At 37.8% G+C, this 115,343-nt stretch carries 94 protein-coding genes, 1 other RNA gene and 2 pseudogenes (2 of these 97 cut by a window edge); 49 read left to right on the top strand and 48 right to left on the bottom strand.

Translation table 11 applies throughout. The features are described 5' to 3' along the window. Both ACKWCD_RS14125 and ACKWCD_RS14120 read left to right on the top strand, forming a co-directional pair. Positions 1–1,859: the 3' portion of a LysM peptidoglycan-binding domain-containing protein gene (locus tag ACKWCD_RS14125; protein WP_413984607.1), read on the top strand. It extends 331 nt beyond the left edge of the window; the window shows 1,859 of its 2,190 coding nt (coding positions 332–2,190); its start codon lies beyond the left edge, outside the window; the stop codon is at positions 1,857–1,859. A 16-nt stretch (positions 1,860–1,875) separates the two neighbouring features. Then, complete coding sequence (locus ACKWCD_RS14120; RefSeq protein WP_413984606.1) at positions 1,876–2,409, top strand: DUF922 domain-containing protein; 534 nt, start codon at positions 1,876–1,878, stop codon at positions 2,407–2,409. Between the two features lie 7 nt (positions 2,410–2,416). Here the strand turns inward: ACKWCD_RS14120 and ACKWCD_RS14115 are convergent, their stop codons facing one another. Then, entirely contained in the window at positions 2,417–3,286 is an 870-nt protein-coding gene (locus ACKWCD_RS14115) for a hydroxypyruvate isomerase family protein (RefSeq protein ID WP_413984605.1), read from the bottom strand. A gap of 206 nt (positions 3,287–3,492) precedes the next feature. Here ACKWCD_RS14115 and ACKWCD_RS14110 point away from each other — a divergent pair, with 206 nt between their 5' ends. The 4 genes from ACKWCD_RS14110 to ACKWCD_RS14095 all read left to right on the top strand — a co-directional run bounded on the left by ACKWCD_RS14110 (position 3,493) and on the right by ACKWCD_RS14095 (position 16,838). After that, positions 3,493–3,735 (top strand): DUF3820 family protein, encoded by a 243-nt coding sequence (locus ACKWCD_RS14110; protein WP_413984604.1) that lies wholly within the window; start codon positions 3,493–3,495, stop codon positions 3,733–3,735. A gap of 50 nt (positions 3,736–3,785) precedes the next feature. Continuing rightward, entirely contained in the window at positions 3,786–5,408 is a 1,623-nt protein-coding gene (locus ACKWCD_RS14105; RefSeq protein WP_413984603.1) for a CTP synthase, read from the top strand. 103 nt (positions 5,409–5,511) lie between these two features. Then, positions 5,512–7,368: a membrane protein insertase YidC gene (gene yidC / locus ACKWCD_RS14100; protein ID WP_413984602.1), complete on the top strand. Its 1,857-nt coding sequence runs from the start codon at positions 5,512–5,514 to the stop codon at positions 7,366–7,368. Positions 7,369–7,739: 371 nt separating this feature from the next. Further along, positions 7,740–16,838: a T9SS type A sorting domain-containing protein gene (locus ACKWCD_RS14095; RefSeq protein WP_413984601.1), complete on the top strand. Its 9,099-nt coding sequence runs from the start codon at positions 7,740–7,742 to the stop codon at positions 16,836–16,838. A 378-nt stretch (positions 16,839–17,216) separates the two neighbouring features. Here the strand turns inward: ACKWCD_RS14095 and ACKWCD_RS14090 are convergent, their stop codons facing one another. Next, a complete protein-coding gene (locus tag ACKWCD_RS14090; protein WP_413984600.1) occupies positions 17,217–18,626 on the bottom strand; it encodes a fasciclin domain-containing protein in 1,410 nt (469 codons plus the stop codon). A gap of 288 nt (positions 18,627–18,914) precedes the next feature. Here ACKWCD_RS14090 and mnmA point away from each other — a divergent pair, with 288 nt between their 5' ends. Both mnmA and ACKWCD_RS14080 read left to right on the top strand, forming a co-directional pair. Next, the gene (gene mnmA, locus ACKWCD_RS14085; RefSeq protein ID WP_413984599.1) at positions 18,915–20,105 is read left to right on the top strand and encodes a tRNA 2-thiouridine(34) synthase MnmA; all 1,191 of its coding nucleotides are present in this window, start codon (positions 18,915–18,917) and stop codon (positions 20,103–20,105) included. 83 nt (positions 20,106–20,188) lie between these two features. Further along, positions 20,189–21,139 (top strand): annotated as a pseudogene (locus ACKWCD_RS14080) (NAD(P)H-dependent flavin oxidoreductase); the annotation flags it as partial. Here the strand turns inward: ACKWCD_RS14080 and ACKWCD_RS14075 are convergent. Together ACKWCD_RS14075 and ACKWCD_RS14070 are read right to left on the bottom strand one after the other, a co-directional pair. Then, positions 21,140–21,352 carry a putative signal transducing protein gene (locus ACKWCD_RS14075; protein ID WP_413984598.1) on the bottom strand — a complete coding sequence of 71 codons (213 nt, stop codon included), beginning with the start codon at positions 21,350–21,352 and terminating at the stop codon, positions 21,140–21,142. Between the two features lie 47 nt (positions 21,353–21,399). Next, positions 21,400–23,592, bottom strand: coding sequence for a M28 family metallopeptidase (locus tag ACKWCD_RS14070; RefSeq protein ID WP_413984597.1), 2,193 nt, complete (start codon positions 23,590–23,592; stop codon positions 21,400–21,402). 127 nt (positions 23,593–23,719) lie between these two features. Between ACKWCD_RS14070 and ACKWCD_RS14065 the strand changes: the two genes are divergently transcribed. Beyond that, positions 23,720–25,375, top strand: a complete 1,656-nt coding sequence (locus tag ACKWCD_RS14065) for a serine hydrolase (protein ID WP_413984596.1) — start codon at positions 23,720–23,722, stop codon at positions 25,373–25,375. 45 nt (positions 25,376–25,420) lie between these two features. Here ACKWCD_RS14065 and ACKWCD_RS14060 read toward each other — a convergent pair whose 3' ends face one another. The 7 genes from ACKWCD_RS14060 to ACKWCD_RS14030 all read right to left on the bottom strand — a co-directional run bounded on the left by ACKWCD_RS14060 (position 25,421) and on the right by ACKWCD_RS14030 (position 32,921). Beyond that, entirely contained in the window at positions 25,421–26,041 is a 621-nt protein-coding gene (locus ACKWCD_RS14060) for an SCO family protein (RefSeq protein ID WP_413984595.1), read from the bottom strand. A 38-nt stretch (positions 26,042–26,079) separates the two neighbouring features. Next, on the bottom strand, positions 26,080–27,804 hold the full coding sequence (locus tag ACKWCD_RS14055; RefSeq protein WP_413984594.1) for a tetratricopeptide repeat protein: 1,725 nt from the start codon (positions 27,802–27,804) through the stop codon (positions 26,080–26,082). An 11-nt stretch (positions 27,805–27,815) separates the two neighbouring features. Further along, positions 27,816–29,483 (bottom strand): tetratricopeptide repeat protein, encoded by a 1,668-nt coding sequence (locus ACKWCD_RS14050; protein WP_413984593.1) that lies wholly within the window; start codon positions 29,481–29,483, stop codon positions 27,816–27,818. Positions 29,484–29,793: 310 nt separating this feature from the next. Next, complete coding sequence (locus ACKWCD_RS14045; protein WP_413984592.1) at positions 29,794–30,456, bottom strand: DUF2306 domain-containing protein; 663 nt, start codon at positions 30,454–30,456, stop codon at positions 29,794–29,796. 104 nt (positions 30,457–30,560) lie between these two features. Further along, positions 30,561–31,838 carry an aminotransferase class V-fold PLP-dependent enzyme gene (locus ACKWCD_RS14040; RefSeq protein ID WP_413984591.1) on the bottom strand — a complete coding sequence of 426 codons (1,278 nt, stop codon included), beginning with the start codon at positions 31,836–31,838 and terminating at the stop codon, positions 30,561–30,563. A gap of 169 nt (positions 31,839–32,007) precedes the next feature. Beyond that, positions 32,008–32,445 (bottom strand): PaaI family thioesterase, encoded by a 438-nt coding sequence (locus ACKWCD_RS14035; protein WP_413984590.1) that lies wholly within the window; start codon positions 32,443–32,445, stop codon positions 32,008–32,010. Next, the gene (locus ACKWCD_RS14030; RefSeq protein WP_413984589.1) at positions 32,442–32,921 is read right to left on the bottom strand and encodes a nuclear transport factor 2 family protein; all 480 of its coding nucleotides are present in this window, start codon (positions 32,919–32,921) and stop codon (positions 32,442–32,444) included. Before ACKWCD_RS14030 ends, ACKWCD_RS14035 begins: the two co-directional genes overlap by 4 nt. Positions 32,922–33,127: 206 nt before the next feature. Here ACKWCD_RS14030 and ACKWCD_RS14025 point away from each other — a divergent pair, with 206 nt between their 5' ends. After that, on the top strand, positions 33,128–34,054 hold the full coding sequence (locus ACKWCD_RS14025; RefSeq protein WP_413984588.1) for a family 16 glycoside hydrolase: 927 nt from the start codon (positions 33,128–33,130) through the stop codon (positions 34,052–34,054). Here ACKWCD_RS14025 and ACKWCD_RS14020 read toward each other — a convergent pair whose 3' ends face one another. Continuing rightward, a complete protein-coding gene (locus tag ACKWCD_RS14020) occupies positions 34,055–35,200 on the bottom strand; it encodes a DUF819 family protein (protein ID WP_413984587.1) in 1,146 nt (381 codons plus the stop codon). Positions 35,201–35,399: 199 nt separating this feature from the next. Between ACKWCD_RS14020 and ACKWCD_RS14015 the strand changes: the two genes are divergently transcribed. Both ACKWCD_RS14015 and ACKWCD_RS14010 read left to right on the top strand, forming a co-directional pair. Beyond that, positions 35,400–36,449, top strand: coding sequence for a DUF6340 family protein (locus ACKWCD_RS14015; RefSeq protein WP_413984586.1), 1,050 nt, complete (start codon positions 35,400–35,402; stop codon positions 36,447–36,449). Positions 36,450–36,657: 208 nt separating this feature from the next. Further along, complete coding sequence (locus ACKWCD_RS14010; protein ID WP_413984585.1) at positions 36,658–37,704, top strand: polysaccharide lyase family 7 protein; 1,047 nt, start codon at positions 36,658–36,660, stop codon at positions 37,702–37,704. A gap of 89 nt (positions 37,705–37,793) precedes the next feature. Here ACKWCD_RS14010 and ggt read toward each other — a convergent pair whose 3' ends face one another. The 7 genes from ggt to ACKWCD_RS13975 form a co-directional block, all read right to left on the bottom strand. Then, a complete protein-coding gene (ggt, locus tag ACKWCD_RS14005) occupies positions 37,794–39,488 on the bottom strand; it encodes a gamma-glutamyltransferase (RefSeq protein WP_413984584.1) in 1,695 nt (564 codons plus the stop codon). A 128-nt stretch (positions 39,489–39,616) separates the two neighbouring features. Beyond that, complete coding sequence (locus ACKWCD_RS14000) at positions 39,617–40,948, bottom strand: DUF58 domain-containing protein (protein WP_413984583.1); 1,332 nt, start codon at positions 40,946–40,948, stop codon at positions 39,617–39,619. Between the two features lie 4 nt (positions 40,949–40,952). Continuing rightward, on the bottom strand, positions 40,953–41,966 hold the full coding sequence (locus tag ACKWCD_RS13995) for an AAA family ATPase (RefSeq protein WP_413984777.1): 1,014 nt from the start codon (positions 41,964–41,966) through the stop codon (positions 40,953–40,955). 10 nt (positions 41,967–41,976) lie between these two features. Next, positions 41,977–43,191 (bottom strand): DUF4350 domain-containing protein, encoded by a 1,215-nt coding sequence (locus ACKWCD_RS13990; protein ID WP_413984582.1) that lies wholly within the window; start codon positions 43,189–43,191, stop codon positions 41,977–41,979. Further along, complete coding sequence (locus ACKWCD_RS13985; RefSeq protein ID WP_413984581.1) at positions 43,184–43,921, bottom strand: DUF4129 domain-containing protein; 738 nt, start codon at positions 43,919–43,921, stop codon at positions 43,184–43,186. The genes ACKWCD_RS13990 and ACKWCD_RS13985 overlap by 8 nt, the downstream gene beginning before the upstream one ends. After that, on the bottom strand, positions 43,921–44,817 hold the full coding sequence (locus tag ACKWCD_RS13980; RefSeq protein WP_413984580.1) for a hypothetical protein: 897 nt from the start codon (positions 44,815–44,817) through the stop codon (positions 43,921–43,923). The genes ACKWCD_RS13985 and ACKWCD_RS13980 overlap by 1 nt, the downstream gene beginning before the upstream one ends. Continuing rightward, positions 44,814–45,773 carry a stage II sporulation protein M gene (locus ACKWCD_RS13975; RefSeq protein WP_413984579.1) on the bottom strand — a complete coding sequence of 320 codons (960 nt, stop codon included), beginning with the start codon at positions 45,771–45,773 and terminating at the stop codon, positions 44,814–44,816. Before ACKWCD_RS13975 ends, ACKWCD_RS13980 begins: the two co-directional genes overlap by 4 nt. A gap of 193 nt (positions 45,774–45,966) precedes the next feature. On the opposite strand from ACKWCD_RS13975, the gene ACKWCD_RS13970 reads away from it, so the two are divergent. Together ACKWCD_RS13970 and ACKWCD_RS13965 are read left to right on the top strand one after the other, a co-directional pair. Beyond that, the gene (locus ACKWCD_RS13970) at positions 45,967–46,683 is read left to right on the top strand and encodes an RDD family protein (protein WP_413984578.1); all 717 of its coding nucleotides are present in this window, start codon (positions 45,967–45,969) and stop codon (positions 46,681–46,683) included. Positions 46,684–46,686: 3 nt separating this feature from the next. Further along, a complete protein-coding gene (locus ACKWCD_RS13965) occupies positions 46,687–47,298 on the top strand; it encodes a trimeric intracellular cation channel family protein (protein WP_413984577.1) in 612 nt (203 codons plus the stop codon). Between the two features lie 230 nt (positions 47,299–47,528). Here the strand turns inward: ACKWCD_RS13965 and ACKWCD_RS13960 are convergent, their stop codons facing one another. After that, positions 47,529–48,251 (bottom strand): peptidylprolyl isomerase, encoded by a 723-nt coding sequence (locus ACKWCD_RS13960; protein WP_413984576.1) that lies wholly within the window; start codon positions 48,249–48,251, stop codon positions 47,529–47,531. Between ACKWCD_RS13960 and ACKWCD_RS13955 the strand changes: the two genes are divergently transcribed. Both ACKWCD_RS13955 and ACKWCD_RS13950 read left to right on the top strand, forming a co-directional pair. Next, complete coding sequence (locus tag ACKWCD_RS13955) at positions 48,250–48,891, top strand: NUDIX hydrolase (protein ID WP_413984575.1); 642 nt, start codon at positions 48,250–48,252, stop codon at positions 48,889–48,891. The genes ACKWCD_RS13960 and ACKWCD_RS13955 overlap by 2 nt on opposite strands. 50 nt (positions 48,892–48,941) lie before the next feature. Beyond that, positions 48,942–49,751 carry a lysophospholipid acyltransferase family protein gene (locus ACKWCD_RS13950; RefSeq protein ID WP_413984574.1) on the top strand — a complete coding sequence of 270 codons (810 nt, stop codon included), beginning with the start codon at positions 48,942–48,944 and terminating at the stop codon, positions 49,749–49,751. Here the strand turns inward: ACKWCD_RS13950 and ACKWCD_RS13945 are convergent. The 4 genes from ACKWCD_RS13945 to ACKWCD_RS13930 form a co-directional block, all read right to left on the bottom strand. Further along, complete coding sequence (locus ACKWCD_RS13945) at positions 49,748–50,404, bottom strand: hypothetical protein (protein WP_413984573.1); 657 nt, start codon at positions 50,402–50,404, stop codon at positions 49,748–49,750. The two genes, ACKWCD_RS13950 and ACKWCD_RS13945, sit on opposite strands and share 4 nt — an antisense overlap. A 4-nt stretch (positions 50,405–50,408) precedes the next feature. Continuing rightward, positions 50,409–50,903: an RNA polymerase sigma factor gene (locus ACKWCD_RS13940; protein WP_413984572.1), complete on the bottom strand. Its 495-nt coding sequence runs from the start codon at positions 50,901–50,903 to the stop codon at positions 50,409–50,411. A 128-nt stretch (positions 50,904–51,031) separates the two neighbouring features. Then, complete coding sequence (locus ACKWCD_RS13935) at positions 51,032–52,459, bottom strand: amidohydrolase (RefSeq protein WP_413984571.1); 1,428 nt, start codon at positions 52,457–52,459, stop codon at positions 51,032–51,034. A 61-nt stretch (positions 52,460–52,520) separates the two neighbouring features. After that, positions 52,521–54,209: a glycoside hydrolase family 13 protein gene (locus tag ACKWCD_RS13930; RefSeq protein WP_413984570.1), complete on the bottom strand. Its 1,689-nt coding sequence runs from the start codon at positions 54,207–54,209 to the stop codon at positions 52,521–52,523. A gap of 252 nt (positions 54,210–54,461) precedes the next feature. Here ACKWCD_RS13930 and ACKWCD_RS13925 point away from each other — a divergent pair, with 252 nt between their 5' ends. After that, positions 54,462–54,974 carry a hypothetical protein gene (locus tag ACKWCD_RS13925; RefSeq protein ID WP_413984569.1) on the top strand — a complete coding sequence of 171 codons (513 nt, stop codon included), beginning with the start codon at positions 54,462–54,464 and terminating at the stop codon, positions 54,972–54,974. Positions 54,975–54,977: 3 nt separating this feature from the next. On the opposite strand, the gene xerD is transcribed toward ACKWCD_RS13925, so the two are convergent. Then, positions 54,978–55,874: a site-specific tyrosine recombinase XerD gene (gene xerD / locus ACKWCD_RS13920; protein ID WP_413984568.1), complete on the bottom strand. Its 897-nt coding sequence runs from the start codon at positions 55,872–55,874 to the stop codon at positions 54,978–54,980. A gap of 162 nt (positions 55,875–56,036) precedes the next feature. Between xerD and ACKWCD_RS13915 the strand changes: the two genes are divergently transcribed. From ACKWCD_RS13915 to ACKWCD_RS13890, 6 genes are all read left to right on the top strand, one after another. After that, positions 56,037–56,609, top strand: a complete 573-nt coding sequence (locus ACKWCD_RS13915) for an outer membrane beta-barrel protein (protein ID WP_413984567.1) — start codon at positions 56,037–56,039, stop codon at positions 56,607–56,609. A gap of 46 nt (positions 56,610–56,655) precedes the next feature. Then, a complete protein-coding gene (locus ACKWCD_RS13910; protein ID WP_413984566.1) occupies positions 56,656–57,249 on the top strand; it encodes a porin family protein in 594 nt (197 codons plus the stop codon). 188 nt (positions 57,250–57,437) lie between these two features. After that, entirely contained in the window at positions 57,438–57,968 is a 531-nt protein-coding gene (locus tag ACKWCD_RS13905; protein ID WP_413984565.1) for a hypothetical protein, read from the top strand. 90 nt (positions 57,969–58,058) lie between these two features. Next, a complete protein-coding gene (gene aroQ, locus ACKWCD_RS13900; RefSeq protein ID WP_413984564.1) occupies positions 58,059–58,472 on the top strand; it encodes a type II 3-dehydroquinate dehydratase in 414 nt (137 codons plus the stop codon). Positions 58,473–58,549: 77 nt separating this feature from the next. After that, positions 58,550–59,008, top strand: a complete 459-nt coding sequence (locus ACKWCD_RS13895; protein WP_413984563.1) for a DUF1569 domain-containing protein — start codon at positions 58,550–58,552, stop codon at positions 59,006–59,008. Between the two features lie 79 nt (positions 59,009–59,087). Further along, complete coding sequence (locus ACKWCD_RS13890; RefSeq protein ID WP_413984562.1) at positions 59,088–60,260, top strand: PQQ-dependent sugar dehydrogenase; 1,173 nt, start codon at positions 59,088–59,090, stop codon at positions 60,258–60,260. On the opposite strand, the gene ACKWCD_RS13885 is transcribed toward ACKWCD_RS13890, so the two are convergent. From ACKWCD_RS13885 to ACKWCD_RS13855, 7 genes are all read right to left on the bottom strand, one after another. Beyond that, positions 60,257–60,553, bottom strand: a complete 297-nt coding sequence (locus tag ACKWCD_RS13885) for a hypothetical protein (RefSeq protein ID WP_413984561.1) — start codon at positions 60,551–60,553, stop codon at positions 60,257–60,259. The genes ACKWCD_RS13890 and ACKWCD_RS13885 overlap by 4 nt on opposite strands. Positions 60,554–60,555: 2 nt before the next feature. Next, the gene (locus ACKWCD_RS13880; protein WP_413984560.1) at positions 60,556–61,242 is read right to left on the bottom strand and encodes a hypothetical protein; all 687 of its coding nucleotides are present in this window, start codon (positions 61,240–61,242) and stop codon (positions 60,556–60,558) included. A gap of 42 nt (positions 61,243–61,284) precedes the next feature. Continuing rightward, on the bottom strand, positions 61,285–61,584 hold the full coding sequence (locus ACKWCD_RS13875) for a DUF3817 domain-containing protein (RefSeq protein ID WP_413984559.1): 300 nt from the start codon (positions 61,582–61,584) through the stop codon (positions 61,285–61,287). Positions 61,585–61,594: 10 nt separating this feature from the next. Continuing rightward, positions 61,595–62,149 (bottom strand): PepSY-associated TM helix domain-containing protein, encoded by a 555-nt coding sequence (locus tag ACKWCD_RS13870; RefSeq protein WP_413984558.1) that lies wholly within the window; start codon positions 62,147–62,149, stop codon positions 61,595–61,597. Between the two features lie 116 nt (positions 62,150–62,265). Then, complete coding sequence (lpdA, locus tag ACKWCD_RS13865) at positions 62,266–63,657, bottom strand: dihydrolipoyl dehydrogenase (RefSeq protein ID WP_413984557.1); 1,392 nt, start codon at positions 63,655–63,657, stop codon at positions 62,266–62,268. A gap of 198 nt (positions 63,658–63,855) precedes the next feature. Beyond that, positions 63,856–64,356 carry a peptide-methionine (R)-S-oxide reductase MsrB gene (msrB, locus tag ACKWCD_RS13860; RefSeq protein WP_413984556.1) on the bottom strand — a complete coding sequence of 167 codons (501 nt, stop codon included), beginning with the start codon at positions 64,354–64,356 and terminating at the stop codon, positions 63,856–63,858. 152 nt (positions 64,357–64,508) lie between these two features. Then, positions 64,509–65,096 carry a collagen-like protein gene (locus tag ACKWCD_RS13855; RefSeq protein WP_413984555.1) on the bottom strand — a complete coding sequence of 196 codons (588 nt, stop codon included), beginning with the start codon at positions 65,094–65,096 and terminating at the stop codon, positions 64,509–64,511. A gap of 200 nt (positions 65,097–65,296) precedes the next feature. Here ACKWCD_RS13855 and glgB point away from each other — a divergent pair, with 200 nt between their 5' ends. From glgB to ACKWCD_RS13830, 5 genes are all read left to right on the top strand, one after another. Continuing rightward, positions 65,297–67,195, top strand: coding sequence for a 1,4-alpha-glucan branching protein GlgB (glgB, locus tag ACKWCD_RS13850; RefSeq protein ID WP_413984554.1), 1,899 nt, complete (start codon positions 65,297–65,299; stop codon positions 67,193–67,195). A gap of 103 nt (positions 67,196–67,298) precedes the next feature. Continuing rightward, positions 67,299–69,698: a glycoside hydrolase family 31 protein gene (locus tag ACKWCD_RS13845; RefSeq protein WP_413984553.1), complete on the top strand. Its 2,400-nt coding sequence runs from the start codon at positions 67,299–67,301 to the stop codon at positions 69,696–69,698. A 38-nt stretch (positions 69,699–69,736) separates the two neighbouring features. After that, positions 69,737–70,546 (top strand): M48 family metallopeptidase, encoded by an 810-nt coding sequence (locus tag ACKWCD_RS13840; protein WP_413984552.1) that lies wholly within the window; start codon positions 69,737–69,739, stop codon positions 70,544–70,546. Between the two features lie 76 nt (positions 70,547–70,622). After that, positions 70,623–72,014 carry an MFS transporter gene (locus ACKWCD_RS13835; RefSeq protein ID WP_413984551.1) on the top strand — a complete coding sequence of 464 codons (1,392 nt, stop codon included), beginning with the start codon at positions 70,623–70,625 and terminating at the stop codon, positions 72,012–72,014. A 202-nt stretch (positions 72,015–72,216) separates the two neighbouring features. Beyond that, positions 72,217–76,932 carry a PQQ-dependent sugar dehydrogenase gene (locus tag ACKWCD_RS13830; RefSeq protein ID WP_413984550.1) on the top strand — a complete coding sequence of 1,572 codons (4,716 nt, stop codon included), beginning with the start codon at positions 72,217–72,219 and terminating at the stop codon, positions 76,930–76,932. A gap of 137 nt (positions 76,933–77,069) precedes the next feature. On the opposite strand, the gene ACKWCD_RS13825 is transcribed toward ACKWCD_RS13830, so the two are convergent. The 4 genes from ACKWCD_RS13825 to ACKWCD_RS13810 are packed head-to-tail and all read right to left on the bottom strand — an operon-like array spanning position 77,070 to position 80,011. Beyond that, positions 77,070–77,795: a head GIN domain-containing protein gene (locus tag ACKWCD_RS13825; protein ID WP_413984549.1), complete on the bottom strand. Its 726-nt coding sequence runs from the start codon at positions 77,793–77,795 to the stop codon at positions 77,070–77,072. Positions 77,796–77,821: 26 nt separating this feature from the next. Further along, on the bottom strand, positions 77,822–78,913 hold the full coding sequence (locus tag ACKWCD_RS13820; protein WP_413984776.1) for a DUF4097 family beta strand repeat-containing protein: 1,092 nt from the start codon (positions 78,911–78,913) through the stop codon (positions 77,822–77,824). Then, entirely contained in the window at positions 78,894–79,454 is a 561-nt protein-coding gene (locus ACKWCD_RS13815; RefSeq protein ID WP_413984548.1) for a hypothetical protein, read from the bottom strand. The genes ACKWCD_RS13820 and ACKWCD_RS13815 overlap by 20 nt, the downstream gene beginning before the upstream one ends. Continuing rightward, positions 79,454–80,011 carry an RNA polymerase sigma factor gene (locus ACKWCD_RS13810; RefSeq protein ID WP_413984547.1) on the bottom strand — a complete coding sequence of 186 codons (558 nt, stop codon included), beginning with the start codon at positions 80,009–80,011 and terminating at the stop codon, positions 79,454–79,456. The genes ACKWCD_RS13815 and ACKWCD_RS13810 overlap by 1 nt, the downstream gene beginning before the upstream one ends. A 357-nt stretch (positions 80,012–80,368) precedes the next feature. Here ACKWCD_RS13810 and lon point away from each other — a divergent pair, with 357 nt between their 5' ends. Together lon and cmk are read left to right on the top strand one after the other, a co-directional pair. Continuing rightward, positions 80,369–82,819 (top strand): endopeptidase La, encoded by a 2,451-nt coding sequence (lon, locus tag ACKWCD_RS13805; RefSeq protein ID WP_413984546.1) that lies wholly within the window; start codon positions 80,369–80,371, stop codon positions 82,817–82,819. Between the two features lie 118 nt (positions 82,820–82,937). Further along, on the top strand, positions 82,938–83,630 hold the full coding sequence (cmk, locus tag ACKWCD_RS13800) for a (d)CMP kinase (protein WP_413984545.1): 693 nt from the start codon (positions 82,938–82,940) through the stop codon (positions 83,628–83,630). A 63-nt stretch (positions 83,631–83,693) separates the two neighbouring features. On the opposite strand, the gene ACKWCD_RS13795 is transcribed toward cmk, so the two are convergent. The 3 genes from ACKWCD_RS13795 to ACKWCD_RS13785 form a co-directional block, all read right to left on the bottom strand. After that, positions 83,694–84,203, bottom strand: coding sequence for a GNAT family N-acetyltransferase (locus tag ACKWCD_RS13795; protein ID WP_413984544.1), 510 nt, complete (start codon positions 84,201–84,203; stop codon positions 83,694–83,696). A 226-nt stretch (positions 84,204–84,429) separates the two neighbouring features. Further along, positions 84,430–85,137, bottom strand: a complete 708-nt coding sequence (locus ACKWCD_RS13790; RefSeq protein ID WP_413984543.1) for a hypothetical protein — start codon at positions 85,135–85,137, stop codon at positions 84,430–84,432. 151 nt (positions 85,138–85,288) lie between these two features. Beyond that, positions 85,289–85,669 carry a LysM peptidoglycan-binding domain-containing protein gene (locus ACKWCD_RS13785; RefSeq protein ID WP_413984542.1) on the bottom strand — a complete coding sequence of 127 codons (381 nt, stop codon included), beginning with the start codon at positions 85,667–85,669 and terminating at the stop codon, positions 85,289–85,291. A gap of 262 nt (positions 85,670–85,931) precedes the next feature. On the opposite strand from ACKWCD_RS13785, the gene rpsA reads away from it, so the two are divergent. Then, a complete protein-coding gene (gene rpsA / locus ACKWCD_RS13780) occupies positions 85,932–87,803 on the top strand; it encodes a 30S ribosomal protein S1 (protein WP_413984541.1) in 1,872 nt (623 codons plus the stop codon). A gap of 78 nt (positions 87,804–87,881) precedes the next feature. Here rpsA and ACKWCD_RS13775 read toward each other — a convergent pair whose 3' ends face one another. Next, positions 87,882–89,276, bottom strand: a complete 1,395-nt coding sequence (locus tag ACKWCD_RS13775; protein WP_413984540.1) for an alpha/beta hydrolase family protein — start codon at positions 89,274–89,276, stop codon at positions 87,882–87,884. Positions 89,277–89,434: 158 nt separating this feature from the next. Here ACKWCD_RS13775 and pyrR point away from each other — a divergent pair, with 158 nt between their 5' ends. From pyrR to ppk1, 8 genes and pseudogenes are all read left to right on the top strand, one after another. Continuing rightward, the gene (gene pyrR, locus ACKWCD_RS13770) at positions 89,435–89,974 is read left to right on the top strand and encodes a bifunctional pyr operon transcriptional regulator/uracil phosphoribosyltransferase PyrR (protein WP_413984539.1); all 540 of its coding nucleotides are present in this window, start codon (positions 89,435–89,437) and stop codon (positions 89,972–89,974) included. 1 nt (position 89,975) lies between these two features. After that, the gene (locus tag ACKWCD_RS13765; RefSeq protein ID WP_413984538.1) at positions 89,976–90,902 is read left to right on the top strand and encodes an aspartate carbamoyltransferase catalytic subunit; all 927 of its coding nucleotides are present in this window, start codon (positions 89,976–89,978) and stop codon (positions 90,900–90,902) included. Between the two features lie 5 nt (positions 90,903–90,907). Further along, entirely contained in the window at positions 90,908–91,240 is a 333-nt protein-coding gene (locus ACKWCD_RS13760) for a ribonuclease Z (protein WP_413984537.1), read from the top strand. A 40-nt stretch (positions 91,241–91,280) separates the two neighbouring features. Next, positions 91,281–91,564 (top strand): annotated as a pseudogene (locus ACKWCD_RS13755) (four helix bundle protein). Positions 91,565–91,690: 126 nt separating this feature from the next. Beyond that, a complete protein-coding gene (locus ACKWCD_RS13750; protein WP_413984536.1) occupies positions 91,691–92,596 on the top strand; it encodes a ribonuclease Z in 906 nt (301 codons plus the stop codon). A 125-nt stretch (positions 92,597–92,721) separates the two neighbouring features. Next, positions 92,722–93,366 (top strand): pyridoxamine 5'-phosphate oxidase, encoded by a 645-nt coding sequence (gene pdxH, locus ACKWCD_RS13745; protein ID WP_413984535.1) that lies wholly within the window; start codon positions 92,722–92,724, stop codon positions 93,364–93,366. 93 nt (positions 93,367–93,459) lie between these two features. Further along, the gene (locus tag ACKWCD_RS13740) at positions 93,460–93,948 is read left to right on the top strand and encodes a SixA phosphatase family protein (protein WP_413984534.1); all 489 of its coding nucleotides are present in this window, start codon (positions 93,460–93,462) and stop codon (positions 93,946–93,948) included. Further along, positions 93,945–96,020, top strand: coding sequence for a polyphosphate kinase 1 (gene ppk1 / locus ACKWCD_RS13735; RefSeq protein ID WP_413984533.1), 2,076 nt, complete (start codon positions 93,945–93,947; stop codon positions 96,018–96,020). Before ACKWCD_RS13740 ends, ppk1 begins: the two co-directional genes overlap by 4 nt. Positions 96,021–96,142: 122 nt before the next feature. On the opposite strand, the gene ACKWCD_RS13730 is transcribed toward ppk1, so the two are convergent. Then, positions 96,143–96,724 (bottom strand): MiaE family protein, encoded by a 582-nt coding sequence (locus ACKWCD_RS13730; RefSeq protein WP_413984532.1) that lies wholly within the window; start codon positions 96,722–96,724, stop codon positions 96,143–96,145. A 73-nt stretch (positions 96,725–96,797) separates the two neighbouring features. Between ACKWCD_RS13730 and ACKWCD_RS13725 the strand changes: the two genes are divergently transcribed. After that, a complete protein-coding gene (locus ACKWCD_RS13725; RefSeq protein WP_413984531.1) occupies positions 96,798–97,163 on the top strand; it encodes a transmembrane 220 family protein in 366 nt (121 codons plus the stop codon). On the opposite strand, the gene ACKWCD_RS13720 is transcribed toward ACKWCD_RS13725, so the two are convergent. Beyond that, positions 97,152–99,116 carry a DNA polymerase III subunit gamma/tau gene (locus tag ACKWCD_RS13720; protein ID WP_413984530.1) on the bottom strand — a complete coding sequence of 655 codons (1,965 nt, stop codon included), beginning with the start codon at positions 99,114–99,116 and terminating at the stop codon, positions 97,152–97,154. The two genes, ACKWCD_RS13725 and ACKWCD_RS13720, sit on opposite strands and share 12 nt — an antisense overlap. Before the next feature lie 128 nt (positions 99,117–99,244). On the opposite strand from ACKWCD_RS13720, the gene rnpB reads away from it, so the two are divergent. After that, positions 99,245–99,551: RNase P RNA component class A (rnpB, locus tag ACKWCD_RS13715), an RNA gene on the top strand. A 122-nt stretch (positions 99,552–99,673) separates the two neighbouring features. Here the strand turns inward: rnpB and ACKWCD_RS13710 are convergent. The 5 genes from ACKWCD_RS13710 to ACKWCD_RS13690 are packed head-to-tail and all read right to left on the bottom strand — an operon-like array spanning position 99,674 to position 104,237. Then, on the bottom strand, positions 99,674–100,534 hold the full coding sequence (locus tag ACKWCD_RS13710) for an RluA family pseudouridine synthase (protein ID WP_413984529.1): 861 nt from the start codon (positions 100,532–100,534) through the stop codon (positions 99,674–99,676). Next, positions 100,534–102,204, bottom strand: a complete 1,671-nt coding sequence (locus ACKWCD_RS13705) for an amidohydrolase (RefSeq protein WP_413984528.1) — start codon at positions 102,202–102,204, stop codon at positions 100,534–100,536. Before ACKWCD_RS13705 ends, ACKWCD_RS13710 begins: the two co-directional genes overlap by 1 nt. 38 nt (positions 102,205–102,242) lie before the next feature. Further along, positions 102,243–102,782: an RsmD family RNA methyltransferase gene (locus ACKWCD_RS13700; RefSeq protein WP_413984527.1), complete on the bottom strand. Its 540-nt coding sequence runs from the start codon at positions 102,780–102,782 to the stop codon at positions 102,243–102,245. Beyond that, positions 102,782–103,612: a DUF3822 family protein gene (locus ACKWCD_RS13695; protein WP_413984526.1), complete on the bottom strand. Its 831-nt coding sequence runs from the start codon at positions 103,610–103,612 to the stop codon at positions 102,782–102,784. Before ACKWCD_RS13695 ends, ACKWCD_RS13700 begins: the two co-directional genes overlap by 1 nt. Further along, on the bottom strand, positions 103,590–104,237 hold the full coding sequence (locus ACKWCD_RS13690) for a hypothetical protein (RefSeq protein WP_413984525.1): 648 nt from the start codon (positions 104,235–104,237) through the stop codon (positions 103,590–103,592). The genes ACKWCD_RS13695 and ACKWCD_RS13690 overlap by 23 nt, the downstream gene beginning before the upstream one ends. Positions 104,238–104,340: 103 nt before the next feature. Between ACKWCD_RS13690 and ACKWCD_RS13685 the strand changes: the two genes are divergently transcribed. The 6 genes from ACKWCD_RS13685 (at position 104,341) to ACKWCD_RS13660 (ending at position 109,657) form a co-directional block, all read left to right on the top strand. Beyond that, positions 104,341–105,780, top strand: a complete 1,440-nt coding sequence (locus ACKWCD_RS13685; protein WP_413984524.1) for an ATP-dependent DNA helicase — start codon at positions 104,341–104,343, stop codon at positions 105,778–105,780. Between the two features lie 114 nt (positions 105,781–105,894). Next, a complete protein-coding gene (locus ACKWCD_RS13680) occupies positions 105,895–106,464 on the top strand; it encodes a DUF4126 domain-containing protein (protein WP_413984523.1) in 570 nt (189 codons plus the stop codon). 34 nt (positions 106,465–106,498) lie between these two features. Then, complete coding sequence (gene kdsB, locus ACKWCD_RS13675) at positions 106,499–107,212, top strand: 3-deoxy-manno-octulosonate cytidylyltransferase (protein ID WP_413984522.1); 714 nt, start codon at positions 106,499–106,501, stop codon at positions 107,210–107,212. Beyond that, positions 107,203–107,901 (top strand): HAD family hydrolase, encoded by a 699-nt coding sequence (locus tag ACKWCD_RS13670; protein ID WP_413984521.1) that lies wholly within the window; start codon positions 107,203–107,205, stop codon positions 107,899–107,901. The genes kdsB and ACKWCD_RS13670 overlap by 10 nt, the downstream gene beginning before the upstream one ends. Before the next feature lie 9 nt (positions 107,902–107,910). Then, entirely contained in the window at positions 107,911–109,038 is a 1,128-nt protein-coding gene (locus ACKWCD_RS13665) for an iron-containing alcohol dehydrogenase family protein (protein ID WP_413984520.1), read from the top strand. Between the two features lie 76 nt (positions 109,039–109,114). After that, positions 109,115–109,657: a 1-acyl-sn-glycerol-3-phosphate acyltransferase gene (locus tag ACKWCD_RS13660; RefSeq protein WP_413984519.1), complete on the top strand. Its 543-nt coding sequence runs from the start codon at positions 109,115–109,117 to the stop codon at positions 109,655–109,657. Here ACKWCD_RS13660 and ACKWCD_RS13655 read toward each other — a convergent pair. Continuing rightward, positions 109,654–110,157: a hypothetical protein gene (locus tag ACKWCD_RS13655; RefSeq protein WP_413984518.1), complete on the bottom strand. Its 504-nt coding sequence runs from the start codon at positions 110,155–110,157 to the stop codon at positions 109,654–109,656. The genes ACKWCD_RS13660 and ACKWCD_RS13655 overlap by 4 nt on opposite strands. Before the next feature lie 221 nt (positions 110,158–110,378). Between ACKWCD_RS13655 and ACKWCD_RS13650 the strand changes: the two genes are divergently transcribed. Both ACKWCD_RS13650 and ACKWCD_RS13645 read left to right on the top strand, forming a co-directional pair. Next, positions 110,379–113,177 carry an HYR domain-containing protein gene (locus ACKWCD_RS13650; RefSeq protein ID WP_413984517.1) on the top strand — a complete coding sequence of 933 codons (2,799 nt, stop codon included), beginning with the start codon at positions 110,379–110,381 and terminating at the stop codon, positions 113,175–113,177. 374 nt (positions 113,178–113,551) lie between these two features. After that, positions 113,552–115,343: the beginning of a BspA family leucine-rich repeat surface protein gene (locus ACKWCD_RS13645; RefSeq protein WP_413984516.1), read on the top strand. It continues 7,157 nt past the right edge of the window; 1,792 of the gene's 8,949 nt are visible here — the first part of the coding sequence; the start codon lies at positions 113,552–113,554; its stop codon lies off the right edge, out of view.

Below are 115,343 nucleotides of genomic sequence, written 5' to 3'. Positions count from 1 at the left end.
AAGTAAAAAAACGCGAGACCTTGTATGGCATTGCGCAACGTTATAATATCACAGAAGAAGATATCAAACGGTATAACCGAGATTTGTATTCTTCTCAGTTGAAGAAGAGGATGGTACTACGAATTCCAAAATACAAGCGTGTTAAGCCCTCGGAAAATATCATAAATGAAGATGACTATGAAACCTATACTGTAGCAGCTAAGGAGACCCGATGGAGTATTGCCCACAAGTATGGTATAACGATAGATAGTATGGTTGTTTTGAATCCTGCGCTTTCAAAAGATGTAAGTTATCTCAGAGAAGGTCAGGAATTAAAAATGCCCAAAAAGGCGGGTTCTAGTGTTCAGAATCAGGTGACTGAGCTTTTTATATCCTATACAGTTCCTCCGAAAATGAACTTTTATCAATTAGAGAAAAAGTTTGGAGTAAAGTCTGACGAGATTGTTCGTTTGAATCCCGAGATAACGGAGCGAGGAGGATTGAAAGAAGATATGGTTATTCGTATTCCGGAACGAAAAGTAGAAACGGGAGAAGTAAATACAGACAATTTTATTTTTTATGAAGTCAAGCCTAAGCAAACTGAATTTTCGTTGACGCGTAAGTTGGGAATATCTTATAGGGAACTATTAGCTTTAAATCCTGATCTTCAAAATGGATTGAAAGCTGGAATGGTTTTAAAACTTCCGAAGGAACAAACGGGTGATTTTGAAGTACGGAACGCTCTGGTCTTAGATAAAATCAATTTACTAGACAGTATTAATGTTGCGAATAAACCGAAGCTACTGTTCTTATTGCCTTTCCGTTCTGATAAAATGGATTCGGAAAACAAGGCTAATACTCGTAAAATGATTCAAAAGCGCACCGATGCTAGCCTAAGTTTGGGTTTGTATTCAGGAGCTTTAATCGCATTAGATTCTCTTGCTGAACTAGGAATTTCGGTAGATGTAAGAACCATAGATAATCAACTAAGCCCATTGAAAACGAAGTCTATTTTAATAGCTGAAGATCTTTCAAATTACAATGCCATTATTGGGCCTTTAGATGTGCCTTCGTTGCAAGAGGTCGCGGTAAGAGCATCTACACACAGAGTGCCTGTAATTGCGCCTATTCCTGCAGATACCAAATTGAGTATGAGTAATGTCTTTTTCTCTTATACTTCTGATGCTATTTTACGTGAAAGAATGCTTGATCATGTTGCCTCAAATAAGGAGGAAGAAAATATTATTGTCATTGCAGATGGAGCGAATACTGAAGCTAAGGATTCGATTATGCTAAAATTTCCTGATGCGAAAATAGTTCCGGTAATAGAAGAAGAAAAGAATATTGGAATTGTTCGTGACAGCCTCGCTGCAAAATTATCTGAGGATCAAATGAATTGGATTTTTGTGGAATCAGGGAACTACAAGTTGATATCGAGTGTAACTTCAATTTTGAATTCATTTCAAAATGCAGCAATTGATCCTGAAGTAAGTAATAAAAAAGTACAGCTTAAGATGTTTACTACGAATAAGAGTAAAGCTTTTGACAATGACGTGATTTCAGGTACGCATTTATCAAATTTAAATTTTACCTATCCATCAGTATATCGCGAAGTTGGTAACGATGTATTCATCAAAAGGTATAAAAAAAGATTTGGCGATACTCCAGACCGATATGCAGTTCGTGGATTTGACCTTACTTATGATCTCGTATTGAAGCTGGCCTATAAGAACAACCTGATGGAAGTATCCAAACTTATTGGAGAGACGGAATATTCTGGGAATAAATTCTCATACGAGAACAACTCTGCATCAGGGTATTTCAATCAAGCATCTTATATCATGTCTTACGAGAAGATGCGTATCAAAGAAGTCAAGTAAAACTAATTTAAGTTCCTTGGGAATAACAAATTACATGCTCGTTTTTCTGGTCTTTGGATTGATGAGTTTTCAACCCGAACAAGATTATGATACCATTCCTTGGAATGCAGATAGACGGCTTACTTGGAAAGATTTTAATGGGAAAGCTCCTTTAAATGCAAGAGCAGCTGCTACAACGGCAAGCGGAATCACATACCGATTTTCTACCTCGGGTACTTCAAATAGTATAGAAGTTGACTTCAAAATCGATACCTTCTTTTACCCCAATAAATCGTGGTATCAGCCTGAACTTTGTGATGAAGTTATTTTAAGTCATGAGCAGTTGCATTTTGATATCTCAGAACTTTATGCCAGAAAAATGAGAAAGCGCTTAGCGGCAGCAACATTTACACATAAAAATGTAAAGGCAAAAGTAAAAGCCATCTACCGAAATATCAATGAAGAGCTAAGTGAGTTTCAAAATCAATATGATAGCGAAACGAATTTTTCTAGGGATAGAGAACAGCAAGCAATTTGGAATGAAAAGATTGCTAAGATGCTTTTGAATTAATTGCTAATTACACATCGCAAATAGTAATCCCTTCCTTTAAAGCTGCAATAGGATCTTCCCAAGTAGGAATAAATTCCTGAGCCACATGACCTTTGAAGTCAGTTGCTACAATAGCTTTCATAATCGCAGGATAATATAATTCTTGAGTTTCGTTGATTTCATTACGACCTGGGTTACCACCGGTATGGTAGTGTCCGAAATATTGATGGTAATCTTGAATGTTACGAATTACATCGCCTTCCATGATTTGCATATGATAAATGTCGTAAAGCAATTTGAAGTTGTCAGAACCAATCGCTTTACAAAGTTCAACACCCCAAAGTGTATGATCGCACATGTAATCTTTATGATCTACCTTAGAATTCAATAATTCCATTTGGATAATAACGCCATATTTTTCAGCTGCGGGAATTATTTTCTTTAATCCTTCCGCACAGTTTTTTAACCCGACTGCATCATCCATTCCATTTCGATTTCCGCTAAAACAAATGAGATTGGTGTAACCAGCAGCAGCCACTTTTGGAATCATTTCGATATAATTCTTTATCAAAGTTTCATGATATGTTGTATCACACCAGCCTTCTGTCAAACTAATTTCAGCTCCCCAGCACATGGAAGCGTGAATACCATATTTTTTCATGAGAGGCCAATCTTCAGGACCCGTCAAGTCCATAGCCTTCATGCCCAAGTCATTCAGGTTTTTGAGAAACTCTTCCATAGGAATCTTACTATAACACCATCTACAGGCACTATGGTTAATATTACCTTTGAGCTCTGCAGTTTTTTGTTCATTAGACGGCATTGCTGTGCTAGTTTTGCACGCCAGTAGTCCGACCGAAGCAGCAGCTGATGTACCTATGAAGTTTCTTCTTTTCATCTTTATATTGTATTACATTTACCCAAGATAATTCATTGCGCATTTTTGTCCAATTCCTTGGATTTTTGCCCCTCCCTAAAGGGTGAATCCATAAAATCTTCATTTCATCCTTTAGGATTACAGGCAAGGATTGAAGATTTTAGGTTAAATGGACAAAAGTTTCTAAAATAGGCAACAGGTTAAAGATATATTTTTTTAAATAAAGCATGAATGTAAGTCCTGATAAAGATAAACTGATTGAATTAGCACATTACCGTATGCCTTTTGGTAAGTATAAGGGGCGTTATTTGGTAGATTTGCCAGAACCGTATTTGGTTTGGTTCAATCAAAAAGGTTTCCCTGATGGAAAGCTTGGCATGCTCTTAAAATCAATGCACGAAATCAAAGTAAACGGACTTGAACCGTTGATACGTAGGGTACAAAAAGATTTTCCGCCTAAGAAGTACTGATTTCCTATTGCAATTTGTATCTTTGAATCCCGTAACACAGAAGTCGATTCATGTCAAAGACCAAGTATATATTCGTTACGGGAGGCGTTACTTCATCTCTTGGAAAAGGTATCATTGCAGCCTCTTTAGCAAAATTGCTACAAGCGCGCGGATATCGAACAACAATTCAAAAATTAGACCCTTACATTAATGTAGACCCGGGTACATTGAACCCCTATGAGCATGGCGAGTGTTACGTGACCCATGATGGCGCCGAAACTGATTTGGATTTAGGTCACTACGAAAGATTTTTGAATGTAAAGACTTCACAAGCGAATAATGTTACTACAGGAAGAATCTACCAGAGTGTTATTGAAAAAGAACGCCGTGGTGAATTTTTAGGGAAGACGGTTCAAGTAGTACCTCACATTACGAACGAAATAAAAGAACGTGTTCAGCTGCTTGGAAATAGTGGTGATTACGACATTGTTATTACCGAAATTGGGGGAACAGTAGGTGATATTGAATCTCTCCCTTATATAGAAGCGGTGCGACAGTTGCTTTGGGAATTGGGTGATCACAATGCTATTGTTGTCCATTTGACACTTGTACCTTATTTATCTGCTGCGGGAGAATTGAAGACAAAGCCCACGCAGCATTCCGTCAAAACTTTGATGGAAAGTGGAATCAAAGCTGATATTCTAGTTTGTAGAACTGAGCATGAAATTTCTGATGAAAAGAAAGAAAAGCTGGCGCTTTTTTGCAATGTGAAGCGTGAAGCGGTCATTCAATCGATAGATGCATCAACAATTTATGATGTTCCCATCTTAATGCAAGAAGAAGGCCTTGATACGGTTGCTCTTGAAAGATTAGCCTTGTCAGATAAAAAAGCTCCTGACCTTGAACAGTGGAAAAAATTTCTGAAACGGCATAAAAATCCGAAGCACGAGGTTGAAATTGGTTTGATAGGAAAATACGTCGAACTACAAGATTCCTATAAGTCTATTTTAGAATCTTTTATTCATGCTGGTGCTGCCAATCAGGTAAAAGTAAATGTGAGATTTATCCATTCAGAACATTTGAACATGGGTAATATCGAGAAAAAATTGGCCGGACTAAATGGAATACTTGTAGCGCCAGGTTTTGGAGAGCGCGGTATTGAGGGTAAAATAAAAGCAGTGCGTCATACAAGGGAAAATAACATTCCTTTTTTAGGTATATGCTTGGGAATGCAAATGGCAGTCATTGAATATTCAAGAACTGTTCTTGGTCTCTCAAAAGCGAATTCTACCGAGATGAATCAAAAAACTACTGCACCTGTCATTAATTTAATGGAAGAGCAGAAATCTGTAACCAATAAAGGTGGAACGATGCGATTAGGAGCATGGGATTGTGCTTTGAAAAAAGGAAGTCTTGCTTCGAAGGTTTATCAGGGGGCTCTAGATATTTCTGAAAGACACCGTCATCGCTATGAGTTCAACAATGACTACAAAGAGAAATTAGAAGAAGTAGGCATGCTTGCGACAGGTATCAACAAAGAAACGGGACTTGTAGAGATCGTTGAGGTTCCAAGTCACCCTTGGTTCATTGGTGTGCAGTATCATCCCGAATATAAGAGTACGGTTGCTAATCCGCATCCGCTTTTTGTTGGCTTTGTGAAAGCGGCATTAAAGCATAAAAAATCAACAAACTAATGCCACTATGGCATAAAAAGCACAATTGGGCATATATTTGCGTGTTTTGAGCTAGATTCAGAATATTAAAAATCAAATAGTTACCAAATCACATTTTATTTAGATGGAGGAAAAGAAATTAGATTTAAATTCTATAATCGGCTTCGTGCTTATTTTTGCGATACTTGTTTTTATGTTTTGGCAGAACAAGCCAACCCCCGAAGAAATAGAAGCTGAAAAAGCAAAACAGGAACAGGTAGAAGCGCAACAAAAGGCTGATGAAAACAAAGTTCAAGAGAATGCGGTTACCGAAGCTGCACCGATAAATCTTCAAGATTCTACAGCAGTTGCTAACTATAAAAGTAATATAGGCGCTTTTGGTTTTACAAGCCCATCAGAAGAGACCTCAATTTTAGAAAATGATTTGGTGTACCTAGAGATTAGCAACAAGGGTGGTCAAATCATTGAAGCTCGAATGAAGCAGTATCATACCTATGATTCTATACCAATATATATGGTAAAGGATGGCAATGCTCACTTCGGACTTAACTTCTCTACTTCTGACAACCGAGTTTTGAATACCAAAGATTTGTATTTCGAGTCTAGTATGTCTCAAAATGGTGAGAACAAGGTTTTATCAATGAAAGCAAAGGTGTCTTCAAATAAATATTTGGAGTATCGCTACGAGATGAAACCTAATGATTATCTGGTTGATTTTAACGTACGCTCTCAGGGACTTAGTGATGTTATTAATTCAAGTCAGCCCATTGCTTTAGAATGGAAGTTGAAAGGTATCCGTCATAACAAAAGTATTACTTATGAGAATCGCTATACACGTTTGACCTATAATCATGAAGATGATGATATTGATAAACTCTCAGAGGGAAGTGACGATGAAGAGTCAGAAACCGATATCAAATGGTTGTCATACCGACAGCATTTCTTTAGTTCGATTTTAGCGAATAAAGACCGTTTTGATTCGGCTGAACTATCTTCTGTAAACTTAGTAGAAGAAGAAAGTAGAACCTTTGGTTTTACCAAAGAATATACCTCTATAATTCCTTTGAAAGCTGAAGGAGGAGAACTTTCTGAAAACATGCACTGGTATTATGGACCTACAGATGTTGAAACATTCTCGAAATATGAAGATTTAGGTTTGGTTGATTCTATTCCTTTCGGATGGGGAATCTTCGGATGGATCAATAGATACATTTTTACTCCTTTCTATTCTTTCTTAAGTGGAATTTTCCCGTATGGAATTGCCATTGTAATTATGACAATTTTAGTTCGTTTGGCAATGTCTCCTGTTACCTATAAATCATATTTGTCACAGGCGAAGATGAAAGTTTTGAAACCCGAAATCACCGAACTAGGGGAGAAGTATAAAGATAATGCCATGAAGAAGCAGCAGGAAACCATGAAGCTTTATGGCAAAGCGGGCGTAAGTCCCATGAGTGGTTGTATACCAGCATTTTTGCAAATGCCTATTTTCTATGCACTCTTCATGTTCTTCCCGACTTCTTTTGCATTGCGTCAAAAGTCGTTCTTATGGGCAGATGATTTATCTTCTTTTGATACGATTTATCAATTCCCAGAAGGTTTTTCTATTCCTTTCTATGGAGATCATATTAGTCTGTTTCCAATTTTGGCCTCTGTTGCTATCTTCTTCTATATGATGATGACAACAGGACAGAATATGCCCACCCAACCCGGTATGCCTAATATGAAGTTCATCATGTACTTAATGCCTTTTATGATGTTGTTTTTCTTCAACAACTACGCAAGTGGATTGAGTTTGTACTATTTCGTATCAAACTTGATTACGATCGGTATCATGTTGGTGATCAAGAACTTTATTTTGGACAATGATAAGATACATGCCCAAATTCAGGAGAATAAAAAGAAACCTAAAAAGGAAAACAAGTTCCAGAAGAAAATGCGTGAGATGATGGAGCAGGCTGAAGCGCAAAAGAAGAAGTAATCCTAAATTATTATATCACAAACAACTAAAACCTCTGTATTTACAGAGGTTTTAGTTGTTTTAACCCATTTTTGTGCATTTCATCGATAATAATAAGACTTTCAGTACGTTAGGTATAAAGATTATTAGCTTTAATACAACAAAACAACCAAAAAAAGTTATATTTTTCGACCAAACCAGCATCTATAGATATAGACTTCTACTTTAAATTCTTCCCCCGATTAGTAAATATTCCAGAGTCAAGGTTAGTCCTTTGTTATTCCTTTTTTTAATTCGATGTTGATATTATAAGATGCCCACAGTCTTACATATTCAATATATACTACTTATATAGTTATGGTAAAGTTTGACCTAACCAAAAAAACTTCACCATGGGGAATTTTACGCCTATTTTTTCGAAAACCATTTTGTCTTCGAATTTTGAATCACCAGAAAATGTCGCTGATTTAAACTTAAAAAAACTGAAAGTTCGAAATGTAAATTTCAGAAACAGAGCTTTCAAGCTAACTACAGCTTTACTCTTCTTAATTTTTACTGCCCTTCCTTTTTCTAGCTTTTCTCAGCAGATGGATTTGAGAGGGAACTCGGAGTACACTGCTGGTCAATGTCCTGCGAATGATATTGAGATACTTAGTGCGATGGTCGAACTAGGTACCCCATGTAACGATTGTGTTCCAGGCTCTATGATTACCGGAGATTTAATTATTACCGTACGGCATGGGACAAACAGTCCGAATAGATTTTTGGCTGTCATGGGTGATTTGACCGAGACTTTACCAGGAGGAGGTAGCACCATGAGTACTTTTGCTGAATGTTCAGGTCCGCTCGAGACTCAGAATAATGGAAATAGTGGAATTCAGGAATTAAATTTTGGACAGGTTACCTTCATGTGTGGAAGTGAGCTGGTATTAGACAATATTTTATTGGTTTGGACCGCTGCGAATGGGGAATGCCCCGTAACACCGGCGAACAACCCGAATGGTAAATATTGCTACGCAAATCCAACTATAAATATTACGCCCCCATTGAATGCAATGGCGTCTGCGTCTTGTACAACTGGTAATAACGTAGATGTAGACCTTACCGTACAGGGCGGGGTTATGCCTTTTACATATGCGTGGTCTAATGGAGCAACGACAGAAGATTTGAGTAATGTTGCACCTGGTACATACACCGTAGTAGCTATAGGAGCTGATGGATGTACAGCGACTACAAGTATTGTCGTAGGACCCGCCTTGTCGTCAAGCAGCACAAAAACCGATGTATTATGCTTTGGAGAAACAACAGGATCCATAGATTTAACGGTTTCTGGAGGAGTCATGCCCTATATGTATTCTTGGGACAATGGTGCCAGCACAGAAGATTTATCAGGACTTGCAGCAGGAACCTATATAGTCACAGTTACCGACGGACTTGGTTGTGAGATTACGGAAAGTGTAACAATTACAGAAGCTACCGAATTAACATGTAGTGTTGTTCAAGATAATCCTGCGAGCAGTGGCAATAACGACGGAGAAGCAACGGTGACTCCTTCTGGCGGAACCGCACCCTATACTTATTTATGGGACAATGGTGAGACTACTCAGACCGCCACAACTTTGAATGGAGGTTTACATACCGTTACCGTGACCGATGATAACGGATGCGAAAGAACTTGTGAGGTTACTATTCAAGAACTTGATCCATTAGAATGTAACGTCGCTCTAGTCCAAGACGAGCAGTGTTTTGGAGACGAGGATGGCAGCGCAACGGCGAACCCAGTAGGTGGGGTAGCTCCTTTTACCTATTTATGGGATAATGGCGAGACCACTCAAACGGCAACAGGCTTAGCGCAAGGTTTACATACAGTTACGGTAACTGACGTTAATGGTGCGACTACGGATTGTGAGATGACCATCGGTGGTCCAGCAGCAGTATTATCCGGGAGTGCGGTAGCAACAGATGTATTGTGTTTTGGTGAGTTGACCGGTTCAGTAGATCTGACAGTCACAGGAGGAACAACAACGTATACATATTTATGGAGTAACGGAGCAACTACTGAAGATTTAGCGGATGTAGCAGCTGGTACTTATGACGTAACGATAACGGATGCAAATGGATGTGAGACTACGGCTAGCGCTACGGTGAATCAGCCAATGGCAGCATTATCCGGAAGTGCGGTAGCAACAGATGTATTGTGTTTTGATGAGTTGACTGGTTCAGTAGATCTGACAGTCACAGGAGGAACAACAACGTATACATATTTATGGAGTAACGGAGCAACTACTGAAGATTTAGCGGATGTAGCAGCTGGTACTTATGACGTAACGATAACAGATGCAAATGGATGTGAAACTACGGCTAGCGCTACGGTGAATCAGCCAATGGCAGCATTGACTTGTAGTATTATATTAGATAGCGGTGTTTCGATTAATGGTGCAAGTGATGGTAGAGCAACTGTTACGGCAGTAGGCGGTACGGTAGGTTATACGTATGCATGGGATAATGGTGAGACTACAGAACAAGCAACAGCATTAGATGCAGGATTACATATAGTAACGGTAACAGACGCAAACGGTTGTGAGACTGAATGTGAGGTAACAGTAACTCAACCAGATGTTCTTTCTTGTGGGGTTATCTTAGTCCAAGACGAGCAGTGTTTTGGAGACGAGGATGGCAGCGCAACGGCGAACCCAGTAGGTGGGGTAGCCCCTTATACATATCTATGGGACAATGGAGAAACAGATCAAACGGCAACAGGCTTAGCGCAAGGTTTACATACAGTTACTGTAACTGACGCTAATGGTGCGACTACGGATTGTGAGATCACCATCGGTGGTCCGGCAGCAGCATTATCATCATCAACCACTCAAGTAGATGTGCTTTGTTTTGGAGATACAACTGGTTCCATTGATTTAACAGTAGCAGGTGGAACAACAGCATATACGTATTTATGGAGTAATGGAGCAACTTCGGAGGATTTAGCTGATGTAGCAGCTGGTACTTATGATGTAACGATAACGGATGCAAATGGATGTGAAACTACTGCTAGCGCTACAGTGAATCAGCCAATGGCAGCATTATCTGGAAGTGCAGTAGCAACAGATGTATTATGTTTTGGTGAGTTGACCGGTTCAGTAGATCTAACAGTCACAGGAGGAACAACAGCATATACGTATTTATGGAGTAACGGAGCAACTACGGAAGATTTAGTGGATGTAGCAGCTGGTACTTATGACGTAACGATAACAGATGCAAATGGATGTGAGACTACGGCTAGTGCAACTGTGAATCAGCCAATGGCAGCATTGACTTGTAGTATTATATTAGATAGCGGTGTTTCGATTAATGGTGCAAGTGATGGTAGAGCAACTGTTACGGCAGTAGGCGGTACGGCAGGTTATACGTATGCATGGGATAATGGTGAGACTACAGAACAAGCAACAGCATTAGATGCAGGATTACATATAGTAACGGTAACAGACGCAAACGGTTGTGAGACTGAATGTGAGGTAACAGTAACTCAACCAGATGTTCTTTCTTGTGGGGTTATCTTAGTTCAAGACGAGCAGTGTTTTGGAGACGAGGATGGAAGTGCCACGGTGAACCCGGTAGGTGGGGTAGCTCCTTTTACCTATTTGTGGGATAATGGCGAGACCACTCAAACGGCAACAGGCTTAGCGCAAGGTTTACATACAGTTACTGTAACTGACGCTAATGGTGCGACTACGGATTGTGAGATCACCATCGGTGGTCCAGCAGCAGCATTATCATCATCAACCACTCAAGTAGATGTGCTTTGTTTTGGAGATACAACTGGTTCCATTGATTTAACAGTAGCAGGTGGAACAACAACTTATGCGTTCCTATGGAGTACTGGTGAGACAACAGAAGATATTAATGGACTAACGGCGGGCACTTATAATGTAACGATTACAGATGCAAATGGTTGCGAGACAACAGACAGTGTTACCATCACCCAGCCCGATGCAGCCTTATCATCTTCAACTACTCAGATAGATGTACTTTGTTTTGGAGATGCAACAGGTTCGATTGATCTAACGGTATCAGGAGGTACTTCTGCCTATACCTTCTTATGGAGTAATGGTGCTACAACAGAAGATTTGAGTGGATTAACAGCTGGCACATACGATGTAACAATAACAGATGCAAATGGTTGTGAGACCACAAATAGTGTTACGATTACCGAACCAGCTATGGAATTAATCTGTAGTGTAACACTTGATATGGGAGTGTCAGTAAACGGTGCTAGTGATGGAGTGGCAACGGTGACTCCAACTGGTGGAACTGCTGACTATACCTATTTATGGGATAATAACGAAACTACCCAGACGGCAACCACTTTAAACGCTGGTCTACACACGGTAACAGTAACAGATGCGAATGGTTGTGAAACTACTTGCGAAGTTACCATCCCAGAACCTGATCAGCTAGTTTGTAATGTTTCGCTTGATGTAAACGTAAGTTGTAATGGAGCTAGTGATGGGGTTGCCACGGTAACTCCGATGGGAGGTGTAGCGCCTTTTAGCTATTTATGGGATAATGGAGAAATAACGGAAACGGCAATTAATTTAAATACAGGTTTGCATAGTGTTACTGTCACTGATGCTAATGGTGCGGAAACTTCTTGCGAGGTGACCATTTCGGAGCCCGCAGAATTGACATGTACCGTTATGTTAGATAGTGGAGTAAATATTAATGGTGGTGCCGATGGTGCGGCAACAGTAAATCCAGTAGGAGGAACTGCAGACTATACCTATTTATGGGACAACGGAGAAACGACACAAACTGCAACTACTTTAAACGCAGGATTACATACAGTAACTGTTACCGATGCAAATGGTTGTGAAACTACTTGTGATGTTACCGTAACAGAACCCGATGCCTTGAGTTGCAGTATTGACTTAGTAAGTGATGTAACCTGTAATGCTGGTGATGACGGCTCGGCAACTGCCAGTCCACTAGGTGGCGTAGCTCCTTTTACCTATTTATGGGATAATGGTGAAATTGGCATGACCGCTAACTCTCTTACGGCAGGATTACATATAGTAATGATTACTGATGCCAATGGAGCTCAGACAAGTTGTGAAATAACTATTATAGAGCCTGAAGCACCAAACGCTGGTGAAGATAATACGGCAAGAGTGTGCGATGGTACTATTGTTGATCTTTCCATGCTAGTGTCTGAAATTGGAGGTTCTTTCTCAGATCCTGCAAATAGTGGTGGACTCAGCGGTACTAGTTTTGATACTAGCGGTTTGGGATTAGGCAGTTATGATATTATTTATACCGTGGAGGGGGCAACTCCAAATTGCCCAGTTGATACGGCAACTATAACTGTAATCGTTGACACTCTTGCGGATGCGGGTGCGGACAACGAAACAACAGTTTGTGATGGCGAAGTGGTAGATTTGACCGCTTTAGTAAGTATTATGGGTGGATCTTTTTCAGACCCAGGATTATCTGGCGGACTGAATGGAAGTGATTTTGATACTACAGGACTTTCTCCAGGAAGCTATGATTTAAGCTATACTGTTGGAAGTGGGAACCAAAACTGCCCAGACGATACAGCTACGATTACAATCAATGTAGATGTGCCAAACGACGCAGGATTGGATAACAGCACAGAAGTATGTGAAAGTACAGTTGTAGATCTTGGCGCATTGGTAAGTGTTCAAGGAGGTGTCTTCATGGATCCGGGAATGACCGGCGGACTTAATGGAAGCAGTTTCGATACTACTGGATTAACTCCCGGGAATTACGATATCACTTACACGGTAAGTAGCGGTAATACTTGTCCCGATGACACATCAACGATCACGATTTCTGTTTTGGAAGACATTATAGATAAATCATGTGAGGTTCTAGATATTGATTTATGTAATCCCGATGATGGAAATTCCTATAATTTCTATTGGAGAGGAATGAACACTACCCCAGCTGGATCATCTTTTTTCTCACAGAATGCAACACACTCTTTGAACTTTACGGAATTTACAGATGGTACTGCGTTAATTGAAGGATCTACACAGGTCGGAACTTGTTCCGCTCAGCTCTATATCGTACTAAAAGATTTAAAAGATTGGAATCAATGGAGCGCAGATGGTGGAGATTTTAAACCACAAGGCTGTAATCGCAATGCCCTAGTCAAAGAAAATTTACGATATTATGTGGTTGATGAAACTCAGAGTACCGTAACTACATCTGGTGGAGATTGCCTTGAACAAGGCACCTTCATTGTTTCGCAACGTCCAGATCCTAATGATCCAAACACGCCAAATCTAGGTGTTCATATTGGACCAGGTGGAGCGCTTTGGGATTCCGATACTTCTGCCGAAGGATTAGCAGGTTGGGCTTTTATGGGTCCACAAGGGGATGAGCAAAAATGGCAAATAGATTTCAATTTCCATATTGATTGTAAAGATGAAACTGGTTGTGAGCCTCAAAGTGATCTTGAATGTACTATCAATACAAGCGTGGATAATGTAAGTTGTTACGGAGGTAATGATGGTTCAGCTACTGTAATTCCAGTAGGAGGAACCGCACCTTATACGTATCTATGGGATAACGGAGAGACAGCAGCAACAGCAACTATGCTTATGGCAGGAAGTCATACCGTAATAGTTTATGATTCGGATGGAAATAAAACTGATTGTAGCATTGACATTGAAGAACCTAAAGAATTTGTTTGTAAGACCAATGTAGTGAATGGAGTAGGTGCTGATGGGGCAAATGATGGTTCTGCAACGGTTACTGCTGAAGGAGGTACTGCGCCATATGTGTACCAATGGGACAATGGTGAAACTGTTTCTACCGCTGTTATGCTTTCAGCTGGTAATCATAGTGTTAAGCTTATTGATGCTAACGGATGCGAAACAGTTTGTAATGTAGATATTCCAGAAGCCGAATCTTTCACTTGTGAAGTAGTCGCAGATCAAGAAAATGTTTCTTGTGCAGATGGTACTGATGGAAGTGCAACTGTTAATCCGTTAGGAGGGGTGGCACCTTATAGCTTCTTATGGGAAAATGGAGAGACCTCAGCAACGGCCACCTCCCTCAAAGCAGGACTGCATACAGTAACTGTAACGGACGCAAATGGCAGACATACAACCTGTGAAATTTTAATCGGAGAACCAGATGAACTTACATGTACTGCCTCTGTTTTTAGTGGAATAACTTTCAATGGAGGAGAAGATGGTGCAGCAACTGTTGCCCCAAGCGGAGGTACTGCCCCGTATACCTTTCTATGGGACAATGGAGAAACTACTGCAATGGCTGAATCTCTAGATGCAGGTTTGCATACGGTGACAGTAACAGATGCAAATGGTTGCATAACCAGCTGCGAAGTCACTTTAATGGAGCCAGAAATTCTTTCTTGTATGGTAGAAAAAATAAGTGATGCGCTTTGTTTTGATGGTGAAGACGGTTCTGCTCAGGTGATGGTTGATGGAGGTACACCGCCTTATACTTATAATTGGGATAATGGAGAGGATATTCAAACTGCTGTTGCTCTTAGTATAGGAACGCATACTGTAATGGTTATTGATAACAACGGTGTTCAAACAACTTGTGAGATATTGATCGAGGGTCCCTCTGAAATAATTTCGACTGCAACTTTAGTTTCCGAAGTAACCATAAATGGTGAGAGTGATGGTTCAGCCTCTGCTAGTGCATCAGGAGGTACAGCTCCTTACACTTATTTATGGGACAATGGAGAAACCACTCAAACGGCCACTATGCTAACCGCCGGAATTCACTCGGTAAAAGTTATAGATGCAAATGGTTGTGAAACTGTTGCGGAGGTAATGATACCAACTCCCGATGCACTTATGTGCTCTATTTCAATAGAGAATAGTGTGCTTTGCCATGGAGGAAGTGATGGTAGTGCAATAGTAACGCCAATAGGCGGAGTAGCCCCTTATACCTATTTATGGGATAATGGAGAAACTAACGAGACCGCGGCAGGACTGGATGTAGGAATACATGCTGTGACAGTAACAGATGCCAATGGTGCGGAAACAACCTGTGATATTACAATTGAGGAACCACTCATGTTAACTGCGGAGGCTATTGAGGTGAATGCGGTTAGCGAAATAGGTGAAACCGATGGGATTGCTTCGGTAACAGCAAATGGAGGAACGCCTCCCTATACCTATTTATGGGATAATGGTGAAACCACGCAAATGGCAAGTATGCTTTCTTCAGGAATGCACACGGTAACAGTTACTGATGCCAATGGTTGTGAAGCGGAAGCCGAGGTGACTATTACAGAACCGGGCGTCTTTAGTTGTGAGATTACATTGGTAAATCATGTTAGCTGCAAAGACGGTACTGATGGAAGTGCTACAGCAACACCAATGGGTGGTACAGCTCCATATACCTTTTTATGGTGTACAGGGGAAACCGGACAAACGGCAACTGCTTTGCCAGCTGGAGGTCATTGGGTGACAATTACAGATGCTAATGGAAGAGAAACGACTTGTCAAATAACAATCGAGGAACCTGAGGAATTAGGGTGTTCAATTACAGATATAGTCAATAGTAATGAAGGAGAAAGCAATGGAGAGGCAACAGTGAATCCTTCGGGTGGAACTGCACCTTACACGTATTTATGGAACGATGCCTTGGGGCAAACCACAGCTACAGCGACAGGACTAGCACCAGATAATTATGAGGCGGTAGTGACTGATGCAAATGGCTGTGAAACTTTATGTACTGTGAAGATTGAAGAAATTCCCGATGGTGGTCCGACAACGGGTTGCGAAACAGCTTTTGCTTATTACGAAACCGCCAACACTTGTTTTATAGATGATGGATTTAATCGTTGGGGATGGACTAACTTCTTTGCAGATGAAGGAGACTATCTTTTAGATTTATATTCAGGAGCTGGTCAATGTGATTTGACTAAAGGAGAAAAATCGGGGAACGTAAAGGTCGATTACAATGGTGGAATGGTAAAAGTTACCATTGAACTTTTAAGTGGATTTGTAATGACAGAAGCCCAACTATACGTTGGAGGTGTCAAATATCCGACTAAGAATAATGGACAGTCAACAGTTGCTCCAGGTCAATATCCTTCTAATTCAGGAGCTTTAAATGATGTTAGCATCTATGAATTTGACCCGATTGACGTTAGTCATATTAATGGTGGTATTTATATAATTGTTCATGCAGTGACTTGCAAGAAATCTAATAAAACGAATATAGTTACCAAAACCTCAATCACTCCATATCCAATGACATTTAAAAATGATTTGAATCTTAATGTAGAGATTCCTTACGATGCTAGGTTAAAGGTTGAAATTTTTGATGTCAATGGCAGACGCGTTCTAACAAAGAAAAATATGGACGTCAAGGCAGGTTCCAACAACATTTATATTAATGCCAGCGGTCTTTCACCTGATTTATACTTTTTAGTACTTTATACTGGAAAGGAGAAAATTACCAAGAAACTAATCTCTGTAAAATAGGTCTTCTTGTTTTTATATAAAAAAAAGCCCTGACAGAAATGTCAGGGCTTTTAGCATTAAGTAGGTTAAGTATGGTAAGATTTGGGACTCCAAAGATGCTGTATTATTTCACTTAAAAAAAAACTTAGTTGTCAAGTTCTCTTTTTTGTATGCTAAGTTATCTTAAAATGATGTTTGATTTTTTTAAGGTACTTGCATGTAGGTGATTTTAAAATCAAAAACTTCCCAACACGAATTTCCAAAGAGAATTGCGCATTGAGAAGTTTAGAACAACTAACCTAACTTATTTTAGAGATACCTATAAGTGCATTTGTTCAGATGCAGAGTTCTCTTTCAGTAATCTTTATGAACTTACAATCAGTTTGTTTTTCCAAGAAATTAGTTCGATGTATTTGGAATTAGTACTTTATCAAGTACATGTATTACACCATTTACCGCTTGAACATCTACGACGTCGATTCCAATGCCATCGTTATTAGCGCCATCAACAACATTTGCAATGTTGCCGTCAGTACCCGGCAAAGTAATTGTGAAACTGTCACCTTCTAATGTAGCGGGGGTAGTTGTAGTCCCATCAGGAGTTAAATCTCCTGAGCGAATGTTAGCCCCACCAATAACATGATGTTGTAAAACAGGTATTAAGCCGGCTTCATCTGGTATAGCGGCCAACGCTGAAAAGGCATCATTTGTAGGAGCAAAAACCGTAAATGGATCGCTGCCAGCACCTCCTTGAGAAGATAACACGCTAACAAAATCAACACTTGGTGTCAAAGTAGTTAATGCTTCAACTAAGGTAGAAAAGTTTGGGTCAGCTACGGCGAAGGTAACAACTGTTGGTAAATCAATAACTTGATCTACGGCATGTACAATTCCGTTTGTTGCAACAATATCTGCAATGGCTACTGCACTGGCTCCGTTAAACTTAACTCCATCATCTGTGTTGATGTAGATACTCAATGCATCATCGTCGCTATTTTTCGCTGCGGTATTCGCATAACTGTTTGATAAATCCGCTGCCGCAAGAGCCGCTCCTGCGATTACATGGTTCGAGAGAACATTATTTATGTCACTACTGTTAGGATTCATAAAAGCTGCAAAACCATCATTAACCGGAGCTAGAACTGTGAACTTTCCTTCAGCATCTGATAACAAATCAGTAAAGGTGGTATTTCCATCCGCAGTTAGCGCTCCTACCAATTCTGACAATGCAGGATTGTTTATTGCATGATCTACAATTGTAGGTAACCCAATTACTTTATCTACAATATGAACCACACCGTTAGAGGCTTCAACGTCTGCAGTACTAACCGTTGCTCCATTAATTTTTACACCACTTGACGTATCAACGAAGAGACTCAGCGCTTTGCCATCAACACCAGCCGTTGAAGAAGAGCTGATGTATGTTGTAGTCAATGCGCTAGATAAATTTTTACCCGCTACAACATGGTTTAGTAAAACCTGTTCCAAAACATCAACAGGTACATCTTCTAAAGTTGCAAAACCATTTTCGTCTAGGAAAGTAGCAAATGCATCATTTGTTGGCGCGAATACCGTAAAGGGACCAGTTCCTTTCACCGTATCTACCAATTCTGCTCTTGTAAGCGCAGCAACCAAGCTTGTTAAATCATCTGTGGCTATAGCCAAGTCCGCAATGTCTGACATTTCTACGTCGGGCATGCCGTCTGCTGGACCAGTCACAGGACCATTGTTGTCATCATTACTACATGAGGAAATAAAAATTATTGATACTAAGTAGACAAGACTTTTCAATTTTAAAATACTTTTCATGAAATTTGTTTTAAGGTTTATATTGTTTAATTAATAGGTGAAAATGAGAAACATAATATTTTTATAAATTCATACATATCCTTTTGGTCCAAAGATGTGTAAAAACATAGATGGTTGCTTTTGTTTATTCTTTTTTATAATAAGTTTAACAAATTAAATAAAATCACCACAGGTATCAGGGTGAACAAATACCTCTTTTTTGCTCTGTTTAGAAAATGATCATTGAAGATTATGAATTATTTGTTGCTCGGTAAATTTTGTATTTTTGTACTCTTATTTTATACTGAGATGAAAAGAGTGGTTGTCGGACTTTCTGGCGGAGTAGATTCTAGTGTTGCCGCATACCTTTTGAAAGAACAAGGGTATGAGGTAATAGGTCTTTTTATGAAGAATTGGCACGACGATTCTGTAACCATTTCTGAGGAATGTCCTTGGTTGGAGGATAGCAACGATGCTTTGATTGTAGCTGAAAAATTGGGTATTCCTTTTCAAACCGTTGATTTAAGTGTTGAGTATAAAGAAAAGATTGTCGATTACATGTTCAAGGAATATGAAATGGGTCGTACGCCGAATCCTGATGTGCTTTGTAATCGCGAAATTAAATTTGATGTATTCTTGAAAATCGCGCTTCAGCTTGGTGCCGACTATGTAGCTACTGGGCACTATTGTAGAAAGGGGACGATTAAAAATGCGGATGGTAGTGAAACGTATCAGTTACTCTCAGGTGCAGATACTAATAAGGATCAATCCTATTTCTTGTGCCAATTATCTCAGGAACAATTGTCCAAAACACTTTTTCCTATCGGGGAATTGCAAAAACCAGAAGTCCGGAAAATAGCCGCAGCCAATAATTTGATCACCGCAGATAAAAAAGATTCTCAGGGACTTTGTTTTATCGGCAAGGTGCGATTGCCCGAATTCCTTCAGCAAAAATTGAAACCTAAAAAAGGAATCATAGTTGAGGTTCCAGCAGCGGCAGTGCAATTACATCGCTCACAAGTCAAATTTGATTCCAAAGAAGCCGAACTAGCCTATACTTCAGAAAAGCCTATTTATCATATTGAAGATGGTAAAGTTGTAGGTGAGCATCAAGGTGCGCATTATTTTACCAAGGGACAACGTAAAGGTTTGGACGTTGGTGGCACCAAAGAGCCTTTGTTTGTCATAGAAACTGATGTATCGGAAAATGTAATTTATACGGGACAAGGAAAAAATCATCCAGGTTTATATCGTAGAACTCTTTTTGTAACGGATGCTGAATTGCATTGGGTACGCCCAGATTTGGCTTTGAAAGTTGACGAGACTTTAGAAGTCATTGCTAGAATACGTTATCGTCAAGCTCTGGAAAAGGCAACTTTATACAAAGTCGATGGCGGTCTTTATGTTGATTTCGAAGAGAAGCAATCAGCAATAACAGAAGGTCAGTTTGTAGCTTGGTATATTGAAGATGAGCTAATAGGTTCAGGAGTGATTTCATAACTTTAGTCCGTTGTCCCCTCGAACGCAGTCGAGAGGTTATTTTTAATATTTTGATCTAGTTCTCGACTGCGCTCGAACAGACAGATGTAGCTATGCAAAACAGAATAACAGACCTCTTCAAGATCAAGTATCCCATTATTCAAGCAGGAATGATTTGGGCGAGCGGTTGGCGCTTAGCATCAGCAGTTTCAAATGCTGGTGGTTTAGGCATTATCGGCGCGGGAAGTATGTATCCTGAAGTTCTTCGCGAGCATATTCAAAAATGTCAGCAAGCTACGGACAAACCTTTTGGGGTTAATGTACCCATGCTCTATCCGGATTTGGAGGAGATAATGCAAATCATTGTTGAAATGGGCGTAAAGATTGTTTTTACATCGGCAGGGAATCCGAAGACATGGACATCTTATTTCAAGGAAAAAGAGATTACTGTTGTGCATGTAGTTAGCAGTTTGAAGTTTGCTTTGAAATCTCAAGAAGCAGGAGTCGACGCTATCGTTGCTGAAGGTTTTGAAGCTGGAGGACATAATGGACGAGACGAGACAACAACGCTAACTTTAATTCCTTCAGTGAAAGAAAAAATAACCATTCCATTAATTGCCGCTGGTGGAATCGCTACTGGAAGAGCAATGCTTGCCACAATGATTTTAGGTGCAGACGGAGTGCAAGTAGGAAGTCGCTTTGTAGCCAGTGTAGAAGCTTCTTCGCACAACGCGTTCAAACGGAAAGTGGTTGAAGCTGGTGAAGGTGATACGCAACTAACATTAAAAGAGTTAGCCCCAGTACGGCTAATCAAGAACAAGTTTTACAATGACGTTCAAGTGGCTTATGCCAAAGGTGCATCTACGGAAGAATTAAAAGAAGTTTTGGGTCGCGCACGAGCAAAACGCGGAATGTTCGAGGGCGATATGGAAGAAGGCGAATTAGAAATCGGTCAAGTTTCTGCGATAATTAACGATATCAAACCTGCAGCGCAAATCGTTGAAGATATGATTCACGAATTTGAAGAGGCTAAAAAAGAAGTCGCGAATCTGTAGTTATGAATCCAACACCTTTTCAGCCTCCTGAAGCTCATCATTATGTACAAAAACTTCTGCCTCTCCAAGCATAGAAGATGCGAAGCCTGCTAAACGTGCAGATTCAGCCTCATCTTTAACCACTGCAATTATGCCAATATCTTTTAAACGACTTACTATACTTTGCGCTTCTGCAATATTTCCGATATAAATTCGAGTGTAATTCGTATCCATAACAAATCTTTATCTTGGTTTATGCTTTCCTAAAATACGAATTTGTTTTACAACATTGCAGCCATTTCTTGAAGATGTTTGTCAAAATCTTTCAAGGTATTTGCAAGTTTTGCAATTTGTTCTTGTGCCTCTTTCCAGTTTTTTTGTTCAACTGCTTCGCGAACCCCTGGTAAGGTTTTTACGCCGTAACCTGTATAAAAGCCAGGGGCATAAATTTGATGCTTGAACCATGAACGTCTTGGTAAACCTTCTTCCGAAGTTAACACGTGCTCCGCAAGCATTAATCTCTTATTCAGGCTATTGCGTTTTTCTTTGGAAAGTTTTGATACATCGGCCTTAGCCAGTATTCCTATACTAGCTTTTAAAGCTGCCAATTCATTTTGTAAAGGTGTAAAATCTAAATAGGGAATGGATTCTTTTTTCTTTGGTTTAAAAAACGGTTTCTTAGGATCGGCTGCCAGTTCGAACATGTTCTTTTCTACCATCATATTATGCTTTTCAACATCTTTTCGCATCTTTTTGGTTTGCTTCATGATTCCATCTAGATATCCAGAAACGGTTTTGTGCCATTGCTTGAACTCAAAAGGAAGCATATCAGCATTGGCTAATCGCAGTGTAATTCTACCGGCCGTATTGGCTAGAGCAACTCCGTACGCAAATTCAGGATCTTTAAATCGTTTGTAATGCGGATAGGTATCATAAATGGTATGGTATTCACCACCCGCATTTTCACCTCCGAAACCTAAGTTTAAAGATGCGATTCCTGCATGCTGTATGAAAGGGGTATAATCGGAACCTGAACCTAGAGCATATAACTCAAAATCTTCTGTTCCCCCATTTACCATATTGACTGCACTTCTTCTTTCTTTAACTGAAACACCTCTTTGAGGATCCTTCACGGTTCTGGCGACTTCTCCAACCATAGCTTGTAAACTATGAGAACCTCCAGCGCCTAAAAATCCACGTCCGTTACCATCAGTATTGATGTAGGCGACTACTTTTTGCTGGAGTTCCGTTTTATGGTCCTCTACCCATTCGGTAGATCCTATGAGTCCGGGTTCTTCGGCATCCCACCCACAATAAACTAGTGTACGTTTCGGCTTGTTCCCTTTTTTAGCTAACTCACCTACAGCACGAGCTTCTTCCATTAATGCTACCATTCCACTGATAGGGTCATTTGCACCATGTACCCATGCATCATGATGATTGCCCCGCATGACCCATTCGTCAGGAAAATCTGTCCCTTTTAGTGTTGCGATCACATTATGAGCAGGTACCAACTTCCAATCAAACTCTAGTTTCAAATGCACTTTCGCTGGACCAGGTCCAATATGATAGGTGATTGGTAATCCACCTCGCCATGATTGTGGTGCTACTGCTCCATCTAAAGCAGCTAATAGAGGTTGTGCATCTTCATAAGAAATAGGAAGTACTGGAATCTTAGTAATCGTCGGGGCATCTTTTCTATCCAAACGTTTCGCATCTTTTGTTGCTCCGTAACCAGGAGTCAACACATCACCAGGGTAGGTGGGCATGTCCATTACAGAACCTCTTTGTACACCTGTTTTATTTTTAAAAGCTCCTTTCGGATAAACATCGCCACGACCATACCCATCATCCGCAGGATCAGAATAGATGATACATCCTATAGCTCCATGTTCTGCTGCTAGTTTTGGCTTAATTCCTCGCCATGAACCTTGGTATTTGGCGATAACGATTTTTCCTTTTACATCGATTCCTAATTTATCAAGTACTTCGTAGTCGCTAGGAATTCCGTAGTTCACAAAAACCAATTCTGCTTCCACATCTCCATCCGTAGAAAAAGCATTATAACTTGGGAGTAGGGCCTCACCTTGCGCAGTAAATTCATCGCCCTCAACAGGAACCGCAGTTAATTTCGCTTTATATGAAGTAGGACCCGTAAGTTCTAATAATCGGACCTTGGGATAAGGAAATAAAATATGATAGGTTTCAATCTTGGCATCATAGCCCCAAGATTTGAATTGTTTTTGAATCCATTTGGCATTTTTCTCTCCGTATTCAGTTCCCACCCAATGTGGTTCTGCTGACATCAATTGCATCCATTCATCTAGATTGCTGGCATCAAGCTTTGCTTCAAAAGCGGCTTCTAATTGCTGTTGTTTTTTGGCACTTTCAGGAGTAAACCCTAAGATGGATTCTTGTGCGTTAAGAAAACCTATGGACAGGCAAAGGGCAAGAATAAAAAATTGTGTTCTCATTTTGGTTGGATTTAGCTAATGAAGATACTGAATTTAGAAATTCTTTTTTGGGAAAAAAGTTGAAGAAGTGTAACCGAAATATGATTTTGGCGTCTTACCTTGTAAATAGTAATAAATCTCGGCAAACATGAAGAACACTAAGAGAGTAGCAATGCTTCTATTATTCGTAGCAGCGATTGTTAGTAGCAATTTTTCCTCAGCTCAGAACCTTGAGACCACTTTTGACAAACTTCTTTCTGAAAATTATTCAGGTGAGAAACCCGGTGCTACGGCTTTGGTTTATAAAGATGGCAAAGTTCTCTATCGAAATGCCGTCGGCATGGCTAATTTGGAATTGGGGGTTGCAATGAAGCCTGAAAATGTAATTGAAATAGGTTCGATTACTAAACAATTCACGGCAGTGGCGATTTTAATGTTAATGGAACAGGGCAAACTTTCAGTTGACGATGAGATTACCAAATTCATACCTGATTATCCAGCAAACGGAAAAAAGATTACCGTTCACAATTTGCTTAATCATACTTCTGGAATTAAAAGTTATACAGGTATGGAAAGCTTTATGGCACTAGCCCGCCAAGATATGACCCCTACTGAACTCATAGACCATTTTAAGAATGAACCCATGGATTTTAATCCGGGTGAAGAATGGAGGTATAATAATTCAGGTTACATAATTCTAGGCCATATCATCGAAGTGGTTTCGGAAAAACCTTATGCTGAATTTATCGAGGAGAATATCTTTACCCCTTTGGGAATGAAAAGTTCTTATTATGGGAGTATGACACAATTGATTCCGAATCGTGCAACAGGTTATAGTCCAGCTGAAAATGGCTGGCGTAATTCAAATTATTTAAGCTTGACCCTACCTTACGCTGCTGGTTCATTAATGTCAACTGTTGACGACATGTTATTGTGGCATCAGGCGATTCATAATAATACGCTTTTAAAGTCGGAATCTAAGATGATGGCGTTTACCAATACAAAATTGAAAAATGGCGACCCAACAAATTATGGCTATGGATGGATGATAAATGAAATCAATGGTTCTTCTTCAATTGAACATGGCGGAGGTATTTTCGGGTATACCACTGCGGGAATTTATGTGCCGAAGAACAACCTTTATGTTATCATATTGACTAACCGAGATGGTTCTTCACCAAACAATGTGGCTGTTAAAATTGCGGCACATGCCTTGGGAAAACCATATCCTGATACAAGCGAAGCAGTTACTTTGAGCAATAATCAGCTAGAAAAGTGGGTAGGTAACTATGAATACGAGAATGAAGTATTTCGTTCAATATCCTTTGAAGATGGGAAATTATTTAGCCAACGAGAAGGCAGCAACATATTGCCGATTTTTCCCCTCAATGAAAGTAAGTTCATTTTTGAGGATGGATTTACTAGTTATAATTTCTCCTTGGAAGATGGTAAGAGAATTGCAAATTTTTCAGCTCGTGGTAGTAAGGGAAAAGGTGTGGAAACAGATAAAAAACCTGCCACTGAAAAAGAGGAAATTAGTATAGACCCTAAAATTTTACCAGAGTATGTAGGGGAATATAAACTCGCACCATCTTTTATACTGACAGTAACTACAAAAGGGGATAGGCTTTTTACCCAAGCTACGGGACAGCCCCAACTTGAGGTGTTTCCTGAAGCGGTAGACACCTTTTTCCTGAAGGTGGTGGCCGCGAAACTAGTTTTTGGTCGAGATGATTCTGGAAAAGTTTCTCATGTCACCTTATATCAAGGTGGACAAGAAATAAAAGGAGAGAAGAAGGATTAGTTCGATGGGTGGAAGTTGCATCATAATAAATGACATTGTTCATGATTAATTTTTTAGAAGATTGATTTCATTTGTTAGTCGTTCAATTTCTTCATTTTTTGTACCGTCATAAACCCCTCTAATCCGCTTTTGTTTATCCACCAATATGAAGTTTGGCGTATGTATAAAATCTTGAAGTCCGCCATCTCCTTCATTCACAACAGCAAAATAGCTTTTACGAGCTAGGTTGTAAATATGTTTTTTATCACCAGTTGTGATATTCCATTTGCCATTAATGACACCATGCTTTTCGGCATAGTCTTTTAAAATGGGAATACTATCCAATTTTGGCGTGACAGATACCGAGAGAAACATCACATCGGCCTCATCAAGGAATGTGCTTTGTAGTTTCTCCATATTATTTGACATAATAGGGCAAATACTCGGACATCTTGTAAAAAAGAAGTCGGTTACATAAATTTTGCCATCATAATCTTCTTGCGTAATTGTTTCGCCATTTTGATTAAAAAGCTCAAAATCGGATACAGAATGGTCAGTCACCTCATTTTGCAAACTAACGTCAACCAGTTCAGGATTAAAATCAGAGGGATTAAAAACGGGTAAGTCTGACTTGGTATTCAATAAGAGAAGAATTACGGCTGCAGAAATAGCTATCAAAAATGACATTGCTATTATACCTTTGTTTGTCTTTTTAAATGGTTTCATTATAAGACGGAGGTATCAATTTCTACATCAGCATGTTCCCAAGCTTTGTCAAATTCTGCTTTGATTTCTTGGGCTTCTTTTAGTTTGCCTTGAGCTTTTAAGCTATTGTGAAGTCCCATTAAAGACCACCCATTTTGGCGGAGAATTGCTAAATCTTCTTTGAATATTTTTTCAGCTTCTTTAAATTTTTCAGCTTTCATTAAAACAGCACCTAAATTCTGGCGTGTCGGGATGTGCCATGCAGCGGGCTCCGTATAAGTCAGCGCATCTTCAAATGCAACCGCTTTTTGCAAATGATTAATGGCTTCCGAAATCTCGCCCCTTGCTGCCGCCAATTCACCAGAGACAATTTCGTAAGCTATATTGGCTGAATGAATAGAAGCATTATTTGCAGTAGCGACCAGAGTTTCCAGCTCCGGGTCATTTTTTAATGTTTCAATCGCATCTAGTTCTTCTTGCGCATCCTTAAGATTTCCTTTTCGGATAAATGCGATTCCACGGGCATAGTGACGAATGAGGTTTAAATGTTTGATGTCTCGACTAGGAGCGGGGATGGTCAAAATTTCATTCCATTTACCAAAGCGTGTATACGCCAATAAGGGCGTAGCAGAAAAATCCTGTAAGAATGGAAGCGTTACCAGTTCTCCCGTGGGTACCTTTTCAGCCGTTTTCTTGGCAGCATCAATAGCAATATCACTAGCGCCAAGCAAGCTTGCCGACGACCAAAGGAAATGAATATTATGCGGGTAGTAGGCCAGTGGATAAAGTCCCTGAGCAAAGCATTGCGCGATATAATCCTCATCGGCTTGAATAGCGACTTGATTTACTTTAACGGCATCTAAATAGCGCCCCACACGAATATAAATATGTGAAGGCATGTGCACGATATGACCAGCGCCTGGCATGAGTGTAACTAATTTATCAGCACTAGCTACGCCCATATCCGGATAGGGTAATTCTACCATATGAATATAGTAATGATGTCCTCCAGGGTTTTCAGGCTCAAGTGCTATTGCAGTTTCTAGAGCAGCTTTCGCTTCTTTTATATTTGGGGATAGATTTCCGTCTTTATCCCAATAATTCCAAGGTACAGTATTCATCACCGAAGCGGCATATAGAATCTGAATATTCGCATCTTCCGGATACTTTGCGACCACTTTGGCCATAGCACGCATATACGCCAAATTAAGTTCTGCTGTATCCGTAGTTAAATCCTCGCTATATCTTGCCGATAGTGCTTCTATAAGAGCCTGTTCTTTTGCATTCGCTTTGGCCGATAATTTTCGAGCTTTTGCCATGGCCTCATTAATTTTGACCTTACGTTCCTCAACAGGCAAAGGGTCATTAATATTTGGACCCAAGGCAAAAGCTTGCCCCCAATATGACATGGCGGAATTTGGGTCTAGTCTAGCAGCTTCCATAAAAGAGCGATGGCCCTCAGCATGATTAAAGGCATAGGATAATTTTACACCTTGGTCAAAAAATGCTTGAACCCTTTCATTCTCTGTGGAAATAGGAAAGTGTAGGTTGCCCAAATTATTGAAAAGTGGTGAAATCTGTTGGGTAGTGTCGATTACGTCCAACATAAATTTTGCGGGCGTGCATTTGATAAAACTAAAGGACGCTTTTTGATAATCTTTATTTCCATTAGAATCTTTAGTTATAAAATGGACTAGCATTAGAAGCGATGCTCCTAATGCTAAAAGGCTGATTTTGGTTTTCATGATGTTCTCTATTAAGATTGATGTATGAACTTCTTTGCCTCGGCAACTTCAGGTCGTTTACTATTCGAATCCTTTGTTAATTCAATCAGTTGGTTAAAGTAGTGATTTGCTTTTTCTTGATTACCCGACTGCTTTGCAGCTATTGCAGCACCATAAATACCATTAAACCGATTCGGGCGTCTTTGAAGGTTTAGCTCGTACGCATCCAAAGCCTGTTGAGGTTTGTTCATGGCCAATAACATATCAGCATAAAGCTCATCAGCAGGTACCACTTCTCCAGGAGTTACGGGATGTTTTGATGTTTTACTTTCCATTTCAACAGCCATTTTCATTGATGCCAGCGCTTCTTCTTTATTTCCATTGGCTAGTGCTAACCAGCCTTCTGTCATTTTAATCTGTATACCGACCTGATTTGCTTTGTACGCATCATTCATTTGAATTAACTCATTTTGAAATGATTTTAAAGTGTTCAATTCATTTTCCGCGGCATTCAGGTTTTTGGTATGTATGGCACCCATTGCTCGGGTAAAATGCAAAATGGATTTTTGCCATGGAAATGATTCCCAAGCCAACCCTAGATTTTTAGGCAATTCTATGGCTGCCGCTTCTTCCCAATTCTTATTCTCTATGGCAATGCGTGCAGGTATAGCAGCAGCGGTATAGGCAATTTTGAAATTGGGAGGAAAAACTTCTTCAAACGATTTTAAATAATTGTACTGCTCTAGAGCATTTTCATTATTTCCAGTCTGGAGATACGAATACACCAAATATCCCATGGCGTGAACTTCTTCATCCCAATGTGCTCCTGGAGCAATACTTTCCGCGTAGCAGGTCGCCGAGGAGGCTGAGTTGATATTGGTGTTAATAGATTCTTCCCAAAGTCCTAATCGAGTAAAGATATGCGAGGGCATATGCTGTGCATGCGCCGAATTCGGTGCAATTTCCGCATATCTTCTTGCGGTAGTCAAACCTAATTCCGCTAATTCTGGATAGTCATACGAATGAATGATGTAATGCGCAATTCCTGGGTGATTGGGTTCTTTTTCAAATAACGCCTCTAGTATTTGACCTGCCACCCGTTGTATTTTATAGGTTTTATCTGTGGGCACAGCCGATGCTCGAAGTGCCAAGGCATAAAACACTGCTACTTCAGTATCATCAGAATTGTCATTATACATTTCCCCCATTTTTTTGGCATAGCGCTCCTTTCTGGTCTGGTTGTCTACGGTTTCCCAATCTTCATAAAAAGCTCCGATAGCACCCAAATATTGCTCAGCTTTTTTTGACTTGGGTAGTTTTTGGGCCACTTCGAGCAACTTGCTACCTTTTTCCAGGACGGTGTTTGGAGGTGGCGCCCATAAACCGTGATAAATGCTCATAGCCACACCCCAATAGGCCATGGCACATTCTGGATCTTGGTCGATAACCTGAACAAAAGCTTTTTCAGCTTCAGTGTACTCGAAAGAATGCAATAGGGCAATGGCAAGATTGAAAGTCTCCCTTGTTTCGTAAGTACAGGATTCTGAAAAGTTGACATCTCCGAATTGTCCATTTCCGCAAAGTTGTAAATCGCCTCTTAATAGATTCAGAGATGCTAATGCTGGATTTGGTTTCTGGTCTTTGCATCCTAAAAATGAGATGAGAACTAAGAGGAATACATTTTTTGAAATTGATTTCATGAAATTGGTTTTAGCTATTGGTTCAATTAGCATGGCATGCTATTAGGAAATTACCATATCAAGAATTACCTTTTTCAGAAAGAGGGGAGGAGTCGGTCCTGAGGACTATGGCAAATCAAGTTATAGTTGATTTAAGCTAGTGAATATAGTAAGTGTTAGCTAATTATAAGGCTTATCTGTGTAGAAGGGATAAAAGAAAGGCTAATCTGGGTATTTATCTGTGTAAATGGTAGAATTGGGAAAGGGATATCCAACTCTTTCTTTCTAAATTATTTGTATTTACGGATGAGCCTTATTTTAAAAGTGATTACTAAGAAGTTTTTCGAGAGCCAATTTTCCCTTCCGTTCTCCTCCGCCAATATATAATATAAATCGTCCCAATTACAGATGGTAGTACCCAAGCCGTAATCGTCCATAATTTGAGTCCCGCCACGATGAACGCAGTGATAGAAGCAATCATACCGGCAATCATATGTGTTAAGTGCGCTAATAACCAAGCGACTTTATTGGTTTTGAAGTTTTTATAAAACAAGAAATTTTTTCTGGTTAAGAAAAGACCCAATCCTCCAAAAACCATATACAGCACATTATCTGGTACCGACGCGAATAGGCCATAGATTCCGTAACCTAACATGAATAAAGAGAATACCATCATTGCAGTAGAAATACCCAAATCAATGGAATCTGCTTTGATTTTTTGCCGAGATTTAAAGCTAAGCGCACGTCGTCCAATTAAAACAAGGTAGATGGTAAACATTGAAATAAGAAACAGAAATAGACTCTCATGGCCAGGCATCCATGCAATGGGTATAATTATGATACAACTTGTAATCATTGAAATGGAAAAAACTTTGCCCATTCGCTTGTGAAGTTTACCTCCTTTTTTGACAGCCATGCTTCCAATTCCCGTGATAAGCCCTAGGCCTCCGAAAAAGGCATGAATATAAACTGCTATTGTAATTGCTTGCTCCATATTTGAATTTTAGTTTGGTTATTGGTCAAATATGATACTAATGATAGAACTTAAGAAGTTTTTGTTTCTGAAATGTAGTTTTAATGGGCCGAAGCGTCATTCTTTTACCCCGCAATAGTATTCAAAACATTTACTAAAGTGTCAATTTGTTTTTTTGAATTAAAAATGGCAAAAGACAAACGAATTACGTTCAATCCAAATTTTGTTACAGGTTTACATTCAATTCCGTGATTGTAAGAAAGTTCCATTTGTACGTCTAGCATGTACTTATCTTTAACTTCGAGAACCTGAATACCGGCGGAAAGCGTATCAAGTTCAGGGGTCTTAAGTATTAATTTTTTATTATCCTTAATCTTATCCCTGAAATAATGTTTTAGTTCGTAAGTGCGGTCATGTATTTTTTGAGCTCCTATAGCATTTCGATAATCAAGCGCAGCTCCTAAACCTAGCACCTCAGGAAGGTTTCTGGTATTGTAATTTTCTAATCTTCGGATGCTTGTATCTTCATAACCACGTGCTACAATAAGGGGCTTTAAATGTTTTTGACTTTCTTGTTTGGCATAAAAGATTCCTACTCCCTTTGGAGAAAATAACCATTTATGCGCGCTAACAGTGTAAAAATCACAGCCAACTTCTTTTAAATCAAAAGTTAACATTCCAGCGGCTTGTGCACCATCAACAGCAACTAGAATGCCTTTTTCATGAGCCATTTCGGTTACTTCTGTTATTGGAAGTATCATTCCATTTGTATTGACCAAATGGCAGATAGAAATTACTTTGGTTTTTGGTGTTATTGCTTTACTGTAGACATCTACAACTTCCTCAACACTTTTGGGCAAAATGGGTAGGGTAGGGGTCACTATTTTGACGCCCTTGCTTTCTTGCCAATATTTCCAGGGGTTTAAAGCGCTGGTATGTTCATGGTCAGCGGAAATGATTTCATCCCCAGGCTGCAAATCCATACTACTTGCAATGAGATTCATGCCTTCTGTAGTATTATGTATTAAGGCAATTTCTTCTTCTGAGACTGAGAATAAGTCAGCAGTTTTTTTACGGACTTCCTCAATTTCATCCTTCCAACCACCCCACATATACTTTGAAGGAAAATCATCTAAAGTATTCTGAAAGTTTATAGTGGCCTCACGAATTGGTTTCGGACAAGCTCCAAGCGAACCATTATTGAAATACGTAAGACCTTCGGCAAAATGAAACTGTGATTGTATGGTTTTCCAATAGGCCTCGGAAGTATCCCCGGATTGTAAATCATATAGAACAGACTCTATTGGTGTTGTGGCTCGCGCCCAAATTTGTGTGGGAGTTGCTAATGCACCAGCTGCACCAATGCCTAGGGTTTTTAGAAATTTTCTTCGGTTTTCGGTCATGATTTAAAGATACCGATTTTTTAACTCTATTAATGAGTCTATTAGAATGTCGGAAGTACAGGATTGTCTACCCCAACCCCAAAGGGAGACATTGGGACTTTCATATACGGTACGGGATAATAAACCTCCTTCCTGGGCATACCTTTAGGTAGTGAGGGCATAGGTGCTTTTACTTCCTATCCGTATCGATTTTAATAAGATTAGAATGCCCTTTCGCAATCATTCTTGAGCGATCTGCATTCCAGATTTCACAATTTGTATTGATAATCTGATTCCCATTTTTAGTTATGGAAGCAACTGCAATAATGGTTTCTCCGGCTTTAGCGGAAGCAAAATAATCGACAGCCAGATTAACTGTTGTATACATATGAGGTTTACCAAGTGAAAATACCGCGGCGCCAACGGCATCATCAATGATAGCTGCTGTTGTGCCGCCGTGTATGATGCCCATAGGGTTGGTCATTTCTTCTCGTATCACATATGAGAATTCAAGTTTACCCGCTTCGGCACTCAAAAGTGTAGGATTGAGCCAACGCATTAAGGGTGAAATAGACTTTGAAGAATCTTGGCCAACTAAGGACTCAAACATTGCAAGAGCTTTATTCATAGTTTATTTTTTTTGTAAGCCTCGCAGCTTGAGCGTCTTCTAGTATCAATAAGATAGATAATTTTCCAAGTGCCGTTGTCGTGAAAGAGTTGAAAAGAATTTACCCCACAATGGCTAAACTTACCATCAAGCCAAAATTCATATTCGGTCCATGCATGGGCCATATTACCATCAACTTTTACGGTATATGAACTTATTCGCTCTTCCCATTTTTCATCTACAGGGCGCCCGCTGCCAATTGCTTTCACAAAGCTACTGACATCATCGGTTTTTAAAATATCTTTTTGTTCTTTGTTTTTGAAAGCGGTTTGAAAAACAATTTCATCGGCCATGGTTTTTTTCATCAACACGGTATCGGCTTTGTGAAAACCTTCGAAAAAGGCTTTGATTACACCTTCTACTTCAGTTTCTAGAGCGTTCTGCGCGCTTATAAAAAATGGAAGTAGTAAAGTGGTAACTAGTAGCAGTTTTTTCATTTTTATGCTTTTTAATTGACGCAGGTTTATTCTAAGTAACAAAAAGAATTTGTGTTATGATTTTACTTAGGAAAGATACCGAATTTTCGATAATAAGGCATCTGAACATTTTATTATTCAGTTTTATTTATAGGAGTGTAAATATCTCTTTGAAATTTTGATTCATGGGATTTCTTATATTTGGAATCTAACAAAATGCTACACCTATGAAGTCCAGATTGTTTTACGGAATCTTATCTCTTTTATTTTCATGCATGACATTTGCTCAAGATGCAAAAGCTTTAGAAGGCACATGGAATCTTACCATCACCGAGGATGGAAAGAAAGTCCCTTCTTGGTTAGAAATTAGTCACTCTGGTAACAATACTTTAGTGGGACGTTTTTGCTATAAGTTTGGAAGCGCGAGACCCGTTGCTGAGGTAGAAGTGAATGAAGGCAAATTTAGTTTTTCAATTCCGAAACAATGGGAGCCAGCAGGGTTTGACATGCAAATCATAGGAATGCAAGATGGTGACGGATTAAAAGGCAACTTGGTTTACACGGATGGAAAAGTATACCCGTGGACCGCATCTCGTTCTCCAAAATTGGCTTACAATGAAAATCCGAAATGGGGTAAAGAAAGAAAGCTTTTTAATGGTAAAGATTTAGGTGGATGGACACCCGTGGGCGAAAATCAATGGGTAGTGGAAAATGGTGTTTTGAAGAGTCCGAAATCTGGAGCAAATTTGGTAACAGATGAAAAGTTCACGGATTTTAAATTACACGTTGAATTCAAATACCCAAAAGGTAGTAATAGCGGAATTTATCTACGCGGGCGCTATGAGGTTCAGATAGCTGATAATATAGGTTTGACGCCTTCGAGTTTATATTTCGGTGGTATTTACGGATTATTGACACCCAATGAAAATGTTGCGAAATCGGCAGATGAGTGGCAAGAATATGACATTACTTTAATTGGGCGACGCGTAACAATAGTCGCCAATGGAAAAACCATTATCGGTAATCAAAATATTCCTGGAATGACTGGCGGCGCTTTGGATAATGATGAAGCTGCCCCCGGGCCACTTATGATTCAAGGTGATCATGGTCCTGTTGAATTACGGAATATTAGAATTACAACAATCGCGAATTAATTACAAAAGCCCAACCATCAAAAACCCGAGATAGGTGCCAAGGGCATTTCCTAAAGTTCCGACTAAAATTCCTGGAAGGATGAGTTCTTTTCTTTTAAAAGATTCTGCCAAGGCAATGGCACTGCTACTTCCTCCGATATTGGCCTGACTGGCTATGGCGACCATTTCCCAATCTCGGAATGAAATCCCCCCTAACAAGATTATGACTACACCATGAATTAAAACTGCCAAAGAGGTGAATAAGAATAATGTCCATCCAACTTCTTTGAGCTCGACCACTGCACTAATCTCGCAATAGGCTCCGATAACTGCTAGAAATAGGAATATCAAATACAAGCCTAAAGTATGACTACCTTTGAGATTCGAAATCAAGGGGATTTGTGCCATTAGAATTCCTAGAGTAGAGAGTATCAAAATAAAAGGGACACTTGGTAACCATAATCCTATCAATTCGGAAATATAAAAGGCAGCGATCCCCAAAAAGAGCAACCATATTAAGGAGGTGAAGTCCATCCTATCTTCTTCCTCTTCCTCTTCATCCTTGGTCTCGTTAGTTACTTTGGTTTCAATTTTTTTATCCTTCCAGAAGGTTCTCAACACCACGGGAAACAATATATTAATGATAATCCATGCAGCAGTAACCACATTGTCAACGGCAATGGTTCCAGCATACAAGGCTCCCTTTTCTTGGAAATCATATTCCAAGGCTACGGCATTGAAGTTGACGCTTCCCCCAGTATACGTACCAGTTAGCATTCCAGCAATAATATTGGCATTTTCACCCAAGATCTCCTCAGGGGCAATCAGATACCATGCCGCAAGAATTCCCAAAACTGTTGCCAAAGAACCAATCAAGAAAAGGATAATCATTGGTGCTCCGGCCTTTTTTATGGATTGTAAATTTACATTCAACAACAGATAAAATATAGATATCGGTGCCAAATAGGTGAAGATTCCGCTATATAAGGGAATACTATTTGAGGCTGAGGGAATGAGTTTAAGGTTGGCTATTACAGCCGTGAAAAGAATAACCAGCAAAGCTGCACCCAATTTTCCGCCCAGTTTGGTCTTACCGGCATAACTTGCCAAAATGACCATTAAGCATAGGACTGCCAGAACATAAACGGGATTTTCGATAAAGGTCATTGGTTAAAGATAGGAAAGTAGGTTTTGATATTAAAGACGATAGCCAGTTAGGACTGTTTATTTCTGGAATTCTCGTAAATAAAAACAGCTTTTTAATACCCGTTTTCATACAATATTTACACAAATTATCTGTTTGGTAATAAGCGCGTTAGCTAAAAAAAGACAAGCTGACCGACCATACGAATAAAACCTACGTCCTATGAAAACTTTAAACCAACTTTTTGCATTCGCAAGTATCGGCCTATTATTGGCTTCTTGTAGTGCTACAAACCAACTTACAATGAGTGCTGTTGAACCCGCTCCGGTTCATATTGCTTCAGATGTGCAACACATCGGTATCATTAACCGAAGTCTTCCCGCCGAAGGAAATCATGGTATCGATACCATAGATAAAATATTGACGGCCGAAGGAAAAAATCTTGATAAACATGGTGCTGAAGCTTCTTTGGCTTCGGTAAAGTCTGAACTGGAACGTTTACAGCGTTTTAATAAAGTAGCTATTTTAGAAGATATTCCCGAAGTAAGAAAAGGTTTAGGTGTATTGCCTGCTGCTTTGACTTGGGATCAAGTAGATAAAATTTGCGAGGAGCATGATGTAGATGTATTATTCTCTTTGGCATATTATGACACCAATACCAAAGCTTCAGCACAAGCTACTGAAATGGAGCTTCCAAATCCGGTAGGAATAAAAGCCAAAGTTCCAGCGGTTTCATTAACGCTTCGTACTCAAATTCAAAACGGATGGAGAATCTACGATCCTGCCACAAAAGAAATTTTAGATGAATATTCGTTCAATAACAATTTAGTAAATAGCGGTCAAGGCATTAACCCTATGAAAGCGGTTAAGGCCATTATGAATCGTAAAGAGGCTGTTGTTGAAACCAGTAGTCATATCGGTGATTACTATGCAAGACGTATCACACCACAATCGCGAAGAGTTACGCGTGATTACTTTGTAAAAGGAACTGATAAGTTTGAAATTGCAATGCGAAGAGCACAAGCCGGGAAATGGGATAGTGCGGCCGAACTTTGGAGTGAAGAGGTTTCAAATCCTGATGGAAAGATTGCGGGTCGTGCATGCTACAACATGGCGATTATCAATGAAATTAACGGAGACTTAGACAAAGCCTTAGATTGGGCACAACGTTCGTATTCTGATTACGACACCAAAGAGGCTTTACGATATGTCAACATTTTGAAATATCGAATGGCTCAAAAGAGAGAATTGAAACGACAGTTGGCCAGATAAGCCGGTACAAAATAACATAAAAAAACGCCAAGCAATTTGCTTGGCGTTTTTTTTTAAGATTTGCACATAAAAAACTATAATTCCAAAGTATCTTAGCGCACCAGTGTTATTAATGAAATAATCAAAAAATAATTTGGTTGTTACAAGGCAATAACTCAACTAGCATCTCAGTTATAAAAGGTAATTTGTTCTAAATAAGATGATGAATATGGAGGAAAAAAAGATAGTAAATGAAGGGTCATTACAAGCAATACTAAAAGTATTGACTTTGTTTTTTGTTCTATTTCTATTTGCATGTGGATCTTCGGATGAAACTACACCTATTGTTGAGGCTACAGAACCTGAACCAGAGGAAGAGGTAATGGAAGAAACTCAACCAGAGCCGGAACCGGAACCAGAGCCTGAAGGCCCAACTAGTTTAGATGCCAATGAACCACCATCGGTTAATTTTAATTTAAGTACTTGGAATATCAGTATTCCCACCGATGAGGATGGTAATGATAAGGCTGATACAATTAAAGAGAATGCTTTAAATGATGGATATGAAAATGAAGTTTATTTCTATACAGGCGATGATGGTGGTATGGTTTTTAAATGCCCTATTGCAGGATTCAAAACATCGGCAAATACAAGTTATACTAGAACAGAATTGCGTGAAATGTTACGCGCTGGCAACACCAATATTGATACCCAAGGTGTGAACAAAAACAATTGGGTTTTTGGCAGTGCCCCGCAAGCAGACATCACAAATGCTGCCGGTTACGACGGAGAATTAAAAGCTACTTTAGCTGTAAACCATGTAACGACTACTGGTAATGATGGTCAAGTAGGTCGTGTAATTGTGGGTCAGATACATGCCAATGATGATGAACCTCTTCGTCTATATTATCGAAAACTACCAGATAATGATCTGGGCTCCATTTACTTTGCTCATGAAGAAAATGCCGCAGGTGAGACCTATTATGAAATGATAGGCAGTAGATCAGGATCTGCATCCAACCCTTCAGATGGTATCGCCCTTGGTGAGAAATTTAGCTATACTGTGAAAGTAGTTGGCAACGACATGTGGGTGACAATTTCTCGTGAAGGGAAAGATGATATTGAACAGTATGTTGACATGAGTAATAGTGGTTATGATGTAGGTGGACAATACATGTACTTCAAGGCTGGGGTGTACAATCAAAATAACACTGGTGACGACGCAGATTATGTGCAGGCAACCTTCTATAGTTTGTCAAATACGCATAGCGAGTAAGGTCTCTTGTTTTGAAACAATATTATGTAAAGCTGTATTTCCTGGAAGTACAGCTTTATTTTGTTTTGAAGCATTCTTTTCTCAAGCATTTAATATCCTACAGCACCACTATCTGGTTGTGAAGAATCAGAAGCACCGGTAAACACCTTCTTTTCAGAATCGTAAGTGATTCCCATTAATGCACCCATATTGTTTCTTTCTTTTAAAGTATGCCCTCGCGCTTCTAGTGCTTTTCTTGTGTCAGGAGACAAGAGGTATTTCTCATAAACAATTTGATCAGGAAGCCATTGATGGTGGATTTTTAATGCCTCAATTGCCTTATTTACCGGCATTTCAAATTCTAAAACGTTTAGTACGGTTTGAAAAACGGTATTGATAATAGTTCTGCCTCCGGGACTCCCAATTACCAAATAGGGTTTTCCATTTTTACCAACAATTGTAGGTGTCATGCTTGATAGCATTCTTTTTTCAGGTTCTACTAGATTAGGAGTTGTTCCAATTTGACCATTACTTTTTGTAATACCTGGTTGCGGGTTAAAGTCTCCCATTTCGTTATTAAAAATGAAACCTAGCTCATTAGATCCCATTTGTGATCCAAAGCTGTATTCTAAAGTATAGGTAAGAGATACGGCGTTTCCTTGTTTATCCATTGTGGATAGGTGCGTGGTATTTGCACCATCATAAAGTCTCCCAAATTGTGTAGAATCACTCACAGATGCTTTTGCCATGTCAATCTCTTGAAATCGCTTTTTGGCGAAAGCTTTGGAAGTCAATTTGTCTAGAGGGATATTCAAATTAAAGTCCGGATCACCTAAATGCTCAGCGCGATCAGCAAAAGCTCTTCGCATAGCTTCAGCAACAAGATGTAAATGATCTGCGGAGTTGAACTCCATAGTTTTAAAATCAGCAAGTTCCATCAAATTCATCATTTCAACAAGAGCTACTCCGCCTGAACTTGGTGGTGGCATGGAATAAATATCGTACCCTTTGTAACTTCCCTTAATGGGTGTGCGTTCAATGGCTTGGTATTTTACTAAATCTTTTTTGGTGATGATACCCTCATTTTTTTTCATGAATGCGGCGATAATTTTAGCAGTTTTACCTTTGTAGAATCCGTCACGACCTTTATCCCGAATTCGAGTTAAGGTTTCTGCCAATTCGGTTTGTTTCCATATTTCATTGGGTTGAGGAATCGCTCCACTTTCATTCCGAAAATATACATCCATAAAGGCATTCGTATTGCCCTCTTTTGTAAAATAATTGGCAGCGTTGAATAAAGACCAATTGAAGGCAAAACCATTTTTAGCTTGATCTATGGCTGGTTGGACTAAATCTTTCCAGGGAAGCTTGCCATATTTTTGGTGAGCGAGGTATAGTCCTGCAACGGTTCCGGGTACTCCAATTGCCTTTGCGCTAAAATGATTGATACCATCAATGAGCTGACCTTCTTTATCCAAGTACATATCATTTGTTGCGGCCAGGGGAGCTTTTTCACGAAAATCAATCGTAGTAGTTTTTCCTTCGGAATTCATAAAAACTATAAATCCACCTCCTCCGATATTTCCTGCTGATGGATGCGTAACTGCAAGAGAAAATGCCGTTGCAATAGCGGCATCAATAGCATTACCACCTTTTTTTAGAATCATAGCACCAACTTCAGAAGAACCCCTGTCAGATGAAACTACCATCCCATTTTTTGAATAGGTTTGGGCGTTTAATAAGGCAGTATTTACTGCCAAAAGGGATAAGAGGGTAAAAGAAAATATAGTCTTTGGGAAAGTCATAAGTGGTTGGTTTAATAGTTTGAGATTTGAGACAATAGCAAGACTCATCTCCGATGGATGAAGATAATAATTTAAGATTGAACTGGAGACTTCTGGAAACTCCGGAGAGCTAAATAAAGAAGAATGATTTACAACAAGCCTCTGGCCTTAATTTCTAAGTACTTATTAATGGTGTTGATGGTAAGATTTTCAGGCTTTGTCAAAATGGTTTGTATGCCGTACTGCTGCAATTCTTTTTGCATTATACGCTTTTCTAAGGAAAATTTTTCCGCAATGGTTTTATGATAAATGGTTTGAAGATTTTCTGCATCAATAGAAATGAGTTCTTCTAGTTCTGTATTTTCAAAAAATACTACTACCAAAACATGTTTTTTAGCAATGGCCAAGAGAAAAGGAAGTTGGCGCCTCATCGCCGAAATATGTTCAAAATTTGTATAGAGAAGTAGTAGACTTCTCTGGTTGATTTTTCTTTTAACATGCGCATAAAGCATGCCAAAATCAGAATCTGTAAAGGCTGTATTAATGTTATAGAGTTTTTCTAGAATGGTATTTAAGTGGGTTAGTTTTTGAACAGCAGGCACATAGGATTCTATGTTTTTTGAAAAAGCGACCATGCCGGTTTTGTCATTCTTTTTAAGAGCAACATTTGAAAAAGCTAGAGTTGAATTGATAGCATAATCCAAAAGTTTTAAACCGTTAAAAGGCATTTTCATTACTCTACCGGTATCAATGATAGAATAAATGGGCTGTGATTTTTCGTCCTGGTACTGATTCACCATTAAATCGACGTTCTTGGCCGTTGACTTCCAATTTATCGTTCTAAAATCATCGCCTTGCACATATTCTTTAATTTGCTCAAATTCTTGTGTATGACCAATACGACGTATCTTCTTCATCCCGAATTGCGTCAGCTTATTGCTTATCGCTAAAAAGTCATACTGCTGCATCTGAATGATACTTGGGTATACAGGCACCATTTGGTCTTTTTGGAAGACATACTTCCGTTTTACGATACGAAGCGCTGAAGAAGCAAAGACAATAAGATTTCCGAAGTAATATTCTCCACGATCAACCGGGCGTACTGAATATTCAAAATCTTTAGTCTGGTTTTTAAGCAAACTAGTTTTGTGTTCAAAATCACGTTTTTGAAACTGAATAGGTAATTCATCAATCAATGAAACATGAGTTTTAAACGCATACTTTGAAGTAAAGCGAATTGCAATGGGATTGAGATCACTATTCGATAATTTTTTAGGCAATTTCCTTTCTGCTTCAATGCGTTTTCCTGAAACATACAATAGATTAACATCTAAAAAGAAAAGCGCTAACAAAACAAAAGTTAGAAGCCATGCCACTGGATAAAGAACAGGTATCCAAAAGGAAAGCATAAAACACGCCGCAAGAATGGCGATATACCTGAAAAAGGAATTATGTATATAGAATGACTTTAAAAATTGCATTCGCTTATCTTGGTATTTCGACAGATTCTATAATCATGTTTATTACACTTTCAGAAGTCATACCTTCCATCTCACGCTCAGGGGTTAAAATGACTCTGTGATTCAGTACAGGAACCAAGGCTCTTTTAATATCTTCGGGTACCACAAAGTCTCTGCCATTAATAGCGGCAAAAGCTTTAGATGCATTTAAGGTAGCAATTGATGCTCGTGGCGAACCACCCAAATAGAGGTGTGGATGATTTCTCGTCTTTGTAATAATATCAGCGATATACTTGATGATTTTCTCTTCAACTATAACATCTTGAATCTTCGATTTGAAATCGATTAATTGCTTCGGAGTCAAAACGTCTTTTATAAGTGTTTGCGCCTTTGATCCTTTGCGTTCGTGATGGGTTTGAATAATTTTCACTTCTTCGTCAAGCGAAGGATAGTCCACTTTAATTTTGAATAAAAAACGGTCAAGCTGAGCTTCAGGAAGCGCATATGTACCTTCTTGCTCTATCGGATTTTGCGTTGCAAGTACTATAAAGGGTTCATCCATGGGGTAGGTGATGCCATCCATTGTTACTTGGCGTTCTTCCATGGTTTCAAACATGGCAGCTTGGGTTTTTGCTGGAGCTCGATTGATTTCATCTATGAGTATAATATTAGAAAAGATAGGCCCTTTTTTGAACTCAAACTCTGAAGATTTTACATTGAAAATCGAAGTTCCTAGTATATCACTTGGCATTAAATCAGGCGTGAACTGAATCCTACTGAAATCCGTTTTTAAGGTTTTTGCGAACAATTTGGCAGTAATAGTCTTCGCGATACCAGGTACACCTTCAATAAGCACATGACCGTCAACTAAAAGGGAGACGATTAGTAACTCAATGAAATTTTGCTGGCCAATGATGACTTTAGCAAGTTCGGCTTTTACAGCTTCTACTGCATTTTTTAAATCTTCTAAAGGAATGCGATTATCGAAACTCAGGTTATTGACGTTTTCTTCTTTCCCTTCAGGGATTTGCTCGCCCATATTTTGGTCATTATTTTCCATTGGCTTTATGTTTAAATTTTTCAATTGAACTATTAAGTTTTGTTAGATCAGAATCAGTTACTTCAGTTTGATTCCCCAGTTTTTTTAAGAAGTCAAATAACTGTTTTATTTCATCGGAAGAATGCGAACTTCTAGAGGCTAAGTTTTGATAAAATTCTTCTTCGCGATGAATGGTTTGTATATAAAAATGAGAACGTATGTACTCTAGAAACTGATCTATCTTATGTCCTGAAATCGCCTTTTGCTGCCCTTTTTCATAATACATATTTGCAATAGTACGTGTGAAGGCAAGGGTTTGATTTTTTAAGGGAACAACTACGGGAATAGCTCTTTGTTTTCGCTTTCCTTCAAAAATTACATAAATCAGAGCTCCGATGAGTACGAGATAATAGGCCCATTTAAATTCCTTGGTATTCAGAAATATATACATTGGTGATGTATAGAATTTCTTCCCTGCTTTATAATGATTGTCTATATAAACAGGCTTGGAATTGTCTATGTAGGAAAGCAGTCCTGCTGTATAATTTCTATTATTATCTTTTAGGATAAAGTAATTTGTGAATGCTTTCGGAAACGTCGACAAAATGATTTTTCCATCACCAAAACCTTGGCGGATGGCATTGAAATGCTTTTTCTCTAGCGCTAGAGAATCCTCATAATTATTAACAATACCTAGCACCTTTGTATTTAGCGTGTCAATAGTTTCAAAAAAGTTTGAATAGGTATCCTTATCAAACGGATAGGCGGTATCTGGTTTTAAATTAGGATTAACTAGTTTGTGAATTTGTTTTTGCGCCTCCCCGAAGCCTGCAAATAAACCTGAGGTGCTAAGTCCGAGTGTATCTAATAGGTCTTCTTCAAAAGAGGTTGATGCTATAAATAAGGTGTTTCCTTCCGAAGTCCAATCTAATAATTTTTCTAATTCAGGACCTCCGAATTTGATATTTTCGTTTACCAAAAAGTAAGTGCCCTCGGCTTCAAAATTAGCATTCAAAAATTCAAAGGGGGGTACTTGTACGTCTTGAATAGCATCAAATTTTTCATCTAGTAATTCATGAAGTACAAAAGTGCCAAATGGAATTTTATGTTGTGAAACATACGAGGGAAACCAATTGAGTTCTTTAGGTTTATTATACTGTAAAACCATTAATGCTAAAACAGTAATAACAGCGATTACAATATATATATTGGTTTTTTTACCCATTCTTCACCATTTTTTGTTGTTGTAAAAAAACGGTTTCGGCTTTTTGATATTTCGCTTCATCAATGGCGAAATCTCCATACCAGGTGTAATCGTAGATACGCTTTATTTTAGAAAAGGACTTTTGTAAATCTGGTTTTTTGATCTCTGCTAAATAGTCGTGATTTGTTTTTTGTATTTGCCAATCGATAAGCTCTTTATCACTCATCAATTTTAAACTGTAAAGAAAAGAATATCGAATGGCCAATCGATAATTTTTATCGGCGAGTGCTTTTTGAATTAAAACCTGAATATCTTCATGCTTAATAATCTGTTCTTCTTCTGATAAACCAACAAATGCCTTAGCTTGATGCTTACCGCTAGGACTACTTGCGTTGACATTCAGAAAAAACCGAATGAGCACAAAAAGAAGCAATATCAATAGGAGATAGGGCACGACTCTCAAGAAAGCGGCTAAAACTCCGACTGCTTCTTCTACACCGAAAATCCATTCAAATAAGCGCAGAAAAAGATTTCCTACCCATGTTTTAAAATCATCCCACCAAGTGGGGTTATTTTCTACAATTTCATAATCAAACTTAGGATCGTTTTCATATTTGCGAGTATCTTCTTCATTAATTTCTAATACCTGAAGCTTAGTATCATCGTACTGCACTTTAGTTGAATCTTGCTGGCCCAAAAGGGAAGGCAGACTTAATATCAGAAATGAAAGGAAGAAAAAGAATTTCTGCATTATAACCGATCAGTATTTTCTCCTAAACCTTGGATGCGTTCGTAAGTTCCGGTAAAGTTCTTTCTCTCATTCAGATTAAAATAGATTAGGGCACCTGCTATTACTGAAAATAGGTTTAATAGGAATTGTGCTAAGGCACCTACCATATTCAGAAATAGATATATCGGATCTTGGAAAAGTCCCCCCATACTTTCTGCATCTACTTCACCAGATAGAATACCCATTTTTGCATATTGATAAATTGCCGCCGGAATTGAAAAGGCATAGCTTGCAATACCAACAATAATGACCATAACTAGAAGGGTGGCAAAAGTGATGAACCATTCATCTTTCACCAGCTTAAAACTATGACCGTAAGATTCAGTGGCACCCATTTGATCGAATACTAAAACACTAAATGAAAGAGAAAGTGGCACCCATAGATATACTCCAGGAATACAACAAACCATTATACCTACCATAACGGATATACCTACCAAAAAACCAAGACCTAGAAAACTTCCGAATCTTTTGTAAACATCTGATTTGATTTCATCGAAATTTGTCTCTCCTTTTCCATTCGCATATGACTTTATATAATGCAATACTGTTGATTGTGACATCACATAAACCGTAACTAAAGAAACAAGGTATAGTATTGCCACAATGAACATTGTGGCAAAATTGGCAGCTTCTAGACCGGAACCAGCACCAGCACCAGCCAATATACTATTGAAACTATTTCCCGCAAAATACATGTAGAGCGCTAAGGAAATCATCATGACTAAAAGATACGGCCCAACAATTTTAAAGAAGGTATTGAAAAATGGTTTGAACTGATTTCTAACAAAAGCAAAAGTGTCGGACAAAACATCACCTAATTCGCGCTTTTTTTTAAACTCTATATACTCGTTCATTCTGTGGTTTTTTTATGAAGTTGGTATGGATAAATGATATAATAAAATACAATTAATGCAAGTGAAGAAAAAATGATAAAGATAGCTAGCCAATCAGGCATTTCAGTATGGCGGGTGACAAAACCCTCAAGAAAACCAGCAATTATAAAAAAGGGCACGGTGCTTAACATGATTTTTAAACCATTGATCACGCCTCTTTTAAATGATTCAAGTCTAGTGTAGGTTCCTGGAAATAGCATTCCGTTGGCTAGAACCAGTCCTGCACAGCCAGCAATAATAATGACTGATATTTCGATGGTGCCGTGAATCCAAATGGTACGGACAGATTCCCACCCTAATCCCTTATCAAAAAAGAAATATTGAAAACTACCCAACATAATGCCATTTCTTAGCATGATGTATAAGGTGCCTATTCCCAATAAAATTCCGTAAGCAAAAGCATACAATGCCACGGTGATGTTATTGATGGTAATGCCTAAGAACATATTGAACTCCCCTTGTTTTTTATAAACGGCCATGGGGTCTTTGTTTGCAATATTTTCAAGGGTCATATTTACATAACCATCACCCAAAATGGACCTTACAAAATCACCCTCATTGGCTGCGGAAAATGCACCAACTGCCGTAAAAAAAGCAAATACTAAAAAAGCAATTAGAAATTCACGTCTATGATAATAGAACATGGTTGGAAACTCAGTTTTCCAGAAACTGATGATACGGTTTTTTGACTCTTTTTTAGTCTTATATATCTGTCCGTGAGCCTGAGATGCAAGTCCGTTTAAATAAAATTCAGTATTGCTACCCGAGTAAAATGTTTTCGCATAACTGAGGTGATCTGTAATTTCAATATACAGATCAGACAATACATCAGGCGCAATCTCCGTTTTCTTCGATAGTGCGTTTTCAAAGACGGCCCATTTATCTTTATTTTTTTTTACGAATGCGGCTTCTCGCATTAATGATTGGGGATTAAGAGGTTGGTTAGACTTGTGTTGTAAGAACTAATATTATCTATTTTTGTTGTAGTGTTGTACGGAATTTAGAGAAAAGGTTTATGAAAACACTACATAAAGAATAAACTTAAATTAAAAATGAAAGACAATTCGCTGAATAAAGAAATGTGTTCCTACACTCAAAGAAACTAATAATATGGAACAATTTCAAATTGAAACTGCTCAAAATATAAGTATTAGCCAAAATACCGCGCATCTTGGAGAACGTATCTTGGCATATATAATTGATGGTTTAATAACAGGAGTGTATATCTTCCTTGTCATCTTACTTTTAGTCTCCATGAATTTCGAAATGGCAGACATGTGGGCACTCTATTTGGTAATGAATCTACCGGCATTTCTCTATCCATTACTGCTTGAAACTTTTATGAATGGTAAAACTGTAGGTAAAAGCCTAATGCAAATTCGTGTTGTGAAAATAGATGGTTCTAAACCCAATTTTTCAAACTATTTCGTGCGTTGGGTGCTGCGGATACTTGATATTTCTCTATCGTCGGGAGGTGTTGCAGTACTCACCATATTGTTAAGAGGAAAAGGACAACGTGTTGGAGATATAGCCGCAGGGACCACAGTAATTAGTGAGAAGAAAAGAGTTTCTGTAAAGGACACTTTGTTACAAGAATTACCTGAAGGTTATTCACCTAGTTTTCCACAAGTGACGATTTTTAAAGATCGTGAAATGCAAACCATAAAAGAATTATATGCCTCTGCAAAACGTAATGGAGATCATAATATCATTCTATCATTAAGTGAGCGAATCAAAAAGGTGACCGGTATTCAAACCGAATTAAAACCTATTGACTTTGTAAGTATCGTTATTGATGATTACAGTTTTTACACACAACAACTCTAGTGCATGTTCTACCTAATTATTGATATTTTAGGAACGATTGCCTTTTCAATTTCTGGGGTGTTAATTGCTATGGAGAAGAAACTCGATATGTTTGGGGTTTTCATTATAGCTTTTGTAACTGCTATTGGAGGAGGAACGTTAAGAGATATTCTTATCGGAAATACTCCAGTAGTCTGGATGCGTGATTACACCTATATTTTGGTTGTGCTTGGAGCGGTCATTTTTGCAGTTCTTTTTGTAAACAAACTTAAATATTTGCGTAAAACCCTCTTTTTGTTTGATACTATTGGTATTGGATTATTTACAATGGTTGGTGTCGAAAAAGGACTTGCCGCTGACTTATTACCTATTATGTGCATTGCTTTAGGAACGATTACAGCCTGCTTCGGAGGGGTAATTCGTGATATTCTTTGCAATGAAATCCCTGTAATTTTCCGAAAAGAAGTATATGCTACGGCCTGTATTCTCGGTGCTGCAAGTTATTTTCTTTTTAGAGAATTGCCCATTATTACAGAGTATGCCTTTGTGGCTGCTATTCTTGTGACGATTATTGCTAGGTTGATGGCGGTAAAATTTAAGATTGCTTTGCCAAATATTTATCGTTCCAAAAATTGAAGTTTAAAATGGAGTTAGGGATTGTATACCCTCGCCCTAAAGGGAGACTTGGGGGCTTTGATTTTGGTCATTTCATAAAAGTGTTACTGTCTTGGCATCCCTTTAGGGTTTGGGGGCATGACGAATAAGATTATAAAAATTCTATCGGCTAGCGTTAATCAATTTGAGACTTGAAAATTTAGTTTTGCCAACTGCCAACTGCCAACTGCCAACTGCCAACTGCCAACTGCTTACTGAATCACTTCTGCTTTTTCAATATATACATTCTTTGAAGGCCAATCACCTTTACCCACCTGTACTTTATTGATTTTATCAACAACGTCCATTCCCTCAATTACTTTTCCAAAAGGTGTGAATCCACCGTCTAGATGATAAGAACCTGGTTTGGTCACAACTATGAAAAATTCATAAGGTGAAGCGAGTTTGTGGGGGTTGTTGATTTCACTACTTGGCATTGATAAAGTACCTCGATGGTGTTTGTATCCTTTTCTAGTATCGGGTGGTAACAAGTACCTTCCTAATTTTCGTCTTTTGTCAGCAGTCTCGTCGTCGTCTGCATTTCCGCCTTGAATGATGAAGTCTTTAACTATACGATGAAATTGGGTTCCGTCAAAATAACCTTTACGCGTTAAGTAAATGAAATTAGCCTTGTGATAAGGAACGTTGTCATAGAGCTGAACCGTAAAGCTGCCCATACTAGTAGTTAACTTCACCTTATTTTCTTTCAGGCCCTTTTGATAATCAAAGAAAAATTGGATGGAATTTTCTTCATTTAGTTTGAATTCTTCGGCTATAACTTCGTTTACTTCTGGAATAGCTTTTGCAGTTTTAGAAGAATCTTGAATGATTTCTTTTAAGGGTTCTTCGGATGTTTTTTTATCGTTTTCTTGTTTACAACCAAGTATAAATAATATTAGTATTATTGTAAGGAAAGCGATTTTTCGAATCATCATGGACTATACTTTTTTTTCACAACAAGTCTCAAAAATAAAAAATCTACCCTTACCGGGTGAGGCTGCTCATTTTAAAATGGCTCATAAAGATAGAATTGAGGAATTGGAACTTGCCAACCCTCAACGAAAGAATGCCAAAAAAGCAGGGGTACTAGCCTTATTTTATCCTAAGAATGCGAATATTACACATTTGTTGTTAATCCTAAGAAAAACATACAAAGGCGTGCATTCAAATCAAATTGCTTTTCCTGGTGGAAAACTAGAATTGCAAGATGTCGATTTGAAAGAAACAGCACTTCGGGAAACTCAAGAGGAAGTAGGTGTGCCGATTAAGCGTGTCAAGGTTGTTAAATCACTGAGCAAAGTATACATACCACCAAGTAATTTTGAAGTCCACCCATATCTAGGTCTTTATAATGAACCACTTCCTTTTGTACTTCAAGAAGACGAAGTAGAATCAATTGTTGAGGTTTCTCTTACAGATTTTATGAATGATGCAAATCTTTTTGAGCAAACACTATCAACCTCGTATGCGAAAAACATTATCGTACCTGCCTTTAAATTAAACGGTTATACAGTTTGGGGGGCTACTGCAATGATGTTAAGTGAGGTCAAAGAGTTGCTAAGGCAAGTGTTATAAGTTGCAGATTTTGTACCTTGCCAGCACTCAAAATCACCTCACTACCAAATATGGGCTTATTTAAACAAAATCCTTTTGGACATAATTTATTTTTAAAAAAATGGCTGATTCGTGTTTTAGCAGTGATGACGCACCAGCGTTATAAGCGTTTTAATAAACTCGAAATAGAAGGTTCAGATATCATTCGAAACTTACCCAATGAGAATGTGCTCTTTGTAAGTAATCACCAAACTTATTTTGCTGATGTTGTTGCCATGTTTCATGTTTTTAATGCCAGTTTAAAGGGTAGAGATGACAGTATTAAGGGACTCGGTTACATTTGGAGTCCGAAACTAAATATGTACTATATCGCTGCTGCTGAGACCATGAAAAAAAGTCTTCTTACAAAGATATTGGCATATGCTGGATCGATTAGCGTTGAACGCACTTGGCGCTCCGAAGGCAAAGACATCAATAGGAAGGTAAAGTTTAGTGATATTTCAAATATTGGGAAAGCTCTGGAAGATGGTTGGGTTATCACTTTTCCGCAAGGAACTACAACTCCATGGAAACCTTTAAGAAAAGGAACGGCACATATTATTAAAAAATATAAACCCGTTGTGGTGCCGGTCGTTATTGACGGATTTAGGCGTTCTTTTGATAAAAAAGGACTTCGGGTAAAGAAAAAAGGCATTCTTCAATCTATGGTGATTAAAGAACCATTAGATATTGATTACGAAGAAGAATCTTTTGAGTCTATTATTGAAAAGTTAGAATACGCAATTGAGCAGCATCCGTCTTTCTTAAAAGTTATTCCGAAGGAGGAATTACTTGCTTACGAAGAGGAAAATAAAGCGCGCCGTTACAAGGCAAAAAGCTAGATCTCAAGTTTTTTTAATTCCCTATAATTTCTATTAAGTTTTCTCAGCAAGAAACCATAAATAAGTCTATAGAATAACCATATAAAGCCTACAGTTACAGCTAACCCTAAAAGGGTTATTCCAATCATTACTAACCACAATTTCAACTCAGAACCATCTTCTTTAACGGCATCCAATATTTTTACAATTTTATCGTCATTGGTGAAGGCATTAATTAGCGCATAAATCGTAGCAAGAAACATTATAATAATATTATATGCCACGTAGTAATTAATAATTTTTCTGGTTCTTAAAATTCGCTCCATTAACGATTTAACATTATCAGCTGCGGAAATGGCCTTGTAAGATTTCCAGAGATAAAAAATAAATACTAGAATTACCCCATAAGTAATGATTGAAGTAATAATTACAAATGTCTTTGTGTATCCAATTTCAAGCTGATTAATATTATTTTGATAAGAGTCTATTAAGAAAGGAGCTGTATTTAGTACAATCCAAAATACTAGTTCAACAATACTGATATAGAAAATCCATTTTACAATCGAAGAAGATTTCTTCCAGATCATGGTATAGATTTCGTTGTAAGACAATTTAGGAAGTTGCTCTTCCTTATTTTGCCAATCCTTTTTTAATAATTCTAATTCGTCCATCATAATCCTATGGATTCAATATGGTTCGTAACTTATTCTTTATGCGATTCATCTTAACTCTGGCATTTACCTCGCTAATACCTAGGGTTTCAGATATTTCACTATAGTCTTTGTCTTCCAAATACAAGAAAACTAACGCTTTGTCAATATCTCCCAATTGCTTCACAGCTTTATACATCAGCTTTAACTGAAGCTCTTGGGTCTCATCATATTCCTCTGCTTTTATTTTAAAAATTACAGATTCATAATCTTGTGTTTTGATACGCTTTTTAGACTTGCGATATAGCGTAATTGCCGTATTCAATGCAACACGATACATCCAAGTACTAAATTTGGCGTCTCCCCTAAATTTGGGGTAGGCTTTCCATAATTGTATCGTAATTTCTTGAAACAGGTCATTATGTGAATCTCTATCGTTGGTATACAAAGTGCAGACCTTGTGAACAATGTTTTGGTTGTTCTCAAGTTCCGTAACAAATTGATGTTCCAGTTCTTTGTTCACGTAATAGGTTGGTAAGATGTTGTTAGATTAGTAGTTCGTTTCTTCTATTTGTTACAGTCAGACAAAAAAAGATTTAGATTCAAAAGTTAACTTTTGAATCCAAACCATGAGTTTATAGGGCCTTGAAATTATTTTCTGTAATCTAAAGCTGGGGCCCGATTTCCAAGGAGAGGAATATATGTAAAATCAGCGCCACGTTTTTCAATAAATTCGGCTTTGGCCTTCGCTACCAAGTCTTTGTTTTTCAACAAGTCAATGGCAGTAAGCGTTAGAGTCTTTGCAGCTACCATCATTCCTTTTTTACCGATGGTCATTCCACCAGCAGCTACGGCTTGCCAACTGTGAGCTGACGTACCCGGAACCCACGTTGCTGCTCCCATACCCACCGTTGGCACCGTAAAACTTACGTCGCCAACATCAGTAGAACCAAAGGCTTTTGCTTCAGTTTTGTAGGGTTGAATATTTTTAGCGGTGTTTAAATCAGCGCCTTTTTGGCCTAGGCTAATCGCTATTTTATCGGCAAATATTTTTTCTTCAGGATTATAATTGACCCCACCAATCTTTGAAAGATTGTCGTGCATTACTTTCTGTAAAGTCAAATTAGGAAGCAATTCGTGAGTACCACCAATCATTTCATAGTCCATTGTTGTGCCGGTACCCATTGCCGCACCTTCCGCCGCTTTTACAATGCGATCAAATATATCAATTACGACATCTCTCGTATTGTGACGGGCATAATAATATACTTCTGCAAAATCTGGTACCACATTAGGTGCTTTTCCACCATCCGTAATCACGTAATGAATTCTTGCTTTTTCAGGAACATGTTCACGTAACATATTTACCATCACATTCATAGCTTCAACTCCGTCTAAAGCAGATCTGCCCATTTGTGGGGCGGCGGCTGCGTGGGAGGAAACTCCATAGAAACGAAATTTGGCTGATTTGTTAGCCAATGCTGCTCCTGCACTCGCCGCATTCTGAGAACTGGGGTGCCAATGTAAAGCGACGTCTACATCATCGAAAAGACCTTCACGTACCATATATACTTTTCCTGATCCTCCTTCTTCAGCGGGAGTACCATAAAAACGGATAGTACCTTTCGTTTTGTTAGCTGCCATCCAATCTTTGGTGGCGATAGCCGCCGCAGTTGATGCGGTTCCGAATAAGTGATGACCACAGGCATGTCCTGCCGCCTTACCTGCCGATTTTTTTTCTGCAATTGCCTGCTGCGAGAGTCCAGGTAGGGCATCGTATTCCCCCATAATACCAATTATTGGCGAACCACTTCCATATTCGGCTATAAATGCAGTTGGAATTGCTGCAACACCGGTTTTAATGGTGAATCCGGCGTCACTTAGTGTTTGTTGAAGTAGCGCAGCACTTTTTTCTTCTTGATAGCCCATTTCGGCTAGATCCCAAATATTTTGTGCAATCATGCTGTACGCTTCGGTTTGGCTGTCTAGCTTTTTAATTACATCGTCAGCTTTTTTTTGTCCGTAAGTAAAGTTTATTACTAGACAAATAAATGTTGAAAGTAGGAGCTGTTTTTTCATAAGGAATCAGTTTTGTTTGAATCCTCTAAATATATGAAAAATGTTGTCTTTAAGAGTGGTATTAGAGCAGCTTATAAATACAAGCTTGATAGGGCATTAATTCAAACTGATTACTTTGCTGGGTTGGATAGATTTCATCATTGGAAATTACTAACTCCACTTTCTCAAAATCAATTTCAGAGATGGTCTTTATCACTTTTTTGGTGGAAAAGCTCAATAGAATCAGATAATTTTCAGTTTCTAAAGTTCTAGAGTAGGCGTAAACTTCTTCATCTGAGTGCAGTAGTAACTGGTATGAACCATAGATCAATGCCATATGATCTTTTCGAACCTGGGCCATCTTTCTGAAGTAGTTGAGCACTGAATTCTTTTTACCTTCTTGGGCTGCGACATTGATACCTTCTTTATAATTTTCATTGACTTTTAGCCAAGGATTTATAGTTGAAAACCCCGAATTTGAAGTAGAATCCCACTGCATAGGTGTTCTTGCATTATCTCTACTTGCATCTTTTTCATTTTCAAGAAACGCTTTAAGGTCGCCTCCATTTTCTTGAACAGTCTCGTAGCGATTTAGCGTATTGATATCTTGATAATCAGAAATGTTTTCGAAACGCACATTGGTCATTCCGATTTCTTCACCGTAATAGAAAAAAGGCGTGCCACGCATACTTAATAAAAAGGTTTGTAACATGGTGGCTGAGTTATACCAATGCGTTCTTGAATCATTACCCCAGCGGCTGACACTTCTCGGAAAATCATGGTTGTTAAGAAACATGCTTCCCCATCCCTTCTTAGCGAAGGCGGCGTCCCATTCTGAATGTATCTTTTTAAATGTTGTTAAACTCCATTGGTTTTTGGCCATTAGGAAAGGTTCTCCTTGCTCGCGATCTAATTCCATTAAATCAAAATGGAAGAACATATTGAGTTCTTTACGATCTTCATCAACAAATTCTAAGGCGCGATCAATGGCAACTCCGGGAGCTTCCCCAACGGTCATTACATCATATTTACTTAAAACAGATGTGTTCATTTCATTGAGATAGTCATGTAATTTTGGTCCATTGGAATAGAATGGGATAAATTTACCATTATACGATTCTGGCAATTCAGGAAAATCCATATCCTTCGAAATAAAGGAAATAACATCCATTCGAAAACCATCAACACCTTTTTCAAACCAGAACTGCATTAAATCATAAACTTCTTGACGAACTTTCGAATTTTCCCACTTAAGATCAGGTTGTTTTACGGAGAAGTAGTGTAGAAAATATGCATCAGTTGTTGCATCATATTTCCACGCATTACTTTCAACATCAAAATAGCTCCATCGTTTTGGAGGAATTCCTTTTTCGGCGGGCCACCAATGGTAATAGTCACGATACGGATTGTGTCTAGATTTTCTAGATTCTTTAAACCAATTATGCTCATCGCTAGTGTGGTTCACTACTAAGTCCATAACCAATTTGAGTCCTCTTTCTTTCATTCCGACCAATAGCTCATCAAAATCAGACATTGTGCCAAATTCTCTCATGATGCTTCGGTAGTCGCTAATGTCATAGCCATTATCATCATTTGGAGATTCATAAATTGGATTCAGCCAAATGATGTCAACCCCTAAACTCTTGATATAATCTAGTCTTTGTATGACCCCTTTGATATCACCAATTCCATTACCTGTGGTATCTTGAAAACTCCTTGGATAAATTTGGTAAACAATACCCTCTTTCCACCATTGACGATTTAACTCCATTTACATGCAATTTTGAAATTTGGTGACTAAAGATATCATTTAACATTTAGAAAAAGACCACTCAAATTTAGACCGAAACTACTATATCGTTTTCGTTTAGCAACTTTTTTGAAAATTTAAAGATGAACACTTTTCTTCTTGTTTACTTACCCTATATTCTATTTAGGTAGCTAAGTTAAAGTTCTGATAAGATTTTAAAAAAATGGTCAAGATTGTCTACATTTAAAAGAACGTATTCTTAAGCCGGAATAGATGAGCAAAGCATTACTTGTTATTTTTTTATTATTTGCTGCTATTATGATGGGTCAAGATCCACCAGAACCATCTCCAACAGTAGATGAACCGAAGCTTACAATAGACGACTTTGCCTATCCTCGTTTTATGGATAAAGAAGAGCATGCCTCTTTTATGATTAGATATCAATTGACAGATAATTTACAAATTGAACTTCAAAGTTTTTACGATACCTATTTACTATCAAATCGCTTTAGAAACTCGTTAGCTCTAAAACGTTATCTTTCAAAAAAACTCTATCTTTTTGCAGGGGTCGAAGTAGAAATAGACTTTGTTAAAGAATCAAAGCTTCTTCCTAAAAGACCACCGAGAGTTGGAATTATTAGTGGAATGGGTTATGATGTAAATCGAAACTTTACTATTGAGGCAAAGAGTAATATTGGTCTTAATCAAACGTCGATGGGGGCTTTTGGTGAACCATTCATAGCAATGCCACAGGTTTACACATTAGGTGGTAAAATAAAATTCTAAAGCCTATTTTCTAGGATGAAATTTGTTTATTACTTCGGTTAGATGAGTACGATCAACGTGCATATATACTTCTGTTGTTGTAATACTCTCATGGCCTAACATTTGTTGAATGGCTCGTAAATCGGCTCCATTCTCAAGCAAATGGGTGGCAAAGGAATGTCGAAAAGTATGTGGACTAATATTTTTTTTCAATCCAATTTTCTCAGCCAAGCTTTTGATAATAGTAAAGATCATGGCTCTGGTTAACTGTTTTCCCCTGCGATTTAAAAAAAGAACATCATCGAAACCTTTTTGTACAGATTGATGTACTCGAATTTCTTTTCTGTAGATATGAATGTATTTCTTATTAACCTCGCTTATAGGTACAAATCTTTGTTTGTCACCCTTGCCAGTAACTTTGATAAAATCTTCTTCAAAATATAAATCAGAAATTTGAAGATTAATCAGTTCAGAAACGCGTAGGCCACAACCATAAAGGGTTTCAAGCATGGCACGGTTTCTTTCTCCCTCTGGTTTTGATAGGTCAATGGCTTCAATTAGCGTATTTATTTCATCTTCAGAAAGTGTATCCGGAAGTTTTCTTCCAATCTTCGGAGATTCAATGAGATCCATCGGGTTGTCTGATCGGTAGTCTTCAAAAACCAAATAATTAAAAAAACTTTTGAGTCCTGATATTATTCGAGCTTGAGACCTAGGATTAACCGTTTTCGCAATCTCATAAATAAATTGTTGTACCGTTTCCTTTTTAATTTGAATCGGATTTTCAGAAAGGGAATTCGCATCTAAAAAAAGCACCAATTTTTCTACATCAAGTAGATAATTTTCAATAGAATTTTTGGCTAGTCCTCGTTCAATTTTGAGGTAGTGCTGATAGTCTTTTTGAGCCAGTTTCCAATTCATGTTTTAAAGATAAACAATCCAATATTTTAACTGATGCTATGTGGACTGACATTCTCTTGAAAACCCTGAATATATGGTTTTTTCGATGAAATAACCATTTGCTGTACAGCTTGCTTGTTAAAGTTTTTTATCTTTGATTACTAATACTAGAACATTACTATTATGAAAAAAGTACTTTTTACAATTATCTTATCGGGTCTTTTCTTAACGGGTCTTCAAGCGCAGGGTGATTTGAAGTTTGGGGCAACAGGAGGTCTTATTTATTCATCAATTGGTGTAAAAGCTAATATCGCAGGGGTCAATTTATTGAACCTAAATGCGGTTGACGGATTTGGCTTTTATGTTGGAGCTATCGGAGATTTTGCTATCTCAGAGAAATTTCATGTACAACCAGAATTAACGTACGCAAGTGCAGGCGACCTAGGTTACGTTCAAATACCAATTATGGCAAAGTATTATGTCATAGATAAATTGAACGTTCAAGTAGGTCCTCAATTCAGTATTTCTACTACGGCGAGCAAAATAAAAGATATCTTAGATTTAGTCGATGCAGGAGATGCAGTTAATAGCCTAGGTGTTGACATTGGTTTTGGTGCAGGATATGATATCACAGATAACCTTAGTGCACAAGCAAGATTTTCAGGAGAGCTAACAAATCGATATAGTGGTCCTGGTAGTGGAATAGGTAAATTACGAGCGACTAATTTTGTCGTAGGTGTAGCTTATTTTTTCTAAAAATAAAGTTTCCCCAAATATGAATTCTTAACAAAAAACAATACTTATGAAAAAGGTTTTGAGTAGTCTCGTATTTGTGGTATTTCTGGTAACTAGCCTTAGCTCACAGGTAATTCAAGGAACCAGTAATGTAAGAGGTGGTGGAGGTAGTGGTGCTATGATGTTTGGCGCAAAAGCTGGGCTTAGTTTCTCAACTTTATCGGGTCGCGACTTTGTAGATATCAACCCTAAACCGGGATTTTACTTAGGAGGCGTTGTAGAAATCCCCGCTTTTTTTGATAATTTTTATTTACAACCTGAATTGATAGTTCAATTTCAGGGAGCAGCTAATATTGGTGCTTCTGTAGATTTGAATTTGTTTTACCTCCATATTCCGATCATGGGAAAGTATCATATTACAGATGCTATTGCTGTTGAGTTTGGGCCACAAGTTGGTTTTTTGTTAGCCGATAATTGGGATGAAAATTTTAGTGTTATTGATACTAAAAAGGTTAATATTGGTTTGAATCTGGGTGGAGGATATCGACTAAACGATAATTTTTATTTCAATCTAAGATTTAGTCCGGGTTTGACTCGTGTTATTGAAGCTACAAGTACCAAAAACTTTGCTTTTCAATTGGGGGCTAACTACTTCTTCTAAATAAAAAGATTCTTAATTATTAAAAACCGCTATTTAGCGGTTTTTTTGTTCAATTAGTTGAAAGCATAGATGAAAGACCTACACAATTAGGGTTTTTGAAGACGGTTTAACTGATTTGACAACAAAAATTATTAGAAGCTTTCTATTGAAACTAGATTTACGGGTATTAAATCATAACCAAACCAAAGATGAAAAAAAGTAGTATAGCCTTAATCTTTTTAGTTTTTACTGCATTTGCACTTCAGGCACAAAGAAATGTAGATCGAACAAATTTTAGAGCAGGTGTAAATGGAGGCCTTGTAATAGGCGATTTTTCTGAAGCTTATAGTTTTGGCTTAGGTGTAGATGCATATCATCACTGGGGTGTTTCTAAATTATTGGATGTAGGTATTACAGCAGGTTTTTTCAATGCTTTCGGGTCAAAGGAAAGTATATCAGTTAATGGACTGGTTGCTGAAACGGAATTTGCTAATGTTCAATACATTCCCGTTGGTGCTTCTTTGAGAGTATATCCAGGTAAAAATGTCGGTTTTAAATTTGGAGGTGATATTGGTTATGCAGTGGGTATCAATGAAGGAAATGAAGGTGCTCTATATTATAGACCTTCTATCGGCATTGATTTGAGAGGAGGAATTTCTGAATTAAATATCTCTTATTTTGCTGTAAATGATGAGGCTACCTTTTCTTCTGTCCTTTTAGGATATTTATTTCTTTTTTAGAAGTCTAGACACTTTGTTACTTGTTGGATGCTAACCAAACTGGCTTATTTTCTCCTTTTTGGGCCATAATATTATTAGTACTTTTAGCCCATGAAAATTCTAATACTCAACGGCCCCAATTTAAATCTTTTAGGAAAGAGAGAACCTGAAGTTTATGGCAATCAGACGTTTGAAGACTATTTTGAAGTGCTTAAGTCTAAGTTCAAGGATGTTGAATTGGAATATTGCCAATCGAATGTAGAAGGTGAAATCATTTCTAAGATTCAAGAAGTAGGCTTTTCATATGACGGTATTGTTTTGAATGCTGCCTCATATACGCATACTTCCGTAGGAATTGGTGATGCAGTAAAAGCAATTGAGACTCCAGTCGTCGAGGTGCATATTTCCAACACACACAAGCGCGAAGATTTTCGACATGTATCCTATGTTTCTTCAGGAGCCAAGGGGGTAATTCTTGGTTTTGGACTACAGAGTTATGATTTGGCCATCGAGAGCTTTCGGTAGTGTTTATTCGTATTTAATGTTCGTTCTACATGAGCCTTAAATTTTTATATATTTAGGGAAATCAAAATTCAAACATCATGGACTGGAAAAATCTGTTTAACGAACAAGAATCTAAAGAAGCGATTTCTAGAATTAATTCATTAACTGAGGAAACCCAGCCGCAATGGGGTAAGATGGATGTTGCCCAAATGTTGGCGCATTGCAATGTTGCATACGAGTTGGTCTATACAGACAAACATCCAAAACCAGGTGGGTTTCAAAAATTTATGATTAAGCTTTTTGCTAAAAACACAGTAGTTGGGTCAAAACCCTATAAGAAAAATACTCGTACGGCTCCTATGTTCTTGATTACGGATGAACGCGAATTCGAAAAGGAAAAGAAAAGACTCGTAGAACATATACAAAAAACCCAACAATTAGGTGGTTCTCATTTTGAAGGTAAAGAATCACATGCTTTTGGTGCGCTATCAGAAAATGAGTGGAATACGCTGTTTTCAAAACATTTGGATCATCACTTAACCCAGTTTGGCGTCTAAAGATTACCCATAAATCGAGGGTTTTGCTTAAGGATATCTTAGGTTACACAATTCTGCGTATATACATAAACCCCGCGCTATGAAAAGAGTACTGAATATTGGTTTTGTTATTTTAATTGTTCTTTTAACGGATTGTAAGAACGCTGATGATAGTCAGCCCATTGATCCAATACCGGAGGAAGGTCTTACTTTACAGAACGCTTTTCCAAATTTAAGTTTTTCAAAACCGCTTGATTTTCAAAGCCCAGATGATGATACGGATAGAATTTTCGTTGTTGAGCAAGATGGCTTTATTCGAGTTTTTGCAAATAATGAGGGTACTTCAGAAAGTGACATTTTTTTAGATATCACCGGTAAGCTTGTCAGTCGCGATGAACTAGGTTTATTAGGATTGGCTTTCCATCCCAATTATAGTACAAACGGACTTTTCTATGTCACTTATACACCATCAGCAGATTTGGCTGTGGTATCAAGTTTTCAAGTCTCAAGTGCAGATTCAAATTTAGCCGACCCCGCTAGTGAAACTATTTTGCTAAATATTCCCCAACCTTTTGCGAACCATAATGGCGGACAATTGGCCTTTGGACCAGACGGTTATCTTTATATTGCTTCAGGTGACGGAGGCTCTGGTGGTGACCCTCAAGGTAATGCGCAAAACTTGACCAATCTTCTCGGAAAGATACTGCGAATAGACGTGGATAAAACGGAGAATGGTTTGGCATATGCCATTCCATCAGATAATCCTTTTGTTTCTAGTGGATCGGCCCGTAACGAAATTTATGCGTACGGACTAAGAAACCCATGGCGTTTTAGTTTTGACGTTCAAACTAATTTATTGTGGGCAGGTGATGTTGGGCAAAATAGAATTGAAGAGATTGATATTATTGAAAATGGAGGCAATTACGGCTGGAATACTTTAGAGGGGACACAATGTTTTGATTCCACTACTTGTGATTCAAATGGTTTTATCGCTCCATTTTTTGAGTATGGTCAGGATAACAATGATAGATCAATTACTGGAGGTTATGTGTATCGTGGGCAATCAACACCTTCCCTTCAAGGACGTTATATTTATGGAGACTTTATCTCTGGAAGAATCTGGGGATTAAGTACGAACTTAAATACAAATATCACTAACAACCAGCTATTGGCTGAATCAAGATTGCCCATTTCTTCATTTGGGACAGACACCAATAACGAGCTTTATGTATGCGCTTTTGATGGAAATATCTACAAGTTTGTTGAAAACTAGGACTTGTCGCCTCCGTTTTTTAGCTTTCGTAGCTCTTGAGTCTTTTTGAAACCACCCCCGATTACAACAGCACCAATTACTCCAAAGAAACCGGCTACCGTAAGTTTTCCGCCCAGGTCATACAACAACCATAAAAGGGAATTTAGTCGCATTTCTTCGTTCGAGTTTTCCCAGGCAGCCAAATCAAAGTATAGATAAATTCCAAAGGCAATTAGACCTATTCCCATGAGAGCTCCATAGATTAGTGGCATGTTCGGATTTTTAGACGATTTTCCTGTGTACATATTTTCCATAACTATTCCTTCTTTTGAATTTCTGTAATGTATCCTGAAAAGCTTGTGTTTGTATAGTCGAATCCTGCAATAGATCTTTCTTTAAAACGCGGTAAGGATGCTTTTATGGTTTCTCCTGTAAAATTACCCTCTTCAAGTTCAAAATTGAATCCGTCTTCCGATGTAAAATCTTTATGTTGCCTTAAAAAAAGCGTATCACCTTGAATTGTTTCAATTTTGTACCATGTATTTCCATAAATGGTTTCGTCATTTTGCCTGAGTGTCTGCATAACTTTGACCATATCACCTTCCATTGCGTTCTCAATAGCCGCTGATTGATTATTGTATTGTTGATGTTGCCACTCGTAATATCCTATGAAACCACCAATTGCCAAAAAGAGTACAATTAGGACAAAGTAAAATCCTTTTCTTAATTTAAAACCAGTGGGATTCAATTTAAGTTTTGACTTTTCTGTCTTAAAATAGTTTTCAATTTCATCAGTCCACAGAACAGGTGAAATTTCAGTTTCAGTATTGTGACATACTAGAACACCTGTTACTTTTTTAGATACCTTTTTTGAAAAAGGAGTTTCAATTCTCTTTTGATAAAAATGAAGTTCTAGACAATTTTGACTGCCGCAATCAGGACATTTGCTAGATATTTCTTTTTGCCCAATCGGATCGTAGTAATCAGTTACTTGGTAATACATAATTTGATATTTGGTCTTCTACAGTACAAATATCAACCAAATCTAAGAAGTAGCGTTCCCTGATTTCAGGGGTTTTAAATATTTCTCATCCACATAAAACGTAGCAAAGGGTAGGAGTGAAGCAATTACTAGTATAAAACCTCTTTTTAAAGACCACTTTTTCTGAAACCAGAATACAGCAGCGATTAATATGTAGGCGATAAATAAGACGCCATGCGCATAACCTGCAAATTTGTTCGGCATGGGAATATCAGCCAAATACTTCAAAGGCATGGTTACAGCGAATAAGGACAAATACGATATGCCTTCCAAGATTGATGTGATTCTAAAAAGGTTGAGCATATTTGAAGTTTTAGCTAAATAAGATGAGTATTATTATTGGGAAGATTAATCCAGCAAGAGCCAGTTTCCAACCACGTCTTTTAAACGTATTTTTTCCTTTGGTGATGATGAACATTCCGGTAATTGCAATTGTCAGCATACCAATTCCGAAGATATCTGAATACCAAATCCAAAATTTATTGGTGGTCTTGTGTAGGAACATTGTTTGTCCTAACACAGGTGTTTTACGCTTGTATTCCACAACGCCCTTTCCTGTTGTAATATCAGCGTCTAGGACAATATTATCTTTATAGAAAACACGAAGTTCGTTGTCACGAATACGGTGACTATCATATTCGGCATCCAGTTCCCATTTTTCAGAAATTCCTTTTATGAATTTTTCCGTATCAATCGCATTCTTATCCGAAGGAAGTTCTAATTGAACGTCTTTCGTCTCGTATGCATAATCCATCGGATACCAATCGGCACGGTGGTTCAAAATAATCCCTGAAAAAGAAAATGCGATGATAAGTCCGATATAAAAATAGGCTACATCTCTATGAACATTTCTGTTTTCCCACTTCATCGGTTGTAGATTTCTTGAATTGATATTCCCTTTTTCATACCGTTTTCAGTTATTTAGAATATTTTAATATGAAAATTATAAATTACTGATTATTAATGTTTAAATAATCAATTCCCCTATAAATGAATTACTTCGTCATAGGCGTCTGCAACAGCTTCCATAACAGCTTCACTCATAGTTGGGTGAGGGTGAACTGCTTTCAGAACTTCATGCCCCGTAGTTTCCAGTTTACGACCTAGTACAGCTTCGGCAATCATATCAGTAACGCCTGCACCAATCATATGGCAGCCTAACCATTCTCCGTATTTCGCATCGAAAATTACTTTTACGAATCCGTCAGATGCGCCAGAAGCCTTTGCCTTACCACTTGCGGAAAAGGGAAATTTACCAACTTTAATATCGTGTCCGGCTTCTTTAGCCTGCGCTTCAGTTAAACCTACAGAAGCAATTTCAGGAGAGCAATAGGTACACCCTGGAATATTGCCATAATCCAAAGCTTCCACATGCATGCCTGCGATTTTCTCAACACAAAGAATCCCTTCCGCAGAAGCAACATGTGCTAAAGCTTGACCGGGAGTAACATCGCCAATAGCGTAATATCCGGGAATGTTAGTTTGATAAAAATCATTTACCAAAATCTTGTCTCTATCTGTGGCAATACCTACATCCTCTAAGCCAATATTCTCAATGTTGGTTTTGATACCAACAGCAGAAAGTACGATATCTGCTTCTAGAATTTCTTCTCCTTTAGAGGTTTTTACAGTGGCCTTAACTCCGTTTCCTGAAGTATCTACACCTGTAACTTCGGCAGAAGTCATCACCTTGATACCTGACTTTTTAAAGCTGCGCTCCAATTGTTTTGAAACATCCTCATCTTCAACAGGAACGATTCTAGGTAGATATTCAACTACGGTAACTTCGGTACCCATAGAGTTGTAGAAATATGCAAATTCAATTCCGATAGCACCACTACCTACAACAATCAATTTCTTGGGTTGTTCTTCTAAGGTCATTGCCTTACGGTAGCCAATAATTTTTTTACCATCTTGTGGTAGACTTGGTAATTCACGGCTTCGTGCTCCGGTTGCTATAATGATATGATTTGCCGAATATTCGGTTTCTTTTCCGTCTTCACTCTTCACCGAAACTTTCTTACCCGTCTTCACTTTTCCGAAGCCATTGATAACTTCGATTTTGTTCTTCTTCATTAAGAATTGAACACCTTTGCTCATTCCGTCAGCGACACCACGGCTTCTTTTGACAACAGCATCAAAATCTTTATCAACGCCTTCAGCTTTCAGTCCGTAGTCGCCTGCATGTTGCAGATATTCAAATACTTGAGCAGATTTTAATAAAGCTTTGGTTGGAATACATCCCCAATTCAAACAAACCCCTCCGAGGCTTTCTTTTTCTATAATTGCAGTCTTCAAACCGAGTTGAGAAGCTCTAATAGCGGTAACATATCCTCCAGGACCACTACCTAAAACAATAACATCAAAATTGCTCATAAACTTAATTTTTAGTGTTCAACCCGAAAGCTATCGGGAGCGAGTGCAAAAGTACGCATTTCAGGTAGCAAAAAGCAAGTACGAAAATCCAAAATTATGTTATAAAATCTATGCAGAAAATCCCAACTAAAAAGCACCAAATTCCAAAGAACACTTTCTTGGAATTTGGTGCATCAAATACTGGTATTTGAATAAAATTTATTCCGCAGGAATAAACTTTAAAGCAACGCCGTTAATGCAATGTCTTTCTCCGGTCGGCTCTGGTCCATCTTCAAAAACATGCCCTAGGTGACCCCCACAAGTAGCACAGTGCTCTTCGGTACGTTTGTAACCGATTTTATAATCGACATCATAGGCTACATTTCCTTCAATTTCTTGGAAAAAACTTGGCCAACCTGTTCCTGATTTAAATTTGGTCTTGCTTTCAAATAATGGGGTTTCGCAGGCTACACATACGTAAGTACCCTCTTTTTTATTTTCAAGTAACTCACTAGTAAATGGATTTTCTGTCGCTGCTTTACGCAATACATAATATTGCTCGGCAGTCAATTGTTCTTTCCATTCAGCATCAGTTTTAGTGACCGCAAAAGTTTTTTCTTTCATTTCCGTTTCTTGAACGGCCATGTCTTTCTTTTCTTGAGTATTGCCTTTACAGCTTGTTAGGAGCAAGACAAATACAATAGCAATATTTTTTAGCATAATTATTTATTTTCATTTCCATAAAGATGGAAATCTCATTTAGATTTTTTTAGACGATTCAAATACCGAATACTTTCAAAAATAACCACTCTGGACAAAAAAAATCCTGTCTTTAACAAAAAAACAGGATTTACAAATTGTGGGGTTTTGTTTTATTTCAATTGTACTTTCTTTACATCTTTATCTTCAACACCTAAATAAGCCATTACAGAAGTGATACTAGTCTTGTCAACACTTGACTTCCCAGAGGTAGATTCTGCTGGTAAAACCGCAATTCTGAAAACTTGATTGTCTGTATCACCAGCTGCCAAAGTTCCTAAATCAAAGTCCGCTTCTAAGAAGATATCGACATCTACAAAGGTGTGTTCGAAATTGTATATCAATACACCCTGATCTAAAAGTCGCGTTTGAGGTAATAGTCTCCATATATCTATGGGTTGTCCGTCAGAACCGTCAGCTTGATCCCAAAGAAGATAAACCAATACTACATCAGTTTCTAAAACTTCTATAGAGTCGTCAAAAGTATGTCGAATGCCATAATCATTATCCAAAGTAAACGTTCCTTCAACATCAATGACTTTAGGTAATGGAGCGTCTTGCCCATCAAGACCATCTAAACCATCTCTTCCATCGATTCCATCTATTCCATCAAATCCATCGCGCCCATCAACTCCATTTACTTCACAGGAAACCATGAAAAGTGTTAGAAATGCGCCGAGTATTAGTGTTACTTTTTTCATAATTTTAGTATTTAGTTTATACGAATTTTTCAAAGTTGTAATTTATATTTCAAAAAGCGTTCCACTTTTTTCAGTTTATCAAAATTTCAGCCCTATATTGATGATTTCGTAATAAGAATCAAGAAAAATTCATCTGCTAATTATCAGAGTATTCAATCCTCCAAAGTTGATTACTTTTGCAACAAATACAGCACTCTAATATGTCAAAGGTTATTGCTCACAGTCTTTTTTCTGATTTCGATATTAATTTATTTAAATCAGGAAAGCATTATAAACTATATGAGAAGTTAGGCTCTCATCCGATATTCGTTGAAGGAGTAAAAGGAACATACTTTTCCGTTTGGGCACCAACCGCAAACTCAGTTTCGGTGATTGGAGAGTTCAATGCTTGGCAGGACGGAGAACATGCTCTAAATGTGCGTTGGGATGAAAGTGGAATTTGGGAAGGATTTATTCCAAACGTCGGACATGGTGAAATCTACAAATACAAGATTCATTCAAATAATCACGGAATAGTTACCGAAAAAGCAGACCCATTTGCGCGTTACTGCGAGCACCCGCCTAACACAGCTTCTATTATTTGGGATGCAAAATACACCTGGAAAGACAAAAAGTGGATGGGCTACCGCTCTGAAAAAAACGGATTAGACAGACCCTATTCAGTATACGAGGTGCACTTAGGTTCTTGGAAAAAGAAAAATGACAATGAATTCCTAAGTTATGGGGAATTGGCTGAGGATTTAGTCAGCTATGTAAAAGAGATGGGTTTTACCCATGTGGAATTTATGCCCGTGATGGAGTATCCCTACGACCCTTCTTGGGGGTATCAGCTTACAGGTTATTTCGCGCCGACTTCCCGTTTTGGTGAACCGGAAGGTTTTAAACTATTGGTTGATAAATTACATCAGAATGATATTGGGGTTATTTTGGATTGGGTTCCCTCACATTTTCCTGAAGATGCCCATGGACTAGGGTTTTTCGATGGCTCTCACTTATACGAACATCCCGATAGAAGAAAAGGATATCACCCAGATTGGAAAAGTTTAATCTTCAATTATGGTCGAAATGAAGTCCGTGCCTTTTTAATTAGTAATGCACTTTTTTGGTTAGACCAGTTTCATGCTGATGCGCTCCGAGTTGATGCTGTAGCTTCAATGATTTATTTGGACTATTCCAGAGAAGAAGGGGAGTGGGAGCCCAATATGTACGGCAACAATGAAAATTTAGAAGCACTTTCTTTTATTCGGGAATTAAATCAAGCCGTCTATGAGAATTTCGACGGTGTACAAACCATTGCTGAGGAATCTACTGCTTTTACAGGGGTTTCAAAACCGGTAAATTTAGGCGGATTAGGTTTTGGAATGAAATGGATGATGGGTTGGATGCACGATACTTTAGAGTATTTCAAAAAAGACCCCATCAACAGAAAGTATCACCAAAATGATTTAACCTTTAGCATGACCTATGCCTTTACGGAGAATTTTATGCTCCCGTTTTCGCATGATGAGGTGGTGTATGGCAAACAATCGCTGGTGTATCGTATGCCAGGTGATGAATGGCAAAAGTTTGCGAACTTAAGATTGCTCTTTGGTTATATGTTCACGCACCCCGGAACAAACTTGATTTTTCAAGGTGGTGAATTCGGACAAACTTCTGAATGGAACTTCCAGCAAAGTTTAGATTGGCATTTGTTAGACTATGAAGTGCATTCGGGTGTTCAACAACTCGTTAAAGACTTAAATGGGTTTTATAAGTCGCATCCTGCGCTATATGAGAAGCAGTTCAGTCCTGAAGGTTTTCAATGGATTGATTATGGTGACCATGAGAATTCTGTTTTGACTTACATCCGTAAAGGGCATGACGCTAAGAATGATATTTATATCGCTTTGAATTTGACTCCGGTTCCGAGGGAGAATTATAGAATAGGAATTCCGAAGAAATCAGGACAACTTAAAGTGCTATTCAATAGTGATGCTAAAAAATATGGTGGTTCAGGATTGGATACCAATATTTCTAAACTGAGTACAAAGGAATGGCACGGACATAAAAAATCCATTGAAATGACCATTCCGCCTTTAAGTATTGTTATTTTTAAATAGAAAATTTGAGGATATCGTTATAGTTGACAATTTCAGCTGTAATTATTTCAAGTTTAGGTAGTAATGTACTTTTTTTGCTTCCTCAATATACAATCAACCTACTATGATTACGAATACTGAATTAGAATATAAAGGGAATTTATACCCGAACCAGATAGTCGACTTTCTTCAAGATGTCGACAAGTTGTATTTCACCTCTGAAAATGGAGTGGTACTTCAAATTACCGTGCTTCGGAATAGCATGCTGCGTTTTCGATATGCGACCAGTTATAATTTTGAACCTGATTTTTCATATGCTATCAGCAAAATTGGTAGACGCGGATATGACAAATTAGATGTTTCTGAAACGGATACAGAATACCTTATTGAAACCATTCGTATGAAGGTTTTGGTGGATAAAAAAACGATGCGTGTTCAGATTTCCGACCCAGAGGGAAATATTATCAATGAAGATGAAATTGGTTTTCACTGGGAGGAAAACTATGAATATGGTGGCAATACAGTAAAGATGAGCAAGATTGCTCAAACCGGTGAAAGTTTCTACGGTTTGGGTGACAAGGCAACCCATTCCAACTTAAAAGGAAAGCGACTCGAAAATTGGGTTACTGATTCCTATGCCTACGGAAAGGACAGAGATCCTTTATATAAAGCCATTCCTTTTTATGTAGGACTCACCAATGGAAAAGCCTATGGTATTTTCTTTGACAACACTTTTAAAACGCATTTTGATTTTGCTCATGAGCGTCGTACTACGGCCAGTTTTTGGGCTGATGGTGGTGAGATGAATTACTATTTCATTTACGGACCGGATATGTCAAAAGTGGTTCGTTTGTATACAGATTTAACAGGAAAACCAGAACTCCCACCTCTATGGGCTTTGGGCTACCAGCAATCAAAATGGAGTTACTTTCCAGAAAGCAATGTCAAAGAGATAGCGAAGAAGTTTCGCGATTTGAAAATTCCGTGTGATGCCATTTATTTGGATATTGATTATATGGATGGTTTCCGTTGTTTCACTTGGGATAAAACACGTTTTCCTGACCCAAAGCGAATGATTGGGGAGCTTGAAGAAGATGGGTTTAAAACGGTCGTAATGATAGATCCGGGAATCAAAGTGGATCGTGACTACTGGGTGTATCAAGAAGCCATGGAAAACGATTATTTCTGTAAACGAGGCGATGGCCCTTATATGCATGGAAAAGTTTGGCCGGGTGAATGTCATTTTCCAGATTTTACGAATCCTGAAGTACGAAAGTGGTGGGCAGAATTGTATAAAGAATTTATGGCGGAAATGGGCGTTCATGCGGTTTGGAACGATATGAACGAACCCGCCGTTATGGAAGTACCTTCAAAAACCGCTCCTTTAGATACACGACATAACAACGACGGAAATCCTAGTACACATAGAAAATCGCATAACGTCTACGGAATGCAGATGGTGCGTGCTACCTATAATGGGGTGAAAAAGCACTCCTATCCAAAGAGACCATTTGTAATAACAAGAGCCGCATATGCCGGTACCCAAAGATATGCCTGTACCTGGACTGGTGATAACGTTGCCACTTGGGAACATTTATGGTTGGCCAACGTACAAATGCAACGTATGTGTATGAGTGGCTATTCTTTTGTGGGTTCTGATATTGGAGGTTTTGCTGAGCAACCGAATGGCGAACTTTTTGCAAGATGGATTCAATTGGGAATTTTTCATCCGTTTTGTAGAGTCCATTCAAGTGGTGATCACGGGGATCAAGAACCATGGTCTTTTGATGATGAGGTTACCGATATTGTTCGCAAGTTTGTTGAAATGCGTTACCAATTGCTTCCATATCTGTATACCATGTTTTACGACTATTCTAAAAACGGAATCGCTATGTTGAAATCTTTGGTGATGTTCGACCAAGAAGATCCGCAAACACATTTTAGAACTGACGAGTTCATTTTTGGTGATCAGATATTGGTTTGTCCTATTCAAGAACCGAACGCCCAAGGTAGAAGAATGTATATTCCCAGAGGAAAATGGTATAATTTCTGGACAGAAGAAGTAGTAGATGGTGGAAAAGAAAAATGGGTAGCCGCAGATCTTGATAAAATTCCTTTGTTTATCAAAGAAGGAGCTATTATTCCTAAGTATCCTGTACAGCAATACGTTGGTGAGAAGACAATTGATACGCTGATTCTAGATGTGTATTATAAGGAAGGAATTGAAAATTCTATGGTTTATGAAGACGGGCAGGATGGCTATGATTACACCAAAGGACGCTACAGTCATCGTAAATTCAAATTACAAGGAAAGGCAAAAAAGCTAAGCATTCAACAGCATAAAGACGGCACTTTTATTACCCCATATGAAACCCTTGAGATCAAGTTTCACGGATTACCTTTTGAAATCAATGGCATAGAGATTGATAATGAGGAAGTAAGCTTAGAAGATATTAAGCGAAACGGAAACAATTCTATTGAAGTGAACAAAAACTTTACAACCCTGCACATTACAGGAAAATAATTTTTTTTGTACTTTACAAGGACTAAACATACATCGCAATGAGAAAATTAATTTTAGTGCTAATTATTTTTATTGGCGCTACAGCTTGTAAAACAAATCCTTTCACGGGTCAAAAAGTTTTAAACTTTTATGGGAACAAACAAATTTTTCCAATGGCCTTTGCGCAATATGACCAGTTTTTAACGGAAAATGCGGTAGTAACGAATACCGCAGAATCAAAAATGATTACGAGGGTAGGGCAGCGCATATCTTCTGCAGCTGAACGATGGTTAACCGCAAATGGGTATCCTGGTTATTTAAAAGATTACAAGTGGGAATATAACCTAGTAAAAGATGAAACGGTCAATGCTTGGTGTATGCCAGGAGGCAAAATTGTTTTTTACACAGGTATATTACCAATTACACAACAAGAGACTGGGGTAGCAGTAGTTATGGGGCATGAAGTAGCTCATGCATTGGCAGATCACGGAGCACAACGTATGAGCGCTGGTACCTTACAACAATTAGGTGCGGTAGCTGGCAATGTGGCAATTAAAGATCCTCAAAAGAGAAATATGTTCAATCAGGCTTATGGCTTGGGTTCGACCTTAGGTATCATGCTACCTTTTAGTAGAAGTCATGAAACAGAGGCGGATCGTATAGGACTTCAGATTATGGCTATTGCAGGTTACAATCCTGATGAAGGGGCAGAATTATGGAAACGTATGAAAGCCAAAAGCGGAGGACAAGCACCACCAGAATTTATGAGTACGCACCCTTCAAATGATACACGTATCTCTAATTTGACGCAGTGGGCTCCTTTGGCTAAGAAAGAGGCTGCTAAATTTGGCGTTACTTCTTTTCAATAGAAACTATTGGTAATAATCGTATATTTAAGACCGTCAGTTTTATCGCTGACGGTTTTTTTATACCCAACCAAACCATATGGCAAGAGGCATAGCGATTAAAGGAAGTAAAAAATTATTGAATGCTTGGGCCTTTTATGATTGGGCGAATTCGGTATATACCTTAACAATCGCTTCGTCGATTTTTCCTATTTTTTATTCTGCGTTATTCTCTTCGGATGAAGAGCTCGTTTCTGCTTTTGGATTTGAAATGAAGCCAACAGTACTCATTGAAATTATAACGGCTTTCACCTTTTTAGTGGTGGCGATATCATCGCCTATTTTATCAGGAATTGCCGATTATGTGGGAAACAAAAAGAACTTCATGAAGTTCTTCTGTTATCTTGGCAGTATCGGATGTGTTGGTTTGTACTGGTTCGATTTAGATGCCATTCATACGAGTCTTCTGTTCTATTTTATGGGCCTATTGGGGTATTGGGGTAGCTTGGTTTTCTACAATTCTTATTTACCAGATATCGCTTTTGAAGAACAACAAGATCGTATAAGTGCGAAAGGTTTCTCTATGGGATATATAGGCAGCGTACTTTTGCTAGTGCTTAATCTAGCTATGGTTATGAAACCTGAATGGTTTGGTTTCGACATTAGCATAGCCGATAGTATCAACGAAAATGGTAGTGAAGAAGAGATTGCTACAGCCATGAAAAATGCAAGAAATGGCGCATCTTTTGAAGCTATGAAAATTTCATTCATAACGGTAGGAATTTGGTGGGCACTTTTCAGTCAGTACTCCTTTGCCATTTTACCTAAAGGAACTTCTACTGGTCAAAAAGTAACTAAAGATGTATTGTTAAATGGATTTAGAGAATTAAAAGGTGTCTGGAAACAATTACAGGAAAACTTAAGACTAAAACGATATCTGGAAGCCTTCTTCGTTTTTAGTATGGCCGTACAGACAATTATGCTCATTGCCGTTTACTTTGGTGAAAAAGAAATTGGTTGGGCGGATGATGACCAAAAAACGACAGGACTAATCATTAGTATTCTCGTAATTCAATTGGTCGCTATTTTAGGTGCATTTTTGACATCAAGGGCTTCAGACAAGTTTGGCAATATTAAAACTTTGATTGTAGTAAATGCCATTTGGATGCTTTTATGCGTGTATGCCTTTTTTATGAAATCACCGGAAGAGTTTTATATCGCAGCTGGTTTTGTAGGTCTTGTGATGGGCGGTGTGCAATCATTGGCGCGTTCTACCTATTCGAAATTCTTACCCGAAACGGAAGATACAACATCATATTTTAGCTTTTTTGATGTTGCCGAGAAGATAGGAATCGTAATTGGCATGCTTATTTTCGCCATTGTTGATGAGAAGTATAACATGCGCTACGCTATCCTTTTCTTAGTTGTGTTTTTCTTAGTTGGGATTATTCTGTTGTTTAGAGTCCCAAAGGAGGAAAAGGCGCTTTCTTAGGTTTTACACATTTCTATAATTGTTTAAAAGCCAATTTCTTAGTTCTAAAGTCATCTTCTTCAAAATTTCTTACTTCCATGCAGGAATTCTATAATTTTCTGGCTTCCTGTGCTTCAACGAATTAAGATGTATTTCATCGATAAGGCCCTGTTAAATATGTCAAAATCTATGACTTTCGTAGGTAGAACCACACCACATACATATGAAAACAAAACTACTCCGAAAAAAATCTCGAAAATACCTCTTTGTCTTTGCTTCATTACTCCTTTTTAGTGCTATTCCCTATTACTTTGCAGGCTCTGGTCTAGACAATCCAGAACCGATGGGTGCTTACCTGAATGGTAATTTTCCAGGGAGTCTACCGCAAGGGTTGCCTTATCAACCTGTTTTTCCAAATATTACGTTTGATTCTCCATTGACATTTAATGAAGTGCCCAGTGGAAACAAAGTAATTGTCGGGCAACGTGATGGTAAAATATTTTGGTTCGATAAGAACCCTGGGGTTTCAACTAAAAACTTAATGGTAGATCTATCCGATAAAGTCGGTGTGGTTTGGGACGGTGGTTTTTTAGGCTTGGCATTACATCCACAATTCGGTACGGCAGATAAGAATTATATCTATACTTGGTATACCACTGAGGATGCCAATAGTAATGATTTTCCGAATAGTTATACAACCCAAAGTTGTGATAGTGAAGAATACTGGGGTAACTTTCTAATCTTAGCAAGGTACGAGGCTAATCCGACTACACTTAATGTTCAAGAATCTTCAGAGCAAGTTCTACTTAAGTTGAGAATGTATGGAACGACCCATCGAGGTGGAGGATTATTATTCGGAGACGATGGTTTTTTATATCTAACAACGGGTGATCAAACAGCCTTTAAAAAATCTCAAGATATTATCAATAATCTAGACGGGGGTGTTTTACGCTTAGACGTTGATCAAGACAATACAAAAAGTCACCCGCCAGTTCGCACAATGCCAGATGATCATGGATTTTCCGATGAAATAACCGGAAATGGCTATTGGATTCCGAATGACAACCCATTTCTAAGTCCCGCAGGTGAAAATTTTGAGGAGTATTATAGTATTGGTCATAGAAACCCACACCGAATGACCAAGGACCGAGAAACTGGGGAGTTGTATGTTGGTGAAATTGGTGGTGGAAGACACGAGGAAATAAACATCATCAAGAAAGGCAAGAACTATGGTTGGCCGCTTTATGAAGGATTATACTATAGCACGTTCTGCGTTGATAATTTGTATAATAACATGTCACATGAGCAACCACTTGTAGCTTTTCCAAGGGCGCAGGCAAATGCCGTAATAGGTGGTTTTGTATATAGGGGCAACGAAGTTCCTGAGCTTAGAGGAAAATACCTTTGCGCTGATTATGGTAATGGAGAAGAAATTTTTACAGTGGATGTAAACACTGGTACTTACGAGCAATACGGCAATTTTACTTCTACTAATATTATTTCGTTTGGAGAAGATAAACAAGGTGAACTTTATATTTTAAAACAGGGTACTTCATCACTCTTTAAGGTTACTTCTAAGAATACTGGTTTTGGGAATACACCACAACTTTTATCAGAAACGGGGGCGTTCACAGATTTGAATACTTTAACTCCAACTGATGGTCTTATTCCCTACGATTTGGTTGAATCGTTTTGGTCAGATGGCGCAGAAAAGAAACGCTGGATGGCTATTCCGAATGATGGAAGTCACAACACGGCAGACGAAAAAATTGGATATTCTGATATTGGTGATTGGGATTTTCCCGTCGGGTCTGTTTTGGTAAAGCATTTTGAACTACCGATTGATGAAAATAATCCATCCGTAACTAAAAGATTAGAAACACGATTTTCAATCAAAGCGAGCGATGACAATTTTTATTTTGTCACCTATAAATGGAATGATCAACAAACTGACGCCGAGTTACTCACCACTGGTTTGGATGAATCTATTGACATATTGAAAGCGGATGGCAGTGCAGATACGCAAACATGGAGCTATCCCAGTACGATTGACTGTGTTAGTTGTCATAACCCAATTACTGGAGGTACTCTTGGCACGAGAGCAAGGCACTTGAACAAAGATTATACCTACCCTCAAACGGGAAGAACAGCGAATCAATTGGTTACATTAAGTCATTTAGGGATATTAGATCAAACCATTTCTGATGCTGATACAAATATGATCTTAACTTCTAAATCGATTAATGATCCAACGGCAAGCTTAGATGAAAAAGCAAGATCGTATTTAGATCTAAATTGTGCGTATTGCCATAGACCAGGTACCGGAAATCGTGGTGATTTTAATTTGAGTTTGAATCTTGATATTTTGCAAACAGGTGTTTTGACTGCCAACCCTTATTTACCATTGGGAATACTTAATGAGAGAATTGTAGATCCGGGAAATACGGCTACTTCTATTTTATATCATAGACTTAATAGTACTGATCCGGCTGTTCGAATGCCTCCCATTGCTAAAAATGAGATTGATGTTGTTGCAGTGCAGTTAATTGATGATTGGATTAACCAGTTAGACCCAGATCCGTGTTCGGATCGTATTATTATGGAGACGTTTAGTAATGTTCCAGGTACGACAATTGCAGAACTAAAAAGTAATACAAACTTCCCGAATGCCCCTAGTGCTGTTAACGAACTAACAGAGTTTCGTATTCCAATAAATGTAGCTGATGATTATGGAGTTCGAGTTAAGGGGCTTTTAAAGGCTCCAGAAACTGGTACGTATTATTTCTGGGTAACAGGAGATGATAATGTTGAATTGAGTTTAAGTACTGATGCTAGTGCTGCGAATAAAGTAAGAATCGCTTATCATGACAGCTGGTCATTTGATGGTGAATGGGACAAATTTCCTACGCAAAAGTCTGCTGCTGTTAATTTAGTAGCAGGTCAAAACTATTATATAGAGGCATTGATGAATGAAAGAGGCGGTGGCGATAATTTATCCGTAGGTTGGCGTAAGCCTAGCAATGGAAATGGCGCTGTTCCTTTTCAAGTTATACCTTGTACAGCATTTGACTTTTTCAGCGGGCCTCCCACTGTTAATGTCACTGGTGTAACGCTCGATTCTAACACATTAACCTTACAAGAAGGCGAAACAGGAACGCTAATAGCCACAATTGCACCCTCTGATGCCACTGACCCATCAGTAACTTGGTCATCAAGTGATGCTACTATTGCAACAGTTAATACTAGTGGGTTGGTAACCGGTATTGCTTCAGGTACAGCTACAATAACAGTGACTACCAATGATGGTAATTTCACTGCTGCTGCTACTATTGAAGTCATTCCGGACAATACTAGTACATGCACAGCAAGTGGAACAATTCTAATGCAGCGCTATGATGACATATCAGGCATTGAAGTGTCTAACTTAACAAGTGCAGCCAATTATCCTGACAATCCTTCTTTTACTTCAGAGCTTTCTAGTTTTGAGATTCAAAGAAACCAAGGTGATAACTACGGAGTTAGAGTCAGTGGTTATTTGTGTGCTCCTGAGACAGGCACCTACTATTTCTTTGTGGCTGGCAATAATGGTTCAGAGCTTAGCCTTAGTACAAGCTCAGATGCCACAGGAAAGGTTCGAATTGCTTACCATAGTAATTGGGCAGGTAATAGAGAGTGGGACAAGTTCACAACACAGAAATCTCAAGGTATTTCTCTAACCCAAGGTGATAGTTATTATGTAGAGGCCCTGATGAAAGAAGGTACTTTTGGTGATAATCTAGCGATAGGTTGGCGCAGACCTAGTGATGGAGATGGTGCTTTGGCTAGTCAGGTCATACCAGGAAATGTATTATCACCCTTCATACCCGACATGGTTGCAGTGAGTGGCATTTCTTTATCGCCAACTACACTAACTCTTAGTGAGAGCCAAACGGCTATGCTTAATCCTACCATAGTTCCCTCTGGAGCTAGCGATCAATCTGTAAGTTGGTCTTCTAGTGATGCTGCTATTGCAAGTGTTGATACAAACGGACTGGTAACAGGCATCTCTGAAGGTACAGCTACCATAACGGTAACTACCAATGATGGTGGTTTTACTTCTCAGGCTACCATTGAGGTAACTTCAACGGTTCCCAATACCTGCACAGCTAGTGGTAGTATTTTGATGGAGCGTTATGATGATATATCAGGAATTGCGATTTCGGATTTAACAAGCGCTGCTAATTATCCAGAGAATCCATCATCGACTTCAGAATTGTCTCTTTTTGAGATTCCCAAAAATATGGGTAACAACTATGGGGTAAGAGTTAGCGGTTATTTGTGTGCTCCTGAAACAGGCGTCTACTACTTCTGGGTGGCAGGTAACAATCATTCTGAGATTAGCTTAAGTACTAGCTCAAATGCAGCAGACAAGGTTCGAATAGCCAGTCATGAGGCTTATGCAAGTAATAGGCAATGGGATAAGTTCCCCTCACAGAAATCACAGGGTATTGTTCTAACCCAAGGAGATACCTATTACATAGAAGCACTAATGAAAGAAGGTACTTTTGGTGATAATCTAGCGGTAGCATGGCGCAGACCAAGTGATGGAAATGGTTCATTACCTACTGAAGTTATTCCGGGAATTGTTTTATCTGCTTCTCAGGCAACCGGTGCAATAAACTTTACAGCCGCATTACCAGTGTTCGAAATAAGTTTACATCCGAACCCAACCACAGATATATTAAACCTCTCTGTATTTGGAAACATTGATCGAAGTATTGAAATGTTCTATGTGTATGATATGCTTGGGAAAGTTGTAATTCATACTGAAGCAAGGGATCAAATTTTGACTGGCGGTGAGTATGAAATAAACGTTTCAGAATTAACATCAGGAATGTACTTTTTGTATATAATAACTGATGATAATCAACTACAGGTCGAAAAGTTTATGAAAGAGTAGAACCATAAAGATTGGTTCGAAAGTTCAACCTATATGGAGAATAAAAAAGAGGATCTAGTTTAAACTAGATCCTCTTTTTCTTTTTAAGAATTCTCTAATTAGTTAAGTTCTTTGAATTCTGATTGACTATAAACTCCTTATCCTTTTGAAATATCTCCTGAACCAGAAGCTTTAGTATCAACCTTGTCAGGATTTCCTCTGTAACTAATGTCCCCAGATCCAGATACTCTTGCTTTTAGCATTTTGTTGGCAGTAACTTTAATGTCCGCAGAACCTGAAACTGTAGCATCTACATTGTCGGCTTCTAATCCATAGGCTTTAATATCTCCACTGCCAGAAATGGTGGCTTCGAAATCACGAGTACTACCATTTAAAGTAATGTCTCCTGAGCCAGACATAGCGGCATCGATTGAAGTTGCCTCAATGTCTAAAGTGATATCACCAGAACCCGACATGGCAGTTTTAAAGTTGTCGGTTTTGATGGTTGTTTTGCCAACAATATCTCCCGAGCCAGAAAGGGCAACAGAGTTGATACTCTCAACAGGTACTGTAATTCGAATACCGTCATCCCATGAAGAAGGCTTTAGATTATATCCTTTTTCAACTTTGATAGATAACTTCCCATTTTTCACTTCGGTTTTGATGTATTCCAGAAGATTTGATTCGCCCTCTAACTTGATTTCCCCTTCTTTTCCAGCAACCAAATCCAAATCAAACCATCCGGCTAATCCGACGGCGTCGTATTCACCAACACTACGCTCTATAGTAGTTACATTTCCGTTCCCTTTAATTTTTTTACCCCATTGCGCTGTGCATGATGCGGTAAATAATAGTACTAAACTTAGGCTCAATAATTTTTTCATGATGTTATATTTAATTGATTAATGAATTAATTTTTGTAAAATGTTATTCCGCCATAATCACTTGAAATACTTACAAGGTTGCCACTATTTGAAGATCCATAATGGCCTTTATAATATTTACTTGTATTCTTCACTTGGCTAACGCTCATTTCGAAATCGTCCTTTCCACTCACACCAGCATATGAAGTTTTAATCTCAAAATTGAAATGGTAAGCTGCATCATATCCTATTTTTACACCCGTATAGTCACTACGTATCTGCACATTTCCTGCATCAGCTGCCAGTTTTGCAATCTTCACTGAACCATAATCGGCAGTTACATCTACATTACCATGAATGGTTCCTAGCTTAACGGTTATATAGTCTCCGACGCCTTGAACGTTTTTAGCTTCCCCAATCTCGATTTTACCATAGTCGGTATTGTAGTCTAAATTCCCCATTTTTTCTACCGTAGAGTTGGTGTAATCTGCTTTAATAATAAGGTCTCCTGCTTTTCCGATAGTAAAACCTGAATAATCTGCATTTATGGTTCCGCTTTCTATAAAATCAATCATAGATTTTGATGTATAGTCGAAATTCAGTTGATTGTTTCTACCCCGTAGTTCGCCTATCTCCAATCTTCCATAATCGCAATTGATTTTTGCGTGTCCGTCAACACGGTCTAAAATAATACTTCCGTAGTCATTGTTCAAGTTGACACTGTTTTTTATGGGAAGTTTGATGGTATAGTTGATCTGCATATTCACGTTATTGTTTTTGCCCCAGTTCCAACCCCAACTACTTTTGTTTTCATTAAAATTGGTCTTGGCATATACCATACTGCTACTGGCTTCAAAATCAACTGAAATTCCGTCTAATTTTTTCTGGACTTTCTCCTCATTGTTACCATTGGTCTTAATATGCACTTCGATAACGACTCTGTTTTCATTCCAAGAGGTGATGTTTAGATTACCGTAGCTGTTATTCACTTTTAACAACGCATCAGAGTTGACATCAAACTCTTTCTTAATGGTCTTTTCTTTGGTGTATTTACCTTTCAGTTTTCCATCACTGGCTGAAAGCAGCATGGGAAGCACTAAAAGTACTAGCAGGGGAAATTTAAATTGTATAGTTTTCATCATTATATTTTTTTAAGTTTTTAATATTTTCTACTTGGCTTAGTACATTTTGCAATAAGTCAATACGTGTTTGAAAGTTGGTGATCATGGCACTCAATATCAATTTGCTATTACCGCCATTTAAAAGGTCTTGCTCTAAAATCTTATAATTGGCATCTAGCTTTCTTATTTGAATCATAGTGTCATCAATCATTTTTTTAGTCTCTGGAGTGCTTTCGCTTTCCAGTTGCTTCACTTGCTCATCAATAAGACTGGCAAAGTAAAACTGCGTTTGTGATACCTCAGGTGATATTTCGGCAACTTGCTGATCGATCGTAGGAGAAGCATTAAACATACTAAAACCTACTCCTAAGAGTATGGCTACAGAAGCCGCTATAGATAAAGGTCTCCACCAAGTATTCTTTTTCTTTTGTACGGATACAATTCTTTGTGATCTTTGCAGCTTTTGCAAGAACCGTTCTTGGTGACCTCCATGTGGTTCTTCTGTATCGAAATTACCTTGAAGGTTATCAAAAAGCCTATCTATATTGTCTTTTTCCATTATGCAATTGTTAATTTATTTCTCAAACTTTGTTTTGCTCTAGAGATTGTTGTTCTACAGTTGGCATTGCTGATATTCATGATTTCACTTATTTCTTCATAATCATACCCTTCTATTAAATGTAAGGTCAAAGAAACTCTGTAATTGTCTTTCAACAGTTTCATGCTCTCCATCACTTTTTGAGCCTTCAATTCCGTGATCGCATGATCGTGATTTGAAACAACTCCGTCATTATCTTCGACCTTGTACATTACATCATCCAGATCAACTTCATTTTTCTTCTGTTGTTTTCTGTAATGATAGATACTGTTGTTTATCACAATGCGTTTGAGCCAAGATCCGAAAGTTACCTCTCCTTTAAATGTGTGCAGTTTCGTAAACGCGTTTAAAAACGATTCTTGCATTACATCCTCAGCTTCTGCGCTATCTTTTACAATCCGAACCGATGTATTATACATGGCTTTGTAATAGCGGTTGTAAATCTCCAATTGTGCACTTTGTTTTCCTTGCAAACACGATTGGACTAAAACGTCAGTATTTTCTTTTTTGTGGCTCAAAAAATGAATGGTTTGTTATAGAGATAAGGGAAGTTACGGATTGTTACAGTTTGAGTCATTTTTTTCGTGACTTACTCATGCGCTTTCCCTCCTAACCTCCCCAGAAGGGGAGGGATGTTTTAGTTTGAATTTACTCTTTTGTTCTTTCAGGGCGGGATGTGAGGTCCCTCCACGGGTGGGATTTAGGGAGGACTTTTTACAATTTACCTCCAATTGGCATAACAATTGTCTTTATGTGTATAGATGAAAAGCCAATTTGACGATAACATAATGATAGTAAGGCTTTTAAATACTTTAACGACTTAAAATAAAAGAACATTAGTGTCATTATAATGACAGAATGTCTTAAATGTATATATGGGAAATTCTAAGTTTACCAATTTTGACAATATGTCTTTGCAGTCCATTGAAGAGGATGCAGAATTAATACCATTGTTAACCCCCGAAGATGAGGAGGAAATGAATAAGGAGGGACTACCAGAAACTCTCCCTATACTTCCCTTGAGAAATACAGTTTTGTTTCCAGGTGTTGTTATTCCTATTACTGCGGGGCGCGATAAATCAATTAAACTTATTAAGGACGCTAATAACGGTAATAAAGTTATTGGAGTGGTTTCTCAGAAAGATGAGGAAACTGAAAATCCTGATGTAAAAGACATTAATACGTTAGGTACGGTAGCTAAAATTTTGCGGGTATTGCAAATGCCTGATGGAAATACTACCGTAATCATTCAAGGTAAAAAGCGATTTGAGGTAGCAGAGGTTCTTACTAGAGATCCTTATATCACGGCTACAGTTCGTGAAGCTCAAGAGCAAAGACCAGAAAAAGATGATAAGGAGTTTTTGGCAATAATTGATTCTATAAAGGAGCTTTCCTTGCAAATTATAGCCAATAACCCAAATATTCCAAGTGAAGCTTCTTTTGCGATCAAGAATATTCAGAGCAATTCTTTCTTAATTAATTTCATTTCTTCCAACATGAATTTAAATGTTGCTGAAAAGCAAAATCTACTAGAAATTCGAGATTTGCAAGAAAGAGCATTAGCGACTTTGAAGTACATGAATGTCGAGTTTCAAAAGTTGGAACTGAAAAATGATATTCAGTCCAAGGTGCGAAATGACATGGATCAGCAACAACGCGAGTATTTCTTGCATCAACAGATGAAAACCATTCAAGAAGAATTGGGCGGTGTTTCTTATGATGAAGAAATTCAAGAAATGCGAGCGCGCGCGAAGAAGAAAAAATGGAATGAAAAGATAGGAGAGCATTTTGATAAGGAATTATCAAAAATGCAACGGATGAATCCACAAGTAGCTGAGTATTCCATCCAAAGAAATTATTTGGACTTGTTTTTAGATCTTCCTTGGGATGAATTTTCTAAAGATAAATTTGATTTAAAAAGAGCTCAGAAAATATTAGATAGAGATCATTACGGACTTGAGGATGTAAAACGAAGAATCATTGAATATTTAGCTGTTTTGAAACTTCGTAATGATATGAAATCGCCTATTCTTTGTTTATATGGACCTCCGGGAGTTGGTAAAACTTCTTTAGGAAAATCGGTTGCTGAAGCTTTAGGTAGAGAATACGTACGTATTTCTTTAGGGGGACTACGTGATGAAGCAGAAATTCGCGGACATCGTAAAACCTATATAGGTGCCATGCCAGGTCGAATTGTGCAAAGCTTAAAAAAGGCCGGAAAATCTAATCCTGTTTTTATTTTAGATGAGATCGATAAGTTATCTAATAGTCATCAAGGGGACCCGTCTTCAGCGATGCTTGAAGTTTTAGATCCTGAGCAGAATAGTGCCTTTTATGATAATTTCTTAGAAATGGGCTATGACCTTTCAAAGGTTATGTTTATTGCTACTGCAAATAACTTGTCTACGATTCAACCCGCACTGCGTGATCGTATGGAGATTATTAATGTCTCAGGATATACCATTGAAGAGAAAGTGGAAATAGCAAGACGCCACTTACTGCCGAAGCAATTAAAGGAACACGGATTGGAAGCCAAACACTTGAAAATTGGTAAGCCGCAGTTAGAGAAAATCGTAGAAGGATATACTAGAGAATCTGGAGTTCGTTCGTTGGAAAAGCAAATTGCAAAAATGGTGCGATATGCTGCCAAATCAATTGCTACAGAAGAGGAATATGAAATAAAGGTGAGCAGTGCCGATGTTGAAAAAGTATTAGGTCCTGCGCGAATGGAGCGTGATAAATATGAAAATAATGATGTTGCTGGAGTCGTAACGGGATTGGCATGGACGAGTGTTGGTGGAGATATTCTTTTCATTGAGTCTATTCTATCTAAAGGAAAAGGGATATTAAACATTACTGGAAATCTTGGAAAGGTGATGAAGGAGTCCGCAACTATTGCGATGGAATACATCAAATCGAATGCAGACCTTTTCGGCATCGATTCAGAACTCTTTGAAGAGTACAATGTACACATTCACGTTCCGGAAGGAGCAACTCCAAAGGATGGCCCAAGCGCTGGTGTAACCATGCTAACCTCATTAGTCTCTTTGTTCACACAGAGAAAGGTAAAGAAAAGTTTGGCCATGACCGGGGAGATAACACTTCGTGGAAAAGTACTTCCTGTTGGCGGAATCAAAGAAAAAATACTGGCAGCCAAACGTGCAAGAATTAAAGAAATTATTCTTTGCAAAGAAAATGAACGCGACATCCTTGAAATAAAACAAGACTATTTGAAAGGCTTGACATTTCATTATGTCACTGATATGCATGAGGTGGTTGATATCGCAATCACCAATCAAAAGGTTAAGAACGCGAAAAAGTTTTAGTTGAGATTTTTATTGTCCCCTTGAGGGGACTTTAGGGGTGTTTTTCGTGTTGGTCAATCAGAACTCTAGTTATACTTATTTTAATACTCCGTATTTTTACAACAAGCAGTTTCAAAAGATGACAAAAATAACCATAGCTATTGACGGCTATTCCTCTACAGGAAAAAGCACGATCGCCAAACAATTGGCAAAAGCTTTGGGTTATGTTTATGTCGATACGGGTGCGATGTACCGTGCTGTAACTCTTTTTGCGATGCAGAACGATTTTATAGGTGAGGGTATCAAAGATGCGGACAGTCTTGTTAATGCCCTTGATGACATTGAACTTGAATTTCAATACAATGCGAAGTTGGGATTCTCAGAAATGTATCTCAATGGTGAAAATGTAGAAAAGGAAATTCGGACCTTAGAAGTTTCCCAGTTTGTGAGTCCAGTTGCAGAAATTGAGGCGGTTCGAATCAAATTGGTAGCCATGCAACAAAAAATGGGCAAAGCAAAAGGGATTGTAATGGATGGCCGCGATATCGGAACCGTAGTTTTTCCAGAGGCAGAAATCAAGATATTCATGAGCGCCTCCCCAGAAAAAAGAGCCTATCGCCGTTATAAAGAGTTATTGGATAAGGGCGAAGAAGTCGATTATGATGAAGTGCTGAAAAATGTACAACAACGTGATGCCATAGACTCAAGTCGCGAATTTTCTCCACTCCGAAAAGCAGAAGATGCTATTGAATTTGATAATAGTGACATGGGACTTGAAGAGCAGTTTGAGCGGATGTATAATTTTGCGCTGCGGGTTATTGAGAAGCAGTAAAACTAACTTTATGATAATATTTGATTAGGGCTTTCCATAGGAGGTTGTGTTGTATGCCGTTTTTTACTTTTCATTCAGTTTGAAAAATCTATGTTCGTCACAGATTTTCTCATTTTTTAAAATCGCATTTTTGAATATCCCTTCCTTTTCATATCCATTCTTCTTAAGGACTTTCATAGATGCTAAATTATAATCAAATACACCAGTATAAATCCGATTTAGGTCAAGTTTCTCAAATCCATATTCTGTAATCAATTCAACAGCTTTTGTTGCAATTCCATTTCCCCAAAAAGCCTCACCAATCCAATACCCAATTTCAGCAGATTTTTTATATACATCCTTTTGGATTACCAATCCGATTACACCAGAAAGTTTACCTTTATATTCTATTCCAAAAGTTTGTTTTGGGTTTTCCTTATTCGTTAGGTCTATGAAGAATTCGGCATCACTTTCTTTATATGGAAATGGAATGTAGTCTCTTAAATTATCCCAAATCTTTTTATTATTCGCAAGTTTTGCCAATTCAGCCTTATCAGATAATTTGAGGTGTCTTATTTTAATTTTTTCTTCCAATTTCAGTTTAGTTCAAATGGCATGCAACGGTTCGGCTATGATTTGTACGGGAATAAAAGTGGTCTTTTGTTTCCGTTTAAGCGATTAGCCGAATCTTTTTGTTTGTTTTTATTTTTTCTATTTATAAAGCCAAATCCAAAAGATTTGGCGGACACTCTAAAATACCTAAAAGTGGGCGTTAAGCACCGAATCCCGTATTAATTATAGCCATTGTTGTAGCACGTTTTTATCGCTCAATTTTCACTATTCCGTCACAATTTCTTTCGGCAAGTTCTGATATAAATTTCGTTTCTCCTGCGATTGTGGTAAATGCTAAATCGTAATCAGTATTTACAACCCAATTCCTTTGTTTTGGGTAAATTAAACTAGGTGTTAGTCGCAAATTTTCAATTTCAAACAATTTTGGAAGCCCACTTATTTTACCACTATAAATTAAATCTTTTTCCCAGTTTTTTGTGGCAAGAAAGGTGTAGAACAATTCAATATCTTGGTTTCCATATATTTCATTTACTACTTCTACTAAACTTATTAGATGCTCTTTGTCCATTAGACCTTCGCCAGGATATAGTTCATTGTTCATCTGCTTGTCGTAAGAGCGAGTATGTTTGATACTCTCCGTAATTGCCTTGTTCAAGTCAAACTCTCTATTTTTTAATTTATGAAAATCTTTCCAAGTCACACGAGAAAAATCATCTTCAGGAAATTCTTCATCTGATAATTCTCGGACTAAGATTTTGTCTTTTGGGATTTTATTATTTATCCAAAACGAGTGTAAGGCAATTGCATATTCTTGAAAATTACTCGGTAAAGTTAATTGAAGGAAAAATTCACATGGATTTTTTTCACGTAATTTTAAATCATACTCTTTTTGTTCTCCAACAATAGTCGCATAAGGTTTAATCCAATCTTCTATATCTTTTTCAATTAATTCCAAGGTTTTTCTTAAATGTGCTACAACAATTCACTAAGCGTACGATTACGCTTATTTCCTTTATAACCGTAATATAGAGATATTAAAACAAAAAAATACCGTTACTATTAGCAACGGTATTTTTAATTTTATCCAATTTAAAACGTCTAACTTTTTACGGATTTGGAATAACCAAAACCTGATCTGGATGAATTACATCTGGATTGCTAAGAATATTAGTATTAGCAGCAAAAATCTGCTTGTACTTCATGGCATCACCATAATAGTGCTTTGCGATTTTACTTAAAGATTCTCCACCAGCAACAGTATGTCTGTGATAAACAGAATCATCAGCAACCGAAATATTCGCTTTGATATCAGAAGCACTTTCGCCACCTAATTCTTTGATTTTATCCCACAAAAGATCTTTTTCGTAAGGCGTATTCGCCACACCTTTTATTTTAAGAACGCCACCTTCTTCGGTTACGTTTCCATCTTTAATTCCTAATTGCTCACCAAGGTTCAAAACTCCTTGGTACTTTGCTTTAACGCTCATTTGTTATTATTTAAACGGTTAATATTTGAAAGTCTAAGATAGTAATATTTGCCCGATTTTTAAGATAAATACAACAAAATAGTCCCGAACCAATGTTACTTTCAAAAAATAGGTTGGTATACTTAAATAAAAACTGTATTTTTGCAGCCCTTTTTAACGAAAGTTTTCAAGAGAAAAAAGGGAAAGAAAAAAATCATATAACAGCTTCTACGCTAATCGTTTAACTCTTGTAAGGTTGTAGAATACAAATAATACTCTTCAAATGGCTGAAGACAAAAAAGCTCAAGTAGAAGAAACTACTGAAGCAATTCAAGAAACTGCAGAAGCAGTTCAAGAAACTACCGAAACGGTAGAAGAAGTAAAAGAGGCGGCTCCCGTCCAAGATCCAAAAGAATTTTTAGAAAACTTCAATTGGGAGAAATACGAACAAGGTATTGAGAAAGTAGATGACTCTAAATTAGAAGAGTTTGAAAAACTAGTTTCTGAAAATTTCGTAGATACCGCTGATGAAGAGGTTGTTACAGGTACTGTTGTGTATTTAACAGACCGTGAGGCAATTATCGATATCAACGCAAAATCTGAAGGGGTTATTTCTTTAAACGAATTTCGTTACAATCCTGATTTAAAAGTTGGTGATAATGTAGAGGTGTTGATTGATATCCGTGAGGATAAAAGTGGACAGTTAGTACTTTCACACAGAAAAGCTAGAACTATCATGGCTTGGGATCGCGTAAATGCGGCTCATGACAAAGAAGAGGTAGTTAGTGGTTTCGTTAAATGCAGAACTAAAGGAGGTATGATTGTCGACGTATTCGGAATCGAAGCTTTCTTACCAGGTTCGCAGATTGATGTGAAACCAATTCGTGACTACGATCAGTATGTGAATAAAACAATGGAATTCAAAGTGGTGAAAATCAACCACGAATTCAAAAACGTTGTTGTATCACACAAAGCGTTGATCGAAGCAGATATCGAAGAACAGAAAAAAGAAATCATCAGTCAGCTTGAAAAAGGCCAAGTATTAGAAGGTATTGTTAAAAACATTACTTCTTACGGCGTCTTTATCGATTTAGGTGGTGTTGATGGTCTAGTACATATTACTGACCTTTCTTGGAGTAGAATTAACCACCCGAATGAGGTTGTTGAGCTAGACCAGAAATTGAATGTAGTAATTCTTGATTTTGATGAAAACAAATCAAGAATCCAATTAGGTTTGAAGCAATTAGAGAAGCACCCTTGGGACGCTTTGTCTGAAGACATCAAGATTGGTGATAAGGTGAAAGGTAAAGTAGTCGTTATTGCTGACTACGGTGCGTTCATCGAAGTTGTTGAAGGTGTTGAAGGATTGATTCACGTTTCTGAAATGTCATGGTCGACGCACTTGCGTTCTGCCCAAGATTTCGTAAAAGTTGGTGATGAGGTTGAAGCAGTTGTATTGACACTAGATAGAGAAGATCGCAAGATGTCTCTTGGTATCAAGCAAATGACTCCAGATCCATGGACAGATATCACAACAAAATACCCAGTTGCTTCTAAGCATAAAGGTATCGTAAGAAACTTTACAAACTTCGGAGTATTTGTTGAGTTAGAAGAAGGTATTGACGGATTGATCTATATCTCTGACCTTTCTTGGACGAAGAAAATCAAACACCCATCTGAGTTTACTGCTGTAGGTGATACTTTAGAAGTTGAGGTTTTAGAATTAGATGTTGAAGGTCGTAAGTTAAGCTTAGGTCACAAACAGACTACTGATAACCCTTGGGATAAATATGAGAAGGAGTTTGCTTTAGATACAGTTCATAAGGCTGCAATTACTGAGATTGTTGATAAAGGAGCTGTTATTGAATTCAACGATGACATAACGGCTTTTGTACCGCAACGTCATTTAGAGAAAGAAGACGGTAATAAGCTCGGAAAAGGAGAAGAAGCCGAATTCAAGATCATTGAATTCAACAAAGACTTCAAGCGTGTTGTGGCAAGTCACACCGCAATCTTTAGAGAAGAAGAGAAACGTAATGTAAAAGCTGCTGTTAAAAGACAGAAAGCTTCTGCTGATGAGGCAAAACCAACTTTAGGCGATGCTAACGAAGCTTTACAAGCGTTGAAAGATAAGATGGAAGCTGGTAAAAAGTAATCCATTTTAAATCTTAGTATATTAAAAAACCCTGACTATTTGGTCAGGGTTTTTTTGTTTTACTTTTGCTTTAAGTGCTTAGTTAACCTTTTTCAATATCCAACTTGAGATAACTTCCAAAGCCTCTGGTGCAAAGGTTTGTTCAATAGTACCATATTCACTTGGAGCCCCCGTTACGCTTTCTTGAAACAAATGATTTAAGCCAGGTAATTCTTGTGTGCTAATATCAGTATTACCACCTTTTTCTAATGCTTTTCTAATCGCTTCAAGATTTTCCTTTGGAGGCACTTGCAAATCTTTTTCTCCATTTATAGCCAAAACAGGACAGCTCACATTCTCTAATACTTTTGCCGGGTCATGCTTCATAAAATAAACCATCCATGGGGTGGTCAACTGATCAACTTGCCCATTGATGCTTTCTTCATCCTTACTTATACCTGCAGGAAGTTCTTCGTTTGACAATTTGTTTATTTCTTCGGCAATATATTTTTTCACATCAGTTTTTAAATCTTGGGTTATGGTAGAACTTACGATCATTTCAAAAACCACGGTACTAAGTTCTTTTGAGCTTTGCAATTGGACTTCAGACATTCCCATGGCTCTTCCGATAAGTTCTTGTTGCAGTAATAAGAGTTTGTCTCCACGAATACCCGTGCCTGCCAGAAGAACGATATAACTAACATCTTCAGATTTTGCAGCAACCATCGGCGCGATGACGCCACCTTCACTATGACCCACCAAACCAATTTTAGTCACATCGATTTCTTTTCTAGATTTTAAATATGAAATAGCACTTTCAATATCTGTTGCAAAATCTGCAGAGGTCGCTGTGCTAAAATTTCCCGTTGATTTTCCTACTCCTCTGTCATCAAATCGCAAAACCCCAATGCCATTTCTTGTTAAATAATCAGAAATGATCAGAAAAGGCTTATGGCCTAATAGTTCCTCGTTGCGGTCTTGAGGACCACTTCCTGAAATTAAAACTACAACAGGAAATTTTCCTTCTTTTTTGGGTAAAGTAAGGGTGCCTGCCAGTTTGATGCTTGCTTTCGTGTTATCGAAGCTTACATCCTCTGTATAATAAGGATAAGGTTCTTTTGGTTCTTGAGGACGATTTATGTTTACTTTTTCTACTTCTTCTCTGCCTAAAATTAAGGGAATCTTGAATCCACTTTGCATAAAAGTGCCATTGAAAGTTCCGTCGACGAATTCGCCAAAGTATGTGATTCCGAGATTGGCTGCTTCTAATTTGAGAGTATTATTTTCAAAAGTTGTTATAGCTACGGGAATTCCTTTCGCACCTTGATCAGGACTATCTAAGGTTGAGCTATAGCCATCCTCTGTTTTTGTAATATGAACAACTAGACGTAAGTTCATTTCTTTTAGAACTCCATTCCATTGTCCAGTTATATCTTGTGCATAGAAGTTGGTGAATCCTGTAAACACAAATAGTAATAAAATTAATTTTTTCATGGTCTTTTATTTAAGAGCTACCTTTTAGTTGGACATCTAAACCAGTGAAATGTTACATTTTTGGTTGTTTTTTAAACCAAAAAAGGAGTTCGTTTGATTTCACATGTAGTTTGAGCAGAATTGTCTATTTTTGTCCCACAAAAGGATTCACGTCCACTATGAGTCAAAAAGTACTTCTTTCCGAAAAAGAAATCAACATCATCCTTCACCGATTGGCTTGTCAACTTCTTGAAAATCATTTAGACTTTTCGAATACTGTACTCATTGGAATACAACCCAGAGGAACCTACGTCGCCGAACGGCTCACCAAAATTTTAAAAGAAGAATATAAGGTAAAGCATATCGATCTTGGGTTTTTAGATATTACTTTTTATCGCGATGATTTTAGAAGAGGTGATAAGACCTTAGAAGCGACTGAGACAAAAATTGATTTCTTGGTTGAAGATAAAAATGTGGTTTTAATTGATGATGTTTTGTATACAGGAAGGAGCATTAACGCCGCCTTGACGGCCCTTCAATCTTTTGGAAGACCCAAAGATGTGGAGTTACTCACATTAATAGATAGAAGATTCAGTCGACATTTACCCATTCAGCCCAATTATAGAGGAAGACAAGTTGATGCGATTAATGATGAAAAAGTAAAAGTAATGTGGAAGGAGAACGACGGAAAAGACGTAATATATTTGATAAATAAATAGTATGAGCGAGTTAAGTGTCAAACACTTATTGGGAGTTAAATATCTGAATGCAAAAGATATTCAGCTCATTTTTGAAACTGCCGATCACTTTAAAGAGGTAATCAATCGTTCAATAAAGAAAGTCCCGTCATTACGAGATATTACCATTGCCAACATTTTCTTTGAGAATAGTACACGAACAAAATTATCTTTTGAATTGGCTGAGAAGCGTTTGTCTGCCGATGTTATTAATTTTTCTGCAGGACAGTCCTCCGTGAAAAAAGGAGAAACATTGATTGACACCGTGAACAACATTTTGTCTATGAAAGTAGATATGGTTGTGATGCGGCATCCAAATCCTGGAGCTGGTATTTTCTTATCCAAACATGTGAACGCTTCTATTGTAAATGCAGGTGATGGGGCACATGAGCATCCGACACAAGCTTTATTGGATTCGTATTCCATTCGAGAAAAACTCGGCGATGTAGCGGGCAAAAATGTTGTAATAGTAGGCGATATATTACATTCCCGCGTAGCCTTATCTAATATTTTTGCCCTCAAATTACAAGGTGCCAATGTTAAGGTGTGTGGACCAAAAACCTTACTTCCCAAACATGTGGAATCTTTAGGGGTTGGAGTTGAAACCGATTTGCGGAAGGCTTTAAACTGGTGTGATGTTGCAAATATGCTGCGTATTCAAAATGAGCGATTAGATATTAGTTATTTTCCTACTACAAGAGAATACACGCAACAATTTGGAGTGAACAAAACACTACTTGATAGTTTAGATAAGGAGATTGTGATTATGCACCCAGGTCCTATAAACAGGGGAGTTGAAATAACGAGTGATGTAGCGGATTCAAAGCAATCTATTATATTGAATCAAGTTGAGAATGGGGTTGCCATACGTATGGCTGTGATTTATCTATTAGCTTCAAAAATAAAGTAAACACTATGGTTTTTGACAAAAAAGGAACAACCACAACGGTGTTTCAAGAGAATATTGAGTTGTCAGCGTTTTTAGAAAACTTGAATAATGCCTATTCAAAAATTGAGAACGATCATCTAATTATCAATCTATTTTCTTTTTCCAAATTAAGTGCTGGTGATGTTTTGGAGTTTCTAGAACTGTCAAATACACATCGAGGTGCAAATAAGTCATTTGTTTTGGTAACCAATAAAGTTAGCTACGATGACGTTCCAGAGGAAATTGTTGTCGTGCCAACTCTTCAGGAAGCTCGAGATATTATCGAAATGGAAGAAATAGAAAGGGACTTAGGCATATAATTCTAAATTGAAAGAGGAAAATTGAAAGCGACAATTGGAAATGGAAAATGGGAGAAAGAATATCGTTGGAGAGAAAAGTTTTGATTTTGCCTTGTCAATTATAAAGATTGTAAAAGAAATTCAATCAAATAAAAAGGAGTTTGTTCTTTCCAAACAATTGATTAGATCAGGTACTTCCGTCGGAGCAATGGTTCGCGAAGCCGAACATGCTGAAAGTAAAAAGGATTCACCCATAAAATGGCGATAGGGCTAAAGGAGGCTAATGAGACTAGATATTGGTTAGATTTGCTATATAAATCTGATTATTTGGGCAGAGAAGTTTAAACCAAAATTCATTCAGAGAATGTTCAAATAATAAGGCTTTTGACAGAAATAGTTAAATCCTCCAAACGTAATAGTTGAAAATATGATTTTCCGTTTTCCATTTTCCACTTTCAATTTTCAATTTTTATGAAACTTCATATACTAGGCTGCTATGCGGCCACACCAAGAACTTTGACAAATCCTACTTCTCAAATACTTGAGATTAAAAATCACATGTTTTTAATTGATTGTGGAGAAGGAACGCAGGTACAGTTGCGTAAGAGTAAGGTGAAATTTTCTCGAATCAATCATATTTTTATTTCTCATTTACATGGGGATCACTTTTTCGGATTACCAGGATTGATTTCAACCTTCCGATTATTGGGAAGGGATAAAGAAATGCATATTTATGGACCAAAAGGTATCAAGGAAGCGATTACGCTACTTCTGAAATTAGGAGATTCATGGACCAACTATCTGCTGATTTTCCACGAATTAACTTCCAAAGAATCCGAAATTATTTATGAAGATGATAAGGTGTCCGTTGAGACTATTCCTTTAGACCATCGTGTGTATACCAACGGATTCTTATTCAAAGAAAAGTTGGGTGAACGTAAGCTAAATATTGATGCGGTTGAGGAATACAAAATAGATAGATCATCCTATCAAAACATAAAAAATGGGAAGGATGTGAGATTAGACAACGGACAAGTAATCTCAAATGCTGAGCTGAGCTTCGATCCTCCGAGACCAAAAGCATATGCTTACTGTAGCGATACGGCTTACAAACCTGAAATTATTCCGCAAATAAAAGATGTGGATGTACTGTATCATGAATCCACTTTTTTAGATTCTGAAGTGCATTTATCTAGTAAAACAAAACATGCGACAGCTAAAGAAGCTGCGGCCATTGCTAAGGAGGCCGAGGTTGGCACTTTAATTTTAGGGCATTACTCTACACGATATAAATCTATTGAACCTTTTAAGGAAGAGGCTCAAACAGTTTTTGGTAAAGTTGAATTGGCAGATGACGGAAAAGTTTTTGAATTCTAATACTATTGTCTAGTCGAGAATAGTTAAGACCTAATTTACTTAGCGACCCCAAAGGTTTCGAAAACCTTTGGGGTCTTATAATTTTTATAGAACTTTACAAGATGTATTTTTAATACTAAGAAGCCATGCAAAAAGATCTTGGAGCTTACCGAAAGTCATACGATAAGAGTGCATTGACCGAAGATGCTATTTCAGATAATCCGATGGAACTTTTTCAAAAGTGGTTTTATGAAGTTGAAGCTTCAGAAGGAGTAGATGAGCCAAATGCTATGACCGTTTCAACAGTCGGTTTAGACGGTTTCCCAAAGAGTAGAGTTGTGCTTTTGAAGAAATACACCCACGAGGGATTCATTTTTTACACCAATTACAAAAGTGAAAAAGGAAAAGCAATTGAGAAGAACCCTAATGTATGTATTTCTTTTTTTTGGCCGAATCTTGAACGTCAAATTATTATAAAGGGTAAAGCCGAGAAAATTGCTGAAAATTTATCTGATGGTTATTTTGAATCTCGGCCAGACGGCAGCAAGTTTGGGGCAATAGTATCAAATCAAAGTAATGTAATTCCGTCAAGAGAAATTTTAGAGGAAAAATTAAAGAATCTTGAAAAGGAATATGAGAATAAAGAAATTGAACGCCCAGATTGGTGGGGAGGTTATATTGTCAAACCAGTTTCGATAGAGTTCTGGCAAGGTAGACCAAATCGATTGCACGACAGAATTCGATATACAGTTGAAAATATAGATTGGAAAATGGAGCGCTTAGCACCGTAAAGCAGTTGTCAAAGGCAGTATACGGTTCTTGATATTTTTCTGTATACTGCCAACAAAAAACTAATTTCCCCCATTGTAAAGACAAATTTAAGAATGAAGACACTAATTCTAGTCCGACATGGTAAATCCTCTTGGGAATATTCTGTAGGTGACAAAGATCGGCCTTTGTTACAAAGGGGAATCAATGATGCGCATTTGGTATCTGATCATTTCAATGAGCAATCGATTCCGATTGACGCTACTTTTTCTAGTCCGGCAAATAGGGCACTTCATACCGGTATGATTTTCGTAAGACAATTGTATTTTCCTTTAGATAAGTTCCGAGTGGTCAATGAGTTGTATGATTTTTCGGGAGAGTACGTCCTTCAGTTTATTAAAGATCTGGATGATGATCTAAATACCGTGCTAATTTTTGGGCACAATCATGCCTTTACATACATTGCCAATTCCCTCGGAAATACCTATATTGAAAATGTTCCCACAAGTGGATTGGTACAGTTAGAATTTGACATTGAAAACTGGAATTCAGTAGAAAAAGGAATCACCAAACAGACTATTTTTCCAAAGCAAATAAGAGGATGATAAAGGCCAAGAACCAATATGTAAATCGAGAAATTAGTTGGCTCCGATTTAATGAACGTGTACTACAAGAAAGTACGGATAAAAACGTGCCCCTGATTGAAAGGCTTCGATTTTTAGGAATTTACTCAAACAATCTAGATGAATTTTTTAAAGTTCGATACGCGACGGTAAAACGAATTGTAGAAGCGGGTAAAAAAGGAAAAAGTGTTTTAGGTGGTGAGATAGCGAAAGATCTTTTAGAAGAAATCACGAAAATTGTTATTAAACAACAAGCAAGAAGTGTACATATCTTAAAAGAAATTCAAGCTGAATTAGAAGGTCAAAACATCTTTATTATTAAAGAAACGCAACTAAGCGAGAATCAACGAGACTTTGTTAGAAATTATTTTCTTCGAAAGGTGAGTCCGCAATTGATGACTATTATTCTTAATGATCTTACCGAGTTTCCTTCACTAAAAGATACTGCAGCTTATCTGGCTGTTAAGATGATAATAATAGGAGATCAGGCAGTTGATGAGAAAGAAAAGAGATATGCTTTAATCGAAATTCCCAAAGGAATTGATCGTTTCGTAGTACTTCCAAAAGAGGGTGATAAAAATTACATCATCATTTTAGATGACCTTATTCGATACTGCCTGCGAAGCATTTTTACCATGTTTGAATATGAATCGATATCAGCACACATGATTAAGATTACCCGTGATGCGGAGTTGGATATGGACAATGACCTTAGTAAAAGTTTTATTGCTAAGATTTCTTCAAGTGTAGAACATCGTAAGATGGGAGACCCTGTGCGTTTTGTATATGATCAGAGCATAGGTGAGGACACTTTAAGTTTCCTAAAGGAAAAAATGAACGTTGAGGATACTGATAGCGTTATACCTGGAGGCAGGTATCATAACAGACGTGATTATATGGGCTTCCCTAGTTTGGGTAGACAAGATTTGATGTATGACAAGATTGAAGCTTTGCCTGTAAAAGGGTTTAGTATGGAAGGAAGTCTGCTAGAGCAAATTGCACAAAAGGACTATCTGCAGTATACGCCTTATCATACATTTTCTTATGTGATCAAATTTCTAAGGGAGGCAGCTCTTGACCCCAAGGTCAGAACTATAAAGATTACGGTTTACAGGTTGGCCAGTAACTCTCAAGTAGCTGCATCATTGATTAATGCCGTTAAAAATGGAAAGCAAGTTACGGTTCAAATCGAATTACAAGCACGTTTTGATGAGCAGGCGAACATACAGTACGCCGAACAATTGCAATCAGAAGGGGTAAAGTTGATATTTGGAGTTCCTGGACTCAAAGTGCATAGTAAGGTTTGTGTTATCGAAAGAGAGGAAGAAGAGGGCATGAAACGCTACGGATTCATTAGCACCGGAAACTTCAGCGAAGCCACCGCTCGCATTTATACAGATTATACTTTGTTCACTGCACATGAAGCCATCCTGAAGGAATTAAACAAAGTCTTTGATTTCTTTGAGACGACCTATAAAATTAATAAATACAAACATCTTATTGTTTCGCCGCATTACACGAAAAGCACCTTTCTCAAGCTAATAGATAATGAAATTCAAAGTGCCTTGGCTGGTAAAGAAGCGTATATTAAAATTAAAATGAACAGCTTCACAAGCTATAAAATGATTGACAAGCTCTATGAGGCAAGTAATGCAGGGGTGAAGATACAATTGATTATTAGAGGTATTTGTTGCTTGGTGCCTGGAGTGAAAGGAATGAGCGAAAATATTGAAGCTATTAGTATTGTAGATAAGTTTTTAGAGCATCCTCGTATTTTTATCTTCGGAAACAATGGTGATGCAAAAATTTATATTTCTTCTGCGGATTGGATGACTCGTAACCTAGATAATAGGGTAGAAGTAGGATGTCCTATTTACGACCCTGAGATTAGACAAGAGTTGTTAGACACCTTTGAAATGTCTTGGAGTGATTCTGTAAAAGCAAGAATTTTCAATGAAGCACAAGACAATGAATATCGAAAGAGTGGTAATGGTGCAATCCGATCTCAGTTTGCGATGTATGATTATTATCTAGAAAAGTTGAGTAGAGAGTAGCCTTGTGATATAGTTTAGACGTTGACCGGTTTATGAGTTTAGCGTTTTGAATTTTATTTTGTTAAAATAAAACTTTACAACTCTTTCTAAACTCATAAACCGGTCAACGTCTAAACCTCTTTTCACCCATGAATACTCTCATTCTTACTAAGGCCTTTCATAATCTCCGCCTCGTATTCAAGTAAAGCTTGCCACTTTTGATCTACTTCTTGTCGATCTCCGTATTGTCGGGCAAACTTTAAGAACATGGTGTAATGACTTGCTTCGCTGACCATGAGTTTATGATAAAACTCTGCCAATTCTTTATCTTCAAGTTCTTCCGACAACAAACGAAAACGCTCACAGCTTCTTGCTTCAATAAGTGCCGCATAAAGTAATCGATGTACCAGTTGTGTAGTCCTGCTTCCTCCCTTTGGAAAGAACTTGACCAATTGCAGTACATACTCATCTTTGCGATCTCTACCTAGTTTCTGACCTCTTGCTATAATACGATCATGCACCATTTTAAAATGTCCCATTTCCTCACGGGATAGTGCGATCATTTCTTCAATCAAATCGGTATACTCTGGGAAACTTACAATCAATGAAATAGCAGTACTTGCAGCCTTCTGTTCGCAATAGGCATGATCGGTTAATATCTCATCAATATTCTTTTTAACAATATTCACCCATCGTGGATCTGTGGGAAGTTTTAAACCGAGCATAGCACTTATTTTGACAACAAAAATAGAAAGAAAACGTTACTTTCATGTATACTTAAAGTAAACATATTAGCTCATGAACAACGTATTCAAAATCTGTGCAGTCCTCTTTGGAATCTTATTTATAGTTTCTGCAGCATTGCAATACAACGACCCAGATCCCTTAATTTGGATTGTCATTTGGGGGGTAGCTGGTGTTGTTACGCTAGCTTTTGCTTTCAATCGCATTTCTTTCCCAATACCTTTGGTTATGGGTGTCGCCGCGCTAATTGGATTTTTTTACATGTATCCTGAGAAGTTTGAAGGCTTTGAAATAGGGGCCGGAGATATTAAAAATATAGAAGAGGCGAGAGAAGCTTTCGGACTCTTAATAATTGCCGTTGTAATGCTAACATTAGGTTTGAGAGGTTATTTGATACACAAATCAAAATCAAAGGTCTAAATCGAACTCTTTTCGTAGCAAATCTATTGTGGGATTCTTTTCCCTCAACTTTTGGTATTTTTCTTCCGGAGTGAATGCAAACTTTTTCGCAGTAGCTTCATTCACAGTAATTTGAAGTGTAATAAAGTGATTGTTCAGTTTTGATTTTAGAAATTCCATCAAGTCATATTGCTCACGCTCGATTTCCTTTTTCATCGTATCATTTGGAAGTTCAATCCAAAGGGTAGTTTCGTTCCTTAACTTAGGAACATCAGCATTTAAATTTGAAGCCAAAATCTTTCGTCCTGCATCATCGATCTTCTGAACGAACTCGGCCCAAAGAGCCTGCATTGCTTCTTCAGTAAATGTGTCTTTTGGAAGTAAACTTTCATCAATTGAATCGTCCTTTCGATTCTGTTCATGAACTTTTTTAGCTTTCAAACTAGATATTGAAAGGGCCGAAACTCGCTTTTCAGCTAAACTGATGTTCATCTTAGGTGCTTCCGAAACTTCTTTTTCTTTTACGAGGGTTTCAACCTTTTCAGAAACAGCAATTTCAGGTTCTGAAACTGTTGTTGTAATTTTCGTAGGTGTTTCTTGTATTACTTCAGTTACAACTTCTGTTTTAGGCTCAGTTGTTATTTGTATAGACTCCGTCGAAATACTTTGAGGTACATCTGTAGTAATCGCAGCTTGTAAAACGGGCTCCTGTGAAGATGATATGGTTTCCTCGACTGCAGGTAGTTCTGAAGTAGTTTCTTGGGCAATTAATTCTTCACTAGGTGTTTCTGCCGGAACTTCTTCGGGAGTTTCTATAACTGGCTTAGAAGGATTAATTCCTTTGTAAAAGGAAGCAGGAGCAATAAAATCAACAGTACTACCAGAAAGGGCTACGGATTCAGGATTTTTTTTTTCTCCATCAAAATCGATGGATGCAAGTTTCATTAAAGACAATTCTACCAGAAGACGTTGGTTCTTGCTGGTCTTATATTTTAAATCGCAGTCGTTGGCTATGTTCAACGCCTTTAGCAAAAAGGAATTAGAGGTTTTTTTGGACTGTTCTAGGTAACTCTGTTTTGCGCCATCACCCACTTCCAGCAAATTAATAGTGCTTTGATGTTGGCAGACCATCAAATCTCTGAAGTGTGTTGCTAATCCGCTAATAAAGTGATGTCCGTCAAAACCTAAGGATAAAGTTTTATTGAATAATAGCAGTAGTTCGGGAATATTATGCTCAAGAATACGGTCCGTCGCTTCGAAATAGGTTTCGTAGTCGAGAACGTTAAGATTTTCAGTAACCGCTTTTCGTGTTAATTGTTTTCCAGAAAAACTTACCACACGATCAAAAATGGAAAGCGCATCGCGCATTGCGCCATCTGCTTTTTGGGCAATAATATGCAGCGCATCATCTTCGGCCTCAATGCCTTGATTCTCTGCAATATACTTTAAGTATTTTGCCGCATCTTTTACTGTAATTCTTTTGAAATCAAATATTTGACAACGAGATAGTATAGTAGGAATGATTTTGTGTTTCTCTGTAGTTGCCAAAATAAATATGGCATGCTTCGGTGGCTCTTCTAGTGTTTTTAAGAACGCATTAAAGGCATTTGAGGACAGCATATGCACCTCATCAATAATATATACTTTGTATTTACCAGTCTGTGGCGGTATACGAACCTGGTCAATCAGATTTCGAATGTCATCAACAGAGTTGTTTGAGGCAGCATCCAATTCAAAGATGTTAAATGCAAAATCTTCATCCTCACTCTGAGTGCCATCTTGATTGATTTGTTTGGCTAAAATTCGAGCACAAGTTGTTTTACCAACACCTCTTGGGCCACAAAACAAAAGTGCTTGAGCCAAATGATTGTTCTCAATAGCATTCATTAGCGTATTAGTAATCGCTTGTTGCCCGACAACATCTTTAAATGTCTGAGGTCTGTACTTTCGAGCTGATACTACAAAGGGTTCCAAATAGGTGTTGTTTTGTGTCAAAAATGAACTGCCTACAAATATAAAAATCCATAGGTAGTATCGGTGCTGATTATCGTTCTTTAAGTGATTTTTTATCAACAATTATGGACTATTGGGCTACCTTTGCACTAGCAGGTCACCTTATCGCGGTTCGCGTAAGCGAAACGAGGAAAGTCCGGACACCATAGTGCAACATAGTGGGTAACGCCCATCCGTCGAGAGATGCGGACAAGTGCAACAGAAAGCAAGTACAGTTCGGCTGTAGTGAAAACAGGTAAACTCTATGTGGTGAAACGTCATGTAAACCGGTGTTTGAGGGCTGCACGCCCGAGCCGAAGGGTAGGCGGTTTGAACTTTTAGGTAACTGAAAGTCTAGATAAATGATAAGGAACTCAGCAATGAGTTACAGAATCCGGCTTATGACCTGCTTTTTAAATAGAAACTTTATTGTCATTCTCGCGAAGGCGAGAATCTCCTGCTCTAGTCTTATTATTCCCGTCCTCGACTACGCTCAGGACAAACTTCGGGAGGGATCCTTCTTCATTAAATACACTTGCTCAAGAAAATAACTTCCTATATTTAGCAGGAAGTTCTTTTTCAAAGCGTAAGTTCTCTTTCGTAAACGGATGTACAAACCCCAAAGAAAAAGCATGCAAGTACAATCCTTTTCCCTTTAAGATTAAACCTTCTTTTCCATAAGTAGAATCACCCAATATCGGATTTCCTAGAAAGGCTAGATGTTTTCGTAGCTGGTGTCTTCTTCCTGTTTTAGGAGTTAATTTCACCAAATTCAAATATTGAAATCTTTCGGAAACTACGGTGTTTACGATTTCGAATTTCGAAAAGGCTTTTTTGTCATCAATGGGAATATCGATTGTTCCTTCCTTTTTCATCTTTCCAATGGTAACGGCAAAATACGTTTTCAAAACTTTTTTTTGCTCAAACAATCTATTTAAGGCTAAAATGGAAGCACTTGTTTTTCCGATAAGCAAAAGTCCTGTTGTGGCATAATCTAACCGGTGAGTGGGTTGTGGTTTTACAGCATCTGCCTGATCACTTTTCTTAAGATTTTGTTCTAGAGCATTGGCTATTGTTTTAAAGGAATTACCGCTAACCAAAATGCCTGGAGGTTTATTCATGATAGCGAGGTAATCATCCTCATAAACAACTTCCAATTTAAGAATAAGTTGTTTTTTGCATGGATCATTCTCAGGATGAATAAATGCAATTATTTCATTGCCATGGATAAAAGTAGAAGTCGTACCTAGTTTTCCATTTACTAGAATGTATTCTTTTTTGATAGCTTTTTTTAAAGCAGATTTGGTAGAAAGGGTAGGGAAGATACCAACACCATATTCCTGCAAACGGATTGGTTTTTCTTGTGCAGCTGCGATATGGGTTTCTGTTTTAGTTTTCACTACTGCTCTTGACTCATTTCAAAGAGTTTTTTACCTCCAACGTAAGTTTGTAAAACCTTAACTTCTCGAATTTTTATTGGGTCAATTTTAGTAAGATCTTCACTTAAAATAATAAAATCTGCCAGTTTCCCAGCTTCCAAGGTTCCTTTTCTATTTTCTTCAAATGATGCATATGCTGCATCTTTGGTGTACGCTCGTAATGCTTGTTCAATTGATATTTTTTGCTCCGGAACCCATCCCTCAGGATTTTTATTATCCAAAGTTCTCCGAGTTACCGCAGCGTAAATTCCATCTAAGGGAGATGCAGGTGCCACAGGCCAATCGCTGCCGAAAACAACTTTCGTATTGGCATCTAACAAAGATTTGAAAGCATAGGTGGTTTTTATACGTTCGGACCCGATAAGTTCTTCTGCCCATCTTCCATCATCTATAGCGTGATAAGGTTGCATACTTGCTATGACATCTAACTCGGAAAAGCGCTGTATATCTTCAGAAGCTAAATGTTGTGCATGTTCAATTCGAAATCTTCGGTCTCTTTTTCCATTTTCGCTAATTACCTTTTGATATGTATTTAAGAGGGAATGGATTGCTTTATCTCCAATGCCATGAACAGTTATTTGCAGTCTCCCTTGATCGGCCTTGGAAATCCATTGGTATAAATTTTCTTCTGTATTGATGAAGAAACCACTATCCTCAGGCTTATCTATGTAAGGAGATTTAAAAGCTGCCGTATGAGAACCTAGCGATCCGTCAACAAAACCTTTAACGAGTCCTGTTTTTAGCCATTTATTATCTTCCTTCTGCATTCCAAATTCTTCGTTCCATCTGTTTAAGGGTTTTGCTAGGTAGATCCGTACTTTGAGTTCTCCAAATTCTTTTAGTTGTTTGGCGGCAGTATAGGTTCCTAAACTATCAACATCATGAACAGAAGTGACGCCATTCGATAAAAGATAATTTTCAGCTGCCTTTAAGGCAGTTTTCTTTTGTGATTCGCTCATTGATGGAATCTTGGTCAATACCAAATTCATGGCACTTCCTTTTAATATTCCCGTAGGAGAACCATCTGCATCGCGGACGATTTCACCACTTGCTATGTTTGAAGTGTTTTTATCAATATTGGCAATTTTCAGTGCCGCTGAATTTGCTAAAATCATATGTCCGTCAAGACGATAAATTGCCACGGGTTTATCTTCGGTGTATTTATCTATCCATTCTTTATTAGGTAGTTCACCTCCCCATAAAGTATGATCCCAATTGCCTTCTAATATCCATTGGCCAGCTTCTAAGGTTTGAGCATAGTCAGCAATGCGTTTTGCGAATTCCTCAGGAGAGTTTGCATCTCTAAGTTCAACACTTAAAAGAGCATTCCCTCCCATCATTAAATGAACATGTGTATCAATGAATCCAGGAGTAATAAAATTGCCGTTGGCATCAATACGTTCGGTTGAAACGCCTTTGCGTTTTTCTATTTCTTCTTTTGTTCCAATCGCCAGAATAGAATCTCCTGAGACGGCGATAGCTTCCGCATTTGGCATAGTAGTATTACCAGTCCAAATGGAGGCGTTGGTAATAATAAGATCTGCCTTTTGTAGCTGCTTTTCGCAAGAAGTAAATGAGCATAAAATACTAGCTAATAATATAACTAGGCTTATTTTTTCGGAATAAATCATAGATAATTCTATTAAAAAAGAGAGCTTCTGAAAATGGTTTAAGCTAGCTCAAAAAAGCTAAAAACACTACCGCCATATTTTCGTTTCTTTGAAAAATGATCCATATGCGAAAGATCTGTTTGCTTTGCGTGCTCAATGATTAAAAGTCCATCTTTTGATAGCAAATCATTTTTAAACACCAACTCTGGAATTTTTTCAAAACTTTCTATAGCTAAATCGTAAGGGGGATCAGCAAATATAATGTCGGATTTTAAAGCGGTTTTTTCTAAAAAAGAAAACACATCACTTTTAAATGCACTAATATTTAAATCAAGTTCAGTTGCCGTCTTATTTATAAATTGGACACAACCATAATCACCATCTACAGCAGTAATTTTTTCACAACCTCGGGAAGCAAATTCATAGCTAATATTGCCAGTACCAGAAAAAAGGTCTAAAACAGCAATTTCATCGAAGTAGTAATTATTGTTCAATATATTGAAGAGAGCTTCCTTTGCCATATCAGTTGTAGGTCGTACTGGTAGTTTATTTGGAGCTGCAATACGCCTACTCTTATATTTTCCTGAAATGATACGCATTATAAGGTCTTTAAAACGGTAAAGTCAATAGCGTCTTTTTCTAAATCCATCGGATAAGAAGAAATAGAGGGTACCATTATAGAAATGTCTTTGACATACTCATAGCATATTTTATAGATAGCATCTTCTTCCTCTATGGCACCAAAAAGTTTGAGTTTGGTGGTTTCTGTATCAAGTTCTAACTGCTCAAGGGTAAACAATAAGTAATAGATAAAATCTTCTTTAGTTATAAAATCAAAGCTGTTATAAAGTAGTAATTTCTTTTGGCTAATTACTGTAACTTCCATTTGTCGATCTGCTACATGAACATAACAAGTAGGGTCTTTGGGAATATTCTGACCAGTAAGCAAAGACTCAACCATTACAGTGCCACTATGTTTATAAGTGAATTCTCCAAAAAGCTCATAAATGTAATTGTTCACATTGACAAAGGGCACGTAAACCGTAATCATATCGTGATTCTCGACCTCATCATAAGCAAGGTGATCATTTGCCAATATTTTGGTATTGAATTTCAGATAGTTGGGCATTTCATTTTCGTCAAACAACGATTTAGGCACCAAACTAAATAGCTTATTGCGGTGAACTACTATAATCTCTGAAAAGCGCTGCTGTTCAATTTTATGCTTTTTAAAAAGAGCAACTAAGCCTTTTTGAAGTCCGTAAGGTGTTCGCTCTTTTTCAAAAACAATACGATCTGAACTTATTACGGTATGACCAACCGTATCTAGAATGCAAAAAGAAAGTCCATTCAAGCTAACTTGAATGGACAGTTTATTAAATTCAGTAGAAATATCTGTGATCTCGTTATTGGACACTTTTTCTGTCATAAATCGCAGGCCAGTTACCGCTTGTGCTAACTTGATCTAGAGAACCAACAGTAATAAATGGCCCGTTTACTTCTTCAACACTTACTTGAGCATTTTCTCTAGATAAAAGATCTTTTGGTTGGTCTGCCAAAATATCAGATTTAGCAACTTTTACTTCGTAAACAGGAGCTTTGTAACCGCCTTTATCTATAATTGCAGCTTTCATTTCAAAAGTCTTTCCTGGCACTCCAGGAACATTCATCATGTTTTTAAATCGATCGTCTTTCTTGAAAAGTGAATCTCTAACCGCCCGTGTTCCTAGAGTATCAATGATAACAGTATCGACAGGCATGTCGATTCCGAAAGCTTTGTTGAAACGCATAAAAGAAGAATCTTTTTGTGTAGTGATAGTGTATTCAGCTTTATCAACGAAATCTATTAGAGTTTTAAAAGTACCCGCATACTGACCTCTCACACTTTTATGAGCTTCTTGAGAAAGTTTAATATCTTTCATTACCGAAATAACTTTAGCAAAACGCTCTTCTTTTACTTCTTGAAATCTTATTGGTCCTGTTATGGAGTTGTATATTAAATAAGCCAATACTCCGCAAACTAACCAAAGTAATATTTGAATTCCGGTCTTCATTTCGTTTCGTGTTAATTAAAATTTAGTGGTTGTAGCAAATTTACATTTTTTTTTCAATCGCAAAAGTTTTTCTACTAAAAATCCTGATTATCTTAGCAGCCCTATGAAAACCCGTACAGACGCTTCATTTTACACTATTTTAAAGGATAAGTTTCCACACGAACCTACCTTGAAGCAGTCGGTTGCTTTACAGAAATTATCTACCTACATTTTAAGCACCAAAAAGGATGCCATTTTTTTGTTAAAAGGTTTTGCTGGTACAGGAAAAACAACGCTTGTCGGTACTCTGGTAAATAGTTTATGGCAAACTACAATGAAAGCCGTTTTGATGGCTCCAACCGGAAGAGCAGCGAAAGTGATGTCTAATTATTCCAAAACGGCGGCATTCACAATCCACAGAAAAATATATTTTCCCAAGAAACAAAGTGGAGGCGGAGTTCAGTTTGTCTTAGCGCCCAATAAACATCGCAACACTGTTTTTATTGTAGATGAGGCATCTATGATTCCTGATACACCAGCAGATTCCAAACTTTTTGAAAATGGCTCTTTATTAGACGACCTCTTGATGTTTATTTATTCAGGACACAATTGCAAGTTGATTCTCATCGGAGATACTGCGCAATTACCACCTGTGCATTTAAATTTGAGTCCTGCTCTTGATGCCGATAAACTAGAGTTGAACTATAATAAAGAGGTAGTTCGATTGGAGTTGGATGAAGTGGTTCGGCAAGCAGAGGACTCTGGAATCTTAGTCAACGCTACAATGTTAAGAGAACAGTTGCAAAGTGAATTTTTTGAAGCTTTTCAGTTTAATGTGAGTCCGTTTAAAGATATCGTCCGTTTGATTGAAGGACAAGAAATTCTAGATGCCATTGATAACTCATATTCCGAAAATGGGAAAGAGGAAACTTCTTTTATTGTTCGCTCTAACAAACGGGCAAATCTGTATAATGAAAACATACGCAGTCGCATATTGTATTTGGAGAATGAGATTGCGGTAGGAGATTTTATGATGGTGGTCAAGAACAATTACTTTTGGCTAGATACGAAATCAGAGGCTGGGTTTATTGCTAACGGGGATATCATAGAGGTACTGGAAATCTTTGCAATTAAAGAACTCTATTCTTTTAAGTTTGCCGAGGTAAAAGTTCAAATGGTTGATTACCCTAACATGAAACCTTTTGAAACGGTTTTACTTCTAGATACAATTCAAGCTGTGACCCCGTCTTTATCTTATGAAGATGGAAATCGACTCTATCAGAATGTAATGGAGGACTATCAAGATGAGAAATCAAAATACAAAAAATTTCTTGGTGTAAAAGGAAATAAATACTTCAATGCATTGCAGGTAAAATTCTCATATGCAATTACTTGTCATAAATCTCAAGGAGGGCAATGGGATACAGTTTTCGTTGAGCAACCCTATCTGCCAAATGGGGTTGATAAAGAATATTTGCGATGGCTATATACCGCTGTCACACGTGCTAAAAAACAACTTTACTTAATCGGATTTAAGAACGATTTTTTTCTTGATGGGGAATAAGTTAAATTTGGTTTGATATTTGATTTACAAAGTCGTAGGTATAGTTCATGAATGAATTTTGGGTAACAAAAATGGCAATATCTAGCATTTGAAATCAAAAATTAATAGTACACAATGACATCTGAAACAGTAATCAGTATATTTTTAGGAATAGGTTTAGCAGCTTCTGTGGGTTTTCGGGTATTCTTACCCTTATTTGCCTTGAGTCTAGCATCTTATTTTAATGTTTGGGAACTCAATGATAGTTGGCAATGGATCGGAAGTTTAGCCGCTGTGATCACTTTAGGGGTTGCTACAGTAATTGAAGTTTTTGCCTATTTTATTCCATGGGTAGATAATGTTTTAGATAGCATGGCTGTTCCTTTAGCCGCTATTGCAGGTACGGCGGTGATGGTCAGTACGGTCGCAGGATTAGATCCTGTGGTTACTTGGTCATTGGCGATAATTGCAGGGGGAGGCACGGCGACAGCGATTAAAGGAGCTGGGGCAGCCGGTAGATTGGCTTCTACAGCGACTACTGGTGGTATAGGTAATCCCATAGTTTCGACGGTGGAAACAGGAACAGCAATTGCGGTAACTACTGCGTCAATTTTTGCACCCGCAATAGCCGCCGTATTAGTGATCATAATTTTGTTTATCATATTTAGAATATACAGAAAGCTAAGACCGAGGGCTAAAACTTAAAAACTAATCCCAAGAAATAGTGAAAATAATAGCGATGATACCCGCGCGTTACGCGGCATCAAGATTTCCTGCAAAATTGATGCAAGACCTGTCGGGCAAGCCCGTTATTCTTCGCACGTATGAGGCAGCCATCAATACCCAACTGTTTGATGAGGTATATGTGGTTACTGATAGTTCAGTAATTTTCGATACGATTGTAAGCGCTGGAGGAAAAGCTATTATGAGTATTAAAGAACATGACTGTGGCAGCGATCGTATTGCCGAGGCAGTAGAGAATATGGATGTTGATATCATTGTAAATGTTCAAGGAGATGAACCTTTCACTGATAAGGAAAGTTTGACCGGAGTTCTTGAGGTTTTTAGAAGTGACATTGAAGAAGAAATTGATTTAGCTTCTTTAATGGTTAGAATAACAGATCGAGATGAAATAGCGAATCCAAACACTGTAAAAGTTATTGTTGATAATCGCAATTTTGCCCTGTATTTTTCGCGATCTCCAATTCCTTATCCGAGAGCAACGGATATTGAACAAGTGTATTTTAAACACAAGGGAATCTACGCTTTTCGGAAACGTGCCCTAATGGATTTTCAACGTTTACCTATGCTCAAACTAGAAGCAACCGAGAAAATAGAAGCCATCCGTTATTTAGAATACGGTAAAAAAATTAAAATGGTAGAAACTACTGTGAGTGGAATTGAAATAGATACTCCCGAAGATTTAAAGCGCGCGCAAGAAGCATGGAGGTAGATTATAGTGCCATAAAAGTCGTCGGTTTTGATGCTGATGATACCCTATGGGTTAATGAAACCTATTTTAGGGATGCAGAAGAACAGTTTGCAAGTTTGTTAGATGGTTTTGAAACTAAAAACAAAATTGATCAAGAATTGTTTAAAATGGAAATGAAAAATCTCGAACTATATGGTTATGGTATTAAGGGTTTTATGTTATCTATGGTGGAGTCAGCTCTTGATATTTCGAATAATACGGTCTCGCAAGCAACGATAACCAAATTGTTGAATCTTGGTAAAAAGATGATTTCGCATCCTGTAGAACTGCTTGAAGGGGTAAACGAAGTGCTGGAAATGTTGAGTGATAGATATCGTTTGATTGTATTGACTAAAGGCGATTTATTAGATCAGGAACGAAAAATTGAGCGATCAGGATTGTCAAAATATTTTCATCACGTTGAGGTATTAAGTGATAAGAAAGAAGAAAACTATTTAAATTTGCTCGATCATTTAGAGATAAATGTGAGTGAGTTCTTAATGATTGGGAACTCACTGAAGTCTGACGTGCTTCCCCTAATAAATATTGGCGCGCAGGCTGTACATGTTCCTTTTCATACCACATGGCAACATGAAGAAGTGGCTATTGAAGATGAAGATGTTAAGTATCTAAAAATTAATAGGTTGACAGATATTCTAAAGTATTTGTGATTTTGAATTATGGATGTTAAAAAAGAGATAGGGGTTAGTAAGATAATGGGTTCAAAAACGGATACATATAGAAATTTTCCGATGGTACCACGTGTGGTTTTCGGGCAAGGCAGTTTCAATCAATTGGGTGAAATCTTGTTGCCAAAAAGGAAGCATTCAGAAGCTCCATTCATCTTTTTGGTAGATGATGTATTTGAGGGTACTAAGTTGATTGAAAGAATACCTCTCATCTTTAATGATCAGATTATTTTTGTTTCGGCTGAAGAAGAACCAAAGACTTCTCAAGTAGATGCTTTGGTGCAAAAGATTCGAAATGGATATGAAGAACTTCCTTCAGGAATTGTCGGTATTGGTGGTGGTACTTTATTAGACCTAGCGAAAGCGGTGGCTATAATGCTCACCAACAAAGGTAGTTCAGCGGCATATCAAGGCTGGGATCTGGTTCAAAAACCTTCCATATACCATGTAGGAATACCTACTATTAGCGGCACCGGAGCAGAAGTTTCTAGAACAACGGTACTCCTAGGTCCTGAAAAAAAATTGGGTATTAATTCTGATTATACCACATTTGATCAGGTTGTTTTAGATCCTGATTTAATTCAAGGTGTTTCAAAAGAACAGTGGTTTTATACAGGAATGGATTGCTTTATTCACTGTATAGAATCTCTCAACGGAACCTATTTAAATGCGTTTAGCCAAAGCTATGGCGAAAAGGCACTTGAACTTTGTAAAGAGGTTTATTTGGGGGAGTTATCTCCTGAAGATTCACGTGATAAGTTGATGATGGCTTCTTGGCATGGCGGAATGAGTATTGCCTATTCTCAGGTGGGTGTGGCACATGCCATGAGTTATGGTTTGGGGTATTTGCTTGGTGTGAAACACGGCATTGGCAACTGTCTGGTTTTTCAGTATCTAGAGGAATTTTATCCAGAAGGGGTAAAACTCTTTAACGAAATGAGAGAAAAGCAGGGTATTGTTTTACCTATCGGAATCTGTAAAAATCTGAGCGATCAGGAATTTGATACCATGATTGAGGTGGCTATGGGAATGGAGCCACTTTGGGAAAATGCCTTGGGAAAGGACTGGAGAAAAACCATTACTCCTGAAAAACTGAGATCAATCTACGAAAAGATATAACCCATTCTTTTATTAAGCATAGAATACTTTGTTAAATAACTTATAAGTATTTAACAAAGTACCGTAATTGAAATACATGCATACACTTGCTAAATTTATTTACTTTAAGATTATGGGTTGGAAGACTGTTGGTGATTTTCCCTCACATATAAAAAAGTGTGTCATTATAGCTGTTCCCCATACCAGTAATATTGATTTTTTCTTAGGATTAGTAATCCGCAGAGTATGGAATGAACAAATCAATTGGGTTGGCAAAAAGAGTCTTTTTAAATTTCCCTATGGATGGTTTTTTAGATGGGTTGGCGGAGCTCCGGTGGATAGAACCAAAAACAATGATATGGTAAGTGCCACGGCTGAACTGTTTGCTAAAAGGGATAAATTTCGTTTGACCTTAGCTCCAGAAGGCACGAGAAAGAAGGTCGATACTTGGAAAACGGGTTTCTATTATATTGCAAAAGCTGCCGAGGTGCCAGTTGTTTTGGTTGCCTTTGATTATGGTAATAAACAAGTCAAAGTTTCAGAACCACATTACACTACGGATGATAAAGAAGCCGACTTCAAGCTATATTATGATTTTTACAAAGGTGTAAAAGGTAAAATAGCTAAGAATAGTTTCTAGCCCCTTTCAATTAATTTTTTCTCCTTCGGGTTGTCTTTTTTCTTCGAATTTCCTGGAAAAACAAGTGTGGTACTAGAATAAGAAGTTCCGAAAGTAACACTAGCTGCATATACTTGATCAATTGCGTCCAATACTTGATGATCTGCCAACTCTTTTAAAGGATGAATAAATACGGACCAGATTACTTCATCACTCAAGGCGTACTTGACATCTAAAGCGGAATGAAAGTTTGCAACCAACATATTTAGTAATTGTTCTTCCTCTAAATCTTTAGTTTCAATTATGGGCGAAATAATCCGCATGCGATTGGCATTTTCGTCATAAACGCAGATCAGAGGCCTTTCTTTGTACATAAATTGAATGGCATTTCCATTGGTCGTAGTGGTATCAGCTACTTGGGAAATTAATTCTGATAATTTTTCGGGATTCATTTCTTGAGCATTTCCCTTCGATAAAAGAAATAAATTGAATAGGGCGAATAGGTAACAAGCTCTTCTCATGTCTGATTTTTTATATAAGTCGCAATGCTCCACTTGTATTTACAAAATAAACTAAATCTTTAAAAATAGTCTATCTATTTGATTTTCAAAAACCAAGAATTCGATAAATGGCATGGGCTCTAGTTGATTTTGAACAATATTGAGCATTGCTTCTCGTTAATTTAAAAGTAAGAAAAATACTACTTTTTTAATTTGAATTGCTTTAAGCAAAATTTGAAATTATGAAACAAATTACATTTTTAACTTTTTTATTCTGTGCCGCCGTCGGTACATTTGCTCAAGATCTAAGGATTACTGAAATTATGTATAATCCGGGTAATACAGATAGTTCTTGGGAATGGATAGAGGTATATAATGCTGGAACGGAACTTATTGACTTAAGTGGTTACGTAATTGATGACAATAGTGGTGCCGATTACGGTGAAGCTAATATCCCGTCAGGAAATATCCTTTCTGGAAAATCTGCCATTTTATTTAACGCTTCAAAACTATCTGAAAGTGATTTTCAACAAGCTTGGGGTACAGTAAATCTAATTCCTGTAACACGATGGAGTTCTTTAAACAATTCAGGTGATACCATAGGAATATGGAATAGTTTTGAATCGTATTTAGGAGATAGTACATCTCAAGAAAATGTAATTGAACAAGTCACATATGCAGCGGATGGAACTTGGCCTGAAGATGATGGTACTTCTTCTATCTATTTAAGTGACCTTAACGCAGATAGTTCCGATGGTAGTAATTGGTTATTAAGTACTACAGGAATGATAACACCGCTCTTTAAAACCTATGTAAGTACACCTATAGAAATCGGTGGTGATACAGATATTGGTTCACCGGGTCTTCCTGGCATAACCGATATAGTAAAACCTGAAATCACATGTCCTGAATTAATTGATATGCTTTCAGATGAGGGTAATTGCGCGGCGACAATTGCCTTGGTACTGCCAACAGCAACGGATAATATATCCACACAGTTTGAATTTGAAGGAACTCGAAATGACGGATTAGCATTGGCTGATCTTTTTCCAATCGGTGATACCGCCATAACTTGGACTGCCACCGATGAAGCTGGAAATGTCTCTGATAACTGTACTCAAATTATTAGAATAAGTGATCAAGTTTCACCAGTATTGAATTGTCCAGAAGCCATTACGCGGTCCAGTGAAGATGGAAATCCAATTGTAATCGAAATTGATTTCGCAACAGCTTCCGATGCTTGCGAAGGAGAATTGGATCTTTCGTTTATCCGGAGTGATAATCTTAGCTTCCAAGAACCTTTTTCAATTGGAACTACAACAATAACTTGGGAAGCTCGAGATGCTTCAGGTAATGTGTCAGAATGTGAGCAATTAATTACGGTTAATTCAACAGCTTCAATGGAAAACGAGATTACTTCTTTTTCTATTTCTGAACAGCTTGGAGAATCAATTATTGATTCTCAAAGTAAAACCGTAAGCATAAAAGTACTTTTTGGAACAGATATTACCGCTTTGGTACCAAACATTGAAATATCAGAAGGAGCCACAGTTTCTCCCAATAATGAATCAGTTCAAGACTTTACTTTGCCAATTGCATATACGGTAAACTCGGAAGATGGTAGTGAAGCAGTTTGGATGGTAACAGTTGAAGTTGAGGAGGAAGACGAAGAAGAGGAAAAGCTATTGGCCATAACAAGTTTTGTTTTGGTGAATGCAGATACGAATGAAGATCTATTTCCTTTAGAAGAAGGAATGCAAATTGATGTTACAGCCCTTCCTACTTTACATTTAGATATTCGAGCGAATACTAGCGAAGATGTTGAAAGTGTGCGTCTTTCTTTAGCGGGAGCTCAAACAACTACCAGAACGGAAAGCCTGATTCCGTACGCATTATACCAAGATCTTCCTATAGGAAATTATAAAGGCAATGAATTTATTGCTGGAGCTTACACCGTTTCGGCTACTCCATATGCAAGTGATAGTACACAAGGAGAAATCGGAAATTCCTTGTCTCTAAATTTTGAATTAATAAGTACAACTGGAACACTTGAAATTGAAAGTTTTACGCTAATCAACGCAGATACCAATGAAGCTCTTTTTGAGTTAGAACAAGGCATGGTGATTGACATCAATAGCTTACCAACAAATCATTTAGATATTCGGGCAAATACGACTGATGATGTTGAAAGTGTAAAGCTCTCCTTATCAGGTTCTCAAACTTCATCAAGAACAGAAAGTTTAGAACCCTATGCTTTATTTCAAGATTTGCCTATCGGAAATTATAAAGGCAATAACTTTGCAACAGGAAATTATTCGGTGATAGCAGTACCTTATTCAGAGGATAGTGCCAAAGGAAGTCTAGGTTCATCGTTTCGAATTGATTTTGAATTAGTTGATTCAGGTCTTGAAGTACTGGAGTTTATTTTGGTGAATGCAGAAACTGATGAGGACTTATTCTCAATTTCTGAGGGAATGCAGATTGACATCAACGCACTACCAACTTTGAATTTAGACATTCGTGCAAATACTAGCGAAGCTGTTGAAAGTGTTCGGCTATCTATTTCTGGAGCACTAAATTCTTCTCGCGTAGAAAGTTTAGTTCCCTATGCTTTGTTTCAAGATTTGCCTATTGGTAATTATAAGGGTAATATTTTTCAAGTCGGTTCTTACTCCGTATCTGGAGAAACTTTTTCAGAAAATAGTGGTCAAGGTCAGCCGGGAAATAGTTTGAGTATAAATTTTGAGCTGATTGATTCTATAGCAAGTGTTGGAGGCCAGAAATCGAATACGCTGATTATTTCGCCAAACCCCGCATGGAATGAAACGAGGTTAAGTTTTAAAAAATCAGTTGAGATTACGACGATTGACATTTATGACAATTTAGGACGATTGATGAAGACCTTTGTAGGAAAAGAGGTTGAAATTGGAGATGATTATTTAGTGCAATTACAAAGTTTGCCTTACGGCAATTATTTCGTTCGAGCCAGAGATACAAATGGTAATTTTCATAACAGTCAATTGCTGATTTCGAGAGAATAAGAAGATAACTAGAGCAGTAGAAAGTAAAAAAGCGATCTGAAATTCAGGTCGCTTTTTTGAATTGAACCAGAAAGGTCTTGTTTTAAGCAAATTAGAATATCAAAAAGCGAATTCTTACCCTGTGTTTCAACGAAATAAATTACACTTTAACGATAAATAAAAATAGGCAAATTCTTACAGTTTATTTTAGGGGCACCGAACAATAAACCAAAGACTATATGATTCCCTCAATTTACAATTCTTCAGAAATTTCCATTTTTCAGATTTCCAATTAGTAGTGAAAACAAACCCCTTTTTTTGGAGGACTTTTTGCTTTACTTCCTGTTTTTAGTATATAAAATCTACTAAGGCCAAATGCCTAAAACAAAATATGTATGAATAAATTTTTACTTTCAATAACCTTATTTTTTACTTGTTTATTTTCTTTTTCACAGAACGATTTGCTAATAAATGCTGGTGGTCCTGAAGTCAATTACAATGATCAGACCTTTATAGCCGATAACTATTTCAATACTGGCTCTACTTTAGATAGACCGCAAACAGGTTTACCAGAGCCATATCAAAGTTTTAGATATAGCCGTTCGCAGCAAATGAGCTATGATATCCCCTTAGAAGATGGCGAGTATGTAGTTAACCTCTATTTCGCTGAACTCTGGTTCGGTGCCACTGGCGGTGGTTCTGGTGGAGTAGGTAGCCGTGTTTTTGATGTAACTATCGAAGAAGCTTTGGCAGAAGATAACCTAGATATTTTCGCCGAGGTGGGTGCTGACGCGATGTTGGTCAGGACACATACTGTGACAGTTACAGGAGGTGTTTTAAATATAGATTTTGATTCTCGAGATGCTGTTGGTGGTGAGCGGCACCCAGTGATTAATGCAATTGAAATTTTGGGTCAAACAACTGAGCCCGTTGAGCGTCCTTTTGTAACTACTTGGAAAACTGATAATCCAGGAGTTTCGGAGGATGATCAGATTACGATTCCTACTTTCCCTGGTGAGACATATAATTATACTGTTGATTGGGGCGATGGTACTTCAGATTCAGGAGTAACTGAAGATATTACCCATACGTATCAGACAGTTGGAACTTATGAGGTTTCGATTTCGGGTGATTTTCCAAGAATCTTTTTTGAATTTTCTGATTTGTTAAAACCAACCGATAGAAAGAAAATATTAAGTGTGAACCAATGGGGAGACATTGAATGGAAGTCAATGGATCTGGCATTTGCCGGATGTTCGCATCTAGACGTTGTTGCTGTCGACACTCCTAATTTACAAAGTGTTAACATACTCAGTAGAATGTTTTATGAATGTGAATCTCTTATTTTTAATTCAAGTATCAATGAATGGGATACAAGTTCCATACAACAAATGCTTGGTGTATTTGAAGGAGCAAAACTTTTTAATCAACCTATTGGAAAATGGAATGTGGAAAATGTTTTCGAAACGACAATAATGTTTGGAGGTGCGGAGAATTTTAATCAAGACCTGTCTTCATGGAACGTATCGAATGTTGTGCATATGGGTGCCATGTTTCAACTGGCGTTCTCTTTTAATTCACCGATAGAATCTTGGGATGTGGGCAATGTTATTGAAATGAGAACAATGTTCAGTGGAGCAAATTCATTTAATCAAAATATTGGTAATTGGAATGTTTCCTCTGTTGCAGATATGACGAACATGTTTAACGGTGCTGGCTTGTCGCCTGAAAATTATGACAACTTATTAAATAGTTGGAGCACTCAACAACCACAGAATGGAGTGATCTTTGATGCAGGCAACAGCCAATATTGTCTCGGTGAGGCAGCCCGTCAAAAGCTCATCGATGATTTCGGTTGGACAATTACCGATGGCGGCAAAGCTGCCGATTGCGTAGATACCACATCTTTTATTACCACTTGGAAAACTGATAACCTTGGTTTATCAGAAGACAATCAGATTACGATTCCTACCTTCTCTGATGAGACTTATAATTATTCTGTCGACTGGGGTGATGGAACTTCAGATTCGGAAGTAACCGGAGATATTACCCATACTTATGCGTCACCAGGCACATATCAGGTTTCTATATCAGGTGATTTTCCACGAATACGTCTAAATTTTTCAAATGATTCAAATAAGTTACTTGAAATTAACCAATGGGGTGATATAGAGTGGGAATCAATGT

The organism is Maribacter taeanensis (assembly GCF_047345145.1).
GTDB lineage: Bacteria > Bacteroidota > Bacteroidia > Flavobacteriales > Flavobacteriaceae > Maribacter_C.
The sequence above is the reverse complement of the archived record's forward strand: the minus strand, read 5'-3'. Positions and strand labels throughout refer to the sequence as shown.

Excerpts from the sequence above, each read along its gene's own strand:
- ACKWCD_RS14115 (WP_413984605.1), bottom strand. The coding sequence starts at position 3,286 with ATGAAAAGAAGAAACTTCATAGGTACATCAGCTGCTGCTTCGGTCGGA.
- ACKWCD_RS14110 (WP_413984604.1), top strand. The coding sequence starts at position 3,493 with ATGAATGTAAGTCCTGATAAAGATAAACTGATTGAATTAGCACATTAC.
- ACKWCD_RS14105 (WP_413984603.1), top strand. The coding sequence starts at position 3,786 with ATGTCAAAGACCAAGTATATATTCGTTACGGGAGGCGTTACTTCATCT.
- yidC (WP_413984602.1), top strand. The coding sequence starts at position 5,512 with ATGGAGGAAAAGAAATTAGATTTAAATTCTATAATCGGCTTCGTGCTT.
- ACKWCD_RS14095 (WP_413984601.1), top strand. The coding sequence starts at position 7,740 with ATGGGGAATTTTACGCCTATTTTTTCGAAAACCATTTTGTCTTCGAAT.
- ACKWCD_RS14090 (WP_413984600.1), bottom strand. The coding sequence starts at position 18,626 with ATGAAAAGTATTTTAAAATTGAAAAGTCTTGTCTACTTAGTATCAATA.
- mnmA (WP_413984599.1), top strand. The coding sequence starts at position 18,915 with ATGAAAAGAGTGGTTGTCGGACTTTCTGGCGGAGTAGATTCTAGTGTT.
- ACKWCD_RS14075 (WP_413984598.1), bottom strand. The coding sequence starts at position 21,352 with ATGGATACGAATTACACTCGAATTTATATCGGAAATATTGCAGAAGCG.
- ACKWCD_RS14070 (WP_413984597.1), bottom strand. The coding sequence starts at position 23,592 with ATGAGAACACAATTTTTTATTCTTGCCCTTTGCCTGTCCATAGGTTTT.
- ACKWCD_RS14065 (WP_413984596.1), top strand. The coding sequence starts at position 23,720 with ATGAAGAACACTAAGAGAGTAGCAATGCTTCTATTATTCGTAGCAGCG.
- ACKWCD_RS14060 (WP_413984595.1), bottom strand. The coding sequence starts at position 26,041 with ATGTCATTTTTGATAGCTATTTCTGCAGCCGTAATTCTTCTCTTATTG.
- ACKWCD_RS14055 (WP_413984594.1), bottom strand. The coding sequence starts at position 27,804 with ATGAAAACCAAAATCAGCCTTTTAGCATTAGGAGCATCGCTTCTAATG.
- ACKWCD_RS14050 (WP_413984593.1), bottom strand. The coding sequence starts at position 29,483 with ATGAAATCAATTTCAAAAAATGTATTCCTCTTAGTTCTCATCTCATTT.
- ACKWCD_RS14045 (WP_413984592.1), bottom strand. The coding sequence starts at position 30,456 with ATGGAGCAAGCAATTACAATAGCAGTTTATATTCATGCCTTTTTCGGA.
- ACKWCD_RS14040 (WP_413984591.1), bottom strand. The coding sequence starts at position 31,838 with ATGACCGAAAACCGAAGAAAATTTCTAAAAACCCTAGGCATTGGTGCA.
- ACKWCD_RS14035 (WP_413984590.1), bottom strand. The coding sequence starts at position 32,445 with ATGAATAAAGCTCTTGCAATGTTTGAGTCCTTAGTTGGCCAAGATTCT.
- ACKWCD_RS14030 (WP_413984589.1), bottom strand. The coding sequence starts at position 32,921 with ATGAAAAAACTGCTACTAGTTACCACTTTACTACTTCCATTTTTTATA.
- ACKWCD_RS14025 (WP_413984588.1), top strand. The coding sequence starts at position 33,128 with ATGAAGTCCAGATTGTTTTACGGAATCTTATCTCTTTTATTTTCATGC.
- ACKWCD_RS14020 (WP_413984587.1), bottom strand. The coding sequence starts at position 35,200 with ATGACCTTTATCGAAAATCCCGTTTATGTTCTGGCAGTCCTATGCTTA.
- ACKWCD_RS14015 (WP_413984586.1), top strand. The coding sequence starts at position 35,400 with ATGAAAACTTTAAACCAACTTTTTGCATTCGCAAGTATCGGCCTATTA.
- ACKWCD_RS14010 (WP_413984585.1), top strand. The coding sequence starts at position 36,658 with ATGGAGGAAAAAAAGATAGTAAATGAAGGGTCATTACAAGCAATACTA.
- ggt (WP_413984584.1), bottom strand. The coding sequence starts at position 39,488 with ATGACTTTCCCAAAGACTATATTTTCTTTTACCCTCTTATCCCTTTTG.
- ACKWCD_RS14000 (WP_413984583.1), bottom strand. The coding sequence starts at position 40,948 with ATGCAATTTTTAAAGTCATTCTATATACATAATTCCTTTTTCAGGTAT.
- ACKWCD_RS13995 (WP_413984777.1), bottom strand. The coding sequence starts at position 41,966 with ATGGGCGAGCAAATCCCTGAAGGGAAAGAAGAAAACGTCAATAACCTG.
- ACKWCD_RS13990 (WP_413984582.1), bottom strand. The coding sequence starts at position 43,191 with ATGGGTAAAAAAACCAATATATATATTGTAATCGCTGTTATTACTGTT.
- ACKWCD_RS13985 (WP_413984581.1), bottom strand. The coding sequence starts at position 43,921 with ATGCAGAAATTCTTTTTCTTCCTTTCATTTCTGATATTAAGTCTGCCT.
- ACKWCD_RS13980 (WP_413984580.1), bottom strand. The coding sequence starts at position 44,817 with ATGAACGAGTATATAGAGTTTAAAAAAAAGCGCGAATTAGGTGATGTT.
- ACKWCD_RS13975 (WP_413984579.1), bottom strand. The coding sequence starts at position 45,773 with ATGCGAGAAGCCGCATTCGTAAAAAAAAATAAAGATAAATGGGCCGTC.
- ACKWCD_RS13970 (WP_413984578.1), top strand. The coding sequence starts at position 45,967 with ATGGAACAATTTCAAATTGAAACTGCTCAAAATATAAGTATTAGCCAA.
- ACKWCD_RS13965 (WP_413984577.1), top strand. The coding sequence starts at position 46,687 with ATGTTCTACCTAATTATTGATATTTTAGGAACGATTGCCTTTTCAATT.
- ACKWCD_RS13955 (WP_413984575.1), top strand. The coding sequence starts at position 48,250 with ATGGACTATACTTTTTTTTCACAACAAGTCTCAAAAATAAAAAATCTA.
- ACKWCD_RS13960 (WP_413984576.1), bottom strand. The coding sequence starts at position 48,251 with ATGATGATTCGAAAAATCGCTTTCCTTACAATAATACTAATATTATTT.
- ACKWCD_RS13950 (WP_413984574.1), top strand. The coding sequence starts at position 48,942 with ATGGGCTTATTTAAACAAAATCCTTTTGGACATAATTTATTTTTAAAA.
- ACKWCD_RS13945 (WP_413984573.1), bottom strand. The coding sequence starts at position 50,404 with ATGATGGACGAATTAGAATTATTAAAAAAGGATTGGCAAAATAAGGAA.
- ACKWCD_RS13935 (WP_413984571.1), bottom strand. The coding sequence starts at position 52,459 with ATGAAAAAACAGCTCCTACTTTCAACATTTATTTGTCTAGTAATAAAC.
- ACKWCD_RS13930 (WP_413984570.1), bottom strand. The coding sequence starts at position 54,209 with ATGGAGTTAAATCGTCAATGGTGGAAAGAGGGTATTGTTTACCAAATT.
- ACKWCD_RS13925 (WP_413984569.1), top strand. The coding sequence starts at position 54,462 with ATGAGCAAAGCATTACTTGTTATTTTTTTATTATTTGCTGCTATTATG.
- xerD (WP_413984568.1), bottom strand. The coding sequence starts at position 55,874 with ATGAATTGGAAACTGGCTCAAAAAGACTATCAGCACTACCTCAAAATT.
- ACKWCD_RS13915 (WP_413984567.1), top strand. The coding sequence starts at position 56,037 with ATGAAAAAAGTACTTTTTACAATTATCTTATCGGGTCTTTTCTTAACG.
- ACKWCD_RS13910 (WP_413984566.1), top strand. The coding sequence starts at position 56,656 with ATGAAAAAGGTTTTGAGTAGTCTCGTATTTGTGGTATTTCTGGTAACT.
- ACKWCD_RS13905 (WP_413984565.1), top strand. The coding sequence starts at position 57,438 with ATGAAAAAAAGTAGTATAGCCTTAATCTTTTTAGTTTTTACTGCATTT.
- aroQ (WP_413984564.1), top strand. The coding sequence starts at position 58,059 with ATGAAAATTCTAATACTCAACGGCCCCAATTTAAATCTTTTAGGAAAG.
- ACKWCD_RS13895 (WP_413984563.1), top strand. The coding sequence starts at position 58,550 with ATGGACTGGAAAAATCTGTTTAACGAACAAGAATCTAAAGAAGCGATT.
- ACKWCD_RS13890 (WP_413984562.1), top strand. The coding sequence starts at position 59,088 with ATGAAAAGAGTACTGAATATTGGTTTTGTTATTTTAATTGTTCTTTTA.
- ACKWCD_RS13885 (WP_413984561.1), bottom strand. The coding sequence starts at position 60,553 with ATGGAAAATATGTACACAGGAAAATCGTCTAAAAATCCGAACATGCCA.
- ACKWCD_RS13880 (WP_413984560.1), bottom strand. The coding sequence starts at position 61,242 with ATGTATTACCAAGTAACTGATTACTACGATCCGATTGGGCAAAAAGAA.
- ACKWCD_RS13875 (WP_413984559.1), bottom strand. The coding sequence starts at position 61,584 with ATGCTCAACCTTTTTAGAATCACATCAATCTTGGAAGGCATATCGTAT.
- ACKWCD_RS13870 (WP_413984558.1), bottom strand. The coding sequence starts at position 62,149 with ATGAAGTGGGAAAACAGAAATGTTCATAGAGATGTAGCCTATTTTTAT.
- lpdA (WP_413984557.1), bottom strand. The coding sequence starts at position 63,657 with ATGAGCAATTTTGATGTTATTGTTTTAGGTAGTGGTCCTGGAGGATAT.
- msrB (WP_413984556.1), bottom strand. The coding sequence starts at position 64,356 with ATGCTAAAAAATATTGCTATTGTATTTGTCTTGCTCCTAACAAGCTGT.
- ACKWCD_RS13855 (WP_413984555.1), bottom strand. The coding sequence starts at position 65,096 with ATGAAAAAAGTAACACTAATACTCGGCGCATTTCTAACACTTTTCATG.
- glgB (WP_413984554.1), top strand. The coding sequence starts at position 65,297 with ATGTCAAAGGTTATTGCTCACAGTCTTTTTTCTGATTTCGATATTAAT.
- ACKWCD_RS13845 (WP_413984553.1), top strand. The coding sequence starts at position 67,299 with ATGATTACGAATACTGAATTAGAATATAAAGGGAATTTATACCCGAAC.
- ACKWCD_RS13840 (WP_413984552.1), top strand. The coding sequence starts at position 69,737 with ATGAGAAAATTAATTTTAGTGCTAATTATTTTTATTGGCGCTACAGCT.
- ACKWCD_RS13835 (WP_413984551.1), top strand. The coding sequence starts at position 70,623 with ATGGCAAGAGGCATAGCGATTAAAGGAAGTAAAAAATTATTGAATGCT.
- ACKWCD_RS13830 (WP_413984550.1), top strand. The coding sequence starts at position 72,217 with ATGAAAACAAAACTACTCCGAAAAAAATCTCGAAAATACCTCTTTGTC.
- ACKWCD_RS13825 (WP_413984549.1), bottom strand. The coding sequence starts at position 77,795 with ATGAAAAAATTATTGAGCCTAAGTTTAGTACTATTATTTACCGCATCA.
- ACKWCD_RS13820 (WP_413984776.1), bottom strand. The coding sequence starts at position 78,913 with ATGAAAACTATACAATTTAAATTTCCCCTGCTAGTACTTTTAGTGCTT.
- ACKWCD_RS13815 (WP_413984548.1), bottom strand. The coding sequence starts at position 79,454 with ATGGAAAAAGACAATATAGATAGGCTTTTTGATAACCTTCAAGGTAAT.
- lon (WP_413984546.1), top strand. The coding sequence starts at position 80,369 with ATGGGAAATTCTAAGTTTACCAATTTTGACAATATGTCTTTGCAGTCC.
- cmk (WP_413984545.1), top strand. The coding sequence starts at position 82,938 with ATGACAAAAATAACCATAGCTATTGACGGCTATTCCTCTACAGGAAAA.
- ACKWCD_RS13785 (WP_413984542.1), bottom strand. The coding sequence starts at position 85,669 with ATGAGCGTTAAAGCAAAGTACCAAGGAGTTTTGAACCTTGGTGAGCAA.
- rpsA (WP_413984541.1), top strand. The coding sequence starts at position 85,932 with ATGGCTGAAGACAAAAAAGCTCAAGTAGAAGAAACTACTGAAGCAATT.
- ACKWCD_RS13775 (WP_413984540.1), bottom strand. The coding sequence starts at position 89,276 with ATGAAAAAATTAATTTTATTACTATTTGTGTTTACAGGATTCACCAAC.
- pyrR (WP_413984539.1), top strand. The coding sequence starts at position 89,435 with ATGAGTCAAAAAGTACTTCTTTCCGAAAAAGAAATCAACATCATCCTT.
- ACKWCD_RS13765 (WP_413984538.1), top strand. The coding sequence starts at position 89,976 with ATGAGCGAGTTAAGTGTCAAACACTTATTGGGAGTTAAATATCTGAAT.
- ACKWCD_RS13760 (WP_413984537.1), top strand. The coding sequence starts at position 90,908 with ATGGTTTTTGACAAAAAAGGAACAACCACAACGGTGTTTCAAGAGAAT.
- ACKWCD_RS13750 (WP_413984536.1), top strand. The coding sequence starts at position 91,691 with ATGAAACTTCATATACTAGGCTGCTATGCGGCCACACCAAGAACTTTG.
- pdxH (WP_413984535.1), top strand. The coding sequence starts at position 92,722 with ATGCAAAAAGATCTTGGAGCTTACCGAAAGTCATACGATAAGAGTGCA.
- ACKWCD_RS13740 (WP_413984534.1), top strand. The coding sequence starts at position 93,460 with ATGAAGACACTAATTCTAGTCCGACATGGTAAATCCTCTTGGGAATAT.
- ppk1 (WP_413984533.1), top strand. The coding sequence starts at position 93,945 with ATGATAAAGGCCAAGAACCAATATGTAAATCGAGAAATTAGTTGGCTC.
- ACKWCD_RS13730 (WP_413984532.1), bottom strand. The coding sequence starts at position 96,724 with ATGCTCGGTTTAAAACTTCCCACAGATCCACGATGGGTGAATATTGTT.
- ACKWCD_RS13725 (WP_413984531.1), top strand. The coding sequence starts at position 96,798 with ATGAACAACGTATTCAAAATCTGTGCAGTCCTCTTTGGAATCTTATTT.
- ACKWCD_RS13705 (WP_413984528.1), bottom strand. The coding sequence starts at position 102,204 with ATGATTTATTCCGAAAAAATAAGCCTAGTTATATTATTAGCTAGTATT.
- ACKWCD_RS13700 (WP_413984527.1), bottom strand. The coding sequence starts at position 102,782 with ATGCGTATCATTTCAGGAAAATATAAGAGTAGGCGTATTGCAGCTCCA.
- ACKWCD_RS13695 (WP_413984526.1), bottom strand. The coding sequence starts at position 103,612 with ATGACAGAAAAAGTGTCCAATAACGAGATCACAGATATTTCTACTGAA.
- ACKWCD_RS13690 (WP_413984525.1), bottom strand. The coding sequence starts at position 104,237 with ATGAAGACCGGAATTCAAATATTACTTTGGTTAGTTTGCGGAGTATTG.
- ACKWCD_RS13685 (WP_413984524.1), top strand. The coding sequence starts at position 104,341 with ATGAAAACCCGTACAGACGCTTCATTTTACACTATTTTAAAGGATAAG.
- ACKWCD_RS13680 (WP_413984523.1), top strand. The coding sequence starts at position 105,895 with ATGACATCTGAAACAGTAATCAGTATATTTTTAGGAATAGGTTTAGCA.
- kdsB (WP_413984522.1), top strand. The coding sequence starts at position 106,499 with ATGATACCCGCGCGTTACGCGGCATCAAGATTTCCTGCAAAATTGATG.
- ACKWCD_RS13670 (WP_413984521.1), top strand. The coding sequence starts at position 107,203 with ATGGAGGTAGATTATAGTGCCATAAAAGTCGTCGGTTTTGATGCTGAT.
- ACKWCD_RS13665 (WP_413984520.1), top strand. The coding sequence starts at position 107,911 with ATGGATGTTAAAAAAGAGATAGGGGTTAGTAAGATAATGGGTTCAAAA.
- ACKWCD_RS13660 (WP_413984519.1), top strand. The coding sequence starts at position 109,115 with ATGCATACACTTGCTAAATTTATTTACTTTAAGATTATGGGTTGGAAG.
- ACKWCD_RS13655 (WP_413984518.1), bottom strand. The coding sequence starts at position 110,157 with ATGAGAAGAGCTTGTTACCTATTCGCCCTATTCAATTTATTTCTTTTA.
- ACKWCD_RS13650 (WP_413984517.1), top strand. The coding sequence starts at position 110,379 with ATGAAACAAATTACATTTTTAACTTTTTTATTCTGTGCCGCCGTCGGT.